This is a genomic window from Spirosoma arcticum, from assembly GCF_054779955.1.
This window is the reverse complement of the sequence record NZ_BAAGXG010000002.1, coordinates 519,043-634,385: the sequence shown is the minus strand read 5'-3', so window position 1 is coordinate 634,385 and position 115,343 is coordinate 519,043. Positions and strand designations below refer to the sequence as shown.

Annotated in this window: 96 protein-coding genes, 2 tRNA genes and 1 pseudogene (1 of these 99 running past the window's edge); 52 read left to right on the top strand and 47 right to left on the bottom strand. The window is 52.0% G+C overall.

Annotated features, from left to right (window positions below; all coding sequences use genetic code 11):
- Positions 1–302: 302 nt before the first annotated feature.
- From ACYVHB_RS07140 to ACYVHB_RS07130, 3 genes are all read right to left on the bottom strand, one after another.
- Complete coding sequence (locus tag ACYVHB_RS07140) at positions 303–1,268, bottom strand: dienelactone hydrolase family protein (protein ID WP_461050958.1); 966 nt, start codon at positions 1,266–1,268, stop codon at positions 303–305.
- Positions 1,269–1,775: 507 nt separating this feature from the next.
- Entirely contained in the window at positions 1,776–2,243 is a 468-nt protein-coding gene (locus ACYVHB_RS07135) for an RES family NAD+ phosphorylase (RefSeq protein WP_461050956.1), read from the bottom strand.
- Positions 2,244–2,249: 6 nt separating this feature from the next.
- Positions 2,250–2,804, bottom strand: coding sequence for an antitoxin Xre-like helix-turn-helix domain-containing protein (locus tag ACYVHB_RS07130; RefSeq protein ID WP_461050953.1), 555 nt, complete (start codon positions 2,802–2,804; stop codon positions 2,250–2,252).
- A 1,002-nt stretch (positions 2,805–3,806) separates the two neighbouring features.
- Here ACYVHB_RS07130 and ACYVHB_RS07125 point away from each other — a divergent pair.
- On the top strand, positions 3,807–6,890 hold the full coding sequence (locus tag ACYVHB_RS07125; protein WP_461050951.1) for a DEAD/DEAH box helicase: 3,084 nt from the start codon (positions 3,807–3,809) through the stop codon (positions 6,888–6,890).
- Positions 6,891–7,103: 213 nt separating this feature from the next.
- On the opposite strand, the gene ACYVHB_RS07120 is transcribed toward ACYVHB_RS07125, so the two are convergent.
- A complete protein-coding gene (locus tag ACYVHB_RS07120; RefSeq protein WP_461050949.1) occupies positions 7,104–7,616 on the bottom strand; it encodes a phosphoribosyltransferase family protein in 513 nt (170 codons plus the stop codon).
- A gap of 149 nt (positions 7,617–7,765) precedes the next feature.
- On the opposite strand from ACYVHB_RS07120, the gene ACYVHB_RS07115 reads away from it, so the two are divergent.
- A complete protein-coding gene (locus ACYVHB_RS07115) occupies positions 7,766–8,350 on the top strand; it encodes a YcxB family protein (RefSeq protein ID WP_461050947.1) in 585 nt (194 codons plus the stop codon).
- 69 nt (positions 8,351–8,419) lie between these two features.
- On the top strand, positions 8,420–10,630 hold the full coding sequence (locus ACYVHB_RS07110; RefSeq protein ID WP_461050945.1) for a S9 family peptidase: 2,211 nt from the start codon (positions 8,420–8,422) through the stop codon (positions 10,628–10,630).
- 262 nt (positions 10,631–10,892) lie between these two features.
- Here ACYVHB_RS07110 and ACYVHB_RS07105 read toward each other — a convergent pair whose 3' ends face one another.
- The 4 genes from ACYVHB_RS07105 to ACYVHB_RS07090 form a co-directional block, all read right to left on the bottom strand.
- Positions 10,893–11,288, bottom strand: a complete 396-nt coding sequence (locus tag ACYVHB_RS07105; protein ID WP_461050943.1) for a Dabb family protein — start codon at positions 11,286–11,288, stop codon at positions 10,893–10,895.
- 13 nt (positions 11,289–11,301) lie between these two features.
- On the bottom strand, positions 11,302–11,487 hold the full coding sequence (locus ACYVHB_RS07100; RefSeq protein WP_461050941.1) for a hypothetical protein: 186 nt from the start codon (positions 11,485–11,487) through the stop codon (positions 11,302–11,304).
- Positions 11,447–11,728: a hypothetical protein gene (locus ACYVHB_RS07095; protein ID WP_461050939.1), complete on the bottom strand. Its 282-nt coding sequence runs from the start codon at positions 11,726–11,728 to the stop codon at positions 11,447–11,449. The genes ACYVHB_RS07100 and ACYVHB_RS07095 overlap by 41 nt, the downstream gene beginning before the upstream one ends.
- A 140-nt stretch (positions 11,729–11,868) precedes the next feature.
- A complete protein-coding gene (locus ACYVHB_RS07090; RefSeq protein ID WP_461050937.1) occupies positions 11,869–13,086 on the bottom strand; it encodes an NADP-dependent isocitrate dehydrogenase in 1,218 nt (405 codons plus the stop codon).
- A gap of 144 nt (positions 13,087–13,230) precedes the next feature.
- Between ACYVHB_RS07090 and ACYVHB_RS07085 the strand changes: the two genes are divergently transcribed.
- The 3 genes from ACYVHB_RS07085 (at position 13,231) to ACYVHB_RS07075 (ending at position 16,020) form a co-directional block, all read left to right on the top strand.
- Positions 13,231–13,860 (top strand): leucine-rich repeat domain-containing protein, encoded by a 630-nt coding sequence (locus ACYVHB_RS07085; protein WP_461051038.1) that lies wholly within the window; start codon positions 13,231–13,233, stop codon positions 13,858–13,860.
- Positions 13,775–14,131 (top strand): DoxX family protein, encoded by a 357-nt coding sequence (locus tag ACYVHB_RS07080; protein WP_461050935.1) that lies wholly within the window; start codon positions 13,775–13,777, stop codon positions 14,129–14,131. Before ACYVHB_RS07085 ends, ACYVHB_RS07080 begins: the two co-directional genes overlap by 86 nt.
- Positions 14,132–14,268: 137 nt before the next feature.
- Positions 14,269–16,020 carry a peptidase dimerization domain-containing protein gene (locus tag ACYVHB_RS07075; RefSeq protein ID WP_461050933.1) on the top strand — a complete coding sequence of 584 codons (1,752 nt, stop codon included), beginning with the start codon at positions 14,269–14,271 and terminating at the stop codon, positions 16,018–16,020.
- Positions 16,021–16,111: 91 nt separating this feature from the next.
- Here ACYVHB_RS07075 and ACYVHB_RS07070 read toward each other — a convergent pair whose 3' ends face one another.
- The 4 genes from ACYVHB_RS07070 to mutY all read right to left on the bottom strand — a co-directional run bounded on the left by ACYVHB_RS07070 (position 16,112) and on the right by mutY (position 20,302).
- The gene (locus ACYVHB_RS07070; protein ID WP_461050931.1) at positions 16,112–17,146 is read right to left on the bottom strand and encodes a phytanoyl-CoA dioxygenase family protein; all 1,035 of its coding nucleotides are present in this window, start codon (positions 17,144–17,146) and stop codon (positions 16,112–16,114) included.
- Between the two features lie 75 nt (positions 17,147–17,221).
- Positions 17,222–18,574, bottom strand: coding sequence for a gliding motility-associated protein GldE (gene gldE, locus ACYVHB_RS07065; RefSeq protein WP_461050929.1), 1,353 nt, complete (start codon positions 18,572–18,574; stop codon positions 17,222–17,224).
- A gap of 39 nt (positions 18,575–18,613) precedes the next feature.
- Complete coding sequence (locus ACYVHB_RS07060) at positions 18,614–19,141, bottom strand: single-stranded DNA-binding protein (RefSeq protein ID WP_461050927.1); 528 nt, start codon at positions 19,139–19,141, stop codon at positions 18,614–18,616.
- 72 nt (positions 19,142–19,213) lie between these two features.
- Complete coding sequence (mutY, locus tag ACYVHB_RS07055) at positions 19,214–20,302, bottom strand: A/G-specific adenine glycosylase (RefSeq protein ID WP_461050925.1); 1,089 nt, start codon at positions 20,300–20,302, stop codon at positions 19,214–19,216.
- A 140-nt stretch (positions 20,303–20,442) separates the two neighbouring features.
- On the opposite strand from mutY, the gene ACYVHB_RS07050 reads away from it, so the two are divergent.
- The 3 genes from ACYVHB_RS07050 (at position 20,443) to ACYVHB_RS07040 (ending at position 23,559) form a co-directional block, all read left to right on the top strand.
- Complete coding sequence (locus tag ACYVHB_RS07050; RefSeq protein WP_461050923.1) at positions 20,443–20,745, top strand: HU family DNA-binding protein; 303 nt, start codon at positions 20,443–20,445, stop codon at positions 20,743–20,745.
- A 15-nt stretch (positions 20,746–20,760) separates the two neighbouring features.
- Positions 20,761–21,651, top strand: coding sequence for a tetratricopeptide repeat protein (locus tag ACYVHB_RS07045; RefSeq protein ID WP_461050921.1), 891 nt, complete (start codon positions 20,761–20,763; stop codon positions 21,649–21,651).
- Between the two features lie 345 nt (positions 21,652–21,996).
- A complete protein-coding gene (locus tag ACYVHB_RS07040) occupies positions 21,997–23,559 on the top strand; it encodes an Rne/Rng family ribonuclease (RefSeq protein ID WP_461050919.1) in 1,563 nt (520 codons plus the stop codon).
- An 84-nt stretch (positions 23,560–23,643) separates the two neighbouring features.
- Here the strand turns inward: ACYVHB_RS07040 and ACYVHB_RS07035 are convergent, their stop codons facing one another.
- Both ACYVHB_RS07035 and ACYVHB_RS07030 read right to left on the bottom strand, forming a co-directional pair.
- Complete coding sequence (locus tag ACYVHB_RS07035; RefSeq protein WP_461050917.1) at positions 23,644–24,759, bottom strand: lysophospholipid acyltransferase family protein; 1,116 nt, start codon at positions 24,757–24,759, stop codon at positions 23,644–23,646.
- Between the two features lie 12 nt (positions 24,760–24,771).
- On the bottom strand, positions 24,772–24,945 hold the full coding sequence (locus ACYVHB_RS07030; protein ID WP_461050915.1) for a hypothetical protein: 174 nt from the start codon (positions 24,943–24,945) through the stop codon (positions 24,772–24,774).
- Positions 24,946–25,122: 177 nt separating this feature from the next.
- Between ACYVHB_RS07030 and ACYVHB_RS07025 the strand changes: the two genes are divergently transcribed.
- A complete protein-coding gene (locus ACYVHB_RS07025) occupies positions 25,123–26,133 on the top strand; it encodes a LytTR family DNA-binding domain-containing protein (protein ID WP_461050913.1) in 1,011 nt (336 codons plus the stop codon).
- Positions 26,134–26,152: 19 nt separating this feature from the next.
- On the opposite strand, the gene ACYVHB_RS07020 is transcribed toward ACYVHB_RS07025, so the two are convergent.
- A complete protein-coding gene (locus ACYVHB_RS07020; RefSeq protein WP_461050911.1) occupies positions 26,153–26,851 on the bottom strand; it encodes a LuxR C-terminal-related transcriptional regulator in 699 nt (232 codons plus the stop codon).
- Between the two features lie 226 nt (positions 26,852–27,077).
- Here ACYVHB_RS07020 and ACYVHB_RS07015 point away from each other — a divergent pair, with 226 nt between their 5' ends.
- Positions 27,078–27,461 carry a hypothetical protein gene (locus tag ACYVHB_RS07015; protein ID WP_461050909.1) on the top strand — a complete coding sequence of 128 codons (384 nt, stop codon included), beginning with the start codon at positions 27,078–27,080 and terminating at the stop codon, positions 27,459–27,461.
- 198 nt (positions 27,462–27,659) lie between these two features.
- Here ACYVHB_RS07015 and dnaG read toward each other — a convergent pair whose 3' ends face one another.
- A complete protein-coding gene (gene dnaG / locus ACYVHB_RS07010; protein ID WP_461050907.1) occupies positions 27,660–29,768 on the bottom strand; it encodes a DNA primase in 2,109 nt (702 codons plus the stop codon).
- A 178-nt stretch (positions 29,769–29,946) separates the two neighbouring features.
- Between dnaG and ACYVHB_RS07005 the strand changes: the two genes are divergently transcribed.
- Positions 29,947–31,332, top strand: coding sequence for a vanadium-dependent haloperoxidase (locus ACYVHB_RS07005; protein ID WP_461050905.1), 1,386 nt, complete (start codon positions 29,947–29,949; stop codon positions 31,330–31,332).
- A gap of 118 nt (positions 31,333–31,450) precedes the next feature.
- Here ACYVHB_RS07005 and ACYVHB_RS07000 read toward each other — a convergent pair whose 3' ends face one another.
- Positions 31,451–33,343 carry an amidophosphoribosyltransferase gene (locus ACYVHB_RS07000; RefSeq protein ID WP_461050903.1) on the bottom strand — a complete coding sequence of 631 codons (1,893 nt, stop codon included), beginning with the start codon at positions 33,341–33,343 and terminating at the stop codon, positions 31,451–31,453.
- Between the two features lie 228 nt (positions 33,344–33,571).
- Between ACYVHB_RS07000 and ACYVHB_RS06995 the strand changes: the two genes are divergently transcribed.
- From ACYVHB_RS06995 to ACYVHB_RS06985, 3 genes are all read left to right on the top strand, one after another.
- Positions 33,572–33,913: a hypothetical protein gene (locus tag ACYVHB_RS06995; RefSeq protein WP_461050901.1), complete on the top strand. Its 342-nt coding sequence runs from the start codon at positions 33,572–33,574 to the stop codon at positions 33,911–33,913.
- Positions 33,914–34,002: 89 nt separating this feature from the next.
- Complete coding sequence (locus ACYVHB_RS06990; protein WP_461050899.1) at positions 34,003–35,457, top strand: Gfo/Idh/MocA family protein; 1,455 nt, start codon at positions 34,003–34,005, stop codon at positions 35,455–35,457.
- 9 nt (positions 35,458–35,466) lie between these two features.
- Positions 35,467–36,174 carry a hypothetical protein gene (locus ACYVHB_RS06985; protein ID WP_461050897.1) on the top strand — a complete coding sequence of 236 codons (708 nt, stop codon included), beginning with the start codon at positions 35,467–35,469 and terminating at the stop codon, positions 36,172–36,174.
- On the opposite strand, the gene ACYVHB_RS06980 is transcribed toward ACYVHB_RS06985, so the two are convergent.
- Positions 36,166–36,699 carry an RNA polymerase sigma factor gene (locus ACYVHB_RS06980; protein ID WP_461050895.1) on the bottom strand — a complete coding sequence of 178 codons (534 nt, stop codon included), beginning with the start codon at positions 36,697–36,699 and terminating at the stop codon, positions 36,166–36,168. The genes ACYVHB_RS06985 and ACYVHB_RS06980 overlap by 9 nt on opposite strands.
- A gap of 263 nt (positions 36,700–36,962) precedes the next feature.
- Here ACYVHB_RS06980 and ACYVHB_RS06975 point away from each other — a divergent pair, with 263 nt between their 5' ends.
- From ACYVHB_RS06975 to ACYVHB_RS06960, 4 genes are all read left to right on the top strand, one after another.
- Positions 36,963–38,006 (top strand): methyltransferase, encoded by a 1,044-nt coding sequence (locus ACYVHB_RS06975; RefSeq protein ID WP_461050893.1) that lies wholly within the window; start codon positions 36,963–36,965, stop codon positions 38,004–38,006.
- Between the two features lie 76 nt (positions 38,007–38,082).
- A complete protein-coding gene (locus tag ACYVHB_RS06970) occupies positions 38,083–38,388 on the top strand; it encodes a (2Fe-2S) ferredoxin domain-containing protein (protein WP_461050891.1) in 306 nt (101 codons plus the stop codon).
- Positions 38,389–38,462: 74 nt separating this feature from the next.
- Positions 38,463–39,155 (top strand): YjjG family noncanonical pyrimidine nucleotidase, encoded by a 693-nt coding sequence (locus ACYVHB_RS06965; RefSeq protein ID WP_461050889.1) that lies wholly within the window; start codon positions 38,463–38,465, stop codon positions 39,153–39,155.
- A 72-nt stretch (positions 39,156–39,227) separates the two neighbouring features.
- Positions 39,228–41,252 (top strand): FAD-dependent oxidoreductase, encoded by a 2,025-nt coding sequence (locus ACYVHB_RS06960; protein ID WP_461050888.1) that lies wholly within the window; start codon positions 39,228–39,230, stop codon positions 41,250–41,252.
- A 186-nt stretch (positions 41,253–41,438) separates the two neighbouring features.
- On the opposite strand, the gene ACYVHB_RS06955 is transcribed toward ACYVHB_RS06960, so the two are convergent.
- From ACYVHB_RS06955 to ACYVHB_RS06940, 4 genes are all read right to left on the bottom strand, one after another.
- Positions 41,439–44,516, bottom strand: a complete 3,078-nt coding sequence (locus ACYVHB_RS06955; protein ID WP_461050886.1) for a TonB-dependent receptor — start codon at positions 44,514–44,516, stop codon at positions 41,439–41,441.
- Between the two features lie 104 nt (positions 44,517–44,620).
- Entirely contained in the window at positions 44,621–45,442 is an 822-nt protein-coding gene (locus ACYVHB_RS06950; RefSeq protein WP_461050884.1) for an MBL fold metallo-hydrolase, read from the bottom strand.
- 108 nt (positions 45,443–45,550) lie between these two features.
- Positions 45,551–46,432, bottom strand: coding sequence for an FKBP-type peptidyl-prolyl cis-trans isomerase (locus ACYVHB_RS06945; protein WP_461050882.1), 882 nt, complete (start codon positions 46,430–46,432; stop codon positions 45,551–45,553).
- 75 nt (positions 46,433–46,507) lie between these two features.
- Positions 46,508–47,590: an MBL fold metallo-hydrolase gene (locus ACYVHB_RS06940; RefSeq protein WP_461050880.1), complete on the bottom strand. Its 1,083-nt coding sequence runs from the start codon at positions 47,588–47,590 to the stop codon at positions 46,508–46,510.
- A 194-nt stretch (positions 47,591–47,784) separates the two neighbouring features.
- Here ACYVHB_RS06940 and ACYVHB_RS06935 point away from each other — a divergent pair, with 194 nt between their 5' ends.
- From ACYVHB_RS06935 to ACYVHB_RS06915, 5 genes are all read left to right on the top strand, one after another.
- Complete coding sequence (locus ACYVHB_RS06935; RefSeq protein WP_461050878.1) at positions 47,785–48,522, top strand: isoprenyl transferase; 738 nt, start codon at positions 47,785–47,787, stop codon at positions 48,520–48,522.
- A 111-nt stretch (positions 48,523–48,633) separates the two neighbouring features.
- On the top strand, positions 48,634–51,231 hold the full coding sequence (gene bamA, locus ACYVHB_RS06930) for an outer membrane protein assembly factor BamA (protein WP_461050876.1): 2,598 nt from the start codon (positions 48,634–48,636) through the stop codon (positions 51,229–51,231).
- A 161-nt stretch (positions 51,232–51,392) separates the two neighbouring features.
- Complete coding sequence (locus ACYVHB_RS06925; RefSeq protein ID WP_461050875.1) at positions 51,393–52,001, top strand: OmpH/Skp family outer membrane protein; 609 nt, start codon at positions 51,393–51,395, stop codon at positions 51,999–52,001.
- A 19-nt stretch (positions 52,002–52,020) separates the two neighbouring features.
- Positions 52,021–52,728, top strand: coding sequence for an OmpH/Skp family outer membrane protein (locus ACYVHB_RS06920; protein ID WP_461050873.1), 708 nt, complete (start codon positions 52,021–52,023; stop codon positions 52,726–52,728).
- Positions 52,729–52,938: 210 nt separating this feature from the next.
- The gene (locus ACYVHB_RS06915) at positions 52,939–54,501 is read left to right on the top strand and encodes a hypothetical protein (protein ID WP_461050871.1); all 1,563 of its coding nucleotides are present in this window, start codon (positions 52,939–52,941) and stop codon (positions 54,499–54,501) included.
- 90 nt (positions 54,502–54,591) lie between these two features.
- On the opposite strand, the gene ACYVHB_RS06910 is transcribed toward ACYVHB_RS06915, so the two are convergent.
- Together ACYVHB_RS06910 and ACYVHB_RS06905 are read right to left on the bottom strand one after the other, a co-directional pair.
- Positions 54,592–55,374, bottom strand: a complete 783-nt coding sequence (locus ACYVHB_RS06910) for a lipoprotein signal peptidase (protein WP_461050869.1) — start codon at positions 55,372–55,374, stop codon at positions 54,592–54,594.
- A gap of 89 nt (positions 55,375–55,463) precedes the next feature.
- Positions 55,464–56,690 (bottom strand): proline dehydrogenase family protein, encoded by a 1,227-nt coding sequence (locus ACYVHB_RS06905; RefSeq protein WP_461050867.1) that lies wholly within the window; start codon positions 56,688–56,690, stop codon positions 55,464–55,466.
- A gap of 256 nt (positions 56,691–56,946) precedes the next feature.
- Between ACYVHB_RS06905 and ACYVHB_RS06900 the strand changes: the two genes are divergently transcribed.
- Positions 56,947–58,044 carry a chorismate mutase gene (locus ACYVHB_RS06900; protein ID WP_461050865.1) on the top strand — a complete coding sequence of 366 codons (1,098 nt, stop codon included), beginning with the start codon at positions 56,947–56,949 and terminating at the stop codon, positions 58,042–58,044.
- A gap of 73 nt (positions 58,045–58,117) precedes the next feature.
- On the opposite strand, the gene ACYVHB_RS06895 is transcribed toward ACYVHB_RS06900, so the two are convergent.
- A complete protein-coding gene (locus ACYVHB_RS06895; protein ID WP_461050863.1) occupies positions 58,118–59,044 on the bottom strand; it encodes a DUF4249 domain-containing protein in 927 nt (308 codons plus the stop codon).
- A 9-nt stretch (positions 59,045–59,053) separates the two neighbouring features.
- Complete coding sequence (locus tag ACYVHB_RS06890; protein WP_461050861.1) at positions 59,054–61,507, bottom strand: TonB-dependent receptor; 2,454 nt, start codon at positions 61,505–61,507, stop codon at positions 59,054–59,056.
- A 226-nt stretch (positions 61,508–61,733) separates the two neighbouring features.
- Between ACYVHB_RS06890 and ACYVHB_RS06885 the strand changes: the two genes are divergently transcribed.
- From ACYVHB_RS06885 to ACYVHB_RS06860, 6 genes are all read left to right on the top strand, one after another.
- Complete coding sequence (locus ACYVHB_RS06885) at positions 61,734–63,074, top strand: NAD(P)/FAD-dependent oxidoreductase (RefSeq protein WP_461050859.1); 1,341 nt, start codon at positions 61,734–61,736, stop codon at positions 63,072–63,074.
- Between the two features lie 203 nt (positions 63,075–63,277).
- Positions 63,278–65,404, top strand: a complete 2,127-nt coding sequence (locus ACYVHB_RS06880; RefSeq protein WP_461050857.1) for a S46 family peptidase — start codon at positions 63,278–63,280, stop codon at positions 65,402–65,404.
- 89 nt (positions 65,405–65,493) lie between these two features.
- Positions 65,494–66,015, top strand: coding sequence for a DinB family protein (locus ACYVHB_RS06875; RefSeq protein ID WP_461050855.1), 522 nt, complete (start codon positions 65,494–65,496; stop codon positions 66,013–66,015).
- Positions 66,016–66,020: 5 nt separating this feature from the next.
- Entirely contained in the window at positions 66,021–68,246 is a 2,226-nt protein-coding gene (locus tag ACYVHB_RS06870) for a S9 family peptidase (protein ID WP_461050853.1), read from the top strand.
- Positions 68,247–68,263: 17 nt separating this feature from the next.
- Positions 68,264–68,932: an NUDIX hydrolase gene (locus tag ACYVHB_RS06865; protein ID WP_461050851.1), complete on the top strand. Its 669-nt coding sequence runs from the start codon at positions 68,264–68,266 to the stop codon at positions 68,930–68,932.
- 132 nt (positions 68,933–69,064) lie between these two features.
- Positions 69,065–69,136, top strand: a tRNA-Arg gene (locus tag ACYVHB_RS06860).
- A 203-nt stretch (positions 69,137–69,339) separates the two neighbouring features.
- On the opposite strand, the gene ACYVHB_RS06855 is transcribed toward ACYVHB_RS06860, so the two are convergent.
- Positions 69,340–70,386: an NAD(P)-dependent alcohol dehydrogenase gene (locus tag ACYVHB_RS06855; RefSeq protein WP_461050849.1), complete on the bottom strand. Its 1,047-nt coding sequence runs from the start codon at positions 70,384–70,386 to the stop codon at positions 69,340–69,342.
- Between the two features lie 263 nt (positions 70,387–70,649).
- A complete protein-coding gene (locus tag ACYVHB_RS06850; RefSeq protein ID WP_461050847.1) occupies positions 70,650–71,636 on the bottom strand; it encodes an aldo/keto reductase in 987 nt (328 codons plus the stop codon).
- 571 nt (positions 71,637–72,207) lie between these two features.
- Here ACYVHB_RS06850 and ACYVHB_RS06845 point away from each other — a divergent pair.
- Both ACYVHB_RS06845 and ACYVHB_RS06840 read left to right on the top strand, forming a co-directional pair.
- Positions 72,208–72,552, top strand: a complete 345-nt coding sequence (locus ACYVHB_RS06845; protein WP_461050845.1) for a cyclic nucleotide-binding domain-containing protein — start codon at positions 72,208–72,210, stop codon at positions 72,550–72,552.
- Positions 72,553–72,556: 4 nt separating this feature from the next.
- Complete coding sequence (locus ACYVHB_RS06840) at positions 72,557–73,525, top strand: zinc-binding alcohol dehydrogenase family protein (protein ID WP_461050843.1); 969 nt, start codon at positions 72,557–72,559, stop codon at positions 73,523–73,525.
- Positions 73,526–73,529: 4 nt separating this feature from the next.
- Here the strand turns inward: ACYVHB_RS06840 and ACYVHB_RS06835 are convergent, their stop codons facing one another.
- Complete coding sequence (locus ACYVHB_RS06835) at positions 73,530–75,149, bottom strand: Na+/H+ antiporter (RefSeq protein WP_461050841.1); 1,620 nt, start codon at positions 75,147–75,149, stop codon at positions 73,530–73,532.
- Positions 75,150–75,696: 547 nt separating this feature from the next.
- Here ACYVHB_RS06835 and ACYVHB_RS06830 point away from each other — a divergent pair.
- Positions 75,697–76,557 (top strand): SDR family oxidoreductase, encoded by an 861-nt coding sequence (locus tag ACYVHB_RS06830; protein ID WP_461050839.1) that lies wholly within the window; start codon positions 75,697–75,699, stop codon positions 76,555–76,557.
- A gap of 121 nt (positions 76,558–76,678) precedes the next feature.
- A complete protein-coding gene (locus ACYVHB_RS06825; RefSeq protein WP_461050837.1) occupies positions 76,679–77,593 on the top strand; it encodes a helix-turn-helix domain-containing protein in 915 nt (304 codons plus the stop codon).
- Positions 77,594–77,834: 241 nt separating this feature from the next.
- On the opposite strand, the gene hemB is transcribed toward ACYVHB_RS06825, so the two are convergent.
- The 3 genes from hemB to ACYVHB_RS06810 all read right to left on the bottom strand — a co-directional run bounded on the left by hemB (position 77,835) and on the right by ACYVHB_RS06810 (position 81,626).
- On the bottom strand, positions 77,835–78,809 hold the full coding sequence (gene hemB / locus ACYVHB_RS06820; protein ID WP_461050836.1) for a porphobilinogen synthase: 975 nt from the start codon (positions 78,807–78,809) through the stop codon (positions 77,835–77,837).
- Between the two features lie 91 nt (positions 78,810–78,900).
- Positions 78,901–79,593, bottom strand: coding sequence for a response regulator transcription factor (locus ACYVHB_RS06815; protein WP_461050835.1), 693 nt, complete (start codon positions 79,591–79,593; stop codon positions 78,901–78,903).
- Between the two features lie 56 nt (positions 79,594–79,649).
- Complete coding sequence (locus ACYVHB_RS06810) at positions 79,650–81,626, bottom strand: sensor histidine kinase (RefSeq protein ID WP_461050833.1); 1,977 nt, start codon at positions 81,624–81,626, stop codon at positions 79,650–79,652.
- A 177-nt stretch (positions 81,627–81,803) separates the two neighbouring features.
- Between ACYVHB_RS06810 and ACYVHB_RS06805 the strand changes: the two genes are divergently transcribed.
- Both ACYVHB_RS06805 and ACYVHB_RS06800 read left to right on the top strand, forming a co-directional pair.
- On the top strand, positions 81,804–82,631 hold the full coding sequence (locus ACYVHB_RS06805) for a T9SS type A sorting domain-containing protein (RefSeq protein WP_461050831.1): 828 nt from the start codon (positions 81,804–81,806) through the stop codon (positions 82,629–82,631).
- 119 nt (positions 82,632–82,750) lie between these two features.
- Entirely contained in the window at positions 82,751–82,996 is a 246-nt protein-coding gene (locus ACYVHB_RS06800; protein WP_461050829.1) for a hypothetical protein, read from the top strand.
- 20 nt (positions 82,997–83,016) lie between these two features.
- Here ACYVHB_RS06800 and ACYVHB_RS06795 read toward each other — a convergent pair whose 3' ends face one another.
- On the bottom strand, positions 83,017–83,490 hold the full coding sequence (locus ACYVHB_RS06795; RefSeq protein ID WP_461050827.1) for a rhodanese-like domain-containing protein: 474 nt from the start codon (positions 83,488–83,490) through the stop codon (positions 83,017–83,019).
- 241 nt (positions 83,491–83,731) lie between these two features.
- On the opposite strand from ACYVHB_RS06795, the gene ACYVHB_RS06790 reads away from it, so the two are divergent.
- From ACYVHB_RS06790 to ACYVHB_RS06760, 7 genes are all read left to right on the top strand, one after another.
- The gene (locus ACYVHB_RS06790) at positions 83,732–86,794 is read left to right on the top strand and encodes a glycoside hydrolase family 3 N-terminal domain-containing protein (protein ID WP_461050825.1); all 3,063 of its coding nucleotides are present in this window, start codon (positions 83,732–83,734) and stop codon (positions 86,792–86,794) included.
- A 292-nt stretch (positions 86,795–87,086) separates the two neighbouring features.
- A complete protein-coding gene (locus tag ACYVHB_RS06785) occupies positions 87,087–90,251 on the top strand; it encodes an Ig-like domain-containing protein (RefSeq protein ID WP_461050824.1) in 3,165 nt (1,054 codons plus the stop codon).
- Positions 90,252–90,346: 95 nt separating this feature from the next.
- Positions 90,347–90,781 carry a nucleoside deaminase gene (locus ACYVHB_RS06780; RefSeq protein WP_461050822.1) on the top strand — a complete coding sequence of 145 codons (435 nt, stop codon included), beginning with the start codon at positions 90,347–90,349 and terminating at the stop codon, positions 90,779–90,781.
- 59 nt (positions 90,782–90,840) lie between these two features.
- Positions 90,841–91,449, top strand: coding sequence for a superoxide dismutase (locus ACYVHB_RS06775; RefSeq protein WP_461050820.1), 609 nt, complete (start codon positions 90,841–90,843; stop codon positions 91,447–91,449).
- A gap of 144 nt (positions 91,450–91,593) precedes the next feature.
- Positions 91,594–91,669 (top strand) — tRNA-His (locus ACYVHB_RS06770).
- An 80-nt stretch (positions 91,670–91,749) separates the two neighbouring features.
- The gene (locus ACYVHB_RS06765; RefSeq protein ID WP_461050818.1) at positions 91,750–92,409 is read left to right on the top strand and encodes a carotenoid biosynthesis protein; all 660 of its coding nucleotides are present in this window, start codon (positions 91,750–91,752) and stop codon (positions 92,407–92,409) included.
- Between the two features lie 87 nt (positions 92,410–92,496).
- On the top strand, positions 92,497–93,375 hold the full coding sequence (locus tag ACYVHB_RS06760) for a MerR family transcriptional regulator (protein WP_461050816.1): 879 nt from the start codon (positions 92,497–92,499) through the stop codon (positions 93,373–93,375).
- 15 nt (positions 93,376–93,390) lie between these two features.
- On the opposite strand, the gene ACYVHB_RS06755 is transcribed toward ACYVHB_RS06760, so the two are convergent.
- Together ACYVHB_RS06755 and ACYVHB_RS06750 are read right to left on the bottom strand one after the other, a co-directional pair.
- Positions 93,391–94,344, bottom strand: coding sequence for a D-2-hydroxyacid dehydrogenase (locus tag ACYVHB_RS06755; RefSeq protein WP_461050814.1), 954 nt, complete (start codon positions 94,342–94,344; stop codon positions 93,391–93,393).
- Between the two features lie 117 nt (positions 94,345–94,461).
- Positions 94,462–95,433 (bottom strand): annotated as a pseudogene (locus ACYVHB_RS06750) (YheT family hydrolase).
- A 58-nt stretch (positions 95,434–95,491) separates the two neighbouring features.
- On the opposite strand from ACYVHB_RS06750, the gene ACYVHB_RS06745 reads away from it, so the two are divergent.
- A complete protein-coding gene (locus tag ACYVHB_RS06745; RefSeq protein ID WP_461050812.1) occupies positions 95,492–95,938 on the top strand; it encodes a hypothetical protein in 447 nt (148 codons plus the stop codon).
- A gap of 18 nt (positions 95,939–95,956) precedes the next feature.
- On the opposite strand, the gene ACYVHB_RS06740 is transcribed toward ACYVHB_RS06745, so the two are convergent.
- From ACYVHB_RS06740 to ACYVHB_RS06705, 8 genes are all read right to left on the bottom strand, one after another.
- A complete protein-coding gene (locus ACYVHB_RS06740; RefSeq protein ID WP_461050810.1) occupies positions 95,957–96,727 on the bottom strand; it encodes a glycosyltransferase family 2 protein in 771 nt (256 codons plus the stop codon).
- A gap of 112 nt (positions 96,728–96,839) precedes the next feature.
- Positions 96,840–97,796 (bottom strand): glycosyltransferase family 2 protein, encoded by a 957-nt coding sequence (locus ACYVHB_RS06735; RefSeq protein ID WP_461050808.1) that lies wholly within the window; start codon positions 97,794–97,796, stop codon positions 96,840–96,842.
- Between the two features lie 118 nt (positions 97,797–97,914).
- Positions 97,915–98,739 carry a hypothetical protein gene (locus ACYVHB_RS06730; protein WP_461050806.1) on the bottom strand — a complete coding sequence of 275 codons (825 nt, stop codon included), beginning with the start codon at positions 98,737–98,739 and terminating at the stop codon, positions 97,915–97,917.
- A 173-nt stretch (positions 98,740–98,912) separates the two neighbouring features.
- Positions 98,913–99,878, bottom strand: coding sequence for a glycoside hydrolase family protein (locus ACYVHB_RS06725; protein WP_461050804.1), 966 nt, complete (start codon positions 99,876–99,878; stop codon positions 98,913–98,915).
- A gap of 32 nt (positions 99,879–99,910) precedes the next feature.
- Positions 99,911–101,602 carry a hypothetical protein gene (locus ACYVHB_RS06720; RefSeq protein ID WP_461050803.1) on the bottom strand — a complete coding sequence of 564 codons (1,692 nt, stop codon included), beginning with the start codon at positions 101,600–101,602 and terminating at the stop codon, positions 99,911–99,913.
- A 24-nt stretch (positions 101,603–101,626) separates the two neighbouring features.
- Positions 101,627–102,700, bottom strand: a complete 1,074-nt coding sequence (locus ACYVHB_RS06715; protein WP_461050801.1) for an NAD-dependent epimerase/dehydratase family protein — start codon at positions 102,698–102,700, stop codon at positions 101,627–101,629.
- Between the two features lie 189 nt (positions 102,701–102,889).
- A complete protein-coding gene (locus ACYVHB_RS06710) occupies positions 102,890–103,168 on the bottom strand; it encodes an RNA-binding protein (RefSeq protein WP_461050799.1) in 279 nt (92 codons plus the stop codon).
- A gap of 101 nt (positions 103,169–103,269) precedes the next feature.
- A complete protein-coding gene (locus ACYVHB_RS06705) occupies positions 103,270–105,009 on the bottom strand; it encodes a M3 family oligoendopeptidase (protein ID WP_461050797.1) in 1,740 nt (579 codons plus the stop codon).
- A gap of 174 nt (positions 105,010–105,183) precedes the next feature.
- Between ACYVHB_RS06705 and ACYVHB_RS06700 the strand changes: the two genes are divergently transcribed.
- Both ACYVHB_RS06700 and ACYVHB_RS06695 read left to right on the top strand, forming a co-directional pair.
- Positions 105,184–105,561 (top strand): BlaI/MecI/CopY family transcriptional regulator, encoded by a 378-nt coding sequence (locus ACYVHB_RS06700; protein ID WP_461050795.1) that lies wholly within the window; start codon positions 105,184–105,186, stop codon positions 105,559–105,561.
- Positions 105,548–107,836 (top strand): M56 family metallopeptidase, encoded by a 2,289-nt coding sequence (locus tag ACYVHB_RS06695; RefSeq protein WP_461050793.1) that lies wholly within the window; start codon positions 105,548–105,550, stop codon positions 107,834–107,836. Before ACYVHB_RS06700 ends, ACYVHB_RS06695 begins: the two co-directional genes overlap by 14 nt.
- A gap of 297 nt (positions 107,837–108,133) precedes the next feature.
- Here the strand turns inward: ACYVHB_RS06695 and ACYVHB_RS06690 are convergent, their stop codons facing one another.
- The 3 genes from ACYVHB_RS06690 to ACYVHB_RS06680 all read right to left on the bottom strand — a co-directional run bounded on the left by ACYVHB_RS06690 (position 108,134) and on the right by ACYVHB_RS06680 (position 110,477).
- On the bottom strand, positions 108,134–109,207 hold the full coding sequence (locus ACYVHB_RS06690; RefSeq protein WP_461050792.1) for a 2Fe-2S iron-sulfur cluster-binding protein: 1,074 nt from the start codon (positions 109,205–109,207) through the stop codon (positions 108,134–108,136).
- 79 nt (positions 109,208–109,286) lie between these two features.
- On the bottom strand, positions 109,287–110,138 hold the full coding sequence (locus ACYVHB_RS06685) for an N-acetylglucosamine kinase (RefSeq protein WP_461050790.1): 852 nt from the start codon (positions 110,136–110,138) through the stop codon (positions 109,287–109,289).
- 87 nt (positions 110,139–110,225) lie between these two features.
- Entirely contained in the window at positions 110,226–110,477 is a 252-nt protein-coding gene (locus ACYVHB_RS06680; protein WP_461050788.1) for a cytochrome b5 domain-containing protein, read from the bottom strand.
- A gap of 104 nt (positions 110,478–110,581) precedes the next feature.
- On the opposite strand from ACYVHB_RS06680, the gene ACYVHB_RS06675 reads away from it, so the two are divergent.
- From ACYVHB_RS06675 to ACYVHB_RS06660, 4 genes are all read left to right on the top strand, one after another.
- Complete coding sequence (locus ACYVHB_RS06675; RefSeq protein ID WP_461050786.1) at positions 110,582–111,034, top strand: hypothetical protein; 453 nt, start codon at positions 110,582–110,584, stop codon at positions 111,032–111,034.
- Between the two features lie 156 nt (positions 111,035–111,190).
- The gene (gene thiL / locus ACYVHB_RS06670; protein ID WP_461050784.1) at positions 111,191–112,219 is read left to right on the top strand and encodes a thiamine-phosphate kinase; all 1,029 of its coding nucleotides are present in this window, start codon (positions 111,191–111,193) and stop codon (positions 112,217–112,219) included.
- A 34-nt stretch (positions 112,220–112,253) separates the two neighbouring features.
- A complete protein-coding gene (locus tag ACYVHB_RS06665; protein ID WP_461050782.1) occupies positions 112,254–112,841 on the top strand; it encodes a Uma2 family endonuclease in 588 nt (195 codons plus the stop codon).
- A gap of 390 nt (positions 112,842–113,231) precedes the next feature.
- The gene (locus tag ACYVHB_RS06660) at positions 113,232–113,768 is read left to right on the top strand and encodes a hypothetical protein (protein ID WP_461050780.1); all 537 of its coding nucleotides are present in this window, start codon (positions 113,232–113,234) and stop codon (positions 113,766–113,768) included.
- Positions 113,769–114,072: 304 nt separating this feature from the next.
- On the opposite strand, the gene ACYVHB_RS06655 is transcribed toward ACYVHB_RS06660, so the two are convergent.
- On the bottom strand, positions 114,073–114,873 hold the full coding sequence (locus tag ACYVHB_RS06655; RefSeq protein ID WP_461050778.1) for a 3-keto-disaccharide hydrolase: 801 nt from the start codon (positions 114,871–114,873) through the stop codon (positions 114,073–114,075).
- 120 nt (positions 114,874–114,993) lie between these two features.
- On the opposite strand from ACYVHB_RS06655, the gene ACYVHB_RS06650 reads away from it, so the two are divergent.
- Positions 114,994–115,343 carry the 5' end (the start) of a family 16 glycoside hydrolase gene (locus tag ACYVHB_RS06650; RefSeq protein WP_461050776.1) on the top strand. Its footprint extends 1,561 nt past the window's final position, so only the first 350 of its 1,911 coding nucleotides appear in the window; the start codon lies at positions 114,994–114,996; its stop codon lies off the right edge, out of view.

The window sequence follows — 115,343 nt, the reverse complement described above, 5'->3', positions numbered from 1 at the left end:
GTTGTCGATCGGTTGACAAGACAAAGAAAAGCCAGGGGAGTGACAGCGGTCTGTCAGTAGTGAACCCAGTCGACAGTAAAAAGCACAGGCCACCGAAAAGACGTTACAGACTTATTCAGGAGGTCATAATGAATTGTATTTTACCATTATAGTAACTTCTATTTTGTGTTTTTGTGCGGCTTCATTATTTTGTACTTTTCATAGTAAGCGTTCAGTAAAAGAAACCATTTCTTGGACGCTTTTAGGTTTGACCCATCCTGAAAAGTGTTGACCGGTCCCTTCTTTAACGAATCAATTGTCACTTATGGCCCTTGAAGATGCCGCAAAAAAACGACTTTGGTCTGCTGCCACATCGCTTCGGATAGCTCATGCCCTCTATGGGGTTCGATGAAGAAACTAAACTTATCGGATGCCCCTGCTAGCTGGTAAGCCTGAGCGATTCGCGCTAATCCCGCTCGTACCGAGTCAATAGGTGAGCCTGGGTCCTGCTCGCCAAAATTAAGGTGCAACACCCGGGGAGCGATCAAGGCGGCAATCTCAGGGGTATCGCCAAATTGAGCCCAGCCTGGCACAAAATTAGCCAAGCAATGCAGCAGGTGCCCCTGCTCAATGGCCTCATAGGTCGGCAGGCAGCAATTCCCTACAATGCAGGTCAAACGGGCATCCAGTGGTCCCGCTAACCAGGCTTGGGTGGAACCCATCGAATGGCCATAACAACCGATCCGGTGGGGTAGTACCTCGGGACGGCTCACTAAGTAATCCACCGCCCGACGCATGTCGAGGACGTTTTTCCAAGCCAGACTGCGACCTCGCACCACCTGGCGGAGAAACTCGAAGCGCTCATAGTCCCCTGCTTTTAGTGTTCCAGTCGGGTCCTGTCTCTCCTCGAAACCAAGCGTATCGGGACATAATACGACGTAGCCTTCGCGAACCAGGGCAACGGCCGTGTGGTGCATGGGGTCACCCAATAAGCCGACGGGTTCTGATTTGCCCCACTGATACTGCCCATTGTGTTGATGCCAGAGAGCAATGCCGGGAGCCGGTCGGTCGCCCGTCACCGAATTGGGCACCAGCAGGAAGGCCGGTACCCGTTCATTAGGCTCGACCTGATAGGTGACCCCTTCAATTCGATACCCCTCTTTCGATAGAATTTGCCCAATCTCGGGCAGCAAAGGGGCTGGTTGGGGAAAAGGCCCACCCAGACACCTCAGGTAGTGGGCGCGTAGGGCATCAGTTGAGGGCGCATCAGCCGGGGTGGACTTTCTCACCGAATCATCGTTTGCTGGTGTCATACTTGGGATCGTGCTTGCCTATATGGCCACTGACAAGGTTTGCAAGGTATTGAACCAAGGGCGTCAATGATAGGTAAAGGGAAGAAAAAAGGCCATTCCTACCTAAGCCCTTTTTCCGAAACTATAGTTGCCGGTATGGGGTCAGCAATGGAACAGCTATCGACACCCATCTTCATCAGCGATTTATTATCATTCTTGTCACCTCTCATAGAAGGACGTTTGTGAGTTGTGACAAGAATGACATACTAATCATTTATATGTATGCCTTTACTGAGTCGTCGTTCAGGAGTTGTGACCCGAACACGACCGACGGCCAGTCTAGATCAGTTCGATTGTTGGTTTGTTCCTCGGCAAACGGGCCAGTCTTTCGCCTGAAAAGTCATGAGTTCGTAGGAGTAGCACCAGAGCGCTCCTACTCTTGGATACGCTCCTCTATAAGTCAGCCTTACCCCTCGCGATTTGTGGGAGGGTTTGGTAGCGGGCTTAGTTTCTCAACCGACCGTCGAGCGGTAGAAGCGTCTGGCCAACGATTTCAATTTGTTCATAGGCCGGGTGCTGGGGGTGCAACAGCACATTATACGCTATCTCTATGATGACCGACGGCACGGCGATGGCTAATGAAAAGGGTTCGTTCAACCAGTCCGATAGAATGGTCTGCGTTTCGGCCAACGTTCCCGAGTTCCAGTAAGCAGGTAAGCGGGCGGGATCGATCCAGAAAACAAGATCAACCCCGGTAGGCAGCCGCAGGGTGGTCAGCCAAAGCGGAGGCAGTTCAGACAGGGTAAGCGGGGGCAGGTGAACCAACGTTTCGAGCAGGGCCAATTCGGGAGTGCGGCTGGTATAAAGAACACCGAGGCCTTTTGGATTCCAGCGCCCACCATGTCGTTGACTGCCGATTACCGACAAGGGTTCAGTCTGATACGGCTCTTTACTGATGCGGTAAACGTCCATTCGAGTCTATCCGGTGATACCCCATTCAATCCGTCCCAACACATCTTCGGCCAAAGAGAACCCCGACACCGTATCCAGCACAGCCAAAGGGGATTGCGGGACTAAGGAAGGTGCAAGGGGAGCCGGTGTCTTAACCGGTTGAACCGGCTTAGGTGCCGGTTCGGTGAAGTCGCCAAACTGGCCCAGGTCGCGTACCGATAGAGGTTGCGCTACCGGGTTGGCTCCCTCGCGATAGGCCAGTTCAGTCAGGGGGGTACGCAGCCAACGGCCCAGCAGATCGGACCGTCCGTCGAAGACTGAGAGGCCATGCTGGATGAGTCGTTCAAGCAGTAAAAGTCGCTCGCCGGCCGCCAGCGTAAGCGGCTCGGTGGCTGATTTGCCGTGTAAGCCGCGCACTGACATATTCAGTATACGAGCCATTTCCTTGTCGGTCAGGTCAACCAACTGGGCCACTTCGTCGGCCCGGCGACGCAACACCCCCTGTCGGGCCTGGCGGATGAGATCGGTAACCGGACGAGATGCCTCCAGGCGCGTGGGCTGTGTTGGTAAGGCAGATTGCATAGATAGGGAGATAGCTACTACAGTGCAAATATACAAACTTGCAATGGCAAATTTTCCATCTACCTAATGATTCGTTGCACACAGATCATGAATGACTCGAATTTCGCTCCCGGTTAATGAAGACAGAGTGCAGAAAGATGCCTTCAATGTGTTAGGGCTACGAATGATAGCACCACGCTGAAGCCTTGCTTATGAATTAAACTCAAGTCAGCATTTTCATGGCTGAATTAACGGAAAAGCATTTTTGCACTTTTTACAGATAACGGAAATACACTTTAGGTTATCTAGGATGATGCATAATTCTCACAAGCCTGGTTACGAACTCTTACTAGTGGTATGTAACCTTAGTTGACATACTTATCTTAGCGGAATAATACTATATCTTATTTTCTATCATGGCTCGTCCCACTCGTTCGTTTTCGCTGCCCGCTGAACAAATTCAGCAACTCTGGTTGTTTAACACATCGCAAGCTCGCACAAAGCTCAAACGGCATTACGTCAAGATCAACTCAGAGAATAGTACAATTAACGATTCTACTGATTAAGGTTACAGACCACTATCTTGTTCGAGTTTTCAACTGTTAGGGGAGCAGAAAAACCCCAAAACATCGCGTTTTGGGGTTTTTTACTATTACAAGACTACGTTTTGCCGTAAATTTTATCTCAGTATTCAGATTAAGATACAGTCATCTCGTGTTCGTAGGATGCTTACAGCCAAACGACCGGAACTGCTCAGTTAGCCCCGATTTATTAAAGAAATTACCACTACCTCGACTTTTCTCAAACTTAACCGTCCTGCGTTTGCGCGTTTGGGGATGATTCGTATATTTGGCACCGTTGGATAGTCGGTTTTGGTGATAAATCGTTCGTAATGAGCGTCTTTTAATCACTTTCTGACTACCCCGCAAGGCCCGCGTCAGTGGGCTGTCCTCACACGAAACGTTCACCTTGCTGGTTGGTACTGTTGGCCCCGCGTCGACTGGCTGGCCCCTGTGCAGTCCTATGAAAGTCGCGCCTACGCAGCCGTTCCAGATCGTTTATTCGTTGCTCAATCACGAATTTCTGGGTTACCTCATTGAGGCTTTCGTGGTGCAACGCAACGGCCGGGGTGAACTCACGCTGCTCAACCAGACGCTCTCGACTCAGAATGTGAATGAGTTCGCGGAGGAATTGGACGAGCGAGATTTTGAACTGGTCCGGCTCATCGACAGCATTCAGCAGGACACCATCGTTAAGAAGTTCAACACCCGCAAATTACCCGCCGTCGACTTCTTCCTGAAAATTTACGACCCCCATAAAGGCGACAAGTTGGTGCAGGAAGCCATCTGCGGCTACTTAGATACCATGAAAGCGCAGATAATGGCACTGCTGCCCAGCAAGCCGTTCTACGTCATGGGCAACGATGGTAATCCGGCCTGGCTGCGCATTCAGTGGATGCCCGAACCAGCACGGGTGCATTTTCACTTCGTCCGCAACACCGACGCTACCCATTACTTTCCCATCATCCGGTATCCGGTCGGCCGGGAAATAGTCGCTCAAGATCTCGTCAGGTCCGATTCAGGCAAGAGCGATCCAGTCAGACCCGAATCGCCGGGCGGAGCGACCGAAACGGTACGTGTCGATTTTCAGTTTAAGGACGCGCTGATGATCTGCGACGAACCCGCCTGGATGATGGTCGACAACCGGCTCTACCATTTTAGCAAGAATGTGGACGGAAAGAAGCTACGGCCGTTTTTCACTAAAAACCACATTGTCATTCCTCGCAATATTGAGCAGCAGTACTATGAGCGGTTTGTGACGCAGCTCATTGCAGCCTACGACGTGTATGCCAAAGGGTTTGAGATCAGGGCCGAGTCGATTGAGCCGGTGCCGGTGCTGACCGTGTCGGAACTGGTACTGTCGGGGCGGGCGGTTCCGGCGTCTATGTTTGCTGCCGAGCCGGAGGTGGTCGATACCGACGATGAGGCAGGGCAGCGGATTGCCTTCGACCTGTCGTTTCGATACGGTGATTTTACCTTCCGCTTCGACAACTTTGGGCCATCGGCCAATGTCAGCTTAGAAAAAAAAGGCGACGAGTACGTTTTCCACAAAATTCGCCGGGATCAGCGGCTGGAGCGGCATAAACTCGCTTTTCTGCGTGAAGCGGGACTGGACCTGCGTCATGGACGGTTAGCCATCCCGAAAGCGGAAGCGTTTAACTGGCTTGCCGACCACAGCGCTGCCATTCAGAACGCGGGTTTCCTGCTTCAACAACACGCTCAGGATGCCAAACGCTATTTTCTGGGCTATTCGACCATCGACGTTTCCATTCAGGAGAGTCGCGACTGGTTCGATATTTATGCCAACGTCCGCTTTGGCGAGTTTGAGATACCGTTTCTGAAGCTCAGAACGTTGATTCTTGCTAAAAAGCGCGAGTTCACGCTGCCCAACGGCGAGGTAGCCGTGATCCCCGAAGCGTGGTTCACCAAGTACTCCGAACTGTTTGGTTTTCTGGAATTAGCGGAAGGAATTGATCGGCTGGTGCTTCATAAACACCATCTGGCGCTGGTGCAGGAACTGGAACGCGACGGTCTGGCAGCTACGATCATGAGCCGCAAACTCGAACGGCTGCGCGACTTTGCCGAAATCGAATCGTTTCCTCTGCCAACCAACTTCAACGGCACGTTGCGTCCCTACCAGCGGGCGGGCTACGACTGGATGAACTTCCTGCGGCAGTACCGGTTTGGCGGCTGTCTCGCCGACGATATGGGCTTGGGCAAAACGGTAATGACGCTGGCCATGCTGCAGGGTCGCAAGGAAGCGGTGCAGTCGGAAAGCCGAACGACCGCACAGACCAACGAGACTGGCGAACGCCGTTCCAGTCTGCTGGTGATGCCCACCTCGCTACTCTACAATTGGGAACTCGAAGCCCGCCGGTTTACACCCGACTTGCGGGTTATGATCTACACCGGCACCTATCGCGACAAAAACACGGCTCAGTTCGACAACTACGATTTAATCCTGACCTCGTACGGCATCGTCCGAATTGACATCGACCTGTTGAGCGACTACCGGTTCGACTACGTGATTTTAGACGAGTCGCAGGCCATCAAAAATCCATCGTCGCACATCACGAAAGCCGTTATGCAGCTCAATACCGCCAACCGACTTATTCTGACGGGTACTCCGTTGGAGAACAGCACGCTGGACCTCTGGACGCAGATGTCGTTCATCAATCCAGGGCTGCTGGGCAGTCAGTCGTTTTTCCGGAATGAGTTTCAGGTGCCCATCGAGAAGCGCCACGATGAGGGAAAAACCGGGCGGCTCTACGGGCTGATCAAGCCGTTTATGCTCCGGCGCAACAAGTCGCAGGTGGCAACGGATTTACCCGAAAAAGTGGAAAGTGTGCTGTACTGTGATATGTCGTCCGATCAGGAAAAACAGTACGAGGAAGCTAAATCGTATTACCGCAACCTGATTCTTGAACGGATTGAGGAAGAAGGCATGGCCAGATCGCAGATGGTGGTACTCCAGGGCCTGACGAAGCTCCGGCAGATTGCGAATCATCCACGATTAGTCGATGCTGATTACGAAGGTGATTCGGGTAAGTTAAGTGACGTGCTGATGCGGCTCGAAACGGCTATGACAGAGCACCACAAAGTGCTGGTGTTTAGTCAGTTTATCAAGCATCTGAACGTAGTAAGGCAGTATCTGAAGGAGAAAGCCATTAAGTATGCGTACTTAGACGGGTCGACCATAGACCGTCAGAGTCAGGTTGAGCTGTTCCAGACCGACGATTCAGTAAAGCTGTTCTTGATCTCACTGAAAGCGGGGGGCTTAGGCCACAACCTCACGGCCGCCGACTACGTGTTTATTCTGGACCCTTGGTGGAATCCCGCCATTGAGGCCCAGGCCGTTGACCGGGCGCACCGCATTGGTCAGCAGAAAACGGTGTTCACGTACAAGTTTATCGCCAAAAACACCGTCGAGGAGAAAATTCTGTCGCTGCAACGGGCCAAGCAGCAGCTCGCCGGCAGCCTGATCACGACCGAAGAAACGTTTATGAAGTCGCTTACTAAAGAGGACATTATGGTGCTGTTGGAGTAACAGTCCCGTAGGGACACAACAGCGCAGCGTCGGTAGAAGAAAATCTTGAATAGGTAAATTATTGTGCCGTAGGTACAAGACCGCACCGGTTGATAATACATACGATGTACCTAACGGCACATTGGTAGAATCGCAGGCAACGTCTTTTTCTACCGACGCTGCGCTGTTGTATCCCTACGGGACCACCTGCTAATACCAAATCCATTCGCAACCTCACCGCAGATACACGCCTACCCGGCTTTCGTCGCTGAGCACCACGTCGACGTGTTCGGTTAGGGTCGTGCTAAGTTCGTAGCCTTTATAATCGGCCGCTACAGGATAGCGGGGATAATTTCGGTCGACCAATACGGCTACCTGCAACCTCCGGACCGGCACACTCAAAAACGGTTGTAGACTGAACGCCAGCGTCCGGCCGGTGTAGAGTACGTCATCGACTACAATAACGACTTTATCGGTAAAATCGGCATCAGGGCGACCAGTCCGAACGGGCGGCTGAGCCACCTGCGTCTTGTCTAATTCGAGCTGGATCAACTCAACGTCAAACGGAGCAATCTGCCGCAATTCCTGAGCCAGTGCCTGCGCCAGTATGTAGCCCTCGCCCGCAATGCCAGCCAGCAGCAGCGATGACTCCTCAAAATTGGTCTCGTACATCTGAAACGCAATTCGCCGGATCTTCTGGCGAACCTGCTCAGCATTCAGGATAAGTGTGGGTGGAGCGGTGCTCATGCGGCAGGAGAACAAATTGATTTTGTAAAGATGGGAAAAGTCAGTTAGCCAACGAAACGCGCCGGCCATTAACCCGTATTCATTATCCCGCTTCGGCAGACCGATTGTGCATTGGGTGCCTTATCTTTGCACTTTCTCCTAAAAGTGCTATGATCGTTAAGACTAAAAAATACGCGTTAGACCAAAAAACGTACATTAACATTGCCCTGCGGCAGTGGTTGAAAGACAATTGGAAGTGGGCTTTTGTGCCATTGGGGCTAATTATCCTGAATGCAATTCTGAACGTAACGGGGCTTTATCCCAACATCTGGATTTACATCGTCATCGTGTTGCTGACTATTCTGTACGTTCTCTTTTGGGCGGTGCAGATTACGGGTATTGCCCAGATGGAGCAAAGCAAAGCCTTATTTCAGAAGTACGTGTACGAAATTGACAGCCGCCAGATTTTAATGCGCATCAACGTAAAAGAAGGGGGTTTGCTGAAGTGGGAACAGATTAGCAGCGTGGTGAAAGACAAGGATGCGTACATTCTGTTTCTAAACAATGCCGAAGCGCTCAAAAACACGAAAGCCAACTGGATTGCCCGAATTGTTACAAAAGGACTGGCTAAAGCGCAGTTTCTTTACCTGCCCTACAGCATCTTCACCAGCGATCACGATCTTAAATTTACCGATACCATTCTCCGGCGCAAAGGACTCCTGCCCGACACCGCCGTGGCCCAACCGGTGAAATAAGCTACCAGAACACACGCGGCATGCATGATCGGTGGCGGTTGATCATGCCGTGTACTGTTTTTACACACTATGAAACGAATCACCGTGAACCAATCGCTTCGGCTCTTTTTTCTGCTGCTGTTACCCGCTTTCTCGCCGGTCTTCGCTCAGGTCAAAAAGCCCGTTACTCTCGACGATATTTGGGGGCGCAATCAGGGCGTTTTCAGCCAGCGTACCGTTTCGGGGGTTAACTGGATGAAAACGGGCGGGTTCTACACCACCCTCGACGCGGGCAAAATCGTTAAATTCGATATCACGACGGGCAAGCCGGTCGAAACGCTGTTCGACGAACAACGGACAACCTGGAACGGACCCGCACGTCGCATCGACGATTATCAACTCTCGGCCGACGAGCAGAAACTACTCCTGACAACTCAGGAGGAACGCATCTATCGCCGGTCGAGTAAGGCCGAATTTTACGTTTACGACCTGACAACCAAACAACTTCAGCCACTGAGCAAGGGGGGCAAGCAACAGTACGCAACGTTCTCGCCCGATGGCAAACGCGTGGCCTTCATGCGCGACAATAACTTGTTTGTAACAGATCTCTCTGTAAGCAAAGAAACGCAGCTAACCACCGACGGAAAACGCAACGCGATCATTAACGGGGGAGCCGACTGGGTATACGAAGAGGAATTCAGCATGGCGCGGGCCTTCGAGTGGTCGCCGGATAGTAGGCGTGTGGCCTGGATTCGGTTCGATGAGAGCCGCGTTGCCGAATATGACATGCAGCTTTGGGGCGGACTGTATCCCGTTGAGTACCGGTTCAAATATCCCAAAGCGGGCGAAGCAAACTCTCTGGTGACGGTCTGGATCGCCGAGGTACTATCGGGCAAAAAAGTACAGGCGCAGACCGCCACTGAGACAGACATCTACCTGCCCCGAATTCAGTGGACAAAAAACGCCAACCTGCTCTCCATCCGGCGGTTGAACCGGCTGCAAAATAAGCTCGATCTACTGCACGTGAACGCCACGACCGGGCAGGCTACAACCGTGGTAACCGAAAGCAGTCCCACGTACGTTGATCTGGAATTTACCGACGACCTGACGTATCTGAACGATGGCAAGTCGTTCCTGTGGAGTAGCGAGCGCAGCGGTTACAAGCACCTGTATTTGTACGACCTGAGTGGTAAACTGACCCAGCCTGTCACCTCAGGGTCTTTTGAAGTTGCCAGTATAGCGGGCGTAGACGAGAAAAACAGCACGATTTATTACACCTCCACCGAGGTGTCGCCCCTCGAACGGCACCTGTACCGCATTGGGCTGGATGGTCAGAACAAACAGCGGCTCACGAAACTGCCGGGTACCTACACCGCCAATTTTAATCCCGATTTTTCTTACTACCTGCTCTACCACGCGTCGATGGATTCGCCCACGCGGGTCACGTTGCGCGGCACCCAAACCACCGACGACCGGCGTATTCTGGAATCAAATGATGCCTTGAAAGGGCGGCTAACTGGTTATGCGCTGGCGCCCAAGCAGTTTTTTCAGTCGAAAGCCGCCGACGGCACACCCCTAAACGGCTGGATGATAAAACCGGCTGATTTTGACGCATCTGGTGCGAAGAAATACCCGGTGCTGATGTTTGTGTATGGTGGGCCGGGGTCGCAGACGGTGAAAGATGATTGGGACACGCGGGATTATTTCTGGTATCAGACACTGGCGCAGAAAGGTTACATCATCGTGTCGGTAGATGGGCGTGGCACTGGGGGACGGGGTAATGCCTTCCGTACGGCCACCTACGCTCAACTTGGCAAACTCGAAACCGACGACCAGATCTCGGCCGCCCGCCAACTCAAAACCCTGCCCTACGTCGACCCGGCCCGCGTGGGCATCTGGGGTTGGAGCTACGGCGGCTACATGACCGCTCTTTGCATGACGCTCGGAGCCGACGTATTCAAGGCGGGCATCTCAGTGGCGCCCGTCACCAACTGGCGCTTCTACGACAGCATTTACACCGAGCGCTACCTGAAGCGTCCGCAGGAAAACGCCGGTGGCTACGACGATAATTCGCCCGTGACTCACGCGGCTAAACTGCGCGGACCGTATTTGCTCGTTCACGGCACGGGCGACGACAATGTGCATTTTCAGAACTCTATTGCCTTCGAAGATGCGCTGATTACAGCTGGCAAGCAGTTCCAGTCATTCTATTACCCCAACCGCAACCACGGCATTTATGGCGGCAACACGCGGCTGCACCTGTACCAGATGATGACGGATTTTGTAGAGAAGAATTTGTGATCTTTTGCGGTCCCACCGTTCAAACGGTGGGCTGATACAGACCGAACCCCATTGCCGCATTTTGTTATCTTCGTCAGAAACAATCAATTCGTATGCAGTCGATCACACTGACCATACCGCCAAACATTGATGTCAACACCGAAGAAAGCATCCAGTCATTGCGCGATGCTAACCCAGGGTTGCGTATTGATAGAATCGGCGTCAACCAGATAGCAGTAGCAGCAAGCAGATCAGCGTAGCATGAACTTCGCTCTTTCTCAAGTCACTTGCCCTGATTCGTGAAATCGACCACTGTTACGTCGGCTAACCACGGACCGACGATAGTGCCGAACGCTTTGTGGGCGGGATGTGGCAGATACGTGTCTCGGTCTTTTTCGCTGTCGAACGTCAGGATAAACGCGTGGGTCAGGCCCTTGTCGAGTTTTTCGGGGCTGTTGTTGGTGCCCCATTTGAAATCTTTGATCTCCTTAATTTTCGACGGCAGCGCTTCAAAAGCCGCCACGATCTCGGCTACTTTTTCGGGCGTCGCTTCGGGTTTGAACTTGAATAGAACGACGTGTTGGAGCATAGTTTTCATGGGTTTGCGGGGTGGCGTGGTGGCATTAGCAGCCGTGGTCAGAGCCAGCAGCATTAGTAGACTTGAGAAAAGAGTTTTCATTGGCTTTAGAGAGTTACTGTTGTTGTTTTTGTTGCCAGACACGACGCTTTTCTTCAATCCAGGCGTCGATTTCATCGCGGGAGACTAAGGGTTTAACGTTTTTGGTACGCTCCATGAATTCACGCGACAGCTCGTCGGCATTGCTGCCGGTTGCGGTTCTACCAGCAACGAGGGCGACAGAATCGTTCTTCAATTTCATAGCCATTGGCAATTCTGATTTCGTCAATAATAACAAGATTCCTGTCGTAGTCAAAACGAAAGTTTACAACCAGCATTTTCAGGCCTGTATAACCAACCACTGAACCCGTTTCGTTATCCGGATAAATGACTCGGTACTCGCCATAAAACAGCCGATCAATCTCTCCGTCAACGATACCAAGCCGGTTCAACTCATCCAGCGTGAAATTGTCGCCGTACACAATGTCGAAGTTATCCAACATAAGGATTGGTGGGGTTATAAAAAAGACCTGCAAGGTTTGAGCGGTGCAACGACTCGCAAACCTTACAGGTCTGAATAAACAGGTGAATTAAATAATCTAACGTGAATACGGGATTACGTTGATCCCGTATTCACGTTAATCTACGCCAGTTTCGTTTTCATATTGGCGTCCAGCGCGTCTAAGAAATCTTCGGTGTTCATGTAGTGCTCACCCGCCGTCAGCTTCGTACCAACGGGATAGGCCGACAGGGCCAAATCTTTTGTCATTTTACCACTTTCAACGGTTTCGACGCACACCGCTTCGAGCGCTTCGGCGAAGTCAATCAACTGCTGGTTATCGTCCAGCTTGCCCCGGAACGCCAGGCCGCGCGTCCAGGCGTAAATTGATGCAATCGGGTTAGTGCTCGTTTTGTTACCTTTCTGGTATTCGCGGTAATGGCGCGTAACCGTGCCGTGGGCGGCTTCGGCTTCCATAATCTTGCCGTCGGGCGTCACGAGTACCGAGGTCATCAGGCCCAGCGATCCAAACCCCTGCGCCACCGTATCGGACTGAACGTCGCCGTCGTAGTTTTTGCAGGCCCATACAAAGTTACCTTCCCACTTCAGCGCCGACGCAACCATGTCGTCGATCAGGCGGTGTTCGTACTGCACTTTGCCAGCGTATTCGGTGTCGTAAATCTCCTGGAAAATGTCTTTGAACCGACCGTCGTATTTTTTCAGGATCGTATTTTTGGTCGACAGGTACAGCGGCCAGCCTTTTTGCATGGCTACGTTCATACAGGCGCGGGCAAATCCCCGAATCGACTCATCGACGTTGTACATGCCCATCGCTACACCGGGCGATTTGAAATTATACACGTCGAAATCCATCACCGTACCGTCTTCACCTTCAAACTTCATGGTCAGCTTACCGGGGCCGGGCACCACAAAATCAGTAGCCCGATACTGATCACCGAAAGCATGACGACCGATGATGATGGGGGCCGTCCAGTTGGTGACCAAACGCGGTACGTTGTTCATCACAATCGGCTCGCGGAATACCGTACCGTCTAAAATATTGCGGATCGTGCCGTTGGGCGACTTCCACATCTGCTTGAGGTTAAACTCTTTAACGCGGTCTTCGTCGGGCGTGATGGTGGCACACTTAATACCAACACCGTACTCTTTAATGGCATTGGCCGCGTCGATGGTTACCTGATCGTTGGTTTCGTCGCGGTATTCGATGCCGAGGTCATAGTATTTAATGTCAACGTCAACATAGGGCAGAATCAGCTTGTCTTTAATGAACTTCCAGATGATGCGGGTCATTTCGTCGCCATCCAGTTCGACAACCGGATTCGCCACCTTGATTTTTTCCATTGGACTTGGGTATAAACGATTAAGAAATACGACACAAAATGTGGCCGCAAAAGTAGTGCATCTTACTTAAACATAGATATTACTTCGATTTGCTTGTTAACCCAAAAAATACGTAGTTAGAAAGTGTTAAGCCTTCCTACCTACATGAGCGATTTAGCGCGCCAATTGATAGCTGACAATCAACGCACTCAAGCCCCATTTTTAGACCTTGGCAACTGCGACCTGACAACCCTGCCTAACGAGCTTTTCACATTGACTTGGTTAGTAGAATTAAATCTAAGCGACTATTATCGGAATAAAACAAACAGCGAATGGGTAGAAACACAAAATATAGGCTCAGAAAACCGCCTTACCGCTGATTCATTACAACGTTTAGGTCAACTGTTGCAACTCAGGAGCCTTGCTTTGAGCGCTAACCGGATTGAGGATTACCGTTTTCTGAAGAATCTGCCACAGCTTCAAAGTCTCGTCCTGAGAAATAATCGATTCATTAAAAAATACACTTTTCTGGAAAAGTTAACCGAACTACAAAACTTCGCCCTACGCAATAACCAGATTGAAGATTACGCTTTTCTGGAAAGGTTAACTCAACTTCAAACCCTTGACCTGAGCACTAACCAGATGAGTGCAAATGCGAATTCAGGCCACATTTGTTCAAGTCTTACTCTCTTCGTTACGCAGAACCAACATGATCAAAAGCAAATGGGGGCAGTGGATCATAATTGCCCTCCCCGCTTTAACGATGCTCGGTCCCGGGATTACCAAAATTGCTGAGGTCGAAGGGGTCGTTAAAGGTTTAACCGCATTGGGCGTCGGTCCGTACGTTACCTTAATTGGCATACTCCAATTAGTTATCGTTCTCCTGTATCTGCTGCCAATTACGCGTAACATTGGCTTTTTCCTAACATGCAGCTACCTGGGCGGAGCCATCCTTGCCCACCTATCGCATGACCAGTCGATAACGGTGCCAACAGTTACGCTGACGTTATTTTGGGTTGCTATGTTTCTGACAAAGCCGGGTTTATTTCTTTCGGCAAGGGTATAATAATCAAACACTTTCTCCGCTGAGCAGCAACTCGTTCTTAATTCGTCTTTCTACAGCGACTTGTAAATGAATCTGGTTCTTTCCAGTATATTTAACTGTCAATAACTCAATCATCAGAATAACATTTTGATAGTACCATGAGACACTGTATAAATCTACTTATCGTGCTTCTTTTTCTGCCTGCTCTACTCTTCGGGCAAACTAAGCGAACGACTAAATCCAACGACAATCGGAGTGTCGGAACCGCACCGGCCGGTACGCCGGAGCGGGACCGGCCGAACCGTAGTCAACTCGACCGACTCAAGGCCGAAGCGATGACCGCCGTCGAAGCTCGCACCGTTCAGGCACAGCAGATTAATGACATGCTCTTCAGCTTCTCGGAACTTGGCTTTCAGGAAGAAGAGTCGTTCACTTACTTGACTAATCTGTTGGAAAAGGAAGGTTTTAAGGTGGAAAAAGGCGTGGCGGGCATTCCCACGGCCTGGATTGCCACCTGGGGGTCGGGCAAGCCGCTCATTGCCGTTGGCTCCGACATCGACTGCATTCCCAAGGCCAGTCAGAAGCCCGGTGTGGCTTACAAAGACCCCATTGTTGAAGGAGCTCCCGGTCACGGCGAAGGGCACAATTCCGGGCAGGCGCTCAACATTGTGGCGGTGCTGGCAGTGAAGCAGTTGATGGAACGTGAGAAAATTCCCGGTACCCTCATGCTCTGGCCCGGCGTGGCAGAAGAACTCGTTGGCACCAAAGCGTTTTACGTGCGGGATGGGTATTTCAAGAATGTGGACGCCTGTATTTTCACCCACGTGGCCAACAACCTCAGCGTGTCGTGGGGCGACAACGGCTACAATGGGTTGATTTCGGTAAAATTCAACTTCGAGGGACAGGCGGCTCACGCGGCTGCTGCGCCCTGGCGCGGTCGCTCGGCCTTAGACGCTGTGGAATTGATGAATATTGGCTGGAACTACCGGCGTGAACACCTCGAACTTACCCAACGTTCGCACTACGTCATCTCTGACGGGGGCGACCAACCCAACGTCGTACCGTCGAAAGCGGCCGTCTGGTACTATTTCCGCGAACGGACGTACCCAAAGATTAAGAAGCTGTTTGAAACGGGGATGAAGATTGCCGAAGGAGCCGCCATGATGACTGACACCAAATTTACCTACGAGATTTTGGGGTCGGCCTGGCCGGTGCATACCAACAAGCCCATTGCCGCCACGATGTACGAAAACATTAAACGAGTGGGATTACCCACCTGGTCGGCCGACGATCAGTTGTTGGCGCGGGCATCGCAGATTGAGTTGCAGGCCCCAAAAGTGGAGGGATTAGCCGTTAAATTAGATTCGGTTGGGATGCCCGTGTCGTCGGCCCCGGTGGTGATGATGGGTGGGCAGGCCATGACCCCGCTGGGGGGCGGCTCCGACGACATCGCCGACATTTCGTGGTCGCTGCCAACGGTCGTGCTGCGCTATCCCAGCAACATTCCGGGCCTGCCCGGTCACCACTGGAGCAACGCCATTTCGATGGCCACGCCGATTGCGCACAAGGGCATCGTAGCCGGAGCAAAAGTCGAAGCCATGACGCTGCTCGACATGCTGCTAAAACCCGAGATCATCAAAGACGCCTGGGCTTATTACAAAGATGAACAGACTAAAGAGATCAAATATGAACCCCTGATTTCGACGAAGGAGCAACCGGCGATCTACTTGAATAAGAAGATAATGGCGGAGTTCAAGCCGAAACTACAGGGCTTTTACTACAATCCCGGCAAGTATAAAACATATCTGGAGCAGTTGGGCATCACCTATCCGACGCTACGCGACGATCAGCGGACGGCCGTAAAAAAAGTGTTGGATAAAGATAAAGCAGTCGAATCGAAAGGAAAGTAACTGACAAAGCGCAACTCATTAGCAACAGAGCGGCCGGATACACGTATCCGGCCGCTCTGCCATTAGAGGAGCTAAACTATTGATTGCAAGACTACATGGTCTTGCCTGCTGTGAAAATATCCTCCTGATCGGGCATGGTTGGATTCACGAACACATCGGCTCCGTTAATGGTCCGGCGCACCGGCTCAGCCGTTGGACTTTGCCGATGGTGACGATAGGCTTTGTCAGACGAGTAGTGGCAAACGTAGGATTTTCGCGTCAGGGCCGGGTTATGAATCGCGTCGCCCCCGTGGGCCAAAGCCGCGTGCCACAGCAGCACATCGCCTTTCTTGACGAGCAGCGTTTTCTTTTCCAGACCCGCGTCTTCGCAGGCTTTGTCCAAGTAATTGGCAAAATCACCGGGGTGCAGCTTCGACTGACCGTTGTAGAAAATGCCGTTGCCAAAGTTAAATTTATTGACCGTGTGCGAACCAGGGTAATAAAACAACGGACCGGAGTCGATATGAACGTCTTCGAGCGCGATCCAAGAAGCCGCTAAATGACTGGGTATTTCGGACACTACGTAAGCAAAATCTTGGTGCGTGGCCTGCTGACTGCCATACTTGAAAATCAGACTCTGCATTCCGATCACTTTGTCGCCAAAGGCCGCTTCCAGAAACGCGATGATATTCTCGTGGAGCATAATCTTTTTAGCGATCACCGAGTTGTCATGGAAGTCCAAAAACTTGATAAATGGGCCGTTGAGCACGTTTTTTGGTACGTCTTTGATAGCCATTACCGGATTTGCTGCATATTCCGGCAGGTCGATCCGCACGTTGACCTGCTGCTTCTCGTGACCTTCAATCAGTTCTTCTACTTCACTCCAGAGCTGATCGAGCCAGGCCGTTGCAATGGCCTGTTCAAAAATTACATAACCATTTTGCTGCCAGAATTTTAACTTCTCAGCCAGGTCGTAAGGCAGCGATTTAGCCCGCTCGTAGTGCTTCACAAAACCGTCAATGTCAGCGTCTTTTTTGTCGACCCAGGGCAACGTAGTGTGCTCAAATTCGGTAACGACTTTGGATGCTCCGTCGGGCATAAACGTGCGCTTGGCGACGGCTTTGAGTCTTGATAGAATATCTGTCATGCGATAGGTTGGTAGCAACTGCGGGTAAAATTACGGGATTCCCACAATTTGTCAATGCCCCCGAGTCTGAACTGGCTAATCGGTATTTTTTATGCGGTCCGTATCCGACGTGTTAACGACCCTTACTTCGTTTATCCGCTTGTCGTCGGCCGACACCACCTGGAATGTAAATCCGGCGTACGTGGTTTCGTCACCAGCTTTGGGCAGGCGACTGAACAATTCAAGCAACAATCCACCAAGCGACTCACTGTCGCCCTGCATGGTCTCGAACGTTGTGGCGTCTACATTCAGCACCCGGCATACGTCCGTCAGGGGAATTTTACCTTCAAAAACCACCGTACGATCATCCTCCCGCCGGTAGCCTACGGGCGTTTCATCGTCGAATTCATCGTTGATGTCACCAAAAATTTCCTCAATTATGTCTTCCAGCGTCACTAAGCCTCGGGTCCCACCGTACTCATCAACGACGATAGCGATGTGAACGCGCCGTTTCTGAAAGTCCTGCAACAGGTCGTCCACTTTTTTGTTCTCCGGAATAAAATACGTGGGGCGCAACAGCGTCGTCCACTGAAATTCATCCGTTTCGTGAATGTGTGGCAGCAAATCTTTGATGTACAGAATACCTTCGATCTGGTCGAGCGACTCGTGATAGACCGGCACCCGCGAATAGCCCGACGCGTTGATCTGCGCCATTAACTCGCTGAATGTCAAATCGTCGGCTACTGCTGAAATATCGAGCCGGGTGCGCATCACCTGCCGGGCCAGCAGGTTGCTGAAGTTGACAATGCCCTTCAGTATTTCTTTTTCTTCGGTGGTAGCGTCTGTCCCGGTCAACTCAACGGCCTGACTTAGTTCTTCAGCCGAGAGTTTATAGCCCCGCCGTTGAATTCGCCGGTCGACCTGATTGCTCATACTAACCAGTAGTGCCGATAGTGGTCGAAACACCATTAACCCAATCTGAGCCAAGGGTGCCGTTCGACGAGCTACCATCAGGTTATTCTGACTGGCATACACTTTAGGCACAATTTCACCGAACAGCACAATCGTCAGCGTTACAATCAGCGTCACACCCGACAACACCCAGCCTGATTCACGCGAGGCCTGTGAGAATTCCCACGTCAGGTACATGACAATGACGACAACGGCAATGTTGAGCAGATTATTGAAGATGACCAATGACGCCAGTAAGCGTTTGGGTCGGTCGAGGAGCTGCGAAATACGCTGGTCATCGGCCTGACTACTATCCCGGCAGCGGGCGCGGTCATCGGGTGAAAGTGAGAAGAAAGCAGCTTCGGAAGCTGACACTAAACCAGCGATTGCCAGCAGTAATAAAATTAGGGCCAGGTACGGGCCGTATAAATCAAAATAGGTGCCCCAACCAGTGATGGCCGGAAGCACCTGTCGAGGAAGCGGATCACCAGGGTCCATGTATATTAAATCTCGTTCGACAATTGAGCAGCATATGGATTAGAACGGCAAATCGTCGTCACCACTGTTGTTCTCAAACGGAACCGGTTCCGGCTCTCTACGCTGCGGCTGCTGACGGGGTGCAGGTGCGGCTTGCTGACGGGACGCAGCTTGTTGGGGGGCCGGAGCCGCAGCGGGCGTTGGTGCGGCTTGTTGCTGACGGGGCGCTTCAGAATACCCATCATCCTGACGGTCGTTCGGACTACCCAACAATTGCATTGTATTAGCACGAACCCGCAACGACGTACGTTCCTTGCCTTCCTTATCGGTCCAGACTTCCGTCCGCAAACGGCCTTCTACGTAAACAGGATTTCCTTTCTTGAGATACTTCTCGGCTACTTTCGCCTGTTCGTTCCACAGTTCAACCCGAAACCATTCGGTTTGCTCTACTTTCTCCCCGTTTCGGTTGGTGTATTTCTCCGTCGTTGCTACGTTAAACTGCGCAACGACAGCACCGCCGTCTAAATACCGCACTTCAGGATCAGCTCCCAAATTGCCGATTATTGTCATTTTATTAAGGCTTGCCATACTGCGTTTTTTGATTACGTCTGAAAAAATTGTGCGGCTTAAGAACAATTAAAGATACTGATTCAAACCGACTTATCCAAACGCTTTTTCTAAATAATTGGTGACTAATACAGGCTTGGGTAGTTGCTCAGCCTCCTTAGCCGTGTACCAGTTTAAACCATCTGGTAAACGTGCGGACGCGCTGTCAGGCAACTCGATTGCGAAGAAATGGGCACGAATACGCTGGTGCGACAATAGCTGCACGGCCGTTGTTGGCAGACTTATGGAACGCCCATGCTTCACCAAATCACGCACATGTTCTGGTAGTGACAAATCAGGTAACGTCGGTTGGTCTTCGTCCGTTTCAAGCAAGTAGAAATCGTACAGATTTTGCCATACGTCGCGGTTCGTGCGTTCGCGAAGGGCTACTTTGTTTCCGTTAGTGAAAACCAGGTAGTTGAAAAACCGCTGACGAACGGGCGCCTTCTTTGCTTTCACGGGCAAGCGGTGCTGACTGCCACTCAGGTAGGCAACGCACTGTTGCTGAACTGGGCACAACAGGCAGTCGGGTGATAGAGGGGTACACTGAATAGCCCCGAACTCCATGATTGCCTGGTTGTAGGTAGCCGGATCATCGGCTTTTTGAATCAGACGCATGGCCAGTTCAGCGAAGGTTTTTTTCGCTCCCGTAGTCGTAATATCGGCATAGATGCCAAACACGCGTGCCAATACCCGATACACGTTGCCATCTACTACTGGAACACGCTCACCGAAGGCGAACGAAGCAATAGCCGCTGCCGTGTAAACACCTATACCCTTCATTTTCAGCAAGTCACGAAATGTATCGGGAAACTTTCCGGCCAACTCATCCGTTACGTGACGGGCAGTCTGATGAAGATTTCGGGCTCGGGAGTAATAGCCTAATCCCTGCCAAAGTCGGAGCAGTTCCCGCTCGTCGGCACGGGCCATATCCGCTACGGTTGGATACGCATCAACGAAGCGTTCATAATACGGTTTTCCCTGCGCCACGCGGGTTTGCTGTAGGATTACCTCCGATAGCCAGATACGATACGGATCGCGGGTGTGACGCCACGGAAGGTTACGTTTATGGTGTTCATACCACCGCTCGAGCGTTGGCGCAAAAGTTATTTCGGTGGCGTTAGCGTCTGATTGCCAATTCAAAATAAAAGAAAAAAAACGTCGTTAGTGGGAAAATGAAACAAGCAGGGTTTTTATAGTTTACCGGAAACCTCTACCTTTGTGCTCCCATTTTTGACACCCGAATTTTCAACAACACAGTAAACGTTAAAGTTTAAGAAGTCGTGACGAAAGCAGATGTAATTGCAGAGATCGCCGATAAGACCGGAATCGATAAGGCCGAGGTAACGAACACCCTCGAAACCTTCTTTTCGGTAGTAAAAGACTCATTGGCCGAGGGAGAGAATATTTACGTGAGAGGGTTCGGCAGTTTCATCAACAAGAAAAGAGCCAAGAAAGTAGCCCGGAACATCTCTAAGAACACCGCTATGGTGATCGACGAGCACTTCATTCCGAGTTTTAAACCCGCTAAGATTTTCGTTGAGCAAGTGAAAACCAGCGATAAAGCCAAAGTAGCCGCTGAGTAGAGAAGAAAGCTAAGTATGAATAAATTCGTGCTGCTTGTTGTCGTGCTGGCTTCGGCCCTAACGGTTGGTTTGTACACCCTGCCAAAGGTTGTTGTACGCAACGAAAATCGGCAGTTAACCCAATCTATTGGGGGTGGACGCCAATCGCAGGGAGCGGGTCGTGCTGCTTCTGATTCGTTGAATGCAGCCGCTTCATCCGGGCCAGTCGATGACAGCCAGCCTGACCGCTCGGAAATTCACGAAAAGCCAGTGTCGGTAGCGGAGCAAAAGCGTCTGGAAACGTTGCGAATTGCGTTTGCCGAAGCTAACTCCGCTCAGAAAGAAGCCGTTGGTGAGAAACTGATTGTTGCTTTTCGGGAGCTTACCCGCTACGACAGTGCCGCTCGTTACGCCGACTTATTAGCTATAGCGCAGCCGAACGAACGAAACATGCTTCGGGCAGGTGATGCTTATTTTGAAGCGTACACTTTTGCCGTTGACGAGAAGAAGATAGCGACGCTGGGTCAAAAGACCCGTGATTACTACCAGAAAGTTCTCGCCAGGAATCCAAATCTGCTCTCGGCAAAAGCCAATATGGCGATGACCTACGTCAATACAGAAACGCCGATGCAGGGAATAATGCTGTTACGTGAAGTGTTACAGCAGGAACCAACAAACGAGCTGGCTTTGTTTAATCTGGGTTTGCTGTCGATGCGGTCAAATCAGTATGGGCGAGCTATTGAGCGGTTTCGGCAGATACTGGTTAACAATCCAACCAGTCGGAAAGCGCAGTTTTACTTAGGCGTTAGTTTGGCGGAGGCCGGTCAGAAGGAAGAAGCAAGACGTGTGCTGGCGGAAGTGAAGAAGCAGGAGAAAGATCCGCAGATTTTGGCAGCAGTTCATGAATATGAGGATCGGTTAAAGTGACCAATGAGCAATTGGCGGTAAATGAGAATCGGCATTCTTCATTAATCATTACGCATTAGTTTAAGGGCTGACTGAGTAGTTAGCCGACGTATATTTTAACTTTAAACACTATTTACATCATGCCTTGCGGTAAGAAACGAAAGCGGCATAAGATTGCCACTCACAAGCGGAAGAAACGGCTCAGAAAAAACCGGCATAAAAAGAAATAGTTTTTGGGTTTGTGTTGTCTCCCCACGGAGTCTTACAAACTCAAAAGCTTGTTATGTGGAAGCCTCGTGCCGGTCTGCAAAGCCCGAACGTGGCTTCTTTATTTTTATACAGCCATTCTAACCGTACTTTCATCTTGTGAGTAATGAATTAGTTATCAGTTCGACTCAGAAAGGTGATCGGATTGCGCTCTTGCAAAACAAGAGACTGCTGGAGTATCACGAAGAAGAGTTAGACAGCAATTTCACCGTTGGCGATCTTTACTTAGGAACTGTCAAAAAACTTTCGTCGGGCCTCAATGCGGCTTTTGTGGACGTTGGCCACGAGAAAGACGGTTTTTTGCACTATCAGGACTTGGGGCCGAACATCAATTCGCTCAACAAGTTTGTCAAAGATATAATCGCCAAGCGCGTCACCACCGGTCGGCTTAACGGCACGAATCTGGAGCCGGTTATCGAAAAGATTGGAAAAATCGATAAAGTACTGACCAAAAATGCGCCCATTCTGGTTCAGGTGGTTAAAGAACCCATTTCGACCAAAGGTCCACGCCTTTCCTGCGACATTTCCATCGCGGGCCGTTATCTGGTACTTGTCCCGTTCTCAGACGGCGTAAATCTATCCAAAAAGATTACTGACCGTGCCGAGCGGTCCCGGTTGCTCCGATTGATGTCGTCGCTGAAGCCGCCCAACTTCGGTGTCATTGTGCGGACCGTTGCTCAGGAGAAAGATGTTGAAGAGCTGGACCGCGACCTGCAGCACTCGCTCGAGAAGTGGGAGCAGGCCGTGAAAGTTCTCGCCGATGCCAAACCACGGGACCGGATTCTGGGGGAGATGAACCGGGCTTCGTCCATTCTACGAGACATGCTCAACGAATCGTTCGAGAGCATTACAGTCGATACGAAAGAATCATTTGACGAAATCAGGACGTTTATTCACACAATTGCTCCTGAGAAAGAGAAGATCGTCAAATTACACACCGGCAAGACCAAAGTGTTTGAAGCATTAGGTCTTGAGAAACAGCTCAAATCATTATTTGGCCGGTCAGTTAGTTTGCCCGGCGGTGGTTATCTGATTATTGAGCATACCGAGGCTTTGCATGTCATTGACGTCAACAGCGGTAACAAGTCGAACTCGGAAGAAGACCAAGAAGCTACCGCCATCAGCGTCAATCGGGAAGCCGCCAAAGAAATTGCCCGGCAGCTTCGGTTGCGCGACATGGGCGGTATCATTGTAATCGACTTCATCGACATGAAGAAGGCCGAGAACAAAAAACTGCTTCAGGACATAATGCGGGACGAAATGAAGCCGGACCGCTCGAAGTTCACGATTTTGCCGTTGACTAAGTTCGGACTCATGCAGATTACGCGGCAACGCGTCCGGCCCGAAATGAATATTGTGACGCGCGAGGTATGCCCAACCTGCGACGGCACGGGGACCATCCAGGCCAGTGTGTTGGTTACGGACGTCATTGAAAACAATCTTGACTACATCCTGACCAAACAAAACGAGCGCGGTATCTCGATTGCCATGCACCCTTTTCTGTACGCATATTACACTAAAGGCTGGTATTCAAAGCAGATGCAATGGTATGCCAAGTATAAAACGTGGGTCAAGTTGGTAAAAGACAGTTCGCTGGGTATTGTCAATTTTAAGTTTCTCAATAAAACTGGTGAAGTGATCGAAGTAGGTAACGTGTCCTGACGGCAACGCACATGCTGAAGCAGCGAAGGCTCAACCTATACCAGGTTGAGCCTTCGCTGCTTCAGCATGTTTACGGACTGTGTCTCAGCAGAGAACTTCCATCTCGACTAACTCACCGAACATTTCCTGACCAACGACCCCCTCAACGGAGTCCACTGCATTGAGATTCAGGAGCAGATCACGCAGATCCTCGGTAATCTCGTAGGTCTGATACAGCCGCCGGTCGAAGAGAACGGGCGCCTGTTCCAGATCGCACAACGTGTAGCGGTCCCGATTGAATGTCGGCCGGGCCGATTGGCGTCTATACAAAGCGTGCTTAGGCAATTCCGGCTCAAGGAATGAGTGGATGTAGTTCCAGCCCTCCCACTGACCTGGATAGCGATTTAAGTAGGGCCAGAAGGCGTCGTAAAGCTGTTGCATGGCTTCCTGACAATACATATCCCGATTACTCTGACGAATGGGCCGGATTTGATTTAGAAAATGAAGCACATTCGTCGAATCGGGTTCCCGGTAGCCAATGACCGGAACGATGGGCACCCCAGCCGCGTGCGAAAGATAGCCAACTCCTTTCCGCGTCATAATACGCCGGTGACCCAACCGGATAGACAGAAACTGAGTTTCCTCGCCCGGTTCCGGGGCTGTCTCAGGGCTGCCATCTACGTAAACAATTAGCGACCGTCCCGCTTTCAACTCCCGCAGAATCGTCAGACCAGCCGACGGGCTACCTGTTTCAACAACGCGAAAGACGTTTGTTAGTCCGTGTTTCTCGCGTAGTGCTTCTATGTGCTCCGTCATGCCCCCGCCCTGTTCGCGGTTCATATTGCTGCCAACAAGCAATACACAATCCACACCCTTCCTGAAAAGCACGCTTGTTAGCTGACGATAGGAACCAAGATGATACGTACAGTAAATCTTTGCGCCCTCGTTTTGCGTAATTACATCCTGGGCACCACTAAGTTTTACCAGATCACCTGCCGACAGGCATTGTTGATCGAACGTAGCGAACACCTGTTGCAACAACAGTTCCCGAAACAGGGTTTCGTGCTTACTGCGAGGGATGGAGGGCATGATATTCTCCACATTCGCCGAGAACGTAGTGAATTTCATTAGGTAACCCCGTTCCTTCTGCAAATCGACGCGCTTGAACTGCTCACGGCAATGGGCCAGTTCTCTTTTGTACAGCGTACGTGCCGTTGGCATAGTTCGTGTAGGTTAGAGCGAGAAAACTGGCTTGGACAGACCCTTGAATTCGTCGGGCAGCATATATTCTTTGCAGCATTCGCCGGCAGACAGGAACTTCATCAGGTTGGTTGATTCTGCTTTAGCAGCTACCTTTACCGAATTCTTCAACACGTTTACTTGCTTGATAGAGAATTGAGCTTTCATAATGATTTGTTTGATTTAAGTTAGTTGCTTTTGTTAACCGGCGATTTATCCGCCTTTTGATGTTACAAAGCTACTACCTGCCTATAGGGGCAACAATCACAAAAAAGTCACAATGGCTTGTTGGAATAAGTTAAATTTTACCAGTATCTTAGTCGAAATATTGATTACAGCACGATCATGAAGGAGATTCGTCTCACCCGCCGTTTCTTGAGCAACCCGATGAACAGCGTATTCATTCTGCTGGGCATTCTCTTGCTTATTGAACTGGTTTCGTGGTCCATCGCTCATAATATAAAGTTAAAGCAGGTGCATGACGCCGGTGGTTTTCTACCATACACTGGTTTAATATTTTACGGTTTGTTTCTACCGGAGTTAATTACACTCATTTTCACCATTGCCTTCGTTAACCGTTCGCACCTGTGGCTGAAGATTAACGCCGTTCGGAACGACTGGGCTTCCATTGGTCAGTATGAACTGAAGTTCTTACCCATTTTGGCGCTTTCATTCTGGTTCTTCAATCCATTCACGCAAACTGTAAGGTTTTTGATAAAACATTTTCCTGAATATTCTTTACAGTTATATTGGAGCGATTTTATTATTGACACATACTCTTGGGCTTTGTATTTCAAGTACCTCTTTCCTGTCATTCTGATGGGCTACGTTGCATTGAACATTTCGTTGCTGTCTGATTTCCTCAAACAACGCCGGGAAGCGCAGGAAGCGGCCGAAGCCGAAGCCACCAGAGCAGCTCAGGAAACGCTGGCGCTGTCGGCTACTTTCATTCCCAAACCAGCGACTCCGTCTCCCTACTTAAATCATCTTAAAGGAAAGAATCCTTTTGGTGAACTTGACTTTCCAACGAGCGACGTTTATTTCTTCACCATCGAAGATCGTTCTTACTATGCTGAGTTAGCCAAAGGCCGGTATGCAGTGGTTAAAACCCTCAACGAACTGGAAGCCGAGCTTGACCCAGGCCAGTTTTTCCGCGTTAAGCGTGACTACATCGTTAATCGGCACGCCGTACTGAACTACGCCTACTGGGAAAATGGAAAATACATAGTCCGGCTCAATACACCCGACCGCCACGAGATTGTTGTTCCCCGCGCCCGCATGCAGATTTTTCGTGAATGGCTGCAGGAAAATCAACAGTCCCTTCCCGAGAGAAAGCCCACAGGCTCTTATGCTTAAGTTGTTTATTATCAACTCTTTATAGGTAGTTCTTTACAGCAATACTATAACGAGGCAATTGTCGGCAGCTACCAAGTTCTAACTTCTTCGCTATATGCGCCTTGTGGTTGACTGCTGTCCGGTAGCTAATGCCTAACTGATTAGCAATTTCGTCGGCCGTATGCCCAAATGCTACCATTTTCAAAACTTCACGTTCGCGGTCAGTGAGTCGTTTCAGTTCATCACGAGTAGCCTCAGTCATTACTTCTACACCGTAGCCTTTAAGCAGGTTCACAAACCCGGGACTGTAGTAACAGCCCCCATCACTGACGGTCTGGAAACAACGGTATAATTCCTCTAAACCGTCGCTGGCGTACAGAAAGCCAAAAAAACCCATCCGCATAGCTTCCCCCACCATACGAAAGTCAGGTTTGCTGGTATACAAGATAAACTTAGTCTGTAAGTTGGATTGCTGCATCTCCTGAACAGCATCGAAACCGAGCCGACCTGACATCTCTGACTCCAGAATGACACAACTTGGGCGTTTCACCCGAATTTGTTGAAGTGTATCATCCATCTCCACAGCGCGGCCTACAACGTTGTAGCCTTTCTCTTTCAATAGCTGGCTTAGAACTTCGCAGTTGAACACTTCAGACTGGGCTACAAGAATTGAAAAGTCACGGCGACGAAGCGCAAATTTTTTGGCGACCTCCTGGTCATTCGCAGATTTGTCCATCATGTATCTTAAAAATTGGGTAAGTGAAGGTAGTGACCTGAATGTTTGACAATCGCATGAATTGTGTGAAATCACCGTTTCACCGGATGAAATGAACAATTATCATGTCGAGATTTGAGTGATTTCGTCCGGGGAAATGGTGATTTCACACAATTCAGATTGTTTACGCCCACATCACCGCTGTACATTTGATTATCGCTTAGGGAATAATCATTAATGTATTGTGGCAATGAAGCATCAAGAGGAAGTAATGCCGTCGGCTTATGAAGCATCTCCAGCGGAGGTGCAGTCAATGATTATGGAGTGGGTAAAAGCGACCGAAGCGTTTCACCATCGCTACGCCACCCTGACTGAAGTAATTAATAAGATGCAAACAAATGCCCGGCGGCAGCCCGTCCAGAGCAAAGCACGTTTGCGTAAATTAATAATGTTGCGCCAGCACATGAGTGATGTGTTGATGACGTTGCTGCTCGACATGACCGGCCAAAGCCCAAGTCGTTCGGCGCAACCCTCCAAGCCCAGTCAACTCCGCTCACATGCTTACCTGCTGGACGAGTTGAACCGGAAAATCGATGCCGAACTGATCCAGGTTACGACGGTAGCGCAAGCATAGTGTTCACCCCTCCCAATTGATAAAGGTTAAGTCCCCCAAGTGATTGGGGGACTTTTTTGTAGTAACTTTTTACTACAGTTGTTCCAACTGACATGTAGTCGTATTAGAATTATATTTATACATTTTGTTTACTTATTGAGTAAATTAGCAAAAATAGAGACAATAGATTTTGATTGATGCAGTAATATTTGACCTAAATTATCCCGAAATAACCGTACCCAGCAGAAGCGATATGTCCATGTCAACTCGCTTAAAGTGCATAAACTCGGTCATTAGCTGATCGGCTTCGTCAGGCGTCTCACTACTTACTTCGCGAAGTTTTTGCTGTAACACCGCCATGCGTTGCTCAGCCAATATCTTTTTAATACGGAGAATATTACGAAATGCGGCATCAGCCAGTATACCAATTTCCTCTTCGGACGGTACGTGAATCTCGTGCTTCAGCCAGCCCTCACTTATCTCGTAACGGGGGGTAGTTAAATGGATAGCCTGGTGCTGCATTTCTGCATCCTCAGGTTGGCTTATGAATGAACTTCGACTTCTGCGGTTCAGAAAGTCACCAGCCGTGAGAATGTCACCCTGCCCGTAGGCTTCGCGAAACAAGGTTAGGATTAGGTTGAACGGGGCTGTTTGAAAATCAATATCAGTGAGTTCGCTCAGCATATAATGGCAGAGGGTAATACCCGGCTCCAGTTCACGCACTCCGTAATTTATAAGCAGCCGAATGCATTCTTCTTCCTGATAGGATATTGGTGGGCGCGTAACCGATGAATGAGCGTTGCGCAACGTCGCTGGCACGTCAGACGCGCTACTGAGACCGCCGGAATCCATTTGGCCAATGCCTGCTTCAGCTAACAGCGCGTTGATGTCCGCCATATCCGTTTCTGAACCAGAGCGGGACACGTCCATTGGCGATTCATCGGCAGGACCAGCCATCTGTTGACGATCCTTCTGGCGATCAACGTCTTTCTTGTTCTGCTCCTGTCGTTTCCTGAGCAGTCGATTGATTTCGGTGATTACAGTTTGTTCGCTGACGTGGAAAACCTGTGCTACTCGCTGCGACAACGTCTGGCGTTTGAGCGCATCGGGTATTTTGGTAATGCTGGCGCACACGTCCGAAATTCCCTCAGCCCGTTTAAGCGGGTCATCGCCCGCTTCAGTCAACCACTGACCCGCTTTAAAGTCGATGAAGTCTTTGGCGTCACTTCGGACGTACTCTTTAAAAGCTTCCGCCCCTACTTTATGGACGTAACTATCGGGGTCTTCGCCATCGGGCAGGAGCAACAGCCGGAGGTTAAGCCCCTCTTCCAGTACCATATCCAGCCCACGAAGAGCCGCTTTTATGCCAGCCGCGTCACCGTCGTAGAGGATAGTAACGTTGGGGGTGAAGCGGGCAATGAGCCGAATCTGCTCGGTTGTCAGGGATGTTCCCGACGAAGCTACCACGTTTTTGATGCCCGCCTGATGCAGCGAAATGACGTCGGTATACCCCTCCGTCAGGTAACAGACATCCTCGTGCCGGATGGCTTGTTTGGCCTGAAAAATGCCATACAGTACCTGGCTCTTATGGTAGACGGATGTTTCGGGCGAATTTAGGTATTTGGGTTGCGTTTTGTCGGCTTTCAGTATGCGTGCTCCGAAGGCAATGACCCGACCCGAGACGTTATGAATTGGAAACATAACCCGGCCCCGAAACCGGTCGAATACTTTGTCTTCACCACCGGCCGTAGTCTCTTTGCGTAAAATCAACCCAGCTTTCTCAAGCAAATCGCGATTATAGCCCCGGCGCGTACCCTCCTGTAAGAGCGCATCCCATTTATCGAGCGTATAACCCAGTTCAAACGCGTCGATGGTAGGGTTGGTGAAGCCCCGTTCCCGGAAATAACTCAGACCGATGCTTTTGCCTTCGTCAGTTGTTTGAAGCGTTTCCTGAAAGAACGTTTTGGCAAAGTTCAGAATAATCAGGAGGCTTTCGCGCTCATTCTGGCGCAGCAGGTCTTCGGGCGTTTGTTCCTGTTCGGCAATCTCAATACCGTATTTCTTGGCCAGATACCGCAATGCTTCGCCGTAGCCGATGTTCTCAATGTCCATAACGAACTTAACGGCATCGCCCGCCTTACCGCACCCGAAGCACTTATAGATTTGCCGCGTGGGGTTGACATTAAACGAGGGCGACTTTTCATTATGAAAGGGGCAGCAGGCAGTATAATTGCTACCGCGCTTTTTAAGCGAAACAAAATCACCAACCACTTCCAGAATATCAGCGGCCTGACGGATTCGATCAACGGTTTCTTCGGGTATACGCATAGAACTTCAGGGGTATTCTGGTACTGTCAGTCAAATTTACAGTGAAAATTTAGTTGTCGGTCGATCCTGCCGATTAGCAGATGAACTAACCGAATTTTCATGTGGCAAAATTTTTGCTCACATATGGAGAGCTATCCTTATCAATAGATATAACAACGCACCTTATTGCTAAGCCATCATGAATTATTCTACAGTACGTTCGCGCCAGAAACAGTTGAACTTAACGGCAATGGCCAGATATGGACAGTTCGTTTTGTTAATGTTGGTTTCGTTGTTGCAAAGTTGTCGCCCCAATGCGGGCGATATTGTTCAGCCCGTTACTTCAAACGGTAAGGCCGCAGATCAGTACAGCGCTGATGTGGCAACCAACTGGAATGATTTGCAACTGAAACTTGCCCAGAACACGGCCGGAAATACGCCCCCTGTTGTATCAAGAGCACTCGGATACGCCGGGTTGACGTTATACGAAGCCATCGTGCCTGGCTTACCGACGCATCGTTCGCTGGCCGGACAACTCGCTGGTTTGACCACGCTGCCTAAACCCGAAACGAACGAGGAATATAACTGGCCGTTGAGCGCCAACGCAGCCGAGGCTACTATAGTGCGCAGTCTCTGGGCTAATACGTCCGATGTAAACAAAAAACTGGTCGACTCATTAGAAACGGCTTTATCCGCCAGTTTAGGAAAAGATGTGCCTGAAGCAGTCATTAACCGATCGGTCACGTTCGGGAAAAGCATCGGCGACGCCGTATCTGCTTATGCCAAAACCGACGGAGGGGATGAGGGTTACTCGCGCAACTTTCCAGCCAGTTATGTGGTGCCAACGGGCGCCGGTTTCTGGCGGCCAACGAGTGCTCAACTCATTCCAATGCAGCCAACTTGGGGGCAAAATCGCTCGTTCGTAGCAGTCAACGCCACAACCGATCCGGCTGAACCAACAGCGTACTCGACTCAAACCAATTCTCCATTCTTCGCGCAGGCGATGGATGTTTATTCTGCCGGTAAGAACCTGACAGCCGACCAGAAGGCGATTGCGCTGTTCTGGTCCGACGATCCCGGGAAGACGTTTACCCCTCCCGGCCACGGCGTTTCCATTGCCACACAGGTAATTCGGAAAGAAAAAGCAACGCTGGCCAAAGCCGCCGAAACATACGCCAAAATCGGTATAGCAACGACCGATGCGTTTATCGCCTGCTGGCGCTGCAAGTATAAATTCAATTTAATTCGACCCGTTTCTTACATTAATCAGGCCATTGATCCCCTGTGGAAGTCTCTGCTGGCAACGCCCCCGTTTCCCGAATATACGTCGGGTCACTCCAGCGGATCCGGAGCAGCCGCCCTTATTTTAGAGGATCAGTTTGGCTCCAACTACGCCTTCACCGATCATTCGCACGACACGCGGGGGTTCACGGCGCGTTCGTTCAATTCATTCCGTGAGTACAGTGAAGAAGCGGCCATTTCCCGCTTCTACGGGGGTATACATTACCGTTATAGCAATGAGCAGGGGCTGGCCAACGGCCGCCGGGTTGGTCAGAACATACTGGCGTTGGGGTGGAGGAAATGAGGGTAATGTAAAATGAACGGCGCTGGTGGCCCCGAATGGTCAATGTACAGTGGGAATGTCTATCCTATCGTACGTTGACCATTCGGGACCGCCAGCGCCGTTCACTTTACATTACTCCTCAGTAAGCCCTGACCAGCTTACCTTCCATGAAATTAACGAAGGCCTTGTTGACGACATTGTTACCGCCGGGCGTGGGGTAGTTACCCGTAAAATACCAGTCGCCGGAGTGATTAGGACAGGCCCGGTGCAGGTTTTCGACCGTTTGATACACGACTGCTACTTCAGCTTTTAAATCGGAGGGCGTCACAATCTGAGCCACTTTGCGGGAGAGTTCATCGTGCGTAAATGGGTCGAACAGGGCTTTCACGTAATTATGCTCGGTTGCATTGCCCGACTCGATTGCCGCCACGCACTGTGCATAGACCTCGTCCACAATGTGTTCCTGCCCACGTTCGCGGAGGAGTTCCATGGCCGCCCGGAAACCAACGAATTCCCTGAATTTGGACATGTCGATGCCGTAACAATCGGGAAAGCGTATCTGCGGAGCCGACGAAACAATGATGATCTTTTTGGGACCAAGCCGGTCCAGCATACGCAGAATACTTTTTTCAAGGGTCGTACCCCGCACAATGGAATCGTCGACTACCACAACGTTATCTTTTCCCTTCTTAATTACCTCAAACGTTGTGTCGTATACGTGCGCTACCATGTCGTCGCGCTGAGCGTCATCGGCAATGAACGTTCGCAGTTTTACGTCTTTGGACACTAACTTTTCGATGCGCGGCCGAAACGAAAGCACCCGGTCAAGCTCCTGCTCGAACAGGATTCCCTCCATAATGGCTTTCTTACGTTGCTTATACAAATACTCCTCCAACCCTTCAACCATCCCGAAAAAGGCTGTTTCAGCGGTGTTTGGAATATAGGAGAAAACCGTGTTTTCGAGGTCGTAGTCGATCTCCTTCAAAATCTGCGGCACGAGCAGTTTACCCAGCGTTTTGCGCTCATTATAAATGTCGGGGTCGGTGGCACGCGAGAAATAGATCCGCTCGAAACTGCACGACCGCTTTTCAATGGGCTTCACAAACTGGTGCTCGGCGTATTCACCGTGTTTGTCGATGATAAGCGCGTGGCCGGGCTGCACTTCCCGTATTTCGCTGTATTCGACGTCGAATGCCGTTTTAATAGCGGGCTTTTCCGAAGCCACTACCACTACTTCATCATCGGCATAATAATAAGCGGGGCGGATACCGGCCGGGTCGCGAGCCACAAAAGCACCACCATAGCCCGTCATGCCCACCATGGCGTAACCACCGTCGAAATCACGGCAGGACCGGTGCAACACGCGCTGAATGTCTAAGTTCTCTTCAATAATGTCCGACAGGTCCGGGTTTTCATAAATGCCCTTAAACCGGTCGAATACGCGCTGATTTTCTTCGTCCAGAAAATGGCCGATCTTCTCCATTACGGTAACGGTATCAACTTTTTCCTTGGGATGCTGACCGAGCGACACGAGCTTATCGAATAGGCTATCGACATTGGTCATGTTGAAATTACCAGCCATCACGAGGTTTCGGCTGCGCCAGTTGCTTTGCCGGAGCATGGGGTGGCAGTTCTCAATCTCGTTGGCTCCGTGAGTGCCATAGCGCAGGTGCCCCATCCAGACTTCACCTGTGAACGCGATATTCTTCTGGAGCCACTGCGCGTCTTTTGCCTTGTCTTTATTGCCTTTTAGGGCTTTTCGGAATTTCTTGTTAACCTTCTCGAAGATGTCCGTTACGGGTCGCTGATCGACGGAGCGGTAACGGCTGATGTAGCGGTGGCCGGGTGGTACGTCGAGTTTGATGTTCGCAATACCAGCCCCATCCTGCCCTCGGTTTACCTGCTTTTCCATAAGCAGATAAAGCTTGTTAGCGCCGTAAAGGGCCGTGCCATACTTGTCGATATAATATTGATACGGTTTGCGGAGCCGAATAAAGGCAATGCCGCACTCATGTTTGATGGCGTCGCTCATGAGGGTGGCGCCGAAGCGCGTTGATTTTTAGGATGTATTGAACTAACGGCCCTCTGCCAAAAAGGGTTCGGTGAAACGGCGGTGTAAAGGTAGGAAAAGTAGCTGGGGATGCGCACGAAATGGCGAGGGGCGTCGGGGCAATTTGCCATTGAGCGAACGGTAACGTGTATGTGTTTGTAAAGTTGACCTGAGCAGCGACTAAGGGCAACACCAATAAATATGTATACAATGAACATTTCATCTTACCTCCGCTTAGCCATGATAGCATTCATGCTCACAGTTGCCTCGATTCCGGGACTGGCTCAACTAAAAAACGCACCCGTTCTAACTCCTGAGGGATTCTGGGTTGTTGAATGGATGCCTAAGAGTCACCAATGCACCGTTCGATTTTACACAAGCCAGAAACAGTTGATCTACGAAGAAACCGTAGATCGCCCGCTAAACATTGCCCGTCGGCAAACAAAACGGAACCTGAACGTAGCCTTAGAGCAGGCTATGTACGTCTGGCAGGCTACCCACAAAGTACCCACCGACCGGCAATGGGTGGCCGTGCAGTTCGACAAAAAATAAGAAGCTTATGTACGTTGATGCTTAATAGGCGATCAGGTATTTTTTGGCCCAAGACTGCTTTGACTTTCATACGACAAACTCGTTCCCGTATGAAAGCCAATCGACGTACCTTTCTTCAAACCCTGTCGGCAGCTTCGGCACTGGCGGCTACGCAGAGCCTCGCCAGCCCGCTCGGTTTCAATTATATTCCGAATCTGAAACGCATTAGCCCCAACGACAAGATTCGCATTGCCACCATCGGCATGGGCATACAGGGCAATTTCGATACGATGGCAGCCCTGCGCAGCCCCGACGTAGAATTGGTCGCCGTGGCCGATCTGTACGACGGTCGGCTCGAACACGCCAAAACTGCGTTCGGTAAAGACAAAGCACTTTTCGCCACCCGCGACTACCGGGAGGTGCTGGCCCGGACCGATGTCGACGCGGTCCTGGTCGTAACCCCCGACCATTGGCACGACCACATCACCATTGCGGCTCTCAAAGCCGGAAAGCACGTTTACTGTGAGAAGCCAATGGTACAGCACATTAACGAAGGCAAAGCGGTGATCGACGCGTGGAAAAAATCGGGCAAGACCATGCAGGTGGGGAGTCAGCGCATCAGCAGCGCATCGTTTCAGGAAGCTAAACGGATGGTGCAGGCGGGTGATATTGGGGCCATCAACTACATCGAATCCAATAATGACCGGTTTAACGCCATTGGTGCCTGGAATTACTCGGTGCCGCCCGATGCCTCGCTAACGACGCTCGACTGGGACCGCTTCCTCGGCGACGCGCCCAAACGGCCGTTCGACGCCAACCGGTTTTTCCGGTGGCGTAATTACAAAGACTACGGCACGGGCGTGGCGGGCGACCTGTTCGTTCACCTCATCACGGGCGTCCATTTCGTGACCAACACCCTCGGACCAACGCGCATTTATTCGTCGGGCAATCTGGCGTATTGGAAAGAGGGCCGCGATGTTCCCGATGTGATGACGAGCGTGATGGACTACCCCAAAACCGAGCAGCACGAGGCATTTCAGATGGTGTTGCGGGTAAACTTCGCCAATGCAGGTAAAATCAGCAATGTCACGCGCATTATTGGCAACGAAGGACAGATCGAGTTCTCGGAGGACAACCTGATCCTGACCAAGAAAAAACTACCCCAGGCTCCCGGCTACGGCAATTACGACAGTTTTTTCACCTTTACCGAACCCGTGCAGCAGGAATTCGTGAAGCAGTACGACGCCAAATATCCCCCCGAAACCCGCACGGCCGAACCCGCTAAAGAAGTCCGGTTCGACGCGCCGAAGGATGACGACGCTCACGGCAAACACTTCGCCGATTTCTTTAAGAACGTGCGGGAAGGTAGCCAAGGCACCATCGAGGACCCGGTGTTTGGCTTCCGGGCTGCGGCCCCGGTGCTGGCCTGCAACAAAAGCTACTTTGAGCAGAAAGTCGTGCATTGGGACCCCGTTACGATGACGGAACGCAACCCAGCCACCACCGGAGCCAAAACTGCCAAAAAACCGGTTGCCGCGAAGAGCAAGCCCACGTTGAAATCCTGAACCTGACCAGTGAGAGACGTGCTGAACCTGACGCGCCCGAGCCAGAAAAAGTTAATTCGCTGGCTCGGGCGTGGCGCGCTGCTGGCCTTGCTAATCTGGATTGTGACTGATGTGGTTATACCCCGAAAACACAGTCTCCGTCAGTTCGATCCGGCCGAAGTGGCCCGTCTGGAAACGGCCATGTGGCGGTCTTACTACGAAAAGAAACCCGTTCTGTTGTTCTGGCAGTTAGCCGGAGGCCTGCGCCAGCAGTTTCGGGCACCCTTCTGGAAATCGTTTGGTTTGGCGTTTCAGGCTACCCGAGCCGCGTTCGTTTTCAAACAGGGCCAGTCGCGGGCCGATTACGGGCGGGCACTACCCATTCTGACCGACTATTACCAAGCTATTCAGGAACTCAGCCGCGAACAATTCGAGGTACAACGAGTAGCGGCTCTGGAGCTTGACTGGTGGATTGTGCACCGGCAGCGCAACCGTTATTCCTACTCCGATTTAGCTGTAGCGCTGGCCCGGACATCAGCGGTTTTGTATAGCCGGTCCGCTCCCGAATTCACAACGTACGCCCAGTTGCGAACGAATGCAATGCAACTGTGCGACGACGCAGGAAAACACACGGGTGGGGCCAGCGAAGCCGATTGGCAACAAATCGAACAGGTACTGAATCAGGCTTGGGGAAATCTGCACGAGGTTGTTCAGCAATCCACGAAACCTTCAAACTGACTTTGACGAGCGCAATTGTTGCATAGCCAGCCGGAGTTGTTGCCGCGCTGTCTCAACCGGCGTACCCATGTTCGACACGGCTTCTTCAAGCGTGCAGTTTTTATAGATTATGGTGTTGAGCAGATCGTACGTCGGGGACAGAACCGGGATTTGAGCACCGGGAATGACCGTGGTGGTACTGCTGTTAACGAATGCGTCAACCTTCCCGGTACTGGAGCGGTGAAGAACAGGCAGATCCGGTTTCACCAGGTTCTTATTGGCGTCTGAAGCTGTAGCGCGTGCTATTGACAAGAGCCAAACAAACAGGGGCTGGTGGGATTTAAACTGACCAAACTGTGAGCGGATCTTGGTGAAGGTAACCTCAAGCACACGCACAGCTTCGTCTTTATCGTTCACGATGGCCGTGATAACGCCCAGCAGCACGGGAGCATATTGATCATAAAGTTGAAAAAAAGTGATCTGATCAATAGCCACTGAATCAGTAGGAGGAAACGACTCCGAATGCGGAAAGTCGGAGTTGGTCATGGCTGGAAGTCGGTAGAATGTCTTGTCATGGTGAGTGAGGCTTTGTTTGTTATCTATCAGATAGTCAGCACTATATACGCCTTAACGATACGTGTAGCTACATAATAACAGAAAGTGTCTGAATTAGTTTTAGGGTAACGAAGCCTCAGCCGACCAAAGTCAGAAAAACACCGCTTACTCAAGAATCAGGTCCAAAATAAGTCAACTTTTCGTCGGACAGAGTTCGTTTCTACGAGTTGTATGGGTAGACGTATCTGTTTTTCATGCAACTCACCATTTCTCCCGAAAATGCGCTCGAATGGATAGCCCTTCGCGCCAACCTCGCACCAATCCCCCTCCTCCACGCACAAATCATGCCAGTGCTGGCAAAAGCCGTGCTGGAAGCCGCCGACAAAGGTGTTTTTGACGCGGCTAAAAATGGGCCAAAAACCCTCGACGACCTCGTCCATACGCTCCGGTTAAACCGTAAAGCATTGGGTGAGCTACTGGGATTGCTAACGGCAATGGGGTATTTCACGTACCAAAATGACCGGTTCAAACTAACGCGCATGGCCCGGCGGTTTGCGGTTAAAGATGACCCGCAATCGGTACATGGCATGATGGTGTTCAACAACCGCGTTATGTGGGACTGGCTGAGTCACCTCGGCGAATACCTCGAAACGGGCCAGGGCGTTCAGTATCACGACACGCTCTCGGCCGAACAATGGCGTTATTATCAGGAAGGAATGGTAGCCGCTACCAGCACCGAAGCGCGGGAGTTTGGACGGCGGGCACCCGTGCCCAAATCCGCCCGTCACATGCTCGACATTGGCGGTTCGCACGGGCAGCACTCGGTGGCACTCTGTAAAAAACTGCCAGCGCTAACGTCCGTCATTTTGGATCTGCCGCCCGCCATTGAGCAGGCAGCTCCCCTGCTGGCCCGGCAGGGAATGGGCGACCGAGTCCGGCACCAGCCCGGCAATGCCCTTACCGACGATTTCGGTGAGGGGCAATACGACATTGTTCTCCTGTCGAGTCTGGCGCACCATTTCACGTCGGAGCAAAACCAGTTGGTAGTTGACAAGGTAACGCGGGCGTTGCGACCGGGGGGCGTTTTTATTGTCAATGAGTTCATACGACCAGAGGTCGGTGAGAAGCCTGAGTTAGTAGGAAGCAGCACCGACTTGTTTTATGGCATGACCAGCACGGCAGGCAATTATTCTATTCCTGAGATCCAAAAGTGGCAACGACTGGCGGGACTCAAAGCGTACAAAGTCGTTTGGTATCGAATACTGCCCGGCCGCGCTATGGTTGTCGCGAAAAAGTAAGTCGCCAACGCCGATTGGTAAAACCTGGGTAGTCCAGTTTAACTTTGCCAACGTTTACCAATCATATAGCAACCGGATGAAATTCAAGAAACACGTTTTTATCTGTGCCAACCAGAAAGACGCGCCCAAGAAAAGCTGCGGCACCGAACACGGCCTTGCTTTAGTCGATGCCTTCAAAGCGGCCCTCGCCGAACGCGGCCTGCTGAAAGAAATGCGGGCGCAGCGAACAAGTTGTCTCGATGCCTGCGCCTTTGGCCCCGCATTAGTCGTTTATCCCGAAGGCACTTACTACGGCAACGTTCAATTAGCTGACGTAGCCGAAATTGTGGAAAGCCACTTAGTCAACGACCAGCCGGTTGAACGACTCAAACTTGAGTTCTGAAGTCTATCAGTCAGTTGATGAGTCAGTTGGTCAGTAGCTGGTTAACTAACTGACTCATCAACTGACTAACCGTTATGAAATACAAACACCTTTTCTTTGACCTTGATCATACGCTCTGGGATTTTGACCGGAACTCGGCCGAGTCAATTGCCGAACTCTTCGATACGTTTCGGCTGGCCGACGTGGGCATTGCGTCGGCGGCCGAGTTCAGCCGACATTTCATTGCCGTGAACCGCCAACTGTGGGCCGATTACGACCGCAATCTCATTACGCATGGCTACATTCGGCAGAACCGATTTCCAATGGTATTCCGGTCGCTGGGCGTGGACGAGTCGGCCGTTCAGGTCGACCTCAACGCCGAATATTTGCACCTGCTGCCCCGGAAGCCGCATTTATTAGAGTCGGCGCGGGCGGTGCTGGATTATTTGAAAGGACGTTACACGATGCATATTATCACCAATGGGTTTGCCGATATTCAGGCGGTTAAGATGGACAGCGCTGAGATCAGCCACTTCTTCACCCACGTTGTGACCAATGGCGTGATTGATGCCAAAAAACCAGACCCCGTTATCTTTCAGTATGCCCTGGAAATCAGCGGGGCCGACGTAGCCGAAAGCCTGATGATCGGCGACAATTACGAAGCTGATATTCTGGGCGCAAAAGGCGTAGGTATGGACACTGTTTTCTACAACACGGCGGGTGACGTTGTCAGCGATCCACCAACGTATGATATTCGGCACTGGAATGAACTGATAACTATTTTGTGAATGTAATGCCGCACCTCTGGTTCGGCTGTAAAAAACCTTTGCGGCCGAACCAGAGGTGCGGCATTACGTATTATGCAACGACTCCTACCTTTCTTATTACTCCTCTGTTTTTCGCTTCGTGCGCAGCATCCCACCACCGTAGACGTGTGCGTCTACGGTGGCACGTCAGCGGGTGTCATAGCTGCCTACACGGCGAAAAAAGCAGGGAAGTCGGTACTACTCGTTGAGCCAAGCCAACACCTCGGCGGACTTTCAGCGGGCGGATTGGGAGCAACGGATATCGGTAATAAATTCGCCATTACGGGACTGGCGCGGGATTTCTACCGGCACATCGGCAGTCATTACGGCAAACTTGAACAATGGACATTTGAGCCGCACGTCGCTGAAAGTCTGTTTAATCGGTACGTGAAGGAAGCCAATGTACCCCTTTTAATGAGCCATCGGCTCGTTGATGCAACCCTAAACGGTAAGGTTATTACCCACATTACGATTGAAAATACGGTCGCTCCTTCGGCACAAACGAACCGCGTCGTTTACGCTAAACAGTTTATCGACTGCACCTACGAAGGGGATTTGATGGCTAAAGCGGGTGTAGCCTACACGGTTGGGCGAGAAGCCAATAGTCAGTACGGTGAAACATGGAACGGGGTTCAACTCCGGGATAAGCATCAGTTTCCCGTTGGTGTCGACCCATACAAGATTCCCGGCAAGCCTGAAAGTGGCCTGCTGTATGGTATCAGCAACGCTAAACTCGCGCCCAACGGCTCCGGCGATCAGACCGTTCAGGCGTACAACTACCGGATGTGCCTTACTGACAACCCGGCAAACCGCATCCCCATCACCCGCCCCGCCGACTACGATTCTACCCGATACGAACTGTTGCTGCGGCAGATTCAGAAAAAAGTGCCGGGCGAACTGACCTGGAACCTGATGCACTTTGTGATGATGCCCAACCGCAAAACCGACATCAACAACTGCGGAGGCTTTTCGACCGACATGATCGGGGCTAACGTCGATTACCCGAATGCCACCTACGCCCGTCGCGCCGAAATCATCCGCGATCACGAACGATACACGAAGGGCTTATTTTATTTCATTGGCCGCGACCCGCGAATGCCTAAACACCTGCGCGACGAGATGTTGCAGTGGGGTTATCCTAAAGACGAATATGTCGATAACGCCAACTTTTCGCACCAGTTGTACATTCGCGAAGCCCGGCGGATGGTCGGGGAATACGTAATGACCCAGGCCAACTGTGAGGGCAAGGCCACGGTCACGGACGGCGTGGGTATGGCAGCCTACACCATGGATTCGCACAACTGCCAGCGGTTAGTCGTTGAAGGGCCGGGAGCAGTGGCTCAGGTTCGCAACGAAGGCGACGTGCAGGTTGGCGGGTTTCCGCCCTACCCCGTTAGTTACCGGGCCTTGATACCGAAACGGGGCAGCGTCGAAAATTTGCTGGTACCGGTTTGTTTATCGGCCAGTCACATCGCTTACGGGTCAATCAGGATGGAGCCGGTGTTTATGGTACTGGCGCAGTCGGCAGCGGTAGCGGCTTGTCAGGCCATTGATGAGCAGAAATCGGTGCAGGCCATCGACATCAAAACGCTCCAAACCCGGCTCGCTCAGAACCCGCTCATGAACGGTACGCTGCCCGAAATCCTGATCGACAACGACGACACGACCCGCGTTCGGCTCACGGGAGCGTGGCTTCGCGAAACGAAAGGCGGTAAATATGGCACCTCGATGTTCTTGGACGACGGCAAAAGTGGCCCAAAGTCAGTACGATTTATACTCCCCAAAAACCGACCCGGCCGATACCAGGTTTACGTCTATAACCCTATTCCGTTGGGCGGAGGTGGTAACCCGGATCAATACGAACGTCAGATTAGCAAAGCCAGCCGCGTGTCGGTACAGTTGAACACGGGCAAAACAGTGAAAAAGTTAACGCTCGATCAGCAGCTCCAGTCCAACGACTGGATTAGCCTCGGCGAACACCAGCTAACCTCCGGCACAACGCCTTATTTAGAGCTGAGCAACAACGGTGCAACGGGTATGGTGGTAGCCGATGCGGTGCTGTTTGTGCCTATAAGATGACGTGTTTGAGTGTGTTAGTTTTGGGTGCTTGTTTGCCTCCGTACTCAATCACCAACACACGTAGGCACTCTTTTTCAAGGCATTTTGTCTAACGAGAAGAGCCACCTAACCAGGTGGCTCTTCTCGTTAGACAAAACCTGCAAGGTCTACGCAACCCGGTCTCAAAAATCTTACAGGTTGGTTTATTCAGAACGTGAAATTCAATCGGGCGAACAGGAACCGGCCGTTCTGCCCAAACTGCGATGTATTTCTGGAATACACAAACTGATTTGCATTGGACAGGTCAATGGTCGCGGGTGCGGTGGCATAGGTAACGTTTCCATTGGCATCTACCCCATTTGGCCTCCTCGCCGACACTGGACCAAAGTTTTTACCAGGATAAACGTCGAAGATGTTGTTAGCGCCAATCACCAGTTTTACGATTGGTGTGATGGCATAGCCTACCGAAAGATCGGTAATCACTCTGGCTCCCCAAATAGGGTGTTCGTTTTCTACGGCCTGGCCATTTACTACAGTAGCCCCTACAAAACCATCGCCGTTTACATCGACCGTATTGGGATCGGTCACTTTGCCGAAATACACGTTTCTCAGAAATAAATCGAATTTATTGGCGGTCAGACTATGGCCCAGAGTGAACTTAGCCCGTGGTACGGCTTCCTGCAAATAGATTCTCGACGCTTCCGAGAAATAGCGGTTTACCTGCCCGTTCTCCGCCAAAATTGGAGACGCCTTAATAGCGCCAACCTGCTTTGTTTGGGAGATCGTACCGGCCAGATCAGTCCGCAACGACATGCGTCCCAATCTTGCCCGGTGCGAAACAACCAGATCAATTCCTTTCGTCTGTGTATCGATGGCATTGGCAAAGAACGTAGCGGCCGTAGCATTGGCCTGATCGAACAAGTCCTGCAAATTCCGTTGCGCAGTTCCTACCGGAAAAAGTCTGGCTGGTGAAGGGTCTGTTGAGTTGGAAGGCCTCGAAAACTGGTCCGTCAATACCACCCGGTTATCAATGCCAATGAAGTAGCCATCGGCCGTAATGGTCAGTCCCGTACCCGGTATGGTGGCGGTGAAACCAGCGCTCACGCTTCTCGAATTCTCCTGCTTTAACTGCGGAATACCCAGTAATTGAGCGGGTTGCGACGCATTACTGAACGTACCCACCTCAAACGGTACCCCCCCGACGAATTGAGTTGAGGTAGAATTAAAGTAAATCTGCGCTAATGACGGTGCCCTGAAACCGGTCGATGCCGCTCCCCGAATATTGATGTTGTCCGTTAGTTTGTAGCGGGTTGCCAACTTAAAGTTGGTGGTGCTGCCGAAATCGGAGTAGTTCTCGAAACGAACGGCTCCCTCCAGCAACCATTTTGTGGTAACGTCCACTTCGGTGTCAAGGTACAGGGCTACACTACTACGGTTGGCATCTTGCGTTTCTGTCTCATTGGCGGGTCTGAAACCGGGAAACACCTGCGAGCCACCCGGACGGGCAGCACCGAAGAAATCAGTCGGAGCGGCCTGGGTCGAGGTGGTAATTACGTTGCCGTTTACGTCATACCCCGCCCATGAGTTCTGGTCGCCCGCCTTAATGCGGTAGCTCTCAAAACGAGCTTCGGCCCCAAAAGCCAGGTTCAGACCGGCGAATACGTCATACTTGCGGCTCAAGTCGAGGTTAACGGTGTTTTGCTTGAAATTCAGTCCACCCGCGTTAAACACGGTTGGCGAATTACTCAATAACGTAGCATTCACCGTATTTTCTACTCCATAGTTAAATGTGTTGGAGCCAAACGTGTTGCTCAGGTCATAATTAAACGAACCTACTTTTCCTCGAAAACCACCGGCTACCGAAGCATCCAAAATTTCGGAGTGAATTTCGGGCAGGAAACCATTGATAAATATACCCGTGTACGTGCGATTCTGATTAGGTCTTCGATAGAAGCCAGCCGCGTCCCCATTGCGTTGGCCATAACCTCCAAACGCGTAGAACTCGTGATTTTGACTGATAGGAACCGCCGAGTTGACAAACAACTGTAGACTTTGCAATCTTGACTGACCGACGCGCATGTTGAAATTGCTCCTGACCAGACCACGCCGGGTCAATTCGTTTTCCGTTACGTCAGCGCCAAGAACGGTTCGCAAGCCCGCAAGGGTGGTTGCTCCGGCAATGCTGGCCTGGGTAGCCGCATCAAAATAAGGGACACCCAGCGCACCCTGTTTGATGGCATCTATGCTGGTAGGTAAGGCATTTACGTTGCCGCTTGCCTGTTGGGTGCTGTATTCAATAGCATTGAATCGGTTGAATATGGCACCGGTTGTGGGCAGGGCGCGGCTGGTTGCATCGCGCATCTGAGCCGAACCCGTAATGTTAATGAAACCCGATTTAGCAATTCGAACGCCGTAGTTGGCATCTACCTGAACATTTCCGCCGTCCATGCCTCCCTCAAAGTTGTTTGATCCCTTCGAGAAATTACCACCGCCGTACACGGACAAGGCCAGTTTCCCGGTGGCTTCTTTCATTTTTACGTTGATAACTCCAGCAATGGCGTCGGAACCGTACTGAGCCGAAGCACCATCGCGCAGCACTTCAATCCGGTCAACGGCAAACGAAGGAATTGCATTTAGGTCAGTGCCAACCGAACCCCGGCCTGGTGAACCATTTACGTTGACCAGTGACGATGGATGTCTGCGTTTACCGTTCACCAGTACCAACACCTGGTCGGGTCCTAGACCACGCAACTGGGCCGGGTCGATATGGTCCGTGCCGTCGGCCACTGTTGTGGTATTGGAAGTAAACGAGGGTGCTACGAAGTTAAGAATCTGAGTCAGGTTGTTCTGTGGAGCCTGAGTGGTCAATTGCTGTACATTAATAATGTCGACCGGCACCGGGCTTTCTGTTTTAACCCGACCGCCACTTCTGGAACCCGTCACGACAACCTCATTCAGGTTTGCTGCGCCTTCGATCAGTGTTGCATTGGCCACCACGGCGCTGCCCGTCGTTACCGTTACGGGCAAGCTCAGGGTTTCGTAGCCCACGAAGCTAACGCGAAGAGTGTAGCTGCCCGGGTTCAGGTTGACGGCATAGTCGCCATTTGCATCGGCGGTGGCACCAATATTTGTGTTAACAACCACGATTGTTGCCCCCGGAACAGCCGAATTTGTCTTGCTATCCGTTACCCGGCCCCGAACACCCTGAGCCAGCACCGTCAGACACGTCAATAGCCAAACGACCGCGCTGAGTGCAAAACGGTTGATATTGTAATAGTTACACATGAATTGACATATTAGTTTAATTACAAAAATAGCTTAAAAAATTAAGTCATTCCGACTGGCAGCTACAGTATTATATTTTGACTGAACGCCGAAACTCGCAACAATCAAGCAGAGGTCGTCGCATCGTCCAGTATTGAACGAATCAAGTACATAGCACTCACGTCATTTCCCGTGAATGCTCGCAACCACCACTGCTCCTGCAACCCACCTGCCCGCACCAGAGCCTGTCCCCGCAAGCCGCGTTTGTGAGCGGCCTGCACGCGCTCTACGAGTGTTTCGAGGTAATGCAGCTTACGTTCTACCGCCCGTCGCCCGTGGCTCAGTACCGGGTTATGGCCGCAAAAGACCGTATCGAAGTTATAAGTGAGCACGTGCCGGGTAGATTCGATCATCTGGTAGATGTTTTCGCCCCGGCGAAACAGGCGCAGATTGCCAATGTAAAAATCACCGGAAAACAGCCAGCCTTCAGTTGCTTCGAGCAGCACGTAATGGTCGTCGGAGTGACCGGGCGTGTGGATTGGCTGAAAGTGGTAACGCTCCGTGTCGATAAGGGCAGGCAGCGGCAACGCACCGGGACACGGATCTATTGAACCAAACCAGAACCGCTCATACGGCAACAGAGAAAAACCAGCAGCGATTCGTTTGGCGGTCAGGTCGCCTGCCAGTACGGGGCACTGGTGCTGCTGGCGTAACGCAGCCGCATTGCCGGAATGGTCTTCGTGGAAATGCGTCAGGATAATCTGATCGATGTGCCGCTGAGCAAATGTATCGAGCACCTCGCGCTGTAGATGCCGCTGGGCCGTGTCGATCAGTAACCCATCCACCCGATAGCACCAAACCGGCACTGGCTGCACGAACTGCACCGGCGAATACCCAAACCGGTAGCCCTGAACCGGACCGTGTTGCAGCGTTTGACGAATTTTCATAAATGCGTGTTGGTATCATGGACTAAAGGCTACGCGCCCCGGCCCATGATACCAACAAAAAAGGCCTGCGATGCGTCGCAGGCCATAAAGTTATCAGATTGACCGGTACTACTTCGCCGAGACAAGCTCCAGGTCGAAACGTAGCGGGGCATAGGGCGTAATCACGTATCGATTGCTCTGCACAACGCCCTGTGTGCCGTATCCCAGCGATGAAGGAAAGATTACCGTGGCCTTTTCGCCCACCCGCATTTTCGACAACCCTTCCTCGAATCCTTTTACGTATTTACCCTGACCCAGCACGGCATCGAACGTTTCATTTGTCTTCGTGCTATCGAAGGCAGTGGCGGCCCGCAGTTGTCTACCCGAGTAGCGTATCGTCAGCGTTTGTCCGGCTGCTACCGTAGTACTCGTCGGGAGACTGGTTCTAATAAACCGCGTTCCACCCGATGTTATCTCCGTCACAGTGAGCTTATTTCTTGTGATGTATTCGTTGATTTGCTGCTCTTCGCTCCGCGACCGGTTAAGCGTCACGTCGAAGCGAACAACCGAGTAAGCCACCAAATTCGGCTTTGCTTCATCGTTATACCCCAGATATGATGGAATCAGGAATATGGCCTTTTCACCCTCGCGCATCAGGCTAAGACCCTGCTCCAAGCCGGGCAACACCGAACCAATACCCAACGGGTAATAAACGGGAGCCGCCGTTGTCGAGCTATCGACGTGTTGGCGTTGTAGATTGGTCGCTTTGTAACTAAAATCAAGTTCCTCGCCAACGGCCGCCTGCTTACCCGTTGGATTTGGTTGAGTAATGAAATAGTATAAACCCGACGTTGTCAAATTACCAGTCAGATTGTTCTGTGACGCGTACGTTTTAATTTCGGCGTCATTTTCATCGAATCTTTTAGCCGATGGATCGGCGGATTCTTCTGTGCAGGCTGACAATCCGCTGACCAATACTGCACCAAGAATAGCTAACTGAAGTTTACGCATGGACTTAATATAGACGAACAACTATAACGAATACGCTTATTGACCCGATCTTGTGGCAAAGCGTTGGCAACTGACTTATTTTTTCTGGTCGAGCGTTAAACTACCTCCATTTTTTAACGCCCGAAAGCGGTCAGCCCGTATGCTTTTTTCGGCAAGTGCCGCCCGCAGATCATCGACCGGCTCGGTCTCGCCGTCGTCGGCCAACGGAAACGTGCCGAAGTGAATGGCCACGCTCTGCTCCGACCGGACATCCTCATGAATGCGAACAGCTTCGGCGGGGTTGCAGTGCACCGGCGACATAAACCAGTTCGGCTTGTAAGCACCAATCGGAATCAGCGCCAGTTGCAGTGGACCGAATTGCTCACCAATAGTCTTGAAGTGCGGCCCGTAGCCCGAATCACCCGCAAAATAGAGTTTACCTGCCGTTTTGTTTTCGATTACGTAGCCCGCCCACAGGGTTCCGTTACGGTCGAACAGGCCCCGGCCCGAAAAGTGCTGCGCCGGGACGCAGTGGATGGTCGTTTGGGCATTGTGGATTGCCGATTGCCGCCAGTCCATTTCCGTCACGTTTTGGCACCCGTGCTGTTCCAGAAACGCCTTCACGCCGAGCGGACAGTAGATACGCGGCTGGTCACGGGCACATAGTTTCTGCACCGTTCCAATCTCTAAGTGATCCCAGTGGTTGTGGCTCAACAGCAGCACGTCGATGCTGGGCAGGTCCTCGAAGCGGATACCCGGCGGGCTGTTGCGGGCAGGTCCGGCAAACTGAAACGGGCTAACCCGTTTCTCGTAAATGGGGTCCGTCAGCACGTTCAACCCGTCGAACTGAAGCAACACGGTGGAATGATTGACAAACGTTACCCGCAGGTCCGTTGATTCTGCCGATCCATTCGGCACGTGGGCGGGCGGGGGTGGACCGGGCGGATCGCCGTGAAACGCTTCCCACAGCTGCGTCCGTTCATGATTAAGCTGCCAGCCGATCACCTCCCGAAAACCCTTCGGCGGTGGCGCACCGGGCGTAAAAAACTCTTTTCCGTCAAAATGATCGCTCACCGGCCCTACGTAGCGCGGTGCCGAAATAACGTAGCCAATAACTACCCCAGCGATAATTACGAGCAGGATCAGCAATCCCAGAACAAGTAGAATTTTTGGAAGCATAATTTGTTTATTGTTTCCCAACGCTAAAGGGGTGGGCTGATAGCTGGCTTCTGTATCAGCCCCCCCTTTAGCGTTGGCAACAAAGATAGTCGTTGAAATCACGAACATACCTAAACACCTCTTTCCCTTACGGTCTGACTAAATTTTCGTACCTTCGCGGTCTTGTTAAATAAGGTTAAATTTCCCCTATTGGGATGAAGGAACACATTGATCCTGACAATCTGCCCCAGCACATAGCCGTTATCATGGACGGAAACGGACGCTGGGCCAAACGGCAGGGAGCCGCCCGGATATTTGGTCACCACAACGCCATTAAGGCGGTGCGGGAAACCACGGAAGGTTGCGCTGAATTAGGGGTGAAATACCTAACGCTCTACGCTTTTTCGACCGAAAACTGGAACCGGCCGAAGTATGAAGTCGATGCGCTCATGACGCTGCTGGTGCACACAATTCGTGGTGAGATTAAAACACTGATGGACAATAACGTACGGCTTACCACTATTGGCCACACCGAAAGCCTGCCGCTCGACTGTCAGAATGAACTTGCCGAAGCCATGCGCGAAACGCAGAACAATACGGGTCTCACGCTCATTCTGGCCCTCAGCTACAGCGGTCGCTGGGAAATTATCGAGGCTGTGCGGCAATTAGCGACCGAAGTGCGCGACGGTCGGCTAACGCCCGACGAGATTGACGATGCGTTGTTTGGTCAATACCTCACCACGGGTGGTATTCCCGACCCCGAACTGATGATTCGGACGAGTGGTGAAATGCGCATCAGTAATTTTATGCTTTGGCAGTTAGCTTACTCCGAACTTTACATGCCCGACGTGTTGTGGCCCGATTTCCGCAAAAATCATTTGTACGAAGCCATTTTGAGTTACCAGCAACGTGAACGCCGGTTCGGTAAAATCAGCGAGCAGGTAGTAAAATAAAACGAATTCGGCTCAAGAGTATCAGTCGCGCTATGCGCTAATTCTTTGGCATTCCAACCCTTACGACCTGAATTGAATCCTGTAAATCAACAAACTTATCATACTACAGACTTGAAACACTGTATAAAAGTCATTCTGGGAGTTGCCATTCTACTCCTGAACCTGCCGACTACTTTAGTGCTGGCGCAGGTGCGTGTCGGCGTAGGACAGAGTACCGAACCAGCCGCCACCACGGATGATCTGCTCAACTACGCCAGTCCCAAAGACTACGAAATTGCCGGGCTGACCGTAACCGGCACCAAATACCTCGATCCCAACTCACTCGTTTCGCTGGCGGGCCTGAAGGTTGGCGACAAGATCCGTATTCCGGGTGAAGCCGTCGGTTCAGCGGTGCGTAAACTAATGGAATCCGGACTGTTAGACAATGTTGAGATGTTTGCAACCAGCGTTGTCGATACCAAAGTGTCGCTGATGTTCCGGGTTCTGGAACGGCCCCGTCTATACAAAGTCAGCTTCCTGGGTGTTAAAAAGGGCGAACAGGATCAGTTGAAAGACAAAGTAAAGCTGAACTTAGGCAAGATCGTGTCGAACACGATTACGAAGAATACCCAGTTAGCCGTCCGAAAGTTCTTTATTGACAAAGGCTACCTCAACACGAAAGTCAAAATTACGACCGTGCCCGACAGTGCCCGCAACAATGCCACGATGCGCGTACTGGTCGATAAAGGCCAAAAAGTTAAAATCGCTAAAATCACCTTCGACGGACGTAACGAAGTCGATGAATCGGCGGTGCGGCTGAAGATGAAGGGTACCAAGGAAATGCGCTTTGGGCGGGTGTTCAGCCCGTCGAAGTTTGTGCCCAAAAAGTACGAAGAAGACAAGCAAAAGCTCATTGCTTACTATAATAAACTCGGCTACCGCGACGCCATGATTGAGCGCGACAGCATCATCAACAATGGCGGCAATACCATCAATCTGAACATCGCCATCGACGAAGGGCGGAAGTATTACTACCGCAATGTCGAGTTTTCGGGTAACTACCTCTACAAAGCCGAGCGGCTGCGCGAAGTGCTGGGCGTGGTGAAGGGCGATGTGTATGACCCCGAAGACTTGGAGAAGAAGCTGAACGGAAACCCTGGTCAGGATCTGAGTTCGCTCTACATGGACGACGGGTACTTGTATTATAACGCCCAACCCATCGAGAAAGCTATTGACGGCGACTCTATCGACCTCGAAATTCGCATTTTCGAGGGCAAACAGGCGACCATCAACCGCGTCATTCTGAACGGTAATACCAAAACCAGCGACCACGTCGTGATGCGTACCGTCAGGACACTGCCCGGTCAGAAATTCTCGAAAACGAACTTGATCCGTACCCAGCGCGAACTGGCGACGCTTGGCTACTTTGACCCCGAGAAAATTGGCATTAACCCTGTTCCTCAGAACGACGGCACGGTTGATATTGAATACACGGTTGAAGAGAAACCATCCGACCAGATCGAACTATCGGGCGGCTGGGGCGGCTACGTTGGTTTTGTGGGTACGCTCGGCCTGACGTTCAACAATTTCTCGGCCCGCAACATTGGTAATCCGAGCGCGTGGCGTCCGCTACCGGCTGGCGACGGGCAACGCGTGCAGTTGCGTTTCCAGGCCAACGGCGCTCAGTATCAGGTATACTCGCTGTCGTTCACGGAGCCGTGGCTCGGTGGTCGCAAGCCCAACGCATTGTCGGTCAGTGCGAGCCATACGGTCTACCAAACGTTCTACGACCCGGCAAACCCCTACGGTAGTCTTTATCAGGGCCTGAAAGGTCGTAAGCCAACGGGGTCCTACACGAACACGGCTTTCACGGTCGGATTGGGGCGGCAGTTGAAAGTGCCCGATGATTTCTTCTCGCTGACTCACTCGCTGTCGTTTCAGCGGTATGACCTGAACAACCTTGACATTTTTCAGATCGGCTATAACAACGGCGTTTCGAACAACTTCACGTTCAACACGACCCTATCGCGCAACAGCATCGACAACCCGCAATTCCCACGCAGTGGCTCGTCGTTCACGCTGAGTGGTTCGTTCACGCCCCCCTACTCGGCGTTTCGTAAGGTGTCTACCGAGTCGGAAAAGCCAGAGAACAAATACAAGTTTGTGGAATACCACAAGTGGATGTTCGACGCCAGTTGGTTCCAGACCGTGTTTGGCAAATTGGTACTGAGCACAAGGGCGCACTTAGGCTTCCTGGGCAGTTATAACCAACGCACCGACATCGGTCCGTTTGAGCGGTTCGTGTTGGGCGGGTCGGGCTTAGCCGGTCAGGGGCAGTTTGCGCTGGCGCAGGACATTGTTGGTTTGCGCGGCTACGACGACCGGAGCGTGTACACCGCCGATTACGACCGTGTCAGTACGCCACAGGAACGCAGCCGGGGCGGGGTGGCCTACAACAAGTTCGTGGCTGAACTGCGTTATCCGGTTTCGCTGAATCCATCGGCCACCATTTTCGTGCTGGGCTTCCTCGAAGCGGGCAACAACTGGGGTAGCTACAAGCAATACAACCCGTTCGATCTGAAACGGTCGGCTGGTTTTGGGGCACGGATTTTCATGCCTGCCTTTGGCCTGATCGGTATCGATTATGGATACGGATTCGACAAGATTCCGGGTGTTAAGGACAAAGCATCAGGTCAGTTTCACTTTACCATCGGGCAGCAGTTCAGATAAGATTTGCGCTGGCAAAACGTTAATTAGTAGGGTAAGTTGTTAGGTGAAGTTGGGTTTATCAAACGCAATTAAACGTTTTTGAGAATCAGCCATCTAATTTACAATAGCCACAATCCAGAATTGACAGTCAACCAGTTCCGCCAAAAAAGTCAACTGTTTTCATGAAAAAAGTCCTTTTTTTCGTACTTTTGTGCGCCGTTTGGCTATCGGCTCCTGCACATGCTCAAAAGTTTGGCTACGTAGATACGGAGTTCATCCTGAGCAAAATGCCGGAGTACCAGAAGGCACTGGGTGAAATCGACAAATTCACCGACAAGTGGTCGAAGGATATTCAGGATAAGTACGTCGAGATTGAGAAGTTGCAGAAAACGTATCAGGCCGAAGAAATCCTGCTAACCGAGGATATGAAGCGTGACCGACAACGGGCACTTAATGAAAAAGAGCGCGAAGCCCGTGAGTACAACAATAAGGTGTTTGGCTACCAGGGTTTGCTTTTTGAGAAGAAAAAAGAACTTATAAAAGCACCAATGGGGTTAGTTAATCGGGCGCTTGAAAAAGTTAGTGCTCAGAAGAAGTTAGACTTCATATTCGACAAAGCGTCTGATTTCGTTATGCTTTACACGAACCCCCGTCACGATTACACGGACTACGTGATGGAGGAACTGGGATTGGATGTTGCTACTACTAAAGCAACCGCTGGCAACACCACAGCAACCAAGACAACCGTCGGCACCAGTCCGGCAACCAATGCAACCACAAAACCTGAGTAATACAAACAAGTTAACTGAGATGAAGAAAAACCTCGTCATGGCGTTTGCAGCCTCCCTCCTAATAGGTAGCGTCAACGCACAGGCACAAGCTCCAGCCGCAACGACAGCCCCAACAACTACCGTAGCAGCAGGGTCACTTACCGCAGGATCGTCTGCTGCTGGCCCCCTGAAGTTAGGCTACACCAATATTGATTACGTACTGGCTCAAACGCCCGAAGCGAAAGATATTCAGAACCAACTGACCATTCAGCGGACTCAGTCGGAGAATGAACTGAAGCGGATGACAAAAGAGTTGGAAGACAAATATGCCGCCTATGAGAAAGGGGCGGCTCAAATGTCGGATGTCATTCGTAAGGATCGCGAAACTGAGTTGCAGGGATTACAGGGCCGGATTCAGGAATTCGGTCGGACGGCGGAAACCTCCTTGCAAACCAAGTATCAGCAGTTGGTAAACCCGGTTGTGCAGAAAATTCAAAAAGCGATTGATGCGGTAGCGAAAGAGAATGCGTACACGTACGTGTTCAACCTCGATGCCGGTGCCAACACCATCCCCATTTTGCTGGTAGCTCCCGAGCAGGATAACATTACGGAATTAGTACTGCGCAAAATGGGTATTGACCCGGCTAAAGCGGCCGCTGCCGCAGCGGCAAACAAGCCAGCCACAACACCCGCTAACCGGCCTGCCGCAACGGGAAGCAGTTCGACAACGGCTCCTAAAAAGAACTAACGCACGAATCATTCGATGCTGTTTAACCGAAAAGCCCCTCCAACCGGAGGGGCTTTTTGTTGAGCTATTTATTAGAAAAATATAATTATTAGTAGCTAAAAACTTACATCGGCTAAGAAAAGTATAAAAGCGAGTCAGTTAATGTTAATCCACGAAATCTTCATCCTACTTTTACGTTTTTCAAGACAGACCATTCTCTGATCATTGCCTATGATTCGTATTGCCGGTAGTATGGCCTGGTTGCTGGTGACCCTATTCGTTGGTGGCAGCCACGCACAGGATGCTAAGTCAATCCAACTCAGTTTACCTACTCAGCCCAACTGGAACGTGGTGCCGGAAGGAAACATCATCCGATTTGACCTGAAGGCCACTGGTCCAGCCACTGACACCCTGTACTTTTCGCTGGGAGAAAACCACCCGGACGGTATGGCCCTTGATTCGTTAGGTCATTTTAGCTGGAAACCCGATTTCGCCCTTGCCGACCGGATTCAGACGGCCCGGACTATACCAGTTGAGTTTGTTGTTCAAAATCGACACGGTCAAACAGCCACCCAAACGGTCGAGTTTAAAGTATTGCACGTTAACCGCCCCCCAACGGTAGGCGAGTTGCGGCCGTTTTACGTACGCTATCGTACGCAAAACATGTATAAACTGGGCAGTGATTTAGTCCGCGATGACGATAGCGATCCAATTGTGTTTATTCCCATTGCTGACCAGATGCCCGAAGGCAGCAAGCTGACTTCGCAGGGTGAACTGACGTGGACTTTGTCACAGAACCAGTTCAACCGGCTCAAGCAGGCTCCGCAGTATATTGAGTTTTGGGTAGAAGATCAACCCGCCAAAACCCGCACGAAAGGCCGGTTGAAGGTTGAGATTACGCAGATGGATCTGCCGCCCGATATTGCTGTTATTCCTAAGGAGACGCACTACCGGCTCAAAGAAAATGCGACGGTCAACCTAAAATTTTACCTGTCAGATCATAACGGCGAAGATGACGTATCGGCCTTTGGCTTCCTATCGGACAATGTGCAGATTCCGAAGACGGCTCTGGTGAAAAACACGGAAAACCAATATGAATTCATCTGGCAGCCGGGCTACGATTTTGTAAAGGACCCGTATGATTCGCTGGATGTGCAGGTTACGTTCTATGTGCTCGACAAATCGCAGAACCGGGAAGAGCGCCGAATTGCATTTACCGTGTTTAATACGGTGAACGAGAGCGAGAAAGACCGGTATTATTACACGCAATACCGACAGTTACTGGTGCAGGCCTGGGGTCTGGTTGAGCAACTGAATGACAAAGAAGAAGAACTGAAGCGCGACTACAAACGGGCTAAAGGGGGCAAGCGCAATCGTTCCGTAGTAAATGCGTCGCTGGGCGCTGTCACGGGCATAGCGCCGGCGGTGAATTCGCCTAATGCGCGTTTAATTTCAACTATTGGTGGTACATCTGTGCTGACGATGGGTACGCTTGAAGCAACGGAAGTTGTTGGCAAGTCTATGAAAGATCTGATGGATCGCTACAACTACGTCCTTGGTAAACGTAGCGAATTGCAAAATAAAGGTGATGTATTCGCTCGTGAATATGCGTTAAAGTCGACCCGGCGAACGGGAGAATTCGTCCGTAAGTTAGATGACTTTCGGGGTGCTATGAACTTGAGTGGACTGGTGGCACTCGAACTGGACGCGAACTGGCAGAGTAAGAAGGAAGCCAGCGACAAAGCTATCAAGCGCACATTCAAAGATTTCCAGCCGCTGGAAGAAACGCAGTAAGTACCCCACCCCACCCCAACCCCTCCCCGTTAGGGCGAGGCTAAAAAATAGCTGACTCTTAGCCCCTCCCTAACAAGGAAGGGTATCTACCTACTCGCTCCGTTTCGATTCATCCGATACAACTGACTCCGGCGCGGGACGCTGCTCATACCCGGCCGATTGGTCAGCGTCGTGCTCATCCGTTTGGCGAGTAGGTTGCTCCTCGTCGTTTTCGTTTAGTTCAGCGACCGGCATCACCTGAGCTTCCGTAGCGTCGGGGCTGGAAACCGGCAGAAGATTATCGTCAATTGGTGGCTCGCTGAAAAAACGGCGCTGAAAGAATAAGATCAGGCAAACGCCAATGAAGATACAGGAGTCGGCAATGTTGAAAATGGGCGTCGAATAGTATTGCCCGCCCCAGACCGGAACCCACTCGGGAATAAAGCCTTCCCAAACATCCACAAAAATCATATCGATTACCTGCCCATGGAACCAGGGTGTTGGTGAACCATAAGGCGCATTATTCAGAAATACGCCGTAAAACGTACTGTCAATAACGTTACCTACTGCTCCTGCCAGTATCATAGCCATTGCCCATAAAAGGCCATTGGGAGCCCCCCTGTGGGCTAAGTACACTAAATAATAACCGATACCAACCATCGCAAAAAGACGGAACACGCTCAGCAGCAGTTTGCCGTATTCATAGCTCAACTGCATACCGAAGGCCATGCCAGGGTTCAGCACATAGTGAAGTTTAAGCCAGCTACCAGCCACATTGACTTGCCCCGCAAAGCCAGGAGTCATATAGTGATGCACCGCCAATTTCACGCCTTGGTCTAAGGCAATGAGTAGCAGTGCCAGCACAAAAAACCGGAAAGGATTTTTACGAATCATGTACAAAAAGTCTGGCCCAACCGAGGGTTGGGCCGTTTACAGGAAAGCCCGGCGAAAAGCAATTAAGGCTTTCAACCGGGCCATAGATACTACTTACATCCCTTTCGGCGCTTCAATTCGTCACTGACTAACGTGAACTCACGGCTGCTTTGCCCAGCAATGGATTTATTTTCGTCGGCGCGTCGGAACAGGTAAGGCATCACCGCTTCGACCGGGCCGTAGGGCACGTATTTAGCGACGTTATAACCCGCACTGGCTAAATTATACGATATGTTGTCGCTCATGCCGAGCAACTGCGCAAAATAGATGTGCTCGTCGCCCGGTGCAACGCCCATCCGCTTCATCTGTTGCAGACAATACTGACAACTGTACTCGTTGTGCGTTCCTAAGCAAATTGATACGGTGTCACGGTTTTCCAGACAAAAGTCGATGGCCGCATTAAAGTCGTGATCGGTATCTTCCTTAGTAGGCTGAATGGGGTCTTGGTACTCCTCTTCATGCGCCCGCAACCGTTCCTTTTCGAGGTAGGCCCCGCGCACCAACTTAACGCCGAGATAATAACCTTTTGCCCGTGCTTCTTCGGTGTCCCGCCGGAGGTGTTCCAAACTTTCCCAGCGGTACATCTGATACGTATTGTAAACCACGGGCCGCTCGTGATTATAACGGTCCATCATCTCGTAGGCCAGCGTATCAATCGTGTCCTGAATCCAGCTTTCTTCAGCATCGATGAAAATACGCACATTTCGTTCATGAGCACGACGACAGAGCGAATCTACCCGCTTGAGCACCCGGTCGAACTCGGCCTTCTGGCCACTATCGAGTGAATCGCCAATCTGAACGGCTTCGAGTAGTTCCGTTGAGGCTAAGCCGGTGACTTTAAATACGGAAAAAGGAATGTCAGATGACTCGCTGGCCCGCTCAATGGTCCGCAGGATTTCGAGCGTTGTCTCATCGAAGCTCTTCTCGGTTTCCTCTCCTTCAACCGAGTAATCGAGGATGGTACCCACATGAGCGTCGTGGAGCGTCTGGATGGTTTTCTCGGCGTCCGGGATGCTTTCGCCCCCACAAAACTGCCCGAAAATGGTATTCTTGATGAGGAATTTAATGGGAAGACGTAGTCGTAGGGCAATCTTTATGAAAAAAGTGCCTAAATTTACCAGCCATCCCTGATTCATCAACGCAAATAACCAGTAGGACTTTCGGAGTTTGAAATCCGACTGGGTAGAGAAAGCAATCGAAGTGTCTTCAAAGGAGACAGGCCTTACTTCCGTTGGCCGCTCTGCGGTTTCCGGCATCAGATTACTTCGGTTCGACATATAAGTGCTCCGTTTGGGCGGTGCTACTTCCATAGCGTTAGATGCGTGTCGGTTAACACGACCGAAATATAAAACGAAATTTCGGTCAATAGGTTAAAAATCGCCAACACGACTTGTTCGACAAACTAAAAAACAGTTGTAGACAAAGAGGGGAACCGACCTGAAAACAGCCGATTCCCTTCGCAAATATAGCATAAAATCGCATCTAAAAGTTCCCCATAGAGTAGTCGCATTACTCGTCAATTACGCGTTTGTTATGAAGGTAGAATTAGCCGTAGAACCGCTTGGATCGTGGATTCAGACCAACGGAAAACCCCTGATTATTGCTGGTCCGTGCAGTGCCGAGACCGAAGAGCAGTTAGTTCAAACCGCCCGCCAACTGAAAGCGCTGGGCGTGGTTCATGCTATCCGGGCGGGCGTTTGGAAGCCGCGCACCCGGCCGGGCAGTTTTGAAGGAATGGGCGAGGCCGCCCTACCCTGGATTCAACGGGCCAAAGCCGAAACGGGTCTGCCGTTCGCGGTGGAAGTAGCCACGCCCCAACACATCGAACTGGCGCTGAAATACGGAGTTGATATTCTGTGGATCGGTGCCCGCACGACGGTTAATCCATTCAATGTGCAGGAGATTGCCGACGCGTTGCGGGGTGTCGACGTGCCAGTGTTAATTAAGAACCCGGTGAATCCTGATCTGGCGTTGTGGGTAGGCGCGTTTGAGCGCATTGCCGGAGCCGGTATTACCAAATTGGGAGCCATTCACCGTGGATTCGCCACGGGTGAAGTCAGCAAGTACCGCAACGTACCGATGTGGCAAATGGCGATTGAGCTGAAGTCGATTTTTCCGCAGTTGCCGATCATCGGCGACCCCAGTCACATGGCGGGCAAGCGGGCGTACCTGAACGAATTGGCTCAGATGGCGCTGGACCTCAACTATGATGGCCTGATCGTGGAGTCGCACATCGACCCCGACAACGCCTGGAGTGACGCGGCTCAGCAACTGACGCCTGAGGCCTTCGGCGACATGCTCGATCACCTGCAAATCCGGCAGGTCGAGTCGCCCAACCGGGAGTTTCAGAGTTATATGGAGCAGTCACGGCGCAACATCGACAATGTGGACCGGCAGATTGTGGAGATGCTCGGTGCCCGGATGGCGCTCGTGGAGCGGCTGGCTGAGTACAAGCGCGACAACAACGTAACGCTTTTTCAACCCGACCGCTGGAAAGAGATCCTGAAAACCCGCACCGAACTGGGTCAGAAACTGAACCTTTACCCCGAGTTAGTGGAAGAGATCTATAAAATCATCCACATGGAATCGATTCGGAAGCAGACGGAAGTGATGAATAATCAGGCGGTTTAAGTGAGAACAACCTTGAGGTAGAATAAGGAGGGGGAGAACAATCGTCTATGTGGTTGCTCTCCCCTTCCTTATTCTACCTCAAGGTTGTTGACCATAGTGTGCGGTTGTAAGCGCCGAAACAGCCCAAACCTTCCTGCACGTTACTTACAACGGACGTCGGCTCGGCGAATGGATTGTCCTGAGCGATAATAGCCCGATCAAGACTTTCATGATAGCGGTAGTAATTTACGTCTACGTTGAGCAAATAAAAATTGATCAGTATGGGCCGACCTGCGTTGCGTTTACCGTTGCTGTATGAAAAGCTTAACCGGCCCGGCAGCGATGTCATCGTCCGACCATCGAGGTTATGATCGTTCAGATACGGCCCTTTGTCGCCAAAAAATAGACTGCCAACCGCCCGTATCGGCACCTCTACGAATTGTCCCTGTATAACATCCAATCGGATGCCATTGTATTCGTTATCGCCCGCAACCCGGTAGTAATTCACAACGCCCACCGGATCCTGCCAAGTTGTTTTAACGTAATACGCTAACCCATCGGAGATATTAGGATCAGGGAGCGAGTCAATCCGGAAGCTGCTGATCGACACCGGACCCGGAACAGTGCAGGTCGCCGAAACGCTTTCCCCAGATGGCAAGCTGGCCTTCAACGTGTACGTTTTGCCCACCTGAATGGGAAATAGGCGAGCGTCGGTCCGGTACAGCGATCCGCCCTGAACGCTTTCATACCGGAGTTCGACGGACTGATTTCCGTCCGAAAGCGTCACCACGGCGTCGGGCAGGCTACCGTTACGAAATGAGTTGGGTTCGCCCACAACGGCCCGTGAGCGGTTGACAACGGCCGCCAGCACGGTGTCCTGCGGGGATATATAGCAGTGAACCGTCAGCTTTTGTTCGCCTTTCGGCACATTGTCGGGGTTGACCACTTTCACAAATGCTGACTCGCACGAAAACGTCAGCGTCGTCACAACCAGCAAACTGAACAATGCGGTTAATTTCATGGCCGTGGGTTAGAATTTGAAGTTGTAGCTAAACGAAGGAATGATTGGAAAGATCGAGTAGCGTTTCAGGACTGTAACGGACGGCGCGTTTTGCTGAAGTTGCGCGTCGTCCAGCAGATAAAAAAACGGGTTACGTCGGCTGTAGGCATTGTATAAACTAAACTCCCAGGTTCGCTCGTGGCGCTTCATCTTTTTGTGAACCTGAATACCGAAATCCAGTCGATGGTACGGCTCCGCCCGGAAACCGTTTCGCTCACCGTACTCCCCAATTGTGCGCCCATAATTAAATAGCTGGTTAATGAGACCCGGCTGGGTTGGGCTAAAGCCGTTGTTCGGGCGAGTGGCCAGGTGGGGGTAAGCCGTGTAGTTGGCAACAGGAATGGTGAGCGCCTGACCAGTGCCATAAACCCACGTACCGGACAGCGTAATGCGTTTACTCAGTTCATAAATGCCCACTAATGAGATGTCATGTCGACGGTCATAGCGTGGAAAAAATGGACGCCCGCCGTTCAGTTCGGGAAACTGCCAGCGCGTCCACGAGAGCGTGTACCCGACCCAGCCCGAAAAACGGCCTGATTTCTTCTGCAAAAGGACTTCTCCACCGTAGGACCAGCCCCGGCCAGCTGTTACGTTATCTTCCCAGCGGACGGTTTCGGCTGATTCAGGGTCGTTAATTAACAGAAAACTGGCCCCCTCACGGTAGCTGATAATATTGCTCAACCGTTTGTAGTATCCTTCGACCGTCAGGGTCAGGTCCTTTGTGAAGGCTGTTCTTCCCGCAAAGTCATACGCCAGACCACCCGCCACCTGATGCGACTGCTGGGGTTTGAAGCGGTCAGTCGTCGGCACCCATAGGTCGGTAGGCAGGCCGATTCCCGTGTTCGACAGCAGATGAACATACTGATTCATGAGCGCATACGACGCTTTAATCGATAAACCAGGTCGCAGCACGTAAGCCGCCGACAGCCGGGGTTCGGGCCGGATGTACGTTACATTTCGGTGCAGAAACTGACTTAGCCGGAAGCCGCCATTAATTCGCCATTGGTTCGTTGGCCGCCAGGTGTCTTCAGCGTAAATACCCGATTCGATCACATCAATATTATCGACTTCGTTCCGGAAACGTTGTGTCTCCGTGTCGCGCAACACAACGGCGCTGGGCGTGAACCGGTGATACGTGCTTTGCAAACCGAATCGAAATGAGTGATTTGGATTGGGATAATAATCAGCGTCGTATTTCAACGAAAAATCGCGAATACCTGAGGTGTAACGCAACGAGGTCTGTTGAACGTCACCCGCCTGATTACGAACTTCTTCATCACTGCTGATGCCAAAGCGGTAATTACTGAATGTCAGCGACGTATTGGCGAAGAGTTTTTCGGAGAACAAATGATTCCAGCGAAACGTACCCGTGGCATTGACCCAGTTGAGACCGGCTTTGAACGTTGACAAATTGAATTTGTCACGGCTGTAAAAGCGGTCCTGACCGAAATAACCGCTTAGGTAAACCTTGTCCTTTTGACCAAGATCGTAGTTCATTTTAGCATTTAGATCGTAGAAATAATAGCCTGTAGAGACATCACCATCGGTGCTGGCGCGAATGATCGGCTGGGTCAGCACATCAATATACGTTCGCCGGGCTGAGACTAAAAACGACCCCTTCCGGCTCTTGCCCAGCGGACCCTCCAGCACTAACCGCGACGCAATCAGGCCAATGCCGCCCTCGCCGTGCAATTTCTCCCGGTTGCCGTCCTTCATATTCAGCTCGATCACCGAAGACAACCGCCCGCCGTACCACGCCGGAAAGCCCCCCTTAATCAACTCCACACTTTTCAGAGCATCTCCGTTGAACGTCGAAAAGAAGCCGAACAGGTGATTGGCGTTGTAAACGATGGCGTCGTCGAGGATAATCAGGTTCTGGTCTGGCCCACCGCCCCGGACGTAGATGCCACTTTGCCCTTCGGAGCCTTTCTGAACGCCTGGCATCAGTTGCAGCACCTTCAGCACGTCCTTTTCGCCCAGAAAGGCGGGTATCTTCTTGATCTGGTACACCGGAATATCAATCCGGCTCATTTGCGAACTTTCGCTCACCTTTTCATCCGTCCGCCCGGCTCTCACATCCACGGCTGCCAATACGCGACCGGGCGTTAATGCGATGTCTACGGTAACGTTCGTACGCAGGTCGACAGAACGGGCCACGGTCTCGAATCCAACGAACGAATACGCCAATCGGAGACTATCCTGAGCGGGTAAGGTGAGCGAATAGAAGCCGTACGTATTAGTCGTTGTTCCGATCGTGGTTCCTGGCAGATAGACATTAACACCGATGAGCGCTTCCCGGCTGCCCGTTTCGCGAACGTAGCCACTGATGGTAGCCGTTCCGGTACGGGACCGGGTTGGGGCGTTTTGCGCCTGTAGCTGGTTAATAAATAGATTAAGAACGAGGACGTAGACCGTTAAGCGCATGAGGACAAATAGGTAGCTGACCTAAAAGAGCAAAAAGTTGGCGCAACGGTTGGAATAGCCGTATAAACCGATCCAGCTATTAACAGTTTTTAACGAAGGCCTCGTATAACATCAGTAAAGTCACTCGGTGCCAGTCGCTGATTTTAGGCACCTTCTGCCAAACAAAAGCGTTGATTCAGAGGTACTACAACCGGAAATATACCCTGAATGAAACGCTGAACTCAACATGCTGCAATACGATAAACTTTCGCTCAATGTACCCGATACCACCAAGCCCCGCGTCGTCATTATCGGCGGTGGATTTGGCGGCATGAACTTAGCCAAGAGCCTGCGCGATACCGACGTGCAGGTCGTGCTGTTTGATAAGCAAAACTACAACGGGTTCTGGCCGCTGCTGTACCAGGTGGCTACGGCCGGGTTGGAGCCAGATGCTATCGCGGAGCCATTCCGGAAGATGTTCGACGGGCAGGAAAACCTGAATTACCGGATGGTACGGGTCAACAAAATAGATACAGCGGCCAAAACCGTAACGACGCTCATCGGCGATTTGCACTACGATTATTTAATCATTGCCAGCGGTTCTAAATCAAACTTTTTCGGCAACGAACAGATCGCCAAGTACTCGTTTCCGCTCAAAACCATACCCGAAGCGCTTAACATTCGCAGCCAGTTTTTGCAGTGTTTTGAGCAGGCAAGTATCACCCGCGACCCCGCCGAACGCCAGAGTTTGCTTAATTTCGTGATTGCCGGGGCCGGACCAACGGGCGTGGAAATGGCCGGGTCGCTCGCCGAAATGCGTAAATACGTTCTCCCCGCCGATTATCCGGGACTGGATTTTAAACAGATGAATATTTACGTGGTCGAAGGAATGGGAAAGGTGCTGCCGCCCATGTCGGACGAGGCCGGGAAAAAAGTGCATAAGTACCTGGAAGAACTGGGCGTTATCATTAAACTGAACACCTTCGTTGAGAACTACGACGGCGAAACGGTGACGTTTAAAGGTGGTGAGCAAATCAAAACGCAAACACTGGTGTGGGGCGCGGGCGTGACGGGTGCGCTAATCGAGGGCATTCCGGCTGAATCGACCGAGAAAGGCCGGATTTTGGTGGACCCCATTAACCGGGTGCAGGGTCTGACCGACGTGTTTGCCATTGGCGACATCGCGTTTATGAAGCTGGAGAAGTACCCCAAAGGACACCCCGGCGTGGCGCAGCCCGCCATTCAGCAGGGCGAACACTTAGCAAAAAACCTGCACCGGCTGCTTAAAAACGAACCAACGACACCGTTTGAGTATTTCGACAAAGGATCGTTGGCCATTGTTGGGCGTAGCAAAGCCGTAGCCGATTTGCCGGGCAACATTCACCTCGGCGGGTTCATTGCCTGGATGGCGTGGCTGTTTGTGCACATTTTCTATCTGGTCGGCTTTCGCAGCAAATTAGTGGTATTCAGCAACTGGGTATACCGGCTATTCACCTACCAGCGTGGCACCCGGCTCATCATCCGGCCCTTCATCCGCAAGGACGATAAAGTAGCAAACGAGATCATGTTGAAAAACGAGGTGGCGTAATTGTTAACCCAACGCTGAAGCGCTGGGCTGATAGCTATCTTGGTCCGGTTGCCCCCATCGGCCCGCCGTTATGAGCCCACTGCTTCAGGGTTTCTGATAGTACAAACGCATTAGCCGACGCCTATTAATTATTTACGGCTATCAGCCCACCGCTTTAGCGTTGGGTTAACAATATATTTGCGTATTAACTGCAATTTCTGCCAATGCTGAAACAACATCTCCGCCCGGCCGTGCTGTCGGGCTTTTTGCTAACGGGCTTGTTCGGCCTTGGCCTGGCTCAGCCAACGACCACCCCCACTGACTCTGCCAAAGGTGGACCGCTAGATTTGGGTAAGATGTGGACTTTCGATAATCCACCGAAAGACTATTTCAAAAAAACGTACAACTTCACCGCCGACGAGAAATGGTTCGACGAGTCCCGGCTGGCTGCGCTTCGATTCGCCGACTACTGCTCAGCCTCGTTCGTATCGGCGAATGGCCTGGTAATGACCAATCACCACTGCGCCCGCGAGTCGGGGACGGGCGTGACCCGCAAGGGGGAGGACCTCAACGCAACGGGATTTTATGCTAAAACCCTGACCGACGAACGTAAAGTTGACGGGTTGTTCGTGGATCAGTTGGTGAAGATCGAAGACATTACCAAGCGAGTGCAGGACGCTATGAACAGCGCTCAGTCCGATCCGTTACAGGCCCGCGAACAGGCATTTGAAACAATAAAGCAGGAATATGGCACAAAAGACGGCTGGAAAGGTCTGGAACTACAAACCATCACGTTTTACAATGGTGGCCGCTATGCTCTCTACGGTTTCAAACGCTATACCGATGTCCGGCTCGTGTTCATGCCTGAGCTTCAACTCGGCTTTTTCGGGGGCGACCCGGACAATTTCACCTACCCGCGTTACGCCTTAGACTGCTCATTTTTTCGGGTGTATGACGGAGGGAAACCGCTGCAAACGACGCATTTCTTTAAATTTAATACCAATGGAGTCCGCGATGGAGAACCGATTTTTGTGATTGGCAACCCCGGCCGCACCGAGCGGCTCAAGACCGTGGCCGAACTGGAATTTGACCGCGATTTTCAAACCCCCGCCACCATCCGGCTCCTGCGCAACCGCTCCGATGCCCTGCAAGCCTACAATGCTACGGCCAAAAGCGACAGTATTCTGAACGAGATTTTCAGCTATGAGAATAGTTTGAAAGCCTACAACGGTCAACTGGCGGGACTGCGCGATGCGGGTCTGCTGGGCCGTAAAGCGGTGTTTGAGAAGCAGTTTAAAGCCGATGCCCGAGCCAAAAACCTACCGGCTGACCAACTCAAAACCTGGGACGATATTGCCACGAACACGGCTCAACTGCGGGGACTGTTCAACGATGCTACCTACCTCGCTCCCAACGAACGAACTGTGGGCGAACTCTTGGCATTTGCGGGCGTACTCATTCAGTATAACGACTTGCTCACTTCCCGACCGCAGGATGCCGAACGGGCGCGTTCACTGATTGTTTCGCCAACCGTCAAAAACCCGGTGTTGGAAGAAGCGTATTTAACCGCCCACCTCACCGAAGCGCAGGCCGGTCTGGGCAACGACGACCCTTACGTGAAAGCGGCTCTAACGGGGCCGGGCGGCACGACAAGATCACCCAAAGAAGCAGCGGCTCACCTGATTAAAAACACAAAATTAGCTGACCCCGCTTTCGTGAGCGAGCTGGCTACGCGACCCGGTGCCATTGGTTCATCGACGGACCCGCTGCTGGCGCTGGCCCGCATCGGCTTCCCACGCTACCTCAAAGCCGCCCGGCAGGCCCGCGATATTTCGCAGAAGCAGGAGGTATTACGCAGCCAACTTGGCCGGATGCTCTACGCCGTTTACGGCACGGCCGTACCACCCGACGCCACGTTCTCGCTCCGCATCAACGACGGCATCGTAAAAGGGTACCCCTACAACGGCACACAGGCCCCGGTAATCACGACTTTCGCCGGGCTGTACGACCGCAACTATTCGTTTGGTGACAAGGCACCGTGGAATCTGCCTGCCCGCTGGAAAAATCCGCCAGCGGAGTTACTTCGGCAACCCATGTGCTTCATCAGCACCAACGATATTATTGGTGGTAATTCGGGCAGCCCGATGATTAATAAAAACCGCGAAGCCGTGGGTTTGGCCTTCGACGGCAACATGGAAAGTCTGCCCGGTGAGTTCATCTTCGTGCCCGACCTGAACCGAACCATTTCGGTTCATGCAGGCGGGATGGTTGCCGCCATGCGGTATATCTACAAAGCTGACCGATTAGTGACGGAGTTGACGGGAGCAGCGGCTGCTAAAGCGAAGAAATAATTCATGTTTTTTGTTATCCCGACGAAGGAGGGGTCTCATGCGTTGCTAAACTTAAGATCCCTCCTTCGTCGGGATGACAAAAACAAACCATGACCAAATCCGACATTCTCGTGATGCCCGGTTACTTTGACCGGTATATCAACCTAACTGAGGATATTGAGCTAATCGACGCGCTGAGCCAGGCCGCTTCATTCGATTATCTATTGCCTGCCAAAACAGCCGAAGCGCTTGGTGACCTGCACTACGCACCCGGCAAATGGACGATTCGGGACATTATTCAGCACCTTATCGACACCGAACGCATCATGGCGTACCGGGCGTTGCGTTTCGCCCGAAACGACCAAACCACGCTGCCGGGTTTTGACGAGGAATTATTTGGTCAAACTGCCCACGCTACCCAACGGAATCTTGCTGAATTGTACCAGGAATACGCCCTGAACCGGCAGTCGACCATCGCCCTATTCCGTAGCTTCGACGACGAAATGCTGGTACGCAGTGGTATCTGTTTCAATCAGACCATTTCAGCACTGGCAATCGGCTTTGTGCTGGTCGGTCATTCTATTCATCACGTCAATATCATCCGGGAGCGGTATTTGCCCTTATTAACGTAGTCGCTATGTTCAAACGAGCTTTTCTATTTATCGCCCTGACCGCGCAGATGGCGAATGCGCAGACAAAATCAAAAATCACCGTCACCGACCTCACCCGCATCAAACAGGTTGGCGGCATCAAACTCTCGCCGGATGGTAAGCGGGCACTTTACACGCTCACCACCATCGAAACGAATCCCGATCAAAAAGAGGAATACGACTACCGAACGCACATCTACCTGACCGAACTTAAGCCCGGAGATGCAAAAGCGTTGACGCGTGGCCCGGAATCAGCCCGGCAGGCGGTATGGTCGCCGGATGGGAAAACCATCGCGTTCGCCCGGTCGGTAAAGGGAAAAAGTCAGGTTTTTGTGATGCCACTGAACGGGGGCGAAGCCTGGCAGCTTACGAACAGTGCGTACGGCGCATCGGGGCCGAAGTGGTCGCCGGACGGGCAACGGATTGCGTTTTCGGCAACGGTATCAATGGCCGACATGCTGACCGATTCGCTGCTGAATTTGGGGAAAGGTGGTCCGGTCTGGTCACTGGAAAAGCCGGGGTTTACGGATAACGCCTTCGTCAACCAGGACAAAAAAATAAAGCCGAACCCGGATGGTTCGCTGGCCGAAATTCGGGCGTATCTGGCCAAAGACGTGGCCGATAAGAAAGCGAAGGTCATTAATCGACTCAATTTTCAGGGCGAGTCAACCACCGAGCCGGACCCCAGTTTCACGCACCTGTATGTAGTCGACGTGCGTGAAGGAGCCGCGCCTAAACCCCTCACGCGCGGCTTTTCCTCGTTTCAGGCGGGCAACTGGCTCCCCAACGGACGGGGTCTGCTGGCCGTAACCGACCGCGACTCACTCAAACACCCCGACCGGGAGCAGGACAACGCCATTGTATTTGTTCCAGCCGATGGCTCTGGCACCCGCACAACCGTACTGGCCGATGCGGGCAAAAGTTACGGTGCGCCGGAGATTTCGCCCGATGGTCGACAACTGGCGTTTTTAGTCAGCACGTCGGAGGGGGTCGGCTTTCCACAAATTGGGATTGCTATGCTTAACGGTTCAAGTGCATCAAGTCCGCAGTTGGTCACCTTCGACCGGGCCGCCGGGAGCCTGACCTGGGCAACGGAAGCGGCATCGGGTAAGAGCAAGAAAACGTCTACCAGTAACGCCATTTATTTCACCGCTTCGTCCAACGGCGGAACGCCCCTCTACCGGCTCGACCCGGCGACCCGGCAAGTGACCCAACTGACCGACTTTGAGAGTGGCATCACGTATTTCGACGTGGCGGGCAACCAGATCGTTTGCGCCATGACAGAAGTAAAAAATCCGTCGGAGCTGTACTTAACGGATGTGCTGGCTAAAAACCGGACAAAACTGAGTGGGCATAACGATTGGGTCAGCCAAAAGCAATTAAGTTTCCCGCAGAAACGCACGTATAAGAATTCGCTCGGCCAAACGGTTGATTACTGGATCATGAAGCCCGTAATAGAGCGGTCCGGCGATGCGGTTACTACAGGCCAAAAACACCCGTTGCTGCTGAACATGCACGGTGGTCCAACAGCCATGTGGGGACCGGGCGAAGCGTCGATGTGGCACGAATTTCAATATATGTGCGCCCAGGGTTACGGCGTGGTGTATGGCAATCCGCGTGGGTCGGGCGGGTATGGGCTTGCTTTCCAGCGGGCTAACATCAAAGACTGGGGAACCGGCCCGGCCGAGGATGTGCTGGCGGCTGCCACCGACGCGGCCAAAGAAGTGTGGGTCGACACCAGTCGGCAGGTGATTACGGGCGGCTCCTACGCGGGTTATCTCACAGCCTGGATTGTGGGGCACGATAACCGGTTTAAAGCGGCTTTCTCGCAACGGGGTGTGTATGATCTTACTACGTTTCTGGGCGAAGGCAATGCCTGGCGGTTGATTCCGGGCTATTTCGCTTTTCCCTGGACGGCCGATGCAAAGGTGCTCGAAACGAATTCTCCCTACACATTCGTGCAGAATATCCGAACGCCCCTGTTGATTAAACACGGCGAAAACGACCTCCGTACGGGCGTTATTCAAAGCGAAATGCTGTACAAAAGCCTGAAAATACTGGGCCGGCCGGTCGAGTACGTTCGAATGCCCGGTGCTACTCACGAACTGAGCCGCACCGGCAACGTTCGGCAACGCATTGACCGACTGCTGCGGATCTACGAATTCTTTGAGCGGTACGTTGGCGATGGAGCACGGGGAATTACGCAGAAATGAGTTGATTAAATAATACGATGGAAAAGCTCAACGACGCCCCTAAGTTTAAGTTCTGGAAGGGTCAGATAGAAAGTAATGGCCTGAAAATTAACGCCATCAGCGAGAAATACATCCGCCGTCGGCACAATGGCGAAGTGCTGTTTGCGATGCTGGAAGTGGATGCCGATACGCCCGAAGGCGACAAGATTCCGCCTGCGCTGTTTCTCAAAGGCCACGCGGCTTCGGTGCTCGTGTGCCTGATCGACAAAGACACGCACGAGAAATTCGTGGTGCTGGTGCGGCAACGGCGCATTTCCGACGGTTCGCACACCTACGAGCACCCCGCTGGCATGGTCGATGCCGCCGACACGCCAGACGACGTTGCCGCCCGTGAGTTGGGCGAAGAAATTGGCCTTGTTGCCACGGCCGCCGATCTGACGAAGCTAAATTCCCGCCTTTGGTTTCCCAGTACCGGCACGAGCGACGAAGCCATGCACTTTTTCTACCTTGAACGTACGCTATCCCGCGATGAAATTATGACGTTTCACCACAAAGACATGGGCAACGCGTCGGAATTTGAGCGGATCACGACGGTGGTAACCTCGCTGCCCGAAGCGCACAAATTGGTCACGAACGTCAACGGTCTGCTCATTCATTTTCTGTATCTGAAACACGTTGGCGACTACGAGACCATGAAGTTGCTGTAGCAGTAATGTAGAATGTGCAATGGATAATGCAGAATGAAAGCGGAGAATTCCGACCGTTTTGTCTTATCCATTCTGCATTATCCATTGCACATTCTACATTTTACATTACTTTTGCAGGCCCAAACGGGAAATGCTTCCGTAGTTCAATGGATAGAATTTCGGTTTCCGGTACCGACGATAGGGGTTCGAATCCCTTCGGGAGCACAAATTGAGTTTTAGCGGGTACATTATTGAAAAGAGGGCGATTTTACTATGTAAAACCGCCCTCTTTTCCGTTCTTCACATCGTTTTTTCGTGTCTCATCCCCGCAAAATAGTCGGACTGAGCAACACAATCTCCGTCCGGTGGTTTCAGTTGCTTGTTCTCATCCAGGTCCATCTGCGCCTAAAATCCGTCGTTAGGCAACGTTATGACAACGTGGCCATGTCGATAACGAACCGGTACCGCACGTCGCCTTTCAGCATTCGGTCGTAGGCGGGATGAATATCCTTGATGTCGATCAGTTCAATGTCGGAGACGATATTGTGTTCCGCGCAGAAATCCAGCATTTCCTGCGTTTCGGCAATGCCGCCAATCGTTGACCCGGCAATACTTTTCCGACCGGGAATCAGGCTGAAGGCTACCAGGGCGGAAGGCGTTGGTGGGGCACCGACGCAGATGTGGACGCCGTCGGTTTTCAGCAGGGCCAGATACTGATTGTAGTCGTGCTCGGCCGAAACCGTATCCAGAATGAAGTCAAAATAATTCCTCGCGGATTTCATCTGCGCGGGATCGCTGGTAACGATAAATTTATGCGCACCTAATTTTTTGGCGTCTTCTTCTTTTTTGGGCGACGTACTCAGGACGGTTACCTCCGCGCCCAGCGCTACCCCGAATTTTACGCCCATGTGTCCCAGGCCACCCAGACCCAGAACGGCTAATTTGTGTCCCTCGCCCACTTTCCAATGCCGGAGGGGTGAGTAAGTTGTGATACCGGCACAAAGCAGCGGAGCCGCAGCCGCAAGATCGAGCGTTTCGGGCATGTGCAGCACAAAATCTTCGTGCACCACAATGGTGTTGGAGTAGCCGCCGTAAGTAGGCGTTTTTTTGTCCTGTTCCCGGCTATTGTAAGTGAGCGTGTTCCCATTGGCGCAGTATTGCTCCAGGCCATCCTGGCAATACGAACACGTACGGCACGAATCGACCATGCAGCCGGTGCCCGCCAACTCGCCTACCTTGAACTTGCTGACCTCGCTGCCAACCGCGACGACCCGGCCGACAATTTCGTGTCCGGGTACCATTGGAAAAATGCTACCGCCCCACTCGTCTTTGATCTGGTGGAGGTCAGAATGACAAACGCCACAGTAGGTGATATCGAACTGAACGTCGTGGGGGCCAACGTCGCGTCGGTCAAAATTCCAGGGGGCAAGCTCCGTATCTTTGGTTTGAGCGGCATATCCTTTTGCTGTCATCATGGCGGTTTCTTAGTTGAGTAAGGTTAACTGTGCGGGGAAGAACCTTGTTGTCAATTAATAAGGCAACGTACGTAGGTAGACCGCCACGCCTTGATGAATGACAGCGACTTTGCCATTACTTTATCTTCATGCTTGACCATTTGGCGTTTCTCTTGGGCAAAAGCGTTGCTACAGCAACCCGCTATCAGCCTGATTACAATGAAGCTGAAGTTAACTGGCGTCATTTTTTTACAGTAACTGACTGTTGCTTCCTGTCTGATTAGTTAAAGCCCCGTTGCTTTTTCCATTTGCTCGTTGTAGCGCGTACCCACCACGTCGATATGCGCCGAAGCAGCTTCGATCTCGTTCAGTTCCTCGGCTGTCAGTTCGATAGCAGCCGCGCCGTTGTTTTCCGTCAAGCGGTGCAGTTTCGTCGTGCCCGGAATCGGCACAATCCACGGTTTTTGCGCTAATATCCAGGCCAGCGCAATTTGGGCGGGCGTAGCCTGTCGGCGGTTGGCAAACTGCTGAATCAAATCCAGCAGGGCCTGATTCGCCTTGCGGGCCTCTTCGGTGTATCGGGGTAGTGTATTTCTGATATCCCCTTCGGCAAATTGGGTAGTTTCATCAATTTTACCGGTCAGAAAACCTCGCCCAAGCGGGCTAAACGCCACCAGACCGACGCCCAATTCCTCAATGGTTGGAATGATTTCCTGTTCGTGCTGCCGGGTCCAGAGTGAGTATTCACTTTGCAAAGCCGTGACGGGCTGCACCGCGTGGGCCCGGCGGATGGTCTGCGCACCCGCTTCCGACAGGCCGAAATGTTTTACTTTACCTTCCTCAATCAGATCGCGTACCGTGCCCGCTACGTCTTCGATGGGTACGTTCGGGTCAACGCGGTGCTGGTAAAACAGGTCGATTACGTCGACGCGCAGGCGTTTCAGCGAGGCTTCGGCTACCGCTCTGATGTTGTCCGGGCGGCTATTTACCCCGACCTGTTTCCCATCCTGAATATTGAAGCCGAACTTGGTGGCAATTATTACTTCGCCTTTGAACGGTTCGAGGGCTTCGCCTACTAATTCTTCATTGACGAACGGGCCATACACTTCCGCCGTGTCGAAGAACGTAACGCCCTGCGCGACGGCGGCCCGAATCAGGGCGATCATGTCTCCTTTATCAGCCGCCGGGCCGTAGCCAAAGCTCATGCCCATACAGCCCAGCCCGATGGCTGAGACGTCCAGGTTGCTGTCACCCAATGTGCGCTTTTGCATGCTTGTGCTGGTTGAGTATATGAGTTAAAATACAGAACAAACCTACGTCGGTAATGGATGGTAAAACAATGAAAAACAAATAGGGTATTACAAAATTCAAATAGTTCGGTAACGCCTTGGACCGGTCTGGCTATTCAGTTCGAGGTACTCTTAATGGCAACCCGCGCGGACTGACCCCGGCCCAGGTGGCCTTAACCTGACTACTGGCGCAAAAGCCCTGGATCGTGCCTGTTCCCGGCACCACCAAACTGGCTCATTTAGGAGAAAATCTGGTTGCGCAGACCTGCAATTTACGCCCGAAGAAGTACGTAGTCTGGGCAGCGCGATCTCGAAAATCAAGATTCCCAGAGATCGCTACACCGCCATTGAGCAAAGCCGGGTTAGAGACTAAAAAGTGAAGTATTGGTGCGTTGTGTTGACTAAAGATGCAGTGACGAACTTGGGGTGCATGTCAATCGTGTGAGGGTAGGATTTCGTGCTGTCTCTACGGGATAAACTACTGCACACGACTGACTTGCACCTTTTCTATCTTTGGGGGAGAGATTTTGTAAAGCTACCACTCTGACGATTGATGCTGAGGCCGCTTATAAACCATTTTGAGAGTTACCTCCCTTTTGAGGAGCGGAAAAAACAGTTGCTGGAAGGACGAGTCACGGAACGTAAACTAAAACGCCGACAGGCCATCTTGCAGGAAGGTTTTCCGTGCCAACACTATTCGTTCTTCGTAGAAGGCTGCTTTCGTATGTACGGGGTAGACCCAAAAGGAACCGAACATACAATTCAGTCGACGATAATCGCTACGTATCAGATGATTCAAAATAGCCAGCTTTGCATTGTTCCCAAAGTAGGCCACACCGTTTTTCTGGAGAATTTTCCGGCAGTTTGGACCGGCATGGTTCCGTTTCTTAATCCCTAAACCAATGAAAGCCGCCGTTATTTACCATCCGGGCGGGCCTGATCGCCTTATGCTCGAGGAGCGCCCCATTCCATCGCCAGGGGAAGGGCAGGTGCTGGTCAGGGTCAGAGCCTTTGGCCTGAACCGTTCTGAATTGATGACCCGCAAAGGCTCATCCCCCAACATCCGATTTCCGCGCATATTGGGTATCGAGTGCATTGGTGAAGTAGAAGTTGACCCCTCAGGTGAATACCCGAAAGGCCAGCCCGTGGCCGCTTTGATGGGCGGTATGGGGCGGGATTTCGATGGGAGTTACGCTGAGTTTACCGTAGTACCCAAATCAATTATTTATCCGTTTCGCAGTACGCTTGCCTGGGAGCAGTTGGGAGCCATTCCTGAGATGTTCCAGACGGTGTACGGGTCGCTGCATTTATCGCTCCGTATCCAGAAGGGTGAAACGGTATTGATTCGGGGCGGCACTTCATCGGTTGGAATGCTCTCGACGCAGATGGCTAAAAACGCAGGGCTTACGGTTATCACTACTACCCGGAGTGTAGTAAAGAAACCGCTGTTGTTGGCCAACGGTGCTGATTGCGTACTTATCGACAATGGTAGTCTACAAGATCAGGTGAGGGCTATTTTCCCGCAAGGGGTGGACAAGGTGTTAGAACTGGTTGGAGCTACCACGTTACGGGATTCATTAACCTGCATCATACCCGGCGGAACGTGTTGCATGACGGGTATGCTGTCCGAAAGCTGGTCCATTCCCCAATTCGCGCCGATGGAATTTATTCCGGCCACAGTGCATCTGACCATCTACGACAGCGGTCAAATTAGGTGTTCACCAGGCGTATTCCAGCAGTTTATTCAGACCGTTGAAGCAGGCCAGATCAAGCTCAGTATAAGCCAGGTGCTTATGCTCGACGACATTGCAAAAGCTCACCAATTGATGGAAAGCAACCAGGCGAGTGGTAAGATTGTGGTGCTCACCTAATATTCTATTCATTGACCCTGTCTTCCCGGACCAGCTTTTCCCGGACCTTATACTCTTCGAGGTCGATTAGGGCAAAGTATTTCCGGATTAATTCTTCGTCATAATCAGCCCGGCGATTCAACTCGTTGAGCGCGCTTCGCTGTTGGCCCAGCAGGTCCAGATAGGTCCGTTGGTAGGCAAGCTGGGCGCTTCCAGTTGGGGCGTCTGTTGCTTGTGATTCCTGACTGAGCAGGCGGAGATCGAGTTGCAGCCGTTCGTACAGATTGGCGAGGTGTTCGTTGGACACCCCATCGGTACGGGCTTCTTCCAAAAACTGAAGCGAAGCCCGCGTAATCGTCTCCTGAATGATTCGCTCCTGCTGCGGTTCGGGAAGAGTGGTATGCCGATCCTCCATGTTTAAGAGCCGAATGAGCCACGGCAGGGTCAAACCCTGAAACACGAGGGTCACCAGAATGACAATAAACGTAATGAAAAGAATCAGGTTGCGGTGCGGAAACGGCTGGCCTGCCCGGATAAGTAAGGGAATCGACAAAGCAGCAGCCAGCGAGACCACCCCGCGCATGCCGGCCCACCCCAGAATCAGGGGGCCTTTCCAGCCAGGATTCGGATCGGCCACGGTGATGAACCGGCTCGCAAACCGGGTGAAAAGGGAAGCGCCGTAGGCACAAAGCAGGCGGGTGAGCATCAGTACCAGCGATATAGCTAAGCCGTAGCCGATGGCGCTGCTCAGACTAACCGCGCCGAGCTGCCCAACGATGGAAGGCAGTTGCAGGCCAATGAGCAGAAAAACGAGTCCGTTCAGCACAAATACTAAGTTCGTCCACACGTTCACGGCCTGAATTCGGCTTTGATACGTCAGTAAGTTTTGTCGCTGGCTGGATAGCAACAGCCCTCCGCTGACGACTGCCAACACTCCCGAAAAGTGAAAGTGCTCGGCCGCATAATACATGCAGTAAGGCGTGAGCAGCGTAAGCACGATTTCGATAGGAGGTGTGGTCGGCAACCAGCGGTGAATGCCGTAGAAAATGACGCCCACCAGTAGACCGATTCCGGTGCCCATGAAAACAACCAAGACAAAACTGGTGGCCGCCTGCTGAAAATAGAATTGTCCGGTCAGCACGGCGGCTAAAGCAAACCGAAACACGATCAGCGACGACGCATCATTGAGCAGGCTCTCGCCCTCGGCAATGCTGACTAATGATTTGGGTACGGCTACCTGCCGCATGATCGTCGTGGCCGAAATGGCATCTGGCGGGGAGATGATGCCGCCCAACAGAAAACCCAGCGCTAACGTAAAACCTGGAATCAGAGCGTGGGAAACAAGGGCAATCACGCACGAGGTGATGATGACAATGGGAAAGGCAAAACTGGTGATGACCCGTCGCCAGCGCCAAAATTCTTTCCAGGAAACTTGCCAGGCGGCTTCGTAGAGCAGCGGGGGCAGGAAAAGCAGGAAAAGCAATTCCGGGTCGATGGCCAGGTTGGTAAATTGGCCCGACAAACTGAGTGCCAGTCCACCAACGACCAGAACAATCGGGTAGGCCAGTCGAAGCCGGTTAGCGAGCATGACCAGGGCCAGAATAATCAGAATCAGATAAACGTATTCGATTAATAGGGGTTGCATGAAGTGAATATGGGCAAAAACAACGAAAGCCCAAATTTGGGCTTTCGACAAGTCACTTTCCAGAACTGAAAAGGGTTCGCTACTAACGACGTCATCAAGACTGGCGTTTGTTTACACCCAGGCTTTTACAGTTGAACCGGTCTATCGACTCAATAAGCTTCGCAAGTAGCGTGAGCAGGCTTTTCTGCGAAGTAACCAAGCCTTTTAATGCGGCAGTTAGAAACAGCCGGGGCTTCGAGAAGGGTAGCCGACTGGTTGAAGACGAATCCTTATTTTGACTACAACGACAATAGATTTGATTACATATAGATTTTTGCGGCTGCGGACCTTTGCAAAAAAAAAGAAATATGAAAGTCGTCGTAACAGGTTCGTTAGGAAACATCAGCCAACCACTGGATTCATCCTCGGCTCTCACCATGCAGAAGGCGTTCTGAACGAGCTGGCTGATGTAGCCATTATGCATCTGCGCCTTCCGTAATTCTACACTAATCTGTGCGGAGCAGATGGATAGCAATTCTGCCTACACACGTTCAAAAACACAATATCTATGATTCTTATAACCGGCGCGACAGGCCAGCTCGGCTCAGCTACCATCAATTTTCTGCTCAAAAAGTTGCCCGCTTCCCAAATTGCCGCCCTTATCCGTGATGAAAACAAAGCCGCTGACTTAAAAAAAAGCGGAGTAGACATACGTGTTGGTACGTATGATGATACGGTCTCGCTCGATAAGGCGATGCGAGGAATTGACACTGTATTGCTGATAGCCGGGACCGATGAGGACAATCGCGTTCAGCAACACCAAAATGTGGTGAATGCTGCCCAAAAGGCGGGTGTTCAACGGATTGCCTACACCAGCCGGGCGTTGAAAGACCGAAGTACGCTGGTCAACCGGCTGATGGAAGGTCATTTTCGGACCGAAGATTATATTAAGGCCAGTGGATTGACGTACACGCTGTTTCAGAATATCCTGTACATGGATGTCCTTCCACAGTTCGTGGGACCAGCCGTTTTTGAGCGAGGTATTTATGTGCCAGCCGGTGAGGGGAAAGTCGCTTTTGCCCTCAGAAGCGAAATGGGCGAAGCAATTGCCAACGCACTGGCCGTGGGTGGCAGCGATAACAGGATCTACAAACTAACTGGCATTGAGGCTTATTCCTTTGCTGACGTGGCGGCCGTATTATCCGACTTATCGGGTAAACGGGTCAACTATACAGCGGCTGATCCATTAGCCTTCGAGGCCGGCCTGAAAGAACGTGGTCTGCCCGAGGTGGTGGCTCAGCGCGTCACTGGGTTTATAACCGACATTAAAAACGGGCAGGAAGCTGACGTGAGCGAAGACCTCTCAACGCTCCTCGGGCGAAAGCCTACATCACTCAAAGAAGGGTTAAAAGGACTGTTCAACTTATAAGAGACTGTGAAAGAGTAAACCGAAAAAAGACCAGCAGCCACGTTGGTCTTCCTGTTCGATTAAAAATAAGGCTTGAACTGATAGTAACGTTAAAATTCGGCCAGTAAACATTCGTTGAATCATGAAAAACACACAACCCTTTACCATTAATACAATAACTGAGTACCATCAGTTTATGGGCCTCTCCAAGCCGGAACATCCGTTAATCAGCGTAATCGATTTTAAAACCATCAAACGTGTACCAGATGGCAAGCCGAAAAGTCTCGTGACTAATTTTTATTCCATTGCCCTTAAATGGAATTTCAATGGAAAGATGAAATATGGTCAGCAAGAGTACGATTTTGATGAAGGTATACTGGTTTTCATTTCACCCGGTCAAGTTCTTTCAATTGAAGCAGATGCGGAGTTGAAGCACTCGGGATGGTTATTACTCGTTCATCCTGACTTTCTATGGAATACGTCATTAGCCAAAACAATAAAGCAATACGAGTATTTCAGTTATTCGGTGCACGAAGCCTTGCATCTTTCGGGAAAAGAGGAGGCAATGATTATGGGCATTATGCAAAATATAGGGCAGGAATACCACTCAAACATTGATAAATTCAGCCAGAACGTAATTATCGCTCAGCTTGACTTATTACTGACATATGCTGAACGGTTTTATCATCGCCAGTTCATAACCCGAAAAATTACCAACCATAAACTTCTCGATCGGCTGGAGGTTATTCTTACGGACTATTTTGATAGTGATGGGTTATCGAAAAATGGACTACCCACCGTTCAATACGTTGCCGAAGCATTGAACGTATCGCCCAATTATTTGAGTGTTTTGTTGAAAGTATTGACGGGCCAAAGTACCCAGCAGCACATACATAATAAATTAATAGAAAAGGCGAAAGAAAGGTTATCCACTACCGATTTGACCGTCAATGAGATTGCTTATGAGTTAGGGTTTGAACATTCGCAGTCCTTCAGCAAATTATTCAAGAGTAAAACCAGCCTTTCACCGTTGACATTCCGAAATTCGTTTAATTAACCAACTTTACATTCAGGGTAGTGAAAGGTGATGAAACGCCGGGCCGATGCGCTAACCCATAAACACCATCAACTTCACAACCCACCGGGCCAATACACGAGCGCCTTATTCCGCATTAAACCGTTCCTGAATTTCATCGGGCTGAGTTGGGTGTGCTTCTTGAAGAAGTTATTGAAATGCGTTACCTCCGTAAAACCCAGCGCGCAGGCCAGTCTTAGTCGCGCGCAACCGGCATTTGCGCTTAGTGCAGCAATTGAGCAGCTTCCTTCGCGAAGTAGGTTAGAATTACACTGGCCCCCGCCCGCTTAATGGCCATCAACGACTCAGCCATTGCCCGCTGACCGTCGAGCCAGCCGAGTTGATTCGCGGCTTTTATCATGGCATACTCCCCACTAACGTTGTAAGCCGCAATGGGCAGATTGTAGTTGTCCCGTAGCAGTTTAATGATGTCCAAATACGGTAGCGCGGGCTTAACCATTAGAAAGTCAGCTCCTTCGGCAAAATCGAGTTGGGCCTCAATCAGCGCTTCACGGCTGTTGGCAGGGTTCATCTGATACGTTTTTTTGTCCCCAAACTTAGGCGCTGAGTCGAGCGCATCGCGGAAAGGCCCATAAAATGCACTGGCGTATTTAGCCGTATAGGCCATAATGGCCACGTCCTGGAAACCAGCTTCGTCGAGCACCTGGCGAATGTAGCCAATGCGCCCATCCATCATGTCCGATGGACCAACGATGTCGGCTCCGGCCTGTGCCTGCGCCAGGGCCATTTTGCCCAGTACCTCCAGGGTTTGGTCGTTGACAATTTTACCGTTTTCCACAATGCCGTCGTGCCCATCGGAACTGTAAGGGTCCATCGCCACATCGGTCATTACAACCACGTCTGGAAAGCGATCTTTGATGGCGCGAATCGTTTGCAGGTACAACCCATCCGGGTTATGACTCTCGGTGGCAAACTTGTCTTTTTTAGCGTCGGGCAGGTTGGGAAAAAGGGCAAACGTGCTAACTCCCAGATCAACGCATTCCTGAACTTCGTGGAGCAGTAAATCCGTGGAAAACCGGTAAATGCCGGGCATCGACTTCACCTCGCTGCGGATATTTTGCCCGTCCATGACGAAAAGGGGCAGGATGAAATCAGTGACGGACAGGCGGGTTTCCTGCACCATGTCCCGGATAGCGGCCGATTGGCGGTTCCGGCGGGGGCGACGTGTTAAGTTCATAGAGTTAGTCAGTTGGTGAGTCGATAAGTAAGGCAGTGAAACCCGCTTACTAACTTGTCGACTTATCAACTGACTAACGGACCAACTCGTTTTATACAACGAGCTTAAATCCTTCGCCATGTACATTTACGAGCTGCACGGTCGGGTCAGGTTTAAGGTATTTACGCAGCTTGGTCACGTAAACGTCCATACTTCGGGCGTTGAAATAGGAGTCGTCGCCCCACACCATTTTCAGGGCGAAACTACGGCTAACGGGTTGGTTTAGGTTCTGGGCGAGCAACCGCAGTAACTCCGATTCCTTACTGGTTAACTTCTGCGGCTGAGACTGACCGTCGTCACCGTCGTGCAGCAACTGATGCTGATAATCGAACGTTAGCGAGCCAATTTTGTAGGACGTCGGCTCCGCCACGTCGGTTGAGCGTTGGTAACGCCGGAGAATAGCCTGAATGCGGAGGAGCAGTTCTTCCATGCTGAATGGCTTGGTGATGTAGTCGTCGCCCCCGGCCCTGAAACCCTGAATGGTATCCTCCTGCATGGATTTTGCCGTCAGAAAGATGATCGGCACGTCACGACCGGCCATGCGAACCTCCTTCGCCAGGGTGAAGCCGTCTTTCTTGGGCATCATCACATCGAAGATGCACAGATCGTACGGGTTAGCCATAAACTGCTGCATTCCCTGATTACCGTCCGTAGCACGGTCGGTGGTGTAGCCTTTCATGGTCAGGTATTCCTGCACTAACAGACCCAGATTCGGGTCGTCTTCAACGAGTAGAATGGTAGGCATAGTCAAAAAGTGAAAGAGCGAAAGAATGAAAGAGCCATTGAGCGTTATTCGCCCTTTTACTCTTTCGCTCTTTCACTTTGTTTATAAGGCAACTCAATCTCGAACGAACTTCCCCTTCCCAACTGGCTCTCAACCCGGATCTGGCCGTGGTGCTCATCAACCATTTTCCGGACGTAACTCAAACCCAGTCCAAATCCCTTCACATCGTGCCGGTTGCCGGTCGGAACCCGGTAAAATTTCTCGAATACGCGGTTCACTTGCTCCTTCGTCATGCCCAGCCCTTGGTCGGCCACGGTGATGCTGATGCCTTCCGGCAGACTACGCGTTTGCAGCGTTATGTGCGGCTTGCCGGGCGAATACTTGATCGCATTGTCCAGCAGATTGTACAGTATGTTAGTCAGGTGAACTTCATCGGCCTCGACAAGTTCGTTCTCCGCGTCGAAGTTCAACTCCACTTCACCTTCGCGCTGCTCAATTTGCAGGCCAATGTTGTTGAGTACCTTTTCAATAATATCGTGAATGTTAACCAACGACAGATTCAGAACAATCTCGCCCCGGTCGAGCAGGGCCATCTGCAGCACTTTCTCAACGTGCGAGCCAAGTCGTCGGTTTTCGTCGCGAATGATACCCATATAGCGATCCAGACGATTTGCGGGAACAGGCTGGTTGAGACGATCTGAAGATAGACTTTCGTCGTCGGGCCGCACTGCCGGGAACCCGGCCGGTTCAACAACCATTGCTGCGCCAATTTTCCGGGCATTAGTCGACCGCAGTTGTTCCTGCGCCATTTCGACCGCTAACGAAATGGTCGAGATAGGGGTTTTGAACTCGTGGGTCATGTTGTTGATGAAATCATTTTTGATGTCGGCCAGCTTCTTCTGCTTAACAATTGTGCTGATGGCAATGTAAAAACAGGCCAATATGACCAGCAACAACACCGCCGACGCGCCAAACGTGAAGGCTAACCGGCTCAGAATGAACTGTTGCTGAGTAGGAAAATGGACGTGCACATAATTGCCCGTATCCATCATATTATTGGGAAACAGGGCGGCTTTGTAGGCATCGGTATTGAATTGCTTAGGTTCCGTACCGAGCGACGTAAACAAGAACTGCGGTCGACGGCGCGTCTGCACGCCATAGGCAAAGGGAATATCGATACCCCGTTCAGCCAGTGACTGCCGCAGGAGCGTGTCCAGCGCCAGTCGGTTAACCCGGTCTTCGATAGGTCGGTCGGACATTAACAGTCCCTTCAATATATCCTTAATTCGGCGCGACTGCTCCTCGGATCGACCGGCCGACTGGGTTACGCTGCCGGGCTTACTCGTTGCGTCTGGCGTTACCGATGCGACCGAACGGGTCTGTTTGGCTTTACGTTGCTGCACGGCCCGCCGGGCGCGGTTGCGAGCCACACGATCCGTAGAATCCTGCCGCCGGGCAGCCTGCGCCACCTGACTGTTAATGCGGTTCAACTCGCTGGCCAGATTGTGTTCAATCCACTGGTCAAACTGCTGCTGTTGCGCTAACTGCGTTTGCCAGTCGCCCACCGCCATTAACTCGTCCTGCTGCCGGAAAAACTCTTCAACGACCACCATCTGATCGGCCGACAGCGGGTGAACGGTCGGGTGGAGCACATCGGACTGAACGACCACCGCCCCGGCCGGAACCATACCCGGCGGCAGGGTCATGCGGTCAGTTGGTACTGATGTGCGGTTTGATGGGCGACTCCTGGCTACTGATTGGGAGGCAGTGACTGAGTTGCGGTCACGGGGGGGCGTCGGCTTGACTTCTTTCTTGGCAATGGCCATAAGCCGGTCCTGCTGCTCCCGGGCCTGAATCCGCTGCTTGGTCAGGTACACGATTTCCTGCCGTTCGAGGGTCCGAACAACTTCCTGAAGGGCGTCGGTGACTTTATAGGCAAACTGCTCCTTCTGCAACTGCAACGCACTGCCAATCCAGTAGAGTTGCAGCCCAACCAGTCCCAGTAACCCGACCGCCATCAGCGCGACAATCCAGCGTATGCGTTGTTTCGACATTTTCTTTACTCACTCGTGCAACCTTCAGTCGTTTTTGTCATCTATTGAAAAACCAAGGGGGCTGTCAGTAAAAGTACGAATCACTACGGGCACTCATCAACCCGTTAACAAACTTTAACACCCGCCCCATTACTCATTCACAATGCCTTTACGCTCCATTTACAACTACTTCGTATCATGAAAAAAACAGTTTTTATCAGCCGTCGGTTCGTTCCCGCTTTAGTGCTCGCCATTGGCCTGAGTACACTTGCCACCGCCCAAAGAGCCGAATTAACCCCATCAAAATCAGCGGGCAAGGAAGTGACCATTCGCGTTATTGAGCGCGACGGCACCGATATGCGTGAAACCGAGCGCACTTACCGGATCGACGGAATGAGCGATGCAGACCGGGATAAGCTGGTCACGAAATTAGTGGACTCGCTCAGAGTCAACCGGAAAGAAACGGGTGCCAGACGCCAGATGACGATTATTGTGCAGGATACCGATGGAGACCGGATCATCACCAGAGAGCGAACCAATCCCAGCACCGGTCGGGCACCGGGTGACGCCTACACCCGGCGCGACCGGCAACCCCGCACCGGCCGCGATCCGTGGGATAGCCAAACGTGGCAGTATGAGTTCCGGCGGGGGGCCGACTCGCTGGCCGATCAGATGAGCCGGTTCAGGTTTCAGATGCCAAGGGACTGGGACCGGCAACTGGCCCGACCCTTCGAGGATTGGGCGCGGACGATTAACACCAAGCCCTCCACCATTCGTGGGCTGGACGCGTATCCCAACAACCCCGACCGTGACCAGCTAAACGTCCGGTTTACGGCTCCGTCGAAGGGCGACGTGAGCATTGTGGTCACGAATGCAAAGGGTAAAGAGGTGACCCGTCGTGAGTTGAAGGACTTTTCGGGTGAATTTGTCGGGCAGATCAGCCTAGGCAGAAAGGCGCAGGGGACGTACTTCATCACCGTTACCCAAAATGAAGATGGTGCGGTGAAGCGCGTATTGGTGGATTAATGGTCAGCGGGCGGCATACTGATACGTATTCCGCCCGCTGAAAAAAATATTTAGTACTATGTTATGCAAGATACCAAACAAAACCTATAACTTTGCGTTGTACTTTAAAACGGATGGTTATGAAAACCCTGCTAACAATTAGCATTTTAATGGTCGGGTTGAGTGGACAGGCGTTCAGCATGGGCCACCCACACAACGTGTTTGCCGCACGTAAGCAAATGCGGGCCAAGGCATCGACTTCGGTAAGCAAGTCGAAAGTCCCTATTTGTTCGTCGTGGCAGTCGGTTGTTCAGATCGACAAGGATGCATTCAGCAAGCGGCTGCTGACGACTCTGTCACAAATGCGGCCATCGCGGACGTACTGAGGTTGGTATGTTTAAGTGCTTCACTCATACACCTTTTCACCCCGATTGAGCCAAACGCCCCACAACCGCGAATACGCATGAACGCGCTGCGTTGGCTTACCCTGCTTATCGACTACCGTATTTCCCTGGTTAACCCACTCAAACAGGCTACCATGCAGGTTGCGAATATGCTGGTAATCAGCGGCCAGCAGTTTCTCGCCAACCCGCTCACTGCGGTAGCCGACCGAACAGTATAGCACCACATCCGCCTGTTTGGGAATATCCTCCACTCGCTTCAGTTCGAAATCATCGTAGCCTACCCAACGGGCGTTAGGCAAATGACTGACGTCATACTCCGCCTTCGTCCGGGTATCGAGTAATACCACGTTCGGTTTCTTCTTCAACTCCACTACCGTTACCAGCGGCACCGTTTTCTTGTACATCGTTTCAAGCATGGCTCCATACGTCGGACTGGTTGTTTGCGCCAGCACAACGCCATTGGTTAGTAAGAACATACCCATAACTATCCAAAATCGCTTCATATCAGTGATCTGAAAATCTTTATTCATTAGTATTTTGCAATCCGTCCACCCGGAAGCTTCTTCTGGTAAATCAAACGAAACGGTACGACTATTTCGTTAAAAAGGTTAATTATTCGGGCACAGGCTATGGTTTACAGCCGCCTTTGGCTACTTTTATGGTTTGACACTAAACCAACAACAGCTGACCATAGCTTTTTTTACCTACTGAGTACCTATGCGGAACAACATTATATGGCCGATTGTGCTTGTCGGCATGCTGTCCGTCAGTTTATTGACTGCGTTTGGCCTGACAAATCCGGGGCGTACCATCTGGATCCGGTTTACCCTTCCCAAAACGCCCCACAGACCAACCTTGAAACGGGCGGTTGTCCCGACCATTACCCGTGCGTACGCTAAGCCCGTAGAAGTTTTCACCATGTCCGACAGCGGGCAGCAGTGGGTAGACAGTGTATTCCAGACACTCACGCCTGAACAGAAAATTGGCCAGTTTTTTATGGTAGCCTCGTTTTCTAACCGCCACGAGAATCACTACCAGTACATCGAGCACCTTATCCAAAGTAACCACATTGGCGGGTTGATTTTCTTCCAGGGTGGACCGCATCGTCAGGCTATTCTGACAAATCGGTATCAGGCTCAGGCCAAAGTACCGCTGCTGATTGGTATCGACGGCGAATGGGGATTGGGTATGCGGCTGGACAGCACGATGGATTTTCCCAAGCAGATGTCTCTCGGGGCCATTCGCGATAATGAGCTTATCTACCGGATGGGCGCCGAAATTGGGCGGCAGTGCCAGCGGCTGGGTATTCACATCAATTTCGCGCCCGTATCAGACATCAACAGCAACCCAACCAACCCCGTCATTGGCGTTCGATCCTTCGGTTCGTCTAAAGAAAATGTCGCGCTGAAAGCATCGGCCTACATGCGGGGCCTACAGGGAACGCACGTCATTGCCACCGCCAAGCATTTTCCGGGTCATGGCAACACCAACGTCGATTCGCACCATTCGCTGCCCACCGTTAGCCGGTCGTCGGAGCAGATGCGCGACATTGACCTGTATCCTTTCCGCAAACTCATTGCCGACAGCCTGATGGGTGTCGTGACGGGTCACCTGCACGTACCCGTCATGGACGATACGCCCGCCTTAGCCGCGACGCTGTCGGAGAAAATTGTTACCGAACTGCTTAAGAATGAGCTGGGTTTCCGGGGATTGGTTTTCACGGATGCTCTCAACATGGGTGGCCTGAGCCGGTCGCCCAAAGCGATGGACATCAACCTGCGGGCGTTGATTGCGGGCAACGACATTCTGCTGTATCCCGAAAACGTTCGCGAAGCGGCTCAGCACATTCTGAATGCCGTTCAGCAGGGCGTTATCTCGCAGGCATTCATCGACGAAAAAGTAAAGAAAATTCTGCGGGCCAAGTATTGGGCGGGTCTGAGCAACTACAAGCCCATTGACCTGGCGGGCTTGTCGGCCGACCTCAACTCGCCTGAAGCCGAGTTGCTCAAACGGGAGCTGTGCGAACAGTCCGTAACAGTAGTCAGCAATCAGAACAACCTGTTGCCCTTTTCCCGGTTAGATACGCTCCGGCTGGCGTCGGTGGCGATTGGGGCCAATGCAGGGAACGTTTTCCAAAAGACGCTCAATCAGTATGCGCCGTTTCAGACCCTTGCTTATCCCGACAAGCCCGTTTCGGATGCGGACCTGAGTACAATGCTGGAGCAGATTGGCGATGCCAATGTCGTTGTCGTCAGCTTTCACCGGATGAGCGAATCGGCCATCCGCAAGTTTGGCATTACCAAACAGTCGCTCGACCTGATTACGCGCCTGAAGCAACGTGGCACCAAAGTAATTGTTACAGCGTTTGGGTCGCCTTACAGCCTGACGCATTTTGTTGGGGCCGATGCGCTGGTGTGTGCCTATCAGGACATGGACGAAATGCAGCGCGTGGTGCCTCAGATGCTGTTTGGCGGCCTGGGCACACGGGGAATGCTGCCCATTTCGTCGGGCGATCTGGGCATCGGGCTGGGCGAACGGCTCAACCCCGAAGGCCGCCTGTCGATGGGGTCGCCGGAGAGTGTGGGCATGAAATCGACCGTGCTGGCCAAAATTGACGCCATTGCTCAGGGAGCCGTGCGCGACCATGTTGTGCCGGGTTGCGAGATCCTGGTAGCCCGCCGGGGTAAAGTGGTCTACAGCAAGAACTTCGGCGCAGTGACCTACTCTGCCGGGGCCGACAAAGTGACCGACGAAACGCTGTACGATCTGGCCTCGCTAACTAAAGTGCTGGCCACGTTACAAGCGGTCATGGTGCTTCACGACCGGAAACAAATCGACCTGACTCAAAAAGCATCCGCCTACCTGCCCGAGTTGCGGGGTACCAACAAGCAGCACATTCTGATTCAGGATCTGCTCTGGCATCAGTCGGGCATGGCCTCCTACTACCCCACCACCTGGGACCGGACCCGCAAGCCGGGCGGGGGCCTGAAAGCTGAGTTTTACAACCCCACGCCGGATAGCCTGCACACGCTTCAGGTTGCGCCAACGCTCTGGGCCGTTCCCGCCCTGCGCGATTCGGTCTGGAAGTGGGTTATCCAGTCGCCCGTATCACGCAAGAGCGACGAGTCGGGCAAACCGGCATACGTCTACAGCGACCTTAATTTCCTAACGCTTCAGAAGATTGTGGAGCGGGTCAGTAAGCAACCGCTGGATAAATTCGTCACAGAAAATGTGTACAAGCCGCTGGGGCTGCATCAGTTGGGATTCACACCCCTGCAACGGCTTAAAAGTCCGCACTGCGCCCCTACCGAGCAGGACACCTATTACCGAAATCAATTGCTGGTTGGCACGGTTCACGATCAGATGGCGGCCGTGCAGGGGGGAATATCGGGCCACGCGGGCTTGTTTGGAAACGCCCGCGACATCGCTACACTGCTCCAGATGAATTTGCAGAAGGGCATTTATGGCCAACAGCGTATTTTGAACCCCATGACGGTGCCTTATTTCACGCAAACACTCAGTAGCCGAAGTCACCGCGCTCTGGGCTGGGACAAACCTAATCCTGAGAGTGCCAGCAGCGTTTATATGGCCTCGCAGGTATCGCCCCGCTCGTTCGGACACACGGGCTTCACGGGCAATGTGGTTTGGGTCGATCCCGACGAGGAGCTGATTTTCGTCTTTCTCTCGAACCGAATCTACCCTACTGCGGGTAATAACTCGATCAACACAACCAAGCTCCGTCGCCGGATTCACGAGGTCATTTACAGTGCGGCTCAATGAAAGACCGGCCAGAGACTCATAAACACATCTCTTTTCTTATTTCTATCATTTGATGAATTAATGCCATTGCCGATTGGTAGTGGCATTTTTATTGCTATGTAGTTCTCACCTCTGCTTTACCCAGACAAGAACGCAAGTACACCGACTAATAAACGACTGATTATCAGTAATTTTTGATAAAATTTTAGTAATTCTCGCACCAGTCATGCATATACACCGAGACTTGTAACGTCTGAATATCGCATGCAAAATTATTAACTTTGAAACCCTGAACAGTTTCAGTATACCCGCTATGAAAGGACGCAACGTTTACTTCTGTCTTCTTTTCTACTTGTACTTTGTTAGTGCATTCACGCACAGTAAAGCCCAGACGATCACGACCGGAGCTGTGACGCCTAACTCCATTTGCGCTGGCACCGGCGGAACTGTAACCGTACTGTTCACAACGTCCGGCGCATTCGCCAGCAGTAACACCTTCTCCGCTCAGTTGTCAGACGCATCGGGCGTGTTCCCAGCCAATCCAACGGTTATTGGTACCATCAGAACGACATCTCCTCTTTCAGGCACGATCAGTTCGACGCTTGCTGTCGGCTCCAACTACCGAATTCGGGTCGTATCGAGCAGCCGGGCCGTAGTCGGTACGACCAGTACAAACGCTCTGCTTGTTAATCCCCTGCCAGCCGCACCCGCCATTACCACACCCCTTCCCTACTGCGAAGACGACCCCAACCCGGCTTTGCTCATGGCTACGCCATCGGCGGGTGGTACGCTAAACTGGTACGGCACAAATCCGAACGGACCGGGCAATCCCAGTTTAGCCAGACCCAACACGAGTGCTGCGGGATCGTCAATGTATTATGTCAGCCAAACGGTGAACGGCTGCGAGAGCAAACCCCGCACCCCCATTCCTGTTTCGGTACGGGCAAAACCGGCGGCACCCGGCGTCAGTCCGGTCAACTACTGCACCGGGCAAACGGCCAGTGCACTATCAGCTACGCCATCGACGGGCGGGACGCTGAACTGGTACGGCACCAGCCCAACCAGCGGAACGGCATTGCCTACAGGCCCAATTCCTACGGTCAATGCAACGTACTACGTCAGCCAGACGGTAAACGGCTGCGAAAGCACACGAGCCAGCCTTGTGGTTACGTTCACCCCTTCACCGGCCGCTCCATTAGCCACCGCTCCGGGTCCGTATTGCGAAGGAACAACGGCCCCATCGCTCACTGCTGCGGGCCAGAATCTGCGCTGGTATGGCAGTGTTACCGGCGGAACGAGTTCTACTCTGGCAACCGTCCCCAGCACAACGGTCGTTGGCACGACCATATACTACGTTAGCCAGATGGTTAACGGCTGCGAAGGTCCGCGAACGGCCATTCCGGTATTAGTGAAAGACACGCCTGACAGGCCTGGTACGACGGCGGTAAGTTTTTGTCAGGGTACTCAACCACCAGCGCTAACGGCTGCATTGGTGGCCAACGCAGCGCCCAACTGGTACGGAACCAATGCAGCGGGTGGCAGCGCATCGGGCACGGCACCAGCCCTAAGCAGTTCAACCGTCGGCAGTACCACCTATTACGTGAGCCAAAAATTAGATGGCTGCGAGAGTCCCCGCGCCAGCCTGAACGTACTGGTCCGGCTGACGCCCGGCGCACCGGGCGTCAGCCGGACCAGTTTTTGTAATAATCGCCAGGCGCAGCCGCTTTCGGCCAGCGGCTCGAACATCAAATGGTTTAACGCGGCCGGAAATGAGTTGGCAGGGACTCCCACACCAGTCACAAACACCGTTGGCGATCAATTATTTAGGGCATCGCAAACAAGCAGCGAAGGCTGCGAAGGGCCCAAAGCTGATTTGGTGGTCACCATTAAACCCCTGCCGGGTCTGCCCAGTGTGGCTAACCTCAGTTTTTGCCAAGCCCAAACCGATCAGCCAGCCCAGAATGTGTCGGCATTGTCGGCCAATGGACAAAATCTGCGCTGGTACAACCTGAACGGTGACGCGCTCTCCAATGCCCCAACGCCCGCCATCGACCGGACAGGCGTTCAGAACTACCAGGTTAGCCAAACAGTGAATGAGTGCGAGGGAGACCGGGCTACGCTTCAGGTGACAGTCAGAACAACGGCGGCTCCGGCCGTGACCAAGCCGTTGGTCATGTACTGCATCAATGCGCAGGCAACCCCATTACAGGCAACCATTGAGCCGGGAGCCAGTGCCCGGTGGCTCGACCCTTATGGCCGGATCACGAATGATGCGCCGACGCCCTCCACGCTCAACACCAACGTTGACCCGGCGGGCGACCGGTTCTTTGTCTATCAAATCGGTAGTAACGGGTGCTACAGCCCCCGGTCCGCCATTCGGGTTATCGTCAACACGACCCCAACGCTTTCCTTGGCAGCCCCCATCTCCAATGTAAATTTAGGCCTGAAAGTACCGCTGAAACTGACATTTACCGGATCAGCTCCGTACAGCTATACCATCACGGGCGGTTACACGGGCACTTCACTAACCAACGACACGACCATCACTGTTTTGCCACGCGGTAACACCACCTACCAAGTGAATGCCGTTAGGAATGGCTGCGGCATCGGCCTGCCCGGCAACCCGGCCACTGCCGTTGTTACCGTGCGCATACCGACCGTGGCAACTGGTGCCGTAACGAACTCGACACTCTGCGTCGGGATGTCGCTGACGGTTCCGTTCACGACAACGGGTCAGTTTAATCCGGGCAATACGTTCCGATATGAGTTGGTCAGTCTGGCCGATTCAACCAAGAAGTATGATATTCCGGCAACGGCAAGCGCGTCGCCCGTGACGGCGATATTGCCTCTCACAATACTAAGCGGGCAGTATTTCGTCCGGGTTAAGGCGCTGAATCCTGAGGTGGGCGTTACGGGAACAAACAGCCCGACACCAGTAACCATTCGGTCGCTGCCATCGGCTGCGCTAACGGGAAGTCAGGCCATTTACGAAGGAACGCCTGCTAATCTGACCATTGCCTTCGGGGGAGATGGTCCCTGGACAGTAACCTACGCCGACAGCATTCGCAGCTATTCGGCGGTGACGACGGTTAACCCCTACGTGGCTGAAATTCGGCCCGCCCGCACGACCACGTACCGCATCACCAGCGTGACCAACAGTTGTGGCACCGGGCCTCGATCAGGCACGGCAACGGTTTCGGTACTGCCCCTGCTGGGCGTTGAGGATAACTCGCTCGATCCGTTGGTGACGGTCTATCCCATTCCAACCAGCACCGTACTTACGGTGGAGCTTGATCTGCCGCTGCTCCGCGACCCTGCTGAAATTTCCCTGCTTACCATGCAGGGGCGATCCGTGTTGCAGCACAGCACACGTAGCCGCCGAACCGACCTTGACTTAAGTGCCCAGCCCAACGGACTTTATATCCTGCGCATTCAGGTCGGTGACCGATATACCGTTAGAAAGGTTATAAAGTTGTAGAATCAGTTGGTCAGTCAATAAGTCGGTTAGTTAGCCAGATAGCTGGTATTAACAGATCAACTAACCGACTGATTGACTAACCGACTGACTATGCTATGTCCGACGAATATTTCATGGAAATTGCCCTTGGGCTGGCGGAAGAAGCCGCCGGCGATGGCGAAATTCCCGTTGGGGCGGTGGTGGTTTGTCAAAACCGAATCATCGCGAAAGCCCGCAACCAGACCGAACGGCTAAACGACGTGACGGCCCATGCCGAACTAGTAGCCATTACGGCTGCGGCCAACCACTTAGGCGGCAAATACCTCACTGATTGCACCCTTTATGTTACACTGGAACCGTGTGTGATGTGTGCGGGTGCCTTATTTTGGGCGCAGGTCAGCCGGTTGGTCATCGGCGCCCCCGATCCGAAACGGGGTTATAGCCGGATTACGCCGTCGTTGCTTCATCCGAAAACCCGGCTTGAAACCGGCGTTTTTGCCGATGAAAGTCAGGCATTGCTGGCAAAGTTTTTTCAGCGCTTAAGAACATAACGTCAACAGGCTTTGTTACTCCAACCGAACTGTCTTTCATTCTAAACCAGTACCCAAAAATGGCATTTGTCTTAGATCCACTACCCTACCCGAGCGATTCGCTCGAACCCAATATTGACAAGCAGACCATGGAAATTCACCATGGCAAACACCATAACGCGTACGTAACGAACCTCAATAACGCTATTGCGGGCACGGAAATGGAAGCTAAGTCCATCGAAGACCTGTTGGCCACCGTAAGCCAGTCGCCGGTGGCGGTGCGTAACAACGGGGGTGGTCATTTCAACCACACCATGTTCTGGAACACGATTTCGGGTAGTGGTGGTGGTCAGCCAACGGGCGAATTAGCCGAGGCTATCACGGCGAAGTTTGGTTCGTATGATGCTTTTAAGGAAGAATTTGCGAAGGCGGCTACTACCCGGTTCGGTTCGGGTTGGGCGTGGCTGATTGTGACGCCCGAAGGCCAACTGGCCGTAACATCGACGCCCAATCAGGATAATCCGTTGATGGATGTAGTTGATACCAAAGGGTTCCCCATTATTGGTCTTGACGTTTGGGAACACGCTTATTACCTGAAGTATCAGAACCGTCGGCCCGATTACATTGCTGCTTATTTCAACGTTGTCGACTGGAACGCAGCCGAGCAGCGGTATCAGCAGGGGAAGTAAGCTTAATGAATAATGCCTGATGAATGATGTAAAACGGTGCGATAGTGTGCGTTATTAACCTGCATTATCCATTTTACATCATTCATTATCTATTAAATCCATTGTCAATTACTCACTATCTATTAACTTTGCATTCTCAAAAATGGTGGTTGTAGCTCAGTTGGTTAGAGCACTGGTTTGTGGTACCAGGGGTCGCGGGTTCGAGCCCCGTCTCCCACCCTTCATAATAGCCCCGGACAGCCGGGGCTTTTTTTATGGCCACCGCGTCAACTTTCCTTCGGTACAAGCGGTTTCTCCCTCATGCCTGCCACTATCCCCATAGCGTCCCGGTATCATCCAACCATTAAAACGGTTCTGGTGCTGGCCTACGCAGCGGGCACCATTGGCCTTCATTTGCCGATTTTAGCCCATTACTTCCGTCCACTCAGTCCACTGACCCTGATCAGTTCCCTAATTGTGCTGTTGCTGTACCATGCCGACTGGCGACCAGCTTTCTGGCTTTATGCGGGACTGACCTTTCTGATTGGCTACTTCGTTGAGGTAGTGGGCGTTCATACGGGTCTGATTTTTGGACACTATGCCTACGGTTGGGGCTTAGGCGCTCAGCTGTGGTCCGTTCCGCCCGTTATCGGTCTAAACTGGCTGACGCTCTCGTACTGTTGCGGCTCCGTTTGTGATCAACTGCGCGTGCCCACTTGGGCGAAGGTGATAGCCGCATCAACCTTGATGGTCGGGCTTGATTTTCTCATCGAACCAGTGGCCGTAGAACTGGATTTCTGGACGTGGTTTGGTCAACCGGTTCCCGTGCGTAACTACGCTGGCTGGTGGCTCGTGTCGGCCACGTTGTTCAGCCTTTGGTATGCCCTTCCTTTTCAAAAGGAAAATCGATTAGCCAAGTGGCTGCTCATTCTTCAGTTCCTCTTTTTCGCGCTGCACAATCTGTTGATGTATTTGAGGTAGAAAGTTAAACAAAATCCTTATTTTAGGGTTTATTTTACGAAATCTATACCAATACTGTCTAATCAGGCTGTGTAGCTACTCTGGGGCATGAGCAATTATTCAATTAAAGATTTAGAGCAGCTCTCCGGCATAAAAGCCCATACGCTGCGCATTTGGGAACAGCGGTACAACATCATTTCGCCCAAACGAACCGATACAAACATCCGCACGTACGACGACCGGGACCTGAAATTGGTACTGAATATCTCGTTACTGAAGGATCATGGCTATAAGATATCGGAGATCTCGAAGCTGTCAATCGAGGAAATGTACCAGGAGGTTATCAAGATTTCGGACCGGCAGCTTAATTACCCGGATCAGATTCACGCCCTGACGATTTCGATGATTGACCTGGACGAGGAACGCTTCGAAAAAATTGTCAGCACGAACATTCTCCAGTTTGGCTTTGAAGACACGATGATTCACATCATCTACCCATTCCTGAACCGAATCGGTACGCTATGGGTGACGGGATCGGTAGGTCCGGCGCAGGAACACTTCATCACGAATTTGATTCGCCAGAAAATAATCGTCGCCATTGATGGACAAGTGAACAAACAACGCCCCAACGGCAAGAAATACATGCTTTACCTACCGGAGGGAGAATTACACGAGATTAGCCTGCTTTTTGCCAATTATATCGTTCGCGCCCGCTACAATAGAGTAATCTATCTGGGCCAGAACCTGCCGTTCAATGAGTTGGTATTTGCCTACAACGTTCACCGACCTGACTTCATCTTTACGGCGCTGACCTCAACGCCATCGAACCACGAAGTACAGCCTTATGTTGACCGGCTGGTGAAAGCGTTTCCCGACGCCCACCTGCTGCTAACGGGTTATCAGGTTGTTGGTCAGGACATTAGCCTGCCTGACAATGCTACGGTAATTAATCAGATTGAGGATCTGGTTCGCATTTCGGATTCGTAGCAGGCCATTTGTTGGTCAATTAACCACATTTACTGGCGCACCATCCAGAAAGGCGCGAACATTGTCGGCCACGATGTACATCAGCCGCTGGCGAGCTTCGAGACTGGCCCAGGCAATATGGGGCGTAATTACGCAGTTCTTAGCTGTCAGTAGCGGATTGTTGGCCGTTGGAGGCTCCACCGACAGAACATCCAATCCCGCCCCGGCAATCGTTCTGGTGTTCAGTGCATCGGCCACGTCGGCTTCGTTCAGCAGGCTCCCCCGGCTGGTATTGAGGAGCCAGGCCGTTGGCTTCATTTGCGCCAGCAAGTTCCGATTCACAAATCCAATAGTGTCGGGCGTAGCCGGGCAGTGTAGCGACACAATGTCACTTTCGGCAAACAGCGTTTCACGATTCACAATCGTCACGCCCTCCTCCGCTGTGGGCTGCGGACTGCGTCGGTTCACAAGTATATTCATATCAAACGCCCGGCCAATCTGGGCCACTTTGCGACCAATATCACCGTAACCAACGAGTCCCAGCGTCTTACCTGTCAGTTCGACCAGTGGGCTTTTGGTGTAACTGAAATCTGGCGATGCTACCCATTCCCCCGCCCGTACGCTATCGGTATGTTGCCCAACCCGGTGCGTCAATTCCAGCAACAGTGCGAACGTCAGTTGCGCTACCGAGTCGGTGCTGTAACCCTTTACGTTCGTGACGACGATGCCGCGTTCGCGGGCCGCTGCCGTGTCGATGATATCATAACCGGTGGCCGTTACGCCAATATACTGTAGTTGTGGCAGTTGGTCAAGCGTTTCGCGGTTCAGTTTAACCTTATTGACCAGCACAATCTCGGCGTCTTTTGCCCGCTCAATCAATTCGCTGGGACTGGTGCGGTCGTAAAAGGTTACGTCGCCGAGTAACCGAATGGGTGCCCAATCGAGGTCGCCGGGGTTGAGCGTGTGCGAATCGAGATAAACAATGTTCATAAACGGATTTTAGATGCGTTACTTAGGGCAAACGTATGAAGCTACAATTGCGGTCATCTTGAGCTTGTCGAAGGACGAAGGACTATGCGTCAGCAATTGTAGCAAACATCCACACACTTAACTATTTTCTTTCCTCTGCGCAAACCACAGTGCCCGCCGTTCGGCGTAGGTGTGCGGATCGCGGATGAGCGCAAACCCAACGTGGCCACCCGTGCGGGGCGTTTCCAGGAAGATGTGCGGGTGTGTTTCGGCGAGCCAGTCCGGTGAGCACTCCGGCGATAAGAGCGGGTCGTTCTGGGCGTTGAGCAATAAGGTTGGGATGGCAATGCCGTTCATAAAATTGACGGCCGATGCCTGCGCGTAAAAGTCCTCAGCGTCGCGGTAGTTATTGATGGGTGCCGAGAAAAAATCGTCAAAATCACGCCAGCGTTTCACCTGACGCAGTTTTGTCATATCTAAGCGATCAGGAAAACCAATCGCTTTCTGGCTTATTTTAACCAATAGTTTTTTCATAAACCGATTGCGGTAAAACCGGTTTGAGGGATGGTCGAGCCGTTGGGCACTGGCTTCGAGGTCCGTTGGCGAGGAGATGGCAACAGCGCATTTGATGGCAGTTGGCAGGTTCGTTCCCTGAACGCCGAGGTACTTCAGCGTGATATTACCGCCCATGCTGTAGCCTATCAGCACGACTTCATCGTATGGTCTTGCTTTTAGGGCGTGTTGAATTACTTCGCCGATGTCGCCAATTTCGCCGTGATTATAGAGCCGGAAGGCGCGGTTCATTTCGCCACTGCACGAGCGGCAATTCCAGGCCAGCACGTCGTACTCGTTCTCCGAGAAGAGTTTAGCTGTTCCCCGCATGTATTGTCGGTTACTGTCACCTTCAAGCCCGTGGGTCAAGACAATCAGCCGCCGATTACCGCGAATGATCCAGTCTAAGTCCACAAAGTCATTGTCGGAAAGGGTCAGCCGTTCGCGCTTATACGTCACGCCCATAACGGTGCGCGTCAGGCTGGGAATGATCGTTTACAAATGACCATTGTACTGATAAGCGGGCGGTCCGGCGTAAGCAGAGGGAATAAGTGGCATAGATACAGCAAACAACGCTTACTTTTGAGCTGTTGTTTTCAGACGCAACCCAAGTTCTATGGAGATTGCCCGGTACGCTTCCGTCATCCTTGCCAGCGCCATCAAGTTTTTCGGCGGTCCGTTGTCGGGTCTGGCATTGGGGCTAACCTGGCTCGAAACCGCCATTTGCACGACCCTTGGCATGATGCTGAGCGTGATTGTCGTGACCTACGCCGGAGCGGCTCTTCAAGCGCTACTGGCTCGCTACCGGTCGCGAAAACCCAAATTATTTACCAGCAGAACCCGGTTAGCCGTTCGCATCTGGAAACGGGCGGGCATGGCGGGCATCGCTTTTCTAACTCCCCTCTTATTAACGCCTATTGGTGGCACGGCCCTCGCCGTTTCGTTCCGCGTCAACCGGGGTCAACTATTCGGTTACATGCTCGTTAGCGGAGTAATCTGGGCAATTATCCAGACGCTATTGGTGTATCAATTACCGAGATTGAAGGAATTATTTGGCTGGTAGATCCGGAGATAGCATACCTCACCGGTTCACCGACTTCGGCACCGATGCCACTGATTTTTTGCGGAAATCACCCTGCGAAAAATACTTTTCGATCAGGCAATACATCAGAATGAAAAAATACCGGCTGCCCATCTCCTTGATCTTTAGCTTCGATTCACCGTATTTCCGGTTCGTCCAGCTATTGGGCACAACTTCGTAGCTATAGCCCCGCACAATAGCTTTCAGGGGCAGTTCCACGGTTAGGTTAAAGTGAGGAGCCAGAAACGGCTTTATGCCTTCAATGGTTTCGCGTTTGTAAAGCTTAAAAGCGTTGGTCGTGTCGTTGTATTTGATACCCATCACCATTTTGACGATGAAGTTGGCGACGCGGTTGATGGTTTTCTTCAGGGGCGGATAGTCGACCACTTTGCCGCCTTTGCCCCAGCGCGACCCGAACACAGCATCCACGTCAGTTTCCTGCATCTTGTTGTAATACCGAACTAAATCCTCCGGGTCGTCGGAGAGGTCGGCCATGAACACCGCCACGCAATCGCCCGAGAAACGCTCTAACCCATACCGAACCGCGTAACCGAACCCATTGGGACCAGGGTTGGTGTAATACACCAGCGTTGGAATTTCGGTAGCGGCTAATTCCTGCAACACTCGCAGCGTTCCATCTTTCGAGTTATCGTTGGTCACGCAGATTTCGTGTGAAATCCCGTGTTTGGCCAGCGTCTGATACAGCACCCGCAGCGTCGGCGGCAATGACTCTTCCTCATTGTAGGCGGGTATAACAACACTCAGCTTCATAGTGTGTCGGTAGTTTTAACTTATCAGGTATGGAATAAGCGTTTAAGTGCATGCGTGTTTACGTGTTCGATGCGCTAAAAAATAATACACTCAAACACTAAAAAACGACCTATTAACGATGCGGTAACAACCGGATCGTGCTATATATTTTTCGGATTGGTTCGGGCACAACATAATCCCGGATCACGTCTTTCGCCTTGTCCCAGCCGGGTTGACCCAAATATAAATACTTGAACACCAGACCCGCCCGGCGGAAATAACTTTGCTCATACTGCTTCGCATCGAGCATCATTCGGTAGTAACGGGCGATGTTCCGGCGCAGCACGCGGTCATATTTATGGTCCAGCTCGCGGTTTATATCGCTGTACATCCTGATCCGGTTGCGCAGAAACGTCTCATCGCGTTCATTGTCGTGGTAACTGGCACCAGCCCGGTTTTTGCGGTATACGGTCGTCACGTCGGGCAGGTAGCCAATTTTGCCGAGTTTCGCTTTTAAAATCAAGCGGGGAATATCGCCACTCGACGAATCGCTGAACCAGGCTGGGTACTCTTTGATACTATTGCGGTAGAGCGTACTCGACGTAGCCATGAACCAGATTTCGGTTTCCCCAATTAGATCATCGACCGTGTAAAACGGCTTCATGTCCGGGCCGTTGAGCAGGTGCGACGGCGCTCCATCTTCGTAGGTAATCAGCGCATTGGTGAATACCGTCGAATAGTCAGGGTGGGCGTCAAGCAGGTCGGCCTGCTTCTGGAGTTTAAGCGGGTCGGTCCAGTAGTCGTCGCCGTCCATCAGTGCATAATACTCGCCCTTGGCTAACTTCAGCGTCTCCAAAAAGTTGATACCGCCGTTCTTGCCCATGTTGCGCGGGTGCAGCACGCCAATGACCAAACCGGGATGCTGGCGTTCGTATTCTTGGATAATCTCCCGCGTACCGTCCGTCGAAAAGTCATCGCCAACCAGAATTTCGATGGGAAATGTGGTTGTCTGGGCAAGTGCGCTGTCAATGGCCTTGCGGATGAACTTGTACTGATTATAAGTGATAATCAGAACACTAACTTTAACCATAGGCTAAAATGAACCCGGTTCGCACGCAGGTAGCTGGGTGCAAACCGGGTTCTTCGTTGGTAACAAAGATAACACCGGGCGGACGGTTTCATGCCATGCGCTGACCGCAATTTGCGGTCTATGCGGCTGCTTCCGTCGATTCGTTTTTGGCCGTTTTGATTTTCGTTTTCCAGCCCTGCGGCTCATCCTTGTCGGCGGGCGTTCCCCAGGGGTTGTAAAAGGGCAAAATAGCCACCCAACGCCCGGCGGGGTCGTCCCAACTGAAGCGGTCGGCAAAGCTCGACGGGCTAACCCAGTGCGGCAAATCGTACCGGAACAAAATCAGGTCGCCCCGATCCTGATGACCTTCGGTTTCAACAATGGTGTCGTTGATGATGTAGCCCGTACCACCCGAATGGTATTCCTGCCCATACTGGTTTAGAGCCAGAATTTGCCCCACCTGCTGCGGATGAAGCGGGTGCCAGTGCCGTCCGAAAAAGCTGCCGCCCATTGGGTAATGCGTAATTTGGGGATGGAAATAAGCTTTCCCCTCTTGAAAGCCAAACTGCTCGTCGTTGCCGGTCAGGGCGTTCCAAAACTGCCGCAACGGGTCGAAAACAGGCATCAGGTTCTCTTTGTAGTTGCCACCGATACTGTCCAGATCGTCGAACGTATGATCGTGGAACAGTTGCGGAGCCTGCTGGATTTTGGCAATGTGCAGACGGTGTTTGTGCTGGTTATTACGGAACGTGTCGGGGGCGTCGGCCAAGGGCGTCTCCGCCGACCAAGCGCGGGTAGCGTCGATGGCTCCGTTGAGCAGTTCCTGCGAAATCCCGGTTTTGACAATGACAATGTTTGGTTCGTTGACCAACCGCATCACCTCTTCATACGGAACTTCGGGAACGATGCGTCCATCTTTGAACTCAGCATCAACTTTTATGAGGTATTTTGCTACTTCTTTCATGGTGTATTGCTTACGGATTAACGCACTGCAAAATAGGGCGATAGGCGTTTAAGTACCAAATTAAAGGGTCTTCTGTTAGCGTGTGGCAGGGCAGGGTAAAGAATGAATAATGTAGAATGGACAATGTAGAATAAATAATGAAAGACCACGCGGCATTGTCCCTTTTACATTATTCATTCCACATTATCCATTCCCTTCACCGCGTAGCCGAAGCCCGACGCGCCGAAGCCATTGCCGTTGTAGAACATAACCCATTCGTTGTTGTGCGGGAAGATATGGCAATAGTCCATCATCATTGAGTCCCAGCCGTCGACCGACCGTTCGATGCCTGCCTGGTCGTCTTTGCGCTCCCAAACCAGACCATCGGTCGATTCGGCGTAGCCAATGCGGTAACTGCGTTGCACGTCGGTGCGGTAGTTGGTGGCGTTTCGGTAGGAGAAATACATCTTGTACAAGCTACCTTCCTTATACACCGTCGGGCGGCCGATGGCGTCGGTGAATTTGTCATAGCCTACGCAGACGTGGCCGGTACGTTCCCAGATAATGCCATCGACAGACTCGGCATATTTCACGTCGTAGAATGGTTCGGGATGGCCGTTGATAACTTCGATTTTAGTGCAGGATAGATACCACATCCGCCAGCGGACGGTTCCATCGGCGTTTTCTTCGCGCATGACGCAGGGCTGCGCTACCCAGACCTGATCGTAAATGGACCGGTCGAGCAAGGGACCCGTGTATTTGCGCTCGAATGTCAATCCCCTGTCGCGGCTGATAGCCAGACCAATACCGAGCCGGTAACTGGCGGTTTCGCTCTTATTCCAACCCGTGTAATACAACCAGATTTCGTCGCCTGTATCAGTGGGCACGGTCATAAACCACGACGGCATAGCGCCCGTTTCGTCGAACATTCCAACCGCACCTTTGGTCAGGCAGGGCCGGTCGTGAACGTAGGTGACTTTTGATAAATCGCTGGAATCGAGTTCGACAAACGAGGTTGCCGACGAGCTGTTTTCGTCGCGGGTGGCAAAATACACACGCAGTTTATCGGCCATCGGAAAACCGAACGGGACTTGCGCATGGGTGCGGCTAAATGGCTGCGAGCCGTCGGGTTTGTAAATAAGTCCTTTTTTTGTCCACATAGAATGGGCGGTGTATCGTCAAGTAAAACTCATCAAAAACCGGACCGAACGGCAAGTGGTTGGTTGGCAGCCGGGTGGCCCTTAACACGGTCATATCGAACGTAAATACGGGCATCATTCACAAGACCAGCGTATTTATAATGGGCCGCTACAAACTGGCCCAGCGGTTTAATCAATTCGTGCCCCTGCGTTTTCCGGTCCGTCATCCAAAGATTCTTCCGACCAACGGCGTCCACAAAAACGGGTGGAAACGAACGCATAAAATCGCGCACATACCGCTGCTGATACGTGGCCACCAGCGGATGCGTAAATGCGCTGCGAATGGAGTGATTCTCGGCGACACCCTGCGGCATCTGCGTTTGCACGTAATAGTCGCAGCGCCATCCCCAAACCACCAATTTCTCGCCGGGCCGGGCGTAGTTGGCTACGAACTTGGACACGGGTGATGGTTGCAGCCGCCAGCCGTTCTGCCGGTCGGATGGATACGGGTTGATAACGATTCCGTGCCGGTAACGCTGAAGTGTCTGTACACCAAACAGACCAAGAAAAGCAGCCAATGCAACCACACTCACCCACCAGCCCAGGCGGTCGTTAACCAGCAACTGCTGCCAGCCATAGCCCAACCCGAACAACAGCGGCCCCGTCAGAAAGTACAGGTAATGCACATACCCGGAACCGGTTCGGGTGATGGCAAAAAGCGTTGCAACGAGCAGCATGATGATGAACCCGCCAACTTGCCCCGTTTTGCGACTAAACCCGGCTTTCCGACGCAGCGCCAGCACGAGACCCACGAGCCATACCCCAGCTGTTAGTTTAACAAGCCAGTCAAATTCGTCACCCTTGCGAAAGAAATTGGGCAGGTCCAGCAGGCTTTCCAGTTGGTTCGTGTTACCGCCATACTGGAAATTGCCGAGAATATAGAATGTTACAAAGTCGTCGTACACACCGTTGAGCCAGGTCAGCAACACGACGAGCAGGGGGAACAGGGCCGCGCAAATTCCCAGCAGCCCAATCTGCCCAAGTTTAGCCGATACCGTCCCCCGTCGGCGGCTCAGCAGGTCAATGACTAAGAACAAGCCGATCACTGCCGCTAACGGAACCGCCTGTAACTTGCTGAACGGAACCATACCAAGCAGCAAACCAGCCAGCGCAATGCGGCCCAGCGCGGGCTGGGTTTGGGTTAGCTGCGTGGCATACAGATAATAGCTCCCACCCAGCAACACCAGCGCAATCAACTCGCTGTTATAATGCAGAAAGTCACCGTTTTGGGTCAGACCAAGCATGAATACGACGGGCAGCAACGCAAGCCGCGCAGCCGTCTCTCCAAACCACAACCGCGCCGTCAACAGCAACAGCCATAGATACACGGCGACTAATCCGAAGGCTGTGAGGTGAGCGGTAATGTAGTCGAATGGCAGGCCGAGCAGACCGGGCAGCACCAGAAAATAACTGTCCAATGGTCCGGCCGTTGTTCCATCCACTGACTGAAAATAAACGGGATTTTGCCGCAGCGTGAGTGCCTGCGTAAGCATCTGACTTTCGTCGGGATTGACTTCGGCGTTGAACACAATACTGGGCAGACGCAGCAGAAACAGCAATCCAACCGCCAGAATTACGAACACCCGCCAATTCACCGTCGGGCGAAAAGCCAGCCACAATACCCCCCAGCAAAGCGCATAAACGGGTAGCGAGTACAGAATTGGGTACGTATCGAAATGGGGCATCGGGCGGTTGTCGGGCAAACTACCTTACTTCGCCACGGCTAAGCGGGCCGCCATGCTGTCGTGAATCTGAACCATCGTTTCCTTTAAATCGTAGGTCCAGTCCCAGCCGGGATAATGCTCCTTAAACTTGTTCAAGTTAGAAATGTACCAGATATGGTCACCGCTGCGGTTCGTTTCCGAGTACTGGTAATTCATTTTGTTACCCGAAATTTCTTCGCATAATGCAATGGCTTCGAGCATTGAACAGTTGGCGTAGCGGCCACCACCGGCGTTATAGACTTCGCCCGAACGAGGCTTCTGGTAGAAATGCCAGAACATATTCACCAGATCCCAGCTATGAATATTGTCGCGGACCTGCTTGCCTTTGTAGCCGAAAATTGTGTACTGATTGCCCGTGATGGCGCATTTCATCAGGTACGACAAAAACCCGTGCAACTGCGCCCCGGAGTGATTTGGCCCCGTCAGGCAACCGCCCCGGAATACGCCCGTGTTCATGCCAAAGTACCGGCCATACTCCTGCACCATCACGTCGGCGGCAACTTTAGAAGCCCCAAAAACGGAGTGCTTCGTGTGGTCGATACTCATGAATTCGTCGATTCCATCCTTAAAATACGGGTGGTTCTGGTCGATTTCCCAGCGCGTTTCGGTTTCGATCAGCGGCAGGAAGTTCGGGTTGTCGCCGTATACTTTGTTGGTCGAGGTGAAAATAAATACAGCTTCGGGCGCGTGCAGGCGCGTCATTTCGAGCATATTCAGCGTGCCAACGGCGTTAACGCCAAAATCGGTGAACGGCTCACGGGCGGCCCAGTCGTGGGAGGGTTGCGCGGCCGTGTGCAGCACCAATTTGATATCCTTGCCGAATTCCTGAAAAATCGTTTCCAACTGCGCTACTTCCCGAATGTCGGCCGGGCGGTGTGCGTAGTTAGCATAAGTGTCGGCTAACCGGTCGCGGTTCCATTCTGTGGAGCCGTCGGCTCCGAAAAAGTACTGCCGCATGTTGTTGTCGATGCCAACGATGAGATCGAATTTGTCGGCGAAAAACGCGACGGCTTCACTGCCAATCAGACCGGCCGAGCCCGTGACTAATGCAATATTCATGATGTTTCTGGTACGTTTAGCGGTTTGGTTAACCGAATAATACTATTAACGGCTGTATTCAGGTGGGCAAAGTAAAGAAAAAAAACAATGCGTCAGGTCAAGGTCTTAGCCTGAGGGCCTATATAGCAAAAGCGGTAACGAAGCCAATACTGGTTTCGTTACCGCTTTCATCAGGCGTCTACCCGTTGGTTACGCCCCTTCACCAATCGTACCGGTGCCAAACAGTTTATCGCGAATTTTTTGCGTCCGCTCCTCCAAGGCCGGGTTTGGCGTGTACTTATACGTCGACTGCACAGCCGCCGAGTCTTTGCCTTTACCGTACACTTCTTCGTCACCCGCCTGATAGTCGGGGTCGTAATCACCCGCCCGGACGTCGGCCTGCCGAATCGTATTATATTTCTGATAGTCGCAGGACGCCAGCGACAGCATTGCCACGACGGCTACTCCTCCAATCCACAAACGTTTCATAATCACTTGGGCCTAAATTATGGGACAAAATTAGTTAATAGTCGTTAGTCGTTAGTCGTTGGCCATCAGTTTTTTTGGCAGATCGGCCCGTCAGCACCCTGCTAACGACTTACGGCTAATTTTTCGATCTCTTCCCGGACGAAACCCATCAACTCCCGAATGTGTTCGCGTGAGAAATCAAACGGAACGTTGGCGGCTGCGTAGATGTCACGAATGGGCGCTTTATAGCCCATTTGCAGTGCCGCTTTATAGCCCTGCAAACCCGCCTGCGGATTGCGCCGGTAGTTTCGCCAGACGCCAATCGCGCCTAACTGCGCAATGCCATACTCGACGTAATAGAACGGCACTTCGTAGAGGTGCAACTGCCGCTGCCACCCATATTCCTTGTACTGAGCAACCCCAGTCCAGTCCGTTACGGTATCGGCAAACTGTTCGTAAATACGGAGCCAGTGCTGACGGCGCTGGACAACGGTATGACCCGGATTTTCGTAGATCCAGTGCTGAAATTTGTCGATAGTGGCCACCCACGGCAGCGTTTCAATAATGGATTCGAGGTGCTGAAGTTTCGCCCGGCGCAGTTCTTCAGGATCATCGAAAAACACATCCCAGTGGTCCATCGTCAGCAGTTCCATACTCATCGACGCCAGCTCGGCCACTTCCATCGGTGGATTTCGGAACGCTTTTAGCGGTAAATCGCGCGTCAGGAACGAATGCACGGCATGACCACCTTCGTGAACCATCGTGACTAAGTCGCGCAGACTCGACGTGGCGTTCATAAAAATAAACGGTACGCCAATTTCTTCGAGCGGGTAATTGTAGCCACCCGGTCCCTTGCCCTTTCGCGACTCCAGATCGAGGTGGCCCATTGCCCGCATAATGCGCAGGTCGTTCCCCAACTCCACATCGAGCCGGTCGAAGCAAGCGATGCTTTTTTCGAGCAGTTCAGCCCCGGTAGCGAACGGTTTCAGGGGCGGGCGGCCCGCTACATCGACTCTGCTATCCCAAGGCCGGAGCGGATCGACCCCCAACGACTGCTTTCGCTGCTTCGCCAATTGATTTAGCATCGGCACTACGGCTTCGGCAACTGACTCGTGGAAATCAAAACAGTCTTCAGCGGTGTAATCGAAGCGGCCGAGGGCGGCAAACGAATAATCCCGAAAATTGGCAAACCCGGCATTGACCGCTACCTGATGGCGCAGGTCGCGCAGCCGGTCGAAGAGTTGATCGAGCGTGTTATGGTCCTTGTAGCGCCGTTCCCAGATTTTCCGCCAGGCCGTTTCCCGCACCGCCCGGTCGGTCGATTGCAGCAGATCGCTGGCTTCGGGCAGCGTAAGTTCCCGCCCGTTGATGGAAACGGTCATGGCTCCGGCAATGGCCCCGTACTTGCGCTCCTCCGTCTGAATTTCGGTTTGAAGCGGAATGTTTTCATTACGGAAAATCTCGATGGCTTTCTTCATTCCCCGCACCATCACCTCATAACCTTCGTCGGTCAACTGGCTCAGGTAAGGGCTGCTCACGGCTTTCAGATCAAGCTCATTGCCGTACTCCGTCATGGCGGGCTGAATCTGCTCAATAAAGAAGTTAAGCTCCTGAATCAAAGCCTCGTTAGTCGTGTCGCAGGTCATTCGGATATAGCGCCACGCAAAATTTTCGGACAGATACGATTCCAGTTCGCTCCGGTTCGCGAACCACTGCCGCAAATCGTCGGCATCATGGATGGGGCGATCGAGCAAATCGTCATAAAAGGGTTTGACCGTATCCCAATCTTTCAGTTCAATAGTTTCCCCAATAAACTGGCGGAGTGAACGGGTCAGAATAGTGGTGATTTCTTGGTGAACCATATGCGTATCTTGGTGGCACGGCATTCCGGCGGCCACGTCCGGCTGAAAAAGATTACACCCGGATGTGGCCTTCCAGGATACATCAAAAAGCCTTTGTAAAACTTTTTTGTTCACCAATTTGCATCTACGAATAGTTTCGTATAGGTTTGTTACGAAATCATTCGTAGACACTTGATGAAGCCAACCGATTCTGAACTGGAGATCCTGCACGTACTCTGGACAAGTGGTCCCAGCACGGTGCGGCAAGTACACGAGCGACTAAGTTTAAGCCGGGATATTGGCTACACAACAGCCCTCAAATTAATGCAGATTATGCACGAAAAGGGGTTGCTGACCCGCGAGGAAACCAACCGATCACACACCTACGCAGCGGCCGTAACCGAAGAAGACACGCAGCGCGGCCTGGTTGACCGCTTCGTTGAAACGGCTTTCCGGGGTTCGGCGTCGAAGCTGGTGATGCAGGTACTGGGCCAGCATAAAACCTCGCGACAGGAGTTGGACGAAATAAAAAAACTGTTAAACCAAATCAATTCAGCCGATGAATCCAACTGATTTTTTGTCCGGTTCCGCTGCCGATGCACTGGGCTGGACGCTGCTTCACGCGCTTTGGCAGGGTTTTGCGCTGGTGTTGCCAACGGCAGTGGTTCTGCACCTGTTGCAAAACCGGTCGAGTGCTCTTCGCTACCAAATAAGCGTACTAACCTTGACGGCTCAGTTGCTGCTGTCGGCCGCTACATTCGTTTGGTACTATAAACCGACGGTTAGCCTTGTAAACACCGCCGTTCGTTCAACGGTAGTTCAATCGCTGCCTGTTCGCTGGCAGACAATAGCTCAAACCCTGCCCTGGCACCAGCAGGTGCAGCAATTTTTAGAAATTCACTTAGGCCAATTTGTGCTGATTTACCTGATTGGCGTGGTTCTGTTCGGGCTGCGGCTGGCGGGTGGCTGGGTCTACCTGCAACGCCTGAGCCGAACCGCTACACAATCCAGTACTCAAAAATGGACCGAGTTAACCGATGCGTTACGGTCGGCGATGGCCATACGGGCCGTCGTTCAGGTGCGCGAATCAGCCCGGATTATGGTACCAATGGTTGCAGGCATACTAAAGCCGGTGTTGCTGTTACCCATTGGGCTGGTCGCTAACCTGTCCGTGCGCGAGGTTGAAGCCGTGCTGGCCCATGAACTGGCACACATCAAACGGCACGACTACGCCGTCAATCTGCTTCAGTCGGTGATGGAAGTGTTGTATTTTTTTCATCCGGCCTTGTGGTGGCTATCGGCGCGGGTGCGGGAAGAGCGCGAACACTGCTGCGACGATCTGGCGGTGCAGGCAATCGGGGGCGACGGGCGCATTCTGGCGCAGGCACTGGCCCGCGTTGAAGAGTTACGCCTGACACAGACCATGCAATCCCCCGCGCTGGCAATGGCATTCGCCACGAAACGGCAGCAACTATTGCATCGTGTCCGGCGAGTGCTGGGTATTCAAACGCGGCCGTTTGTCTCGAACAGTAGCTTGGTGGGGCTGACGCTGGCCACGGTGTTGCTGGTGAGCGTGTCGGTCTACGCCGTGCAACAGGACAAGCAACCGAAACCGAAATCGAAACCCCGCACAACTCAGCCGCAAGCCACCCGGCGGCACAAAGTCGATGGCAATTCGGAATACGGTATGGCGGGCGACAGGAAAGTCAGTTACGTCATCTGGAAAGGGCAGAAATTACCGGCTACCCGCGTTGCCCAACTACAACGCCAACTCGATCAGGTGATGGCCGGGCAACTCTCACTCGATGCCGTCAAGCAACCCGACCGGGACATTCTGCTGACGATTATCGAGAAGAACAATGCGTTTGACGACGGTATGGATGGATTGGCAGCCGGGTTAGCGCACCTCGATTACAACAACATCATCAAAACGGGCCTGGATGCCGCCAACGCAGCGGGCACATTCCCAGTCAATGTGGATAGTATGTTGAAAGAAGTTGAGAAGATCAACTACAACAGCTTGATTGGTGATGCGATGGCGACTGTTTCAAATCTCAATACTTCCTCTGATTCGCTCGATAAACAACGAGCCTACCACCAGCGGCAAATGGATAGTCTAAGCCAGTTGATAGCCCAACGTTCTCAACAAATGCAGTCAATACAGCTACAGATGGAGAAATTCAGGTTTCCGATGGAAGAAATCACCCGAAACAGTGAGGTTTTACAATGGAAAAAGGATAAACTGATGGAGCAACGGGATGCTTTGATTGAAAAACATCAACGGTTACTGCACAACGACGGTAAACAGAAGCTTAGCCAGGCTGACGTTGAAAAGCAGTTGGCCGCTCTTGAACCAGAAATCAAGAAGCTGGAAGGCAACATGGAAGAGCTGAATAAGCAGTTTGAGACCGTCAATACAAAGCAGGATGAGTTTAAACAGCCGATGGACAAGTTGAAGCGGGAAGCCGAACAACTTGAAGAGCAGATTGGTGAGCTATCAGATGAAATCGGCAGACATAGCGACGGTTTGGTTGGTTTTATGAACCTCAATCACGAGTTAAATTTAAACTTAAATAAAGAGCTGAATGTAAATCTGAACAGAGAATTAAGCAGTCAAAAGCGGCAGATAGATCGACAGCTTCGCGAGATGAAACTGAATTTGAACAGTTTGCATGAATCTGCTCGGAAAGTTAATCGAACGACTCCGGTTCGCCCGCCACGCCCACCAAAACCCGCGAATGCAATCCGGCCAGCCATACCCGCCATACCCCCTGCTCCGGTTGTGGCACCCACACCGAAGCCGAGCGTTGCGCCCACGCCGAAGGTTGCTCCGGCTCCGAAACCGTAAATAGAGAAAAGTGCGCTACTTGTTTGACCGGAGAATTTTAGATCTGCTGAAATTTTAGATCAAAAAAACTGTGAATTGAACTACGTAGTCACCGGTCGTCCCGTAGGGACGTAACAGCGTAGCGTCGGTTTGATGCGGTTAGCCTAACCGACGCTGCGCTGTTACGTCCCTACGGGACGAAAACTAACGTGTTTATTTTGTTTCTACCAACGCCTGCGTCTGTTGTGTCCCTACAGGACGATGAATAAGCCACATTACGATGGTGAAACAAGCGAATGCTTTCTACCCGCGCTGCTTCTAATCAATTTCAATCACCACATCCCGCCCGACCGGGTGCGCCACGCAAGTCAACACGTAGCCCGCTTTCAATTCAGATTCCGACAAGCCATCTTCTTCGTCTAATTTGACGGTGCCCGACGTGCATTTGCCGAGACAGGCCGTACACATACCCGCCTGACACGAATAAGGCAGGTCAATATCCAGTTCCAGGGCCGCTTCCAGAATGGTCTGGTGCGGAGCCACGGCAAACTTGTATTCGCTGCCCTCGTAAAGCACCGTCACCTCCGGCGATCCGTCGATATCGTTGTCCGTCAGCGGTTCTTCAAGTACGTCGCCAGCGGCAACGGGGGCCGTTATGTAACTTTCCTTGTGAACACGCTCGGCCGGAACGCCTACCAGCGCGAGTGCTGAGCGGGCTTCGGCCATCATGCCATCGGGGCCGCACAGGTACACACTCGCGTTCTGCCGGTCGGCCGCTGGTACATCCTCCAGCAAGCGGGTTAGCGTGTGCTGATTCAACCGCCCGTCGAGACCGGTCCAACTAGCAGTGGGCTGGCTCAGCACGTGCGTCGTCCGAAAGCGCGATTGGCCGTATGCCTGCTCCATGGCATCTAAATGAGCTTTGTAAATAATCGACTCCTGGCTACGATTGCCGTATATGAGCCAAATGCGGCTGTTTGGCTCAACGTGAAGGGCCGATTTAGCCATCGAAAACAGGGGCGTTATACCGCTGCCCGCCCCAATCAGGATAATCGTCCGGCGATTTGTCGGGTCCAGCTTCGGCACAAACGTACCCATTGGTTCCAGCGTTTCGAGAATATCGCCGGGGTGAATGCGGTCACATAAATAATTGGAGACCAAGCCACCTGGCACCCGCTTCACCGACACGGCCAGCGACACATCGACGTGGGGCGACGACGCCATTGAGTAAGACCGGCGCACTTTCTGACCGTTGATATTGAGCAGGAAGGTCAGAAACTGACCCGGCTGATACCGAATTTCTTCGCTGATGGGGTGCCAGAAGGTTATCGTCACGGCGTCGGGCGTTTCCCGGACGACGTCTTTTACTTTCAAAAAATATCTTGCTGCCATTCGTGTTATTTCAGGTTGTTGTGGTTTAAACCGCATCGGCAGACCGACAGAGGAGTTTAAACTTTACTGCAAAAGTACGTCAGGCCCGCCATTGATGAAATTCAGCCAATCGCTCGGCGGGGGCTTTCACAATGCGTCCCATGATCAAACCGGTTCGTAAAACAGCTTGTTCCAGCGATTCGGCGAAGTAGTATGCCACGGAGCCAACAAAATGCACTGACCAAGTATCAGCTTCGGGGAACCGCCTGACGTAGGTAACAAGAAACTGGTTAAACGCATCCGTCACCAGCCCAACGATGTGTGGATGCGTGATGTTTTGGGACAAAAACGGGGTGAAGTGGGCGAAATAGCGATTCGGAAACGGCTTCTGGTAAGCGTTTTCCAATAGAGTCGGTCGGTCGAGGGCATACTGGTTTTGGAACGCGTCGCGTAGATCGGTGGGTAGCCGTTCCTGAAAAAAATCCCGGACGAGTGTTTTGCCGAGGTGTCCACCACTGCCTTCGTCACCGAGCCAGAACCCCAGCGACTGAATGCCCTGTGTAATCTGACTGCCATCGTAGCAGCAGGCGTTTGACCCCGTTCCCAGAATACAAACGATACCCGGTTCCCGGCCCGCAGCGGCCCGGGCCGCACCCAGCATGTCACTATTGACCTGGACAGTCTGCACACCCGGCAACACCGCCCGCAAGGCATTGGCCACGATGGGATTCACCGCCGGACCGCTGCACCCGGCTCCGTAGAAAAACACGTCCGACACCATCTCGCCATGCAGCGCAGGTACTAACTGCGCCCGGAGTGTATCCGCAATTTGATCGGTCGTCTGATAATATGGATTGAATCCATCCGTTTGAAAATCAGTAGCCTGTTTGTCAGGGCCAATGAGCCGCCAGTCGGTTTTGGTGGAGCCGCTGTCGGCAATGAGCTGGATCATGTGGTTTATAGTTTGTGCGGTTCCCCGCCGGGATTCGTAGTTGCTGCCGCCGGAATACGTTTGCGGTAGCAGCTACGAATCCCGAACCTAAACAAGCCTTCCTACCACCGGAAATTTGGCAAATACCCAATCAGCGTGGGGGGCGTAGGCAAGTTCGGCAGTGAGGTCCTGCCCGGCCCAATGTTCGTAGTGCTTACCGGCGCGCCACAGCCGCGACGCCGATACGTCGTAGATGATGGCCTGGTAAGCACACCAGATTTCGTCGCGGTCAGCGCCGTTGCGCAGGGCCAACTGTGCACGGGTATAGGTTGTAAGCAGGTCAATACGTTCGGGCGTCATATCGTCCGTTTAGTCAATGGAGGAATTTATTGGGCACCCTTTTTGCGGGTGACAACAAAATTAACGTAACTTTAGCCACTTCTGATTCGATGCAACAGTTAACTATGAGAAAGACTTCGTTCATTGCTTTTCTTTCAATACTGACCCTATTCAGCGTGCTGACGGGTTGTAACAAGAACAAAGTAGCCCCCGTTTCGGAGCGTATTGCTAAAGTATGGACCGCCCAGAAAGTTGACGAAAGCAACATAACGGTTTATACGCGGGGGGTCACTCCTTTTGTCCGTAATTATGCCGCGTTCAAACTCGACTTAAGCGCCCCGCCTGCCGTTCGTTTCACCAACTACGATGGCATTACCACGGCCATTGGTCAATACTCGCTCCCTTCCGACAACCGGTTGGTACTGACGGGCCTGACTCCCCAACTAACCGACGTAACAAACGGTACCATTGAATTTACCATTGATGGAATCAGCGATACCGAACTAAGAATAACCCGGACATCGGGAGACCGCAAAACGGGCAACACGATTAATAAGTATACGTTGACGAACCCGTAGCGTCCACAAACTAATTGCTGTAGTAAGCCGTTCCGTAGGTCAAGCGGAACGGCTTTTTTAATGGATAATCGGTCCGCCGAAGCGGTGGAATGGATAATGGATAATGCTGTTCGCAAATTCATTATTCATTCCACATTATCCGTTTTACATTGGACTATGACGGACCTTAATACCATTGGCGAAATTGGCCTGATCGACCGGATTCGGCAGGCCACCCCCGCCCCACTCCACCCCGAAACCGTGCGCGGCATCGGCGACGACGCAGCCGTATTCGACTGGGGCAATGACTACGGCCTACTGACGACCGATATGCTCGTGGAAGGAATTCATTTCGATCTCACGTACGTGCCGCTTAAGCACCTCGGCTACAAAGCCGTAGCCGTTAACGTGTCGGATATTGCCGCCATGAATGGCCTACCCGTGCAAATCACGGTGAGCATTGGCCTGAGCAGCCGGTTTCCCATCGAAGCCGTCGATGAGCTGTATGACGGCATCCGGGCGGCCTGCGCGGCTTACCATGTCGATTTGGTGGGGGGCGACACAACGGCCTCGCGTTCAGGACTAATTATATCAGTATCGGTGTTAGGCAAGGTGCCCAAAGACCTCATTACCTACCGAAACACCGCTCAGGCGAATGATGTCGTTTGCGTTACGGGCGACTTAGGCGCGGCTTATCTGGGATTGCAACTGCTGGAGCGTGAGAAGCAGGTTTTCTTAGCCGATCCAAATATGCAACCCGATCTCTCCGAAGAACGGGCGTACTTAGTGCAGCGCCAACTCCGCCCGGATGCCCGCACCGACATCGTTCATGAACTGCGCGACCTCGGCATCCGGCCCACAGCCATGATCGACATCTCGGACGGGCTGGCCTCCGAATTACTTCACATTTGCCGACAATCGGGAACGGGCGCGGTTATTTTCGACGAAAATATTCCCATCGACGACCAAGCGCTGTTAGCCGCCGATGAGTTCAAAATTAGCCCCGTTACGGCCGCGCTGAACGGGGGCGAAGACTACGAACTGCTCTTTACAGTCCGCCCGCAGGAGTTTGAAAAGCTATCGACCAACGCCCGCATCACCGCCATCGGCTACCTCACCGCCGACCCCACGCAGGTTGTTTTGGCAACCAAAGCCGGGCAGCAAACGCCCATTCGGGCGCAGGGCTGGGCAACGGCGGGGGTGTGAAGAGAAACTGTATCTTTGAGAAAAAACAAACGCTATGGTACTTGTTGCTAACCGGCCGGGAATCAAGCTGCCCATGCGCAGCATGACTGACGATGAGTTCTACCATTTCTGTCAGGAAAACCCCGACTTCAAATTTGAACGCGACACAAATGGCAATATCATCAGCATGGCATTAACGGGTGGGGACACAGGACGGAGAAACACAAAACTCACGTCGCGACTGGATTTGTGGACTGATGATACGAAAGCCGGTATCGTTTTCAACTCGTCAACGGGTTTTAAGCTGCCAAATGGAGCCAATCGCTCGCCGGATGTAGCGTTTGTAGCGATAGACAAGTGGAACGCGCTCACACCCGAAGAGCGAATCAAGTACCCGCCCCTGTGCCCCGATTTCTTAGTTGAATTAATGAGCGAAGCGGACTACCTGCGCGAAGCAACCGACAAGATGCAGGAATACATGGAAAACGGGTGCCGCTTAGCGTGGCTCATTAACCTCAAAACCGAGGAAGCCCGCATTTACTCGCCCGACGGTTCGGTGCGCGTCGTTCACGGTTTTGACAATCGACTTTCCGGCGATGAAGTGCTGCCGGGCTTTACGTTCGATTTATCGTTACTGCGGTAATTAGGCGGGTGTCGCGGGTCGATTTTGCCTAACCATGTTGCCTGCGCAAATTGCAAAAACGCTGACGCTGACTTGGCTTCAATTATAGTTTTGGATGCTTAAATTTACCTCTTAACATACAGGTGATTGCACAACTTATGAACCTTTGTCAATTATGAAAATCAATTCTTTAGGCTTTCTTGCATTTAGCCTCGTATGTGTGATTATGATTGCTGTGACTGGTAATTATATATTTGCTATTCCGGCTGACTTTTTCGTTTTGTTATCTATTTGGCAACGTCGTAGATTAAATCAGTGACTGCTTGAACTTGAACACTGGCTGAATGCCAACAACGCTTGTATTTACGCTATTAGATTAACATATTCCCACTTATACAACAACCTGATATAATGAATAGCATTCGACCATCCCGTAGCTTTTTAACGAATGGTTTAGTTGTTTTACTCATTTTCATATTGTCAATCGAAGCCCTGGCATGGATTGTTGCTCACGAAGCTAAATCGATGGTTGTAAACCGGTCTGGTGGTTTGATGCCTTACGCCAGTTTACTCATTAGAAGCCTCCTACTACCTGAAATAATCACAGTCTTTATTCTAACCTCATTGATGAATTTGGTTCGTCGTTGGTTTAAGATTGAACTTGTTAGTATAACTTGGTTATCACTCGCCCGTTATGAACTCAGTTTCTTACCAGTAATGCTGCTTGCTTTTGTAGTTTTTAATCCTTTTACTGAGTCGGTTCGTTATTTGCTAACAGCATTTCCTGACTACTCTTTTTCCGACTACTGGGCTAACTATATCACGGGTAGCTATTCATGGGGAAGCTATTTCCGATACCTCTTTCCAGTCATGTTAATTGGCTATGGTGCTCTTAACATTTCGCTTATAACTAATGCTCTAAGAAGTAGTAAACCCTCAGCAGTATGATAGAATAATTATAAGATTATATCCTATAGCGTAATTACTTATCATTCTGACAAAAACCTCCTTTACATAATCTGAGTTACCCAACACTTCTGGGAATAACACAACACCCGGCCATTTGAGAGAATTGGCCGGGTGTTGTGTTATTCCGAGGTAAACAGAAAACTTGTTCTTACACTGGTGCGCGTTTTTCAGCCAGTCGGCGTTTTCGACAATGCAACTGGGAGGTAATACACCGTCATACTGGTGCAGTGGTCCGTGCTCAAAATGAGTCCTGACGTTGTCAATCTACTTCGGGAGGGTACTCCTACAACTCCCGTACCCAGATGTTGCGAAAACCGACCGGGTTACCATGATCCTGTAGCAGAATCGGGCCGGGGCCGTGCGCCTGTACTTTGGGGTAGCCAATGTACTCGGTCGTACCGCGAATGGCCGCGTGGTTTTGCACTAATACCCCGTTGAGCAGCACCGTCACGTAGGCGTAATCGACCATTAAACCAGCTTTGTTGAAGCGAGGAGCCTGGTAAACGATGTCATACGTTTGCCATTCGCCCGGCTTGCGGCTGGGGTTGGCCAATGGAATGGTTTGCTTATAAATTGACCCGACCATCCCGTTCACATAGGTTGGGTTGTTGAAGTTGTCGAGCACCTGTAGCTCATAGCGGCCCTGTAGGAAAATCCCGCTGTTGCCGCGCCCCTGCCCGTTGCCTTCGACCTTCTCCGGCGTCTTAAACTCTAAGTGCATCTGAAAATCGTTGAACTCCTTTTTCGACCGGGCCGAGAAGCCTTTTGTCGAGTACATGATGCCGTCGGTCACCGGCCATTTCAGCGGTCCTTCGTTGACTTTCTCCCAACTCGCGGGCGAGTATCCCTTGATAGCTACCCACTGATCGGTGTTCTTACCATCGAACAGAACGATTGCGTCAGACGGGGGCGTTGTGCCCGAGGTGTTGGCCGAGGTCATGCCCGGCGTGATAACCGGCGGCACGGGTTCCCAGATTTCGGACGATTCGGGCGATTGTTTACTTGGCTGAACCTGCGCCATCGACACGGTGGCTATGCTCATCAGCGCAAGGCAGGTAGCAAGGGGTAAAAGACGGTTTTTCATGGAAACGATTGGGGTTAATGAATCGGCAATAAAACGGTCAAAGATAGGGCAAATGGCGAATTACGTCCTTTTATGGAGAAAAAATGGTAGATTTCGGTCGTCAAACCCCTCGTTTTGTTCATGGTAAAACTAACTCCTGCGGTCTGCTTTCGCTGGCTGCTACTCATTGGCTGGACGGTTAGCTCCGGACTGGCCCGGACTGGACTGGCGCTGGCCCAGCCCCCACCAACACCTAACATTCCAATCTCCCTCAATGACTTGAGCGCGTTTGTCTCACCAATGCCCAACTGGCGCATCGTTGGCGGTGCCCGCGCGGATCTGAACAAGGCCAACACGATCATTACCGAAAATGGTACGGGCGTTCTGGCCAATGTTCTACTACCGGCCAAAGCCGGGCAGCAGTCGTACGGGCAGCAGTACAACTTGATGACGACCCTGCAACACGGCGATGCCGATCTCGAACTGGACTA

Excerpts from the sequence above, each read along its gene's own strand:
- ACYVHB_RS07015 (WP_461050909.1), top strand. The coding sequence starts at position 27,078 with ATGAAGCATCAAGAGGAAGTAATGCCGTCGGCTTATGAAGCATCTCCA.
- ACYVHB_RS06840 (WP_461050843.1), top strand. The coding sequence starts at position 72,557 with ATGAAAGCCGCCGTTATTTACCATCCGGGCGGGCCTGATCGCCTTATG.
- ACYVHB_RS07110 (WP_461050945.1), top strand. The coding sequence starts at position 8,420 with ATGAAACGAATCACCGTGAACCAATCGCTTCGGCTCTTTTTTCTGCTG.
- ACYVHB_RS06905 (WP_461050867.1), bottom strand. The coding sequence starts at position 56,690 with ATGTCGAACCGAAGTAATCTGATGCCGGAAACCGCAGAGCGGCCAACG.
- ACYVHB_RS07105 (WP_461050943.1), bottom strand. The coding sequence starts at position 11,288 with ATGAAAACTCTTTTCTCAAGTCTACTAATGCTGCTGGCTCTGACCACG.
- ACYVHB_RS06660 (WP_461050780.1), top strand. The coding sequence starts at position 113,232 with ATGAATAGCATTCGACCATCCCGTAGCTTTTTAACGAATGGTTTAGTT.
- ACYVHB_RS06780 (WP_461050822.1), top strand. The coding sequence starts at position 90,347 with ATGTCCGACGAATATTTCATGGAAATTGCCCTTGGGCTGGCGGAAGAA.
- ACYVHB_RS06915 (WP_461050871.1), top strand. The coding sequence starts at position 52,939 with ATGATTCGTATTGCCGGTAGTATGGCCTGGTTGCTGGTGACCCTATTC.
- ACYVHB_RS07045 (WP_461050921.1), top strand. The coding sequence starts at position 20,761 with ATGAATAAATTCGTGCTGCTTGTTGTCGTGCTGGCTTCGGCCCTAACG.
- ACYVHB_RS06830 (WP_461050839.1), top strand. The coding sequence starts at position 75,697 with ATGATTCTTATAACCGGCGCGACAGGCCAGCTCGGCTCAGCTACCATC.
- ACYVHB_RS06835 (WP_461050841.1), bottom strand. The coding sequence starts at position 75,149 with ATGCAACCCCTATTAATCGAATACGTTTATCTGATTCTGATTATTCTG.
- ACYVHB_RS06765 (WP_461050818.1), top strand. The coding sequence starts at position 91,750 with ATGCCTGCCACTATCCCCATAGCGTCCCGGTATCATCCAACCATTAAA.
- ACYVHB_RS06970 (WP_461050891.1), top strand. The coding sequence starts at position 38,083 with ATGAAATTCAAGAAACACGTTTTTATCTGTGCCAACCAGAAAGACGCG.
- ACYVHB_RS06875 (WP_461050855.1), top strand. The coding sequence starts at position 65,494 with ATGACCAAATCCGACATTCTCGTGATGCCCGGTTACTTTGACCGGTAT.
- ACYVHB_RS06680 (WP_461050788.1), bottom strand. The coding sequence starts at position 110,477 with ATGACGCCCGAACGTATTGACCTGCTTACAACCTATACCCGTGCACAG.
- ACYVHB_RS06720 (WP_461050803.1), bottom strand. The coding sequence starts at position 101,602 with ATGCCCCATTTCGATACGTACCCAATTCTGTACTCGCTACCCGTTTAT.
- ACYVHB_RS07075 (WP_461050933.1), top strand. The coding sequence starts at position 14,269 with ATGAGACACTGTATAAATCTACTTATCGTGCTTCTTTTTCTGCCTGCT.
- ACYVHB_RS06685 (WP_461050790.1), bottom strand. The coding sequence starts at position 110,138 with ATGATCCAGCTCATTGCCGACAGCGGCTCCACCAAAACCGACTGGCGG.
- ACYVHB_RS07025 (WP_461050913.1), top strand. The coding sequence starts at position 25,123 with ATGAAGGAGATTCGTCTCACCCGCCGTTTCTTGAGCAACCCGATGAAC.
- ACYVHB_RS06865 (WP_461050851.1), top strand. The coding sequence starts at position 68,264 with ATGGAAAAGCTCAACGACGCCCCTAAGTTTAAGTTCTGGAAGGGTCAG.
- ACYVHB_RS07120 (WP_461050949.1), bottom strand. The coding sequence starts at position 7,616 with ATGAGCACCGCTCCACCCACACTTATCCTGAATGCTGAGCAGGTTCGC.
- ACYVHB_RS07030 (WP_461050915.1), bottom strand. The coding sequence starts at position 24,945 with ATGAAAGCTCAATTCTCTATCAAGCAAGTAAACGTGTTGAAGAATTCG.
- ACYVHB_RS06850 (WP_461050847.1), bottom strand. The coding sequence starts at position 71,636 with ATGCAAAAGCGCACATTGGGTGACAGCAACCTGGACGTCTCAGCCATC.
- ACYVHB_RS06760 (WP_461050816.1), top strand. The coding sequence starts at position 92,497 with ATGAGCAATTATTCAATTAAAGATTTAGAGCAGCTCTCCGGCATAAAA.
- ACYVHB_RS06890 (WP_461050861.1), bottom strand. The coding sequence starts at position 61,507 with ATGCGCTTAACGGTCTACGTCCTCGTTCTTAATCTATTTATTAACCAG.
- ACYVHB_RS06880 (WP_461050857.1), top strand. The coding sequence starts at position 63,278 with ATGCTGAAACAACATCTCCGCCCGGCCGTGCTGTCGGGCTTTTTGCTA.
- ACYVHB_RS06815 (WP_461050835.1), bottom strand. The coding sequence starts at position 79,593 with ATGCCTACCATTCTACTCGTTGAAGACGACCCGAATCTGGGTCTGTTA.
- ACYVHB_RS07135 (WP_461050956.1), bottom strand. The coding sequence starts at position 2,243 with ATGGACGTTTACCGCATCAGTAAAGAGCCGTATCAGACTGAACCCTTG.
- ACYVHB_RS07080 (WP_461050935.1), top strand. The coding sequence starts at position 13,775 with ATGATCAAAAGCAAATGGGGGCAGTGGATCATAATTGCCCTCCCCGCT.
- ACYVHB_RS06925 (WP_461050875.1), top strand. The coding sequence starts at position 51,393 with ATGAAAAAAGTCCTTTTTTTCGTACTTTTGTGCGCCGTTTGGCTATCG.
- ACYVHB_RS06935 (WP_461050878.1), top strand. The coding sequence starts at position 47,785 with ATGAAGGAACACATTGATCCTGACAATCTGCCCCAGCACATAGCCGTT.
- ACYVHB_RS07020 (WP_461050911.1), bottom strand. The coding sequence starts at position 26,851 with ATGATGGACAAATCTGCGAATGACCAGGAGGTCGCCAAAAAATTTGCG.
- ACYVHB_RS06810 (WP_461050833.1), bottom strand. The coding sequence starts at position 81,626 with ATGTCGAAACAACGCATACGCTGGATTGTCGCGCTGATGGCGGTCGGG.
- ACYVHB_RS06725 (WP_461050804.1), bottom strand. The coding sequence starts at position 99,878 with ATGTGGACAAAAAAAGGACTTATTTACAAACCCGACGGCTCGCAGCCA.
- ACYVHB_RS06965 (WP_461050889.1), top strand. The coding sequence starts at position 38,463 with ATGAAATACAAACACCTTTTCTTTGACCTTGATCATACGCTCTGGGAT.
- ACYVHB_RS07060 (WP_461050927.1), bottom strand. The coding sequence starts at position 19,141 with ATGGCAAGCCTTAATAAAATGACAATAATCGGCAATTTGGGAGCTGAT.
- ACYVHB_RS06730 (WP_461050806.1), bottom strand. The coding sequence starts at position 98,739 with ATGAAAGAAGTAGCAAAATACCTCATAAAAGTTGATGCTGAGTTCAAA.
- ACYVHB_RS06960 (WP_461050888.1), top strand. The coding sequence starts at position 39,228 with ATGCAACGACTCCTACCTTTCTTATTACTCCTCTGTTTTTCGCTTCGT.
- ACYVHB_RS07115 (WP_461050947.1), top strand. The coding sequence starts at position 7,766 with ATGATCGTTAAGACTAAAAAATACGCGTTAGACCAAAAAACGTACATT.
- ACYVHB_RS06900 (WP_461050865.1), top strand. The coding sequence starts at position 56,947 with ATGAAGGTAGAATTAGCCGTAGAACCGCTTGGATCGTGGATTCAGACC.
- ACYVHB_RS06995 (WP_461050901.1), top strand. The coding sequence starts at position 33,572 with ATGAACATTTCATCTTACCTCCGCTTAGCCATGATAGCATTCATGCTC.
- ACYVHB_RS07085 (WP_461051038.1), top strand. The coding sequence starts at position 13,231 with ATGAGCGATTTAGCGCGCCAATTGATAGCTGACAATCAACGCACTCAA.
- ACYVHB_RS06690 (WP_461050792.1), bottom strand. The coding sequence starts at position 109,207 with ATGGCAGCAAGATATTTTTTGAAAGTAAAAGACGTCGTCCGGGAAACG.
- ACYVHB_RS06695 (WP_461050793.1), top strand. The coding sequence starts at position 105,548 with ATGAATCCAACTGATTTTTTGTCCGGTTCCGCTGCCGATGCACTGGGC.
- ACYVHB_RS06855 (WP_461050849.1), bottom strand. The coding sequence starts at position 70,386 with ATGATGACAGCAAAAGGATATGCCGCTCAAACCAAAGATACGGAGCTT.
- ACYVHB_RS06775 (WP_461050820.1), top strand. The coding sequence starts at position 90,841 with ATGGCATTTGTCTTAGATCCACTACCCTACCCGAGCGATTCGCTCGAA.
- ACYVHB_RS06655 (WP_461050778.1), bottom strand. The coding sequence starts at position 114,873 with ATGAAAAACCGTCTTTTACCCCTTGCTACCTGCCTTGCGCTGATGAGC.
- ACYVHB_RS06675 (WP_461050786.1), top strand. The coding sequence starts at position 110,582 with ATGAGAAAGACTTCGTTCATTGCTTTTCTTTCAATACTGACCCTATTC.
- ACYVHB_RS06795 (WP_461050827.1), bottom strand. The coding sequence starts at position 83,490 with ATGTTCTTACTAACCAATGGCGTTGTGCTGGCGCAAACAACCAGTCCG.
- ACYVHB_RS06990 (WP_461050899.1), top strand. The coding sequence starts at position 34,003 with ATGAAAGCCAATCGACGTACCTTTCTTCAAACCCTGTCGGCAGCTTCG.
- ACYVHB_RS06950 (WP_461050884.1), bottom strand. The coding sequence starts at position 45,442 with ATGAAAATTCGTCAAACGCTGCAACACGGTCCGGTTCAGGGCTACCGG.
- ACYVHB_RS07070 (WP_461050931.1), bottom strand. The coding sequence starts at position 17,146 with ATGACAGATATTCTATCAAGACTCAAAGCCGTCGCCAAGCGCACGTTT.
- ACYVHB_RS06745 (WP_461050812.1), top strand. The coding sequence starts at position 95,492 with ATGGAGATTGCCCGGTACGCTTCCGTCATCCTTGCCAGCGCCATCAAG.
- ACYVHB_RS06910 (WP_461050869.1), bottom strand. The coding sequence starts at position 55,374 with ATGATTCGTAAAAATCCTTTCCGGTTTTTTGTGCTGGCACTGCTACTC.
- gldE (WP_461050929.1), bottom strand. The coding sequence starts at position 18,574 with ATGGACCCTGGTGATCCGCTTCCTCGACAGGTGCTTCCGGCCATCACT.
- ACYVHB_RS06700 (WP_461050795.1), top strand. The coding sequence starts at position 105,184 with ATGAAGCCAACCGATTCTGAACTGGAGATCCTGCACGTACTCTGGACA.
- ACYVHB_RS06980 (WP_461050895.1), bottom strand. The coding sequence starts at position 36,699 with ATGACCAACTCCGACTTTCCGCATTCGGAGTCGTTTCCTCCTACTGAT.
- ACYVHB_RS06665 (WP_461050782.1), top strand. The coding sequence starts at position 112,254 with ATGGTACTTGTTGCTAACCGGCCGGGAATCAAGCTGCCCATGCGCAGC.
- ACYVHB_RS07035 (WP_461050917.1), bottom strand. The coding sequence starts at position 24,759 with ATGCCAACGGCACGTACGCTGTACAAAAGAGAACTGGCCCATTGCCGT.
- ACYVHB_RS07100 (WP_461050941.1), bottom strand. The coding sequence starts at position 11,487 with ATGAAATTGAAGAACGATTCTGTCGCCCTCGTTGCTGGTAGAACCGCA.
- hemB (WP_461050836.1), bottom strand. The coding sequence starts at position 78,809 with ATGAACTTAACACGTCGCCCCCGCCGGAACCGCCAATCGGCCGCTATC.
- ACYVHB_RS06705 (WP_461050797.1), bottom strand. The coding sequence starts at position 105,009 with ATGGTTCACCAAGAAATCACCACTATTCTGACCCGTTCACTCCGCCAG.
- ACYVHB_RS07130 (WP_461050953.1), bottom strand. The coding sequence starts at position 2,804 with ATGCAATCTGCCTTACCAACACAGCCCACGCGCCTGGAGGCATCTCGT.
- ACYVHB_RS06870 (WP_461050853.1), top strand. The coding sequence starts at position 66,021 with ATGTTCAAACGAGCTTTTCTATTTATCGCCCTGACCGCGCAGATGGCG.
- ACYVHB_RS06920 (WP_461050873.1), top strand. The coding sequence starts at position 52,021 with ATGAAGAAAAACCTCGTCATGGCGTTTGCAGCCTCCCTCCTAATAGGT.
- ACYVHB_RS06940 (WP_461050880.1), bottom strand. The coding sequence starts at position 47,590 with ATGCTTCCAAAAATTCTACTTGTTCTGGGATTGCTGATCCTGCTCGTA.
- ACYVHB_RS06825 (WP_461050837.1), top strand. The coding sequence starts at position 76,679 with ATGAAAAACACACAACCCTTTACCATTAATACAATAACTGAGTACCAT.
- ACYVHB_RS06790 (WP_461050825.1), top strand. The coding sequence starts at position 83,732 with ATGCGGAACAACATTATATGGCCGATTGTGCTTGTCGGCATGCTGTCC.
- ACYVHB_RS07000 (WP_461050903.1), bottom strand. The coding sequence starts at position 33,343 with ATGAGCGACGCCATCAAACATGAGTGCGGCATTGCCTTTATTCGGCTC.
- ACYVHB_RS06785 (WP_461050824.1), top strand. The coding sequence starts at position 87,087 with ATGAAAGGACGCAACGTTTACTTCTGTCTTCTTTTCTACTTGTACTTT.
- thiL (WP_461050784.1), top strand. The coding sequence starts at position 111,191 with ATGACGGACCTTAATACCATTGGCGAAATTGGCCTGATCGACCGGATT.
- ACYVHB_RS06735 (WP_461050808.1), bottom strand. The coding sequence starts at position 97,796 with ATGGTTAAAGTTAGTGTTCTGATTATCACTTATAATCAGTACAAGTTC.
- ACYVHB_RS06945 (WP_461050882.1), bottom strand. The coding sequence starts at position 46,432 with ATGCGTAAACTTCAGTTAGCTATTCTTGGTGCAGTATTGGTCAGCGGA.
- ACYVHB_RS06805 (WP_461050831.1), top strand. The coding sequence starts at position 81,804 with ATGAAAAAAACAGTTTTTATCAGCCGTCGGTTCGTTCCCGCTTTAGTG.
- ACYVHB_RS06715 (WP_461050801.1), bottom strand. The coding sequence starts at position 102,700 with ATGAATATTGCATTAGTCACGGGCTCGGCCGGTCTGATTGGCAGTGAA.
- ACYVHB_RS07005 (WP_461050905.1), top strand. The coding sequence starts at position 29,947 with ATGAATTATTCTACAGTACGTTCGCGCCAGAAACAGTTGAACTTAACG.
- ACYVHB_RS06955 (WP_461050886.1), bottom strand. The coding sequence starts at position 44,516 with ATGTGTAACTATTACAATATCAACCGTTTTGCACTCAGCGCGGTCGTT.
- ACYVHB_RS06800 (WP_461050829.1), top strand. The coding sequence starts at position 82,751 with ATGAAAACCCTGCTAACAATTAGCATTTTAATGGTCGGGTTGAGTGGA.
- ACYVHB_RS07095 (WP_461050939.1), bottom strand. The coding sequence starts at position 11,728 with ATGTTGGATAACTTCGACATTGTGTACGGCGACAATTTCACGCTGGAT.
- ACYVHB_RS06895 (WP_461050863.1), bottom strand. The coding sequence starts at position 59,044 with ATGAAATTAACCGCATTGTTCAGTTTGCTGGTTGTGACGACGCTGACG.
- dnaG (WP_461050907.1), bottom strand. The coding sequence starts at position 29,768 with ATGCGTATACCCGAAGAAACCGTTGATCGAATCCGTCAGGCCGCTGAT.
- ACYVHB_RS07090 (WP_461050937.1), bottom strand. The coding sequence starts at position 13,086 with ATGGAAAAAATCAAGGTGGCGAATCCGGTTGTCGAACTGGATGGCGAC.
- ACYVHB_RS07125 (WP_461050951.1), top strand. The coding sequence starts at position 3,807 with ATGAAAGTCGCGCCTACGCAGCCGTTCCAGATCGTTTATTCGTTGCTC.
- ACYVHB_RS06740 (WP_461050810.1), bottom strand. The coding sequence starts at position 96,727 with ATGAAGCTGAGTGTTGTTATACCCGCCTACAATGAGGAAGAGTCATTG.
- ACYVHB_RS06885 (WP_461050859.1), top strand. The coding sequence starts at position 61,734 with ATGCTGCAATACGATAAACTTTCGCTCAATGTACCCGATACCACCAAG.
- ACYVHB_RS06710 (WP_461050799.1), bottom strand. The coding sequence starts at position 103,168 with ATGAAACGTTTGTGGATTGGAGGAGTAGCCGTCGTGGCAATGCTGTCG.
- ACYVHB_RS06975 (WP_461050893.1), top strand. The coding sequence starts at position 36,963 with ATGCAACTCACCATTTCTCCCGAAAATGCGCTCGAATGGATAGCCCTT.
- ACYVHB_RS06845 (WP_461050845.1), top strand. The coding sequence starts at position 72,208 with ATGCTGAGGCCGCTTATAAACCATTTTGAGAGTTACCTCCCTTTTGAG.
- ACYVHB_RS06755 (WP_461050814.1), bottom strand. The coding sequence starts at position 94,344 with ATGAACATTGTTTATCTCGATTCGCACACGCTCAACCCCGGCGACCTC.